Genomic DNA, 115343 nt, shown 5'->3' on the forward strand with positions numbered 1-115343 from the left:
AAGAACCGTCGGTCGAAACGAAGCCCAGTACCATCAGGAAGCCAGAGCTTGACTTGTTAACGTTAACCCCTTGAGATTGCACCTCTTGTGGTAACAAAGTCATTGCGCCCTGTAACTTGTTCTGTACCTGAACCTGCGCGATATCCGGATCGGCTTCTGCGTTAAAGGTCAAGGTAATAGAAGCGTTACCAAAGCTATCACTGGTTGATGCGATATAACGTAGGTGGTCGATACCCTTCATACGTTGCTCAATCACCTGAGTCACTGAGTCTTCAACGATTTTGGCCGATGCACCTGGGTAGTTCGCACTGATCACCACTGTCGGTGGCGCAATACTGGGGTACTGCGAGACTGGCAGGGATCGGATCGACAGAACCCCCGCCAACATAATGATTAAGGCGATCACCCACGCAAAGATGGGGCGATCAATAAAAAAACGTGCCATAGCTATGCCCTATTGTGCTTGGGTTTCAGAAATAACTTTGGGAGTGACTGGTGCACCTGGACGGATCTTTTGTAATCCTTCCACAATCAACTTATCGCCCGCTTCCAAACCGGCAGTAATACGCCATTGATTGTCGATAACTTCAGCTGTGGTAACAATTTTTGCTTCCACTACGCCTTGATCGTTCACCACCATAGCCACGGCTTGACCCTTAGCGTTACGGCTAATGGCTTTTTGTGGCACTAGGATGGCTTGAGGATCGGTACCGGTATTCAATACGGCGCGAACATACATGCCAGGCAGTAAGATGCCATCGGGGTTAGGGAACTCTGCACGCAGGATCACTGAGCCAGTGTTTTCATCCACACTCACTTCAGCAAATTGCAGCTTACCGCTGTGGCCATAAATCGTGCCGTCTTCTAAGACTAACTGCACGTCGGCATTATCAGCCGCCTGCAGCTTACCTTGCTGCAGCTTGGCTTTTAGACGTAACAGCTGAGCACTCGACTGCGCGATATCCACATTGATAGGGTCGAGCTGTTGAATGGTCGCCAACGTTTGGCTTTGGTTAGCGGTGACCAGCGCACCGGCTGTCACGCTCGATTTACCGATACGGCCTGAAATAGGCGCTAACACTTCGGTGTATTCGAGGTTAATTTTGGCAGTGTTGATTGCCGCTTCAGCCACAGTCACACTCGCCAGCGCTTCTTTGTAAGCCGCTTCAGCTTCGTCGAAATCCTGCTTACTGATGGCGTTAGTCTTCACTAACTGCTGATAACGCGCAGCTTTCGCCTTAGCCGATGCAAGGCTTGCATTCGCTCTGGCTAAATCGGCATTTGCGCTTACCAATGCCGCTTTGTAAGGCGCAGAATCGATTTGATAGAGGGACTCGCCCTGCTTCACATGACCGCCTTCAACAAAGCTACGCTTGGTAATAATACCATTCACTTGAGGACGCACTTCGGCTTCGAGGAATGCCTTGCTACGGCCCGGTAATTCGACTTGGATAACCTGAGGTTTGGTCGCCACATTGATGACCCCCACCTCAACACTCTGCGGCCCAGCGCCAGCATGACCAGCCTTCTCTTCTTGAGGGCTACAAGCTGCCATCCACAACGCCACGCTAATTACTGAGGCAAGTTTAATTGTCTGCCGCATGAGAACTCCTTTAAATATTAACGCTACCGTTTTGCCACGCTGCAATGGTGAACTCACGGCCGTAATTATAACTAAAATCAAATCTGCTACTTATCGCATACCCTATAAGGATGAACAAGAAAGATAAACCAACTAAAATGTAAACTAATGAAAATGTTTACACCCTAGCGAATACCTTATTCATTAAATTGTTACCCTATTTAATGAATATGCTAATAGTGGATAAGGTTGTTAGCGTTATACGATACAAAGCACTTATCCAGCCTACTCTATATCAAAAATGTTGCAAACATGTTTGGCAACACAGCTTTAGTCACCATAAATGCTGAACACAGTTAATCGATAACGATGCAATATATTCGCTCACGCCTCTCATTAATAAGATTTTACGCATATAATATCCCCCAAATAACGGCAGATGCTTGATAAACAAGGATGGTTCATATCGCCTTGTTATCCAACTAAAGCGTTGAAAAATCGTAGGCGAAAAATACTCTTGATACCGTGAAATAATATATGGCTTATGTAAATTCTTTTTAAATCTACATCTTGGAAATGAGAGACGCCCAAAACCTTGGACGCGACATTTTATGACCAAGTGTAATTGAGGGCAAACCCGAAATGGCGATTTACACCCCATTAAATGAAACTCTGCTTCCCAAAAAACGTATTTAAAAAATAAACGCTGCTCGCAATCGCGCTATTTCGCTGCTTGTTCACATTCATATCTTTTCGTCATTGGTTCATCCCAAGCTGCACCGCTATTCACAACTTATTTTTACGATAAAGGTGCGCTAACAATTCCCAATACTTTGAGATGATGATTATGAAGACTCGTACTAAATTTTTGCTGACAGGGGCGTTGCTTTCTTTGGCAGCAAGCTCCCACGGCGCCGAAGATAATCAACTCTTTGGCGGCACCATTAACGGCAACCTTAACTTTGCATCCGACTATGTGTTTCGTGGTGAATCAGAAACCTTAGACGGCGATATTCCTGTGGTGCAAGGCACGCTGAGCTGGAATCACAACCAAGGCTGGTATGCAGGGGTATTTAGCTCCAACATCAAATTTGCCGATCCTAACTTAGAAATCGTTACCGCACCTTTTATTGGCAAAGCGGGGGAATTTGGCGACTCAGGTTTTACCTACGATGTGATGTTGTTTTCATACCTCTATCCCGGTGCGTCCTACTCCAACTACACCGAGCTATGGTTAAAAGTAGGCAAACAATTTGGCCGCGCAAATCTGCAACTCGAAGTCACCCCAACGGTTGATGATTGGTTTGGTGTCGATGGCTGGCACGGGGTTAACTATGCCTTGCACCCAAGCTATAGCTTTGACAATGGCGTAAAAATCTCGGCCTCAGTGGGTTATCAAGACCTCAGCGGTGATGGTGCCGAAGGTTGGGGCCACTGGAACATTGGTTTGAGCAAAGCTTATTACGGCCTCAACTTCGACCTGCGCTACCACGGCAGTACTGTCGACAGTGACCATAAAGTCTATGGCACTCAAACTCAAATCTTCGATGACAGAGTCGTCATTGGGATCAGTAAAAGCTTTTAATCGTTATGTGACTTACCCGTTCATCTCACTGCTTCCCTGCAGTACTCCAATTGCTTGATATATCGAGCCTTGACCAGCCAATGTGGCTGGTCCTTTTTTATCTAAATACGATTATCACCCACGCTACAGGCTAAGACGCGGCTAATATCCGCAAGACACCGACCCGATTCTTGCTGCCATTGATTGAAGGCTGCCTGCACCTGCTTTAGCGCCGTTTGCGAGCTAAAACCGGCATCTACCAGCTTGTGTGCCTTAAAATAACCTTGCACATCATCGGTTAACAAAAAGGTGTCCTTACCAATTCCACGTAAGAAATACGGCCCAGTATTGCCGCCGAGACGAGCGCCGCGTTTCTTTAAGAGTGCCCAAAGCCCGACGATATCTTCGGTCGGCCAGTCGGCAATCAGCTTAGCCAAGCTGCCATGTTCGCGGGCAATATCATGGATCATCAGCGCATTGTCATAAATCGCTTGGGTCTTCTTTAAATGGCGAATTAAGGTCGCATCCGCGGCGCGGGCTTGGATCTGCTCGGGCGACAACATCAATACCTTTTCAGGCACGAAATGAAAGAAAGACTGCTCATAGGCGGGCCACTTATTATCGACCACACGCCAGACGAAGCCACTCTGAAACACCTGCCGACTCATGGCGGAGAGCAGCGTGGCATCATCATACTGGCGAATTTCGGCACTGCTCAGGCAGCTTGGCAACAATGCTTCGAGCCCCTTTTTACCGCCCTTGCGCTCACTCGCTCTGGCATAGATGGATGAGAAACTTTCTAACTGGCTCATACTGTTACCTTTGGTTATCTCTATTTCACTGCGGTGTTAAAGCTAATAGTACCGAATTTTAGCGCGAGCGGATCATTCCGCATGGCAAACCACTTTTACGCCACTTCCACTACTTTTAAGGGAAATCCTACAGCAAGCGCCTTGATAGCGACTAAAGTTAAGTCGTAGAGTCAAAAAATGCAGGGGTTGTGGGGTCGACACCTATGGAGCTGTTCTATCATCCGTTATCACGTTATTCACAGAAGGTGTTGATTGCTCTCTATGAAAAACAAGCGAACTTTTACCCGCGGATCACCGATTTGCGCGACCCGTTAGCGCGTCAAGCATTCCAGCAATTTTATCCTCCCGGGAAACTACCGTTACTCAAAACCCACGAAGGCCAACTGCTCCCCGAGTCCAGCATTATTATTGAATACCTAGACAGGCATTTTCGAAACGGTACCGAGTTACTGCCCACCGAACCCGAGCGCAATTTAGCGGTGCGCTTATTCGATCGCATTATTGATAACGATATCAATAACCCGTTATTTCAATTAGAAAAATTAAAGCATACGCCCGAAGGGCATGAATTTGAGATCAAGCAGATAGAAAAGCAGATGTTTATCCAGTTTCAGCGCCTTGATGCCCATTTGAGCCAAAGTCACTGGGTGTGCGGCGACAGTTTTACCTTGGCCGATTGCGCGCTTATCCCCTGTTTAAGCTACAGTTTTTCCCACTTAAATCTGCTGGATTTAGATGAGTTAGTACGTTACTGGCAACAGGCGCAGCTACGCGGCGCCTGGATGCTGGTGCTTGAAGAGGTGCTACTCGCCGAAATGGAGGAAGACACAGGGATCAGGAGTATTCCCTAGTGCCAACACATTAGGGCGTGTTGACGTTTCAGGGTTATTTTTGCAGCAATTTGGCTGGCGTTTATGCAAGACGAAGTCCGTGCGGTGTAGTTATTCTACATAAACGGACGATAACGCAGCAGAAACGTCAGCCAAACGCTGCCCGAAGGGTTCGTCTAGCAAGCTCGTTCTCTTTGCCACTCGTCATTTGAGTAGAATAACTACACGTCATTCCTCGTTTCGCGAGCACGAGCTTGCCAGAACGAACAAAATCTAATCTCGAAACGTCAACACGCCCTAGCGATTGCGTTCTTTCTTCAATTGTAAAAACGCTTTCCATTTAATGACTTCTGGCGGCAGCTCAGGAGCAGGATCGGTATAACCCGCCTCTTTGACTAACACATCCAAGGGAACTTGCTTACCTTTACAGACAAACACACCACGCACATGCACTATACAGTGCAGGCCACGCTCACTCACAAAACGTTGTTCAATATAGAAATATTTCTCGTCCCAGCCCACGACTTTGGTTTCAATCTCAAACTTTTTTAACGGCTTGATATCGCGGATATAGGTAAATTCGGCGGCGTTAACAATCGGCATCCACTTTAATTTAAGGAAACGCTTCAACAGCCCCATTTCGGCCAACATATAAGTGCGCGCCAGATCCATAAACGCCGGATAACGGGAGTTGGTCAGGTGGAAGTTGATATCGCAATCGCTAGGCAATGCCCGGTAAGTAATGCGGCTCGTGCCCAAAAAATCAATCTTACGGCAGTGACGCGTGCGCCAAAATAACAACCAAAACAAACGGAAATACAGATTCATATGCAGTCGCCCTAAAAATAAGAGCCACAGGCTAACAGAGGTCATACCAGAGGGCAAGCGAGATCTGGCTCACAAAAAAGGCGCCAAATGGCGCCTTTTTTATGCTCAAGCATTCCTATTGAGTCTGGCTTAAGCAGCAATCCCAGAGTGGCGCAGCAACGCATCGATACTCGGCTCGCGACCCATAAACTGTTTGAACAAGTCCATAGGCTCGGCTGAACCGCCCATTTCGAGAATGTTGTGCAAGAAGCTACGGCCCGTTTCAGGATTGAAGATGCCTTCCTCTTCGAAGCGAGAAAACGCATCCGCCGACAGCACTTCTGCCCACTTGTAGCTGTAGTAACCCGCGGCATAACCGCCCGCAAAAATATGCGCAAAACCATGTTGGAAACGGTTAAATGCAGGCGGAATTAATACGGCTACCTGACGACGCACTTCGTCCAAGGTCTCTTGAATACGCGCCCCTTTGGCGGGGTCATATTCGTGGTGCAATCTAAAATCGAACAGTGAAAACTCAAGCTGGCGCAACATCATCATGCCTGATTGGAAATTTTTCGCCGCTAACATCTTGTCTAACATGGCTTTGGGTAAAGGTTCACCAGTTTCGTAGTGACCGGAGATCTCCGCCAAGGCTTCTTCTTGCCAGCACCAGTTTTCCATAAACTGGCTAGGCAATTCGACCGCATCCCAAGGCACGCCGTTGATGCCAGACACGCCTGCCACGTCGATTTTGGTCAGCATATGGTGAATGCCATGGCCAAATTCGTGGAACAGCGTCGTCACTTCATCGTGGGTAAAGAGTGCCGGTTTGCCATCTACAGGGCCGTTAAAGTTGCAGGTGAGATAAGCCACAGGCTTTTGTAGACCCGCAGGTGTGTGACGACGCACTCGGCAATCATCCATCCAAGCGCCGCCGCGTTTACCCGTGCGGGCGTATAGGTCTAAATAGAAGCTGCCTCTGTGTTCGCCCGTGTCGTCGAAAATATCGAAGAAACGCACGTCTTTATGCCAACGGTCGAACTCAGTTTGCTCGACAATCTTTAAGCCAAATAGGCGCGAGACGGTGTAAAACAAGCCTGAAAGCACTTTATCTTCGGGGAAGTAAGGGCGCAGCAACTCTTGAGAAATCTCATACTTATGTTGCTGTAACTTCTCGGCGTAGAAACTCAAATCCCAAGAAGCCATTTCGCTCACACCGTACTGCTCCAGCGCAAAGGCTTTTAACTCAGCCAGTTCGGCCTTGGCCTGCTCCTTAGAGCGCAGCGCCAATTCGTTTAAGAATGCCATCACCTGCGCAGGCGTTTCTGCCATTTTCGTCGCGAGGGATTTTTCGGCAAAACTATCAAAGCCTAACAACTGTGCCAGCTCGTGGCGCAGCGCAAGGATTTCGTCCATCAAGGGACCATTATCGAATTCGCCCGCATTTGGACCTTGATCCGAAGCGCGCGTCACGAAGGCGCGGTAACACTCTTCACGCAGGCTACGGTTTTCGCTATAGGTCATCACGGGTAAATAGGAAGGGAAATCTAAGGTAAATAACCAACCTTCTAATTCACGGGCCTCAGCCATCGCTTTGGCGGCCGCCTTGGCTGAATCGGGTAGACCGGCTAATTCTGCCTCGTCGGTAATTAACTTAGTCCAAGCTTGGGTCGCATCGAGCAGTTGATTCGAAAAACCGCTCGTCAGCTCGGATAGGCGTTTAACGATTTCGCCATAACGCACTTTTTGCCCATCGTCTAAGCCGATACCTGAAAGCTCGAAGTCCCGTAAGCTGTGCTCAATCACCATCTGCTGTGCTTGGCTTAATTGGTCAAAGTCTACTGATGCACGTAGTGATTTATATGCCTGATAGAGCCCTTGATGTTGACCCACATAGGTGCCGTATTCGGATAAAAGTGGCAAACAAGCATCATGGGCCGCGCGCCATTCATCAGTGCTCACCACTGAGTTCATATGGGAGACAGGCGACCAAATCTGACTTAACTCATCATCCACTTGCTCGAGCGGGGCGACTAAGTTATCCCAGGTAAAAGGCCCAGGGGTTTGCAGCACTTCATCAATCTTGGCACGACACTGAGCAATGGCCTGCTCAACGGCAACTTGAATGTGTTCAGGTTTAATCTGGGAAAAAAGCGGTAATTTTGCGCCGTTAAGCAAAGGGTTGCTCATAATGGTTCCTCTACAATCTGTGTAGCTAATAAATAAGGGCTTATCTGCTATTTATCAAGGCGAGAAAACCGATTGCCCCCTTCGCAGATACACCTAGCCGTATTCCACAAAGAAAAAAGCGAACCAGTTCACAATTAAGATTTACACCAAATTTACTTACTCAATCTTGACGAGCTGATCGCAAATCGAATCCATTCTCATTAACGATCATATTCGCCTGAGTTAATATCTGCACATATTCCGCATCTTTATCAGATTGGCTTAAATATGGCAGCTTCACTTCATCCCATCCTTAGTGCCGTCGGCGTGATTAGCGTCATTTGCTTGAGTCACCCATGCTTGGCGAACGAGAGCTTAGTGCAAACCGAAGGTGTCTCAAGCAGCGTATTACCCGCAGCAACCACAGCACCTTGGGCCGCAAATCTAGACTTAGGTTGGGATAGCAAATATGTGTCCCAAGGACGTAACAATCTGGCAGAGGGTGGAATTTATTGGCTAAATGCTAGCGTCCAATACGGCAATCTCACCACCTACGCCCTTGTCGGACGCGGCGATAGCCAAGCTTATACCGAGTGGAACATTGGTCTCGAATACGCGTTAAACCTTAGCGAACACTTAGAGGCGAATCTGGGTTATCAGCGGATTGAAGGTTATAGCAGCAGTCGCTGTCAGGATAACGAACTGTTCGCAGAATTAGCCTACACCGCCGCCCCTTGGTTAGTGCCTTCGGTGAGTTATGTGTATTCCACCGAGGCCGCAGGCTATTTTGTCGAATTGAGTCTACACAGTTATTGGCAACTGAGTGAAGGCTTTACTCTCGCCCCTTATATAACCCAAGGGATTGATTTTAAATATCGAACAGAAGAACACAATGGCCGTAATCACCTCCAATTTGGTTTAGAGGCCAATTATGATCTGGCCGATAATATGAGTCTCAGTGGCCATATTAGCCACAGCATTGCCCAGGACGATATTGAACAAGAAGCGGCCGTCAACGGCGACTTTAGCTCGCAGGATCAAACCTATGCGGGTGTCCACTTTAATATGAGTTTCTAAGTTTTTAAGTACGCTTCTCCGTTTGGCAAACTCTTCTCGCCCTAACTACACTCAAGAAGTCGATGGAACGACTCAGCTTGGGCGAGGAACAGGGAATGTTAACGCATCATATAAAATGGCTGTCTAACGCATTTATCTTATTGATATTTTATGGCTTATCATCATTTGCTGCCGAGCCAGAATTAGAAGCATTATCCAAACCAGCTACAACTGAGCCCCTACCCTTAGGAACCCTACTCGACAGTGAAGGGAAACCGCTCCCGATCCCGATTCAACAAAGCGCCTTAGATTACCAATCTCCCGTCATAGACACTGACAATATGCCTGCGAAAACAAATACCCATAAGGCAAAGTCGACGTCATCGAAAAAGAAAAAGCAGAGCCGCAAGCAACAACTCGCCAGCCGAGAGAAAGTCGCTAACAACCCCAGTTGCCGCTGGCTCAATGCCCGCATGTCACAACTCGAAACCCAGATTGGCAACCGCCCCGACAAAGCCGCGAGCTATCAGACCGATGAGCTCAGTGCCCGTCAGCAGGAATGGCAATGCCTCAAATGCGGCGCCGAAGGGCCAAACCAAGACGATCACTATCGTTGCCAATATCGCCGTTAAGTTTGAGCTAACCGCCTAAAGATAAAGTAGGTGCTTTGCTGAGATTTTTGGCGGCAAAACAAGGTCTATAGCAAAGCAACCTAATGGGCTGGTCTGCAAACCCATTCCAACCTACAATGACCTTCTGCTATTAAGCACCTCATTCTTAGAGTTAGACGGAGAAACTCATGGCTCAACATTTTGACTATATCTGCCTAGGCGCAGGCAGCGGCGGTATCGCCTCAGCTAACCGAGCTGCCATGCGTGGCGCTAAAGTTCTACTCATCGAAGCAAAACATGTTGGCGGCACCTGCGTAAACGTGGGCTGCGTGCCTAAAAAAGTCATGTGGTATGGCGCACATATCGCCGAAGCCATGAACCTCTACGCCAAAGATTATGGATTTGATGTTTCAGTCAACAAATTCGACTGGAACACCTTAGTAAACAGCCGCGAAGCTTATATCGGTCGTATCCACGAGGCCTACGGTCGCGGCTTTACCAATAACAAAGTCACCCTGCTGAATGGCTATGGCCGCTTCGTTAATGGCAACACGATTGAAGTAAATGGTGAGCACTACACGGCTGACCATATCCTGATTGCCACTGGCGGCGCGCCAACTATCCCAAACATTCCTGGTGCGGAATACGGGATTGATTCCGATGGTTTCTTCGCCCTGCGCGAACAACCTAAACGTGTCGCAGTCGTCGGCGCTGGCTATATCGCCGTCGAAGTCGCGGGCGTGTTACAAGCACTTGGCAGCGAGACTCACCTGTTTGTACGTAAACATGCGCCGCTGCGTAACTTCGATCCTATGCTAATCGACGCTCTAGTCGATGCCATGAAGACCGAAGGCCCAACCCTGCATACCAACAGCGTCCCTCAATCTGTGGTTAAAAATGCCGACAACAGCCTGACTCTGAATCTGGAGAATGGCGAAAGCGTGACCGTTGATTGCCTGATTTGGGCCATTGGCCGCTCACCCGCAACGGGCAATATCGGCTTAGAAAACACCGATGTGCAACTGGATAGCAAAGGTTATGTGGTAACCGACGCGCAGCAAAATACCACCCACAAAGGCATTTATTGCGTGGGCGATATTATGGCGGGCGGTGTGGAGCTGACTCCCGTTGCAGTTAAGGCCGGTCGTTTACTCTCCGAGCGCCTATTCAACGGCATGAGCGATGCCAAAATGGATTACAGCCAAATCCCAACCGTGGTCTTCAGCCATCCACCGATTGGTACTATGGGATTAACCGAGCCAGAAGCCCGCGCGCAATATGGTGATGATAATGTGAAGGTTTACACCTCAGGCTTTACCTCAATGTATACCGCCGTCACTAGCCACCGTCAGGCCTGTAAAATGAAGCTGGTCTGCGCGGGTAAAGAAGAGAAAGTCGTGGGTATTCATGGCATTGGTTTTGGTATGGACGAGATCCTTCAAGGATTTGGCGTCGCCATGAAAATGGGCGCCACCAAAGCCGATTTCGATGCCGTTGTCGCCATCCACCCCACAGGGGCTGAAGAATTTGTGACTATGCGCTAAGCGCATGACTCAAGCCTTAAATCAGGCTCAATAGCCTGTGAATGTTGCATTTTATAGAAGCGGTTCTGATATTCTCAGCGCCGCTTTTTTATGTTCAACGCTAAGCAATCAAGCCTATTTATCCGCTCTCGACATCCCGCTCTTTCGCCCCAATTTACCATTAAATGCACAGGTAAATTTATCAGTATTCAAATCAATTTCCCTTATTTTACGCCAACCGAAAGTATGCAAACTGGGCATTTCAACTTGATATTTCACTAATAAAGGTCTTATCATAGTTATAGCACTAACTATTATTCTCTCTAAATAAATCAAGGAGGCATTATGTCAGCTCAGCATGCTGCAGATGAAAACCCCATCTCACAGATCATCCGTTCCACCCGGGAACGCCTTCATGGAACACTACAATATTTCTGCCTGTTCGCCATTCTAAGTACCTATCTCTTTGTCATTTTGAAACCGAGCTTCATTCAAAATAACAAAGCGTTAGGAGGAAAATAATCGATGAATTCCCTCTCTTACGTTTCATTGGCAATTTACTTTATTGCCATGCTCGCTATTGGTTTGTTCGCCTATCGTAAGTCGACCGATGATGTCTCTGGCTACATTTTGGGTGGCCGCCAAGTGAGCCCGCACGTCACGGCACTCTCGGCTGGCGCCTCGGATATGAGTGGCTGGATGCTGATGGGTCTGCCCGGCGCCATGTTCCTAGTGGGGTTTGAAACCTTGTATATCGCCCTCGGATTATTAATTGGTGCTCTAATCAATTATCTGGTAGTCGCCCCTAAATTACGGGTCTACACCGAGGTCGCCGATAACGCGCTGACGATTCCTGAGTTCTTCGCTAAACGCTTTGGTCAGGCCGATAACAGCATTCGTATTATTGCCGCCGCCATCATAGTGATCTTTTTCACCCTCTATACCTCGGCGGGCTTAGTCGCGGGCGGCAAGTTGTTCGAATCCGCCTTTGGGCTGAACTACGACATAGGCCTAGTCGTTACCTTAGCCGTCGTGGTGTCGTACACTCTACTGGGGGGATTTTTAGCCGTTAGCCTTACCGACTTTGTGCAAGGCTGCATTATGTTTGTCGCCTTGGTCTTAGTGCCTTTCGTGGCATATCAAGAATTTACCAGCGCAGATCGTATGATGAACTTTGCCTATCAGTCGATCCCGCATTTTACCGACGCGATGCAAAATGTGACGCTGCTAGGCTTAATTTCTAGCCTCTCGTGGGGACTCGGGTATTTCGGTCAGCCGCATATTATTGTGCGTTTTATGGCGATCCGTTCGGTCGCCGACATTAAAACCGCACGCCGCATCGGCATCAGTTGGATGACAGTGACCATTATCGGCGCCTTAGCGACGGGCTTGGTCGGTATCGCCTACGCCAATAAATTTGGCATGAAACTGTCAGACCCTGAAACCATCTTTATCGTGTTTTCAGAGTTACTGTTCCACCCCTTAATCAGCGGCTTCCTGCTGGCAGCGATTCTCGCGGCCATTATGAGCACGATTTCATCGCAGTTATTGGTCTCGTCGAGTTCACTGACCGAAGATATTTATCGCACCCTCTCGAAGAAACAAGCGAGCGAGCAAGAGATGGTGAAAATGGGGCGCTATGGCGTCGCAGGTGTGGCCATTGTCGCAACGCTATTGGCGCTTGATCGCTCTAACAGCATCCTCTCCCTTGTGAGTAATGCGTGGGCAGGCTTTGGTGCCGCCTTCGGTCCGCTGGTGCTGTTTAGTTTGTATAAAGCCAATCTCACCCATAAAGCGGCGATTGCGGGAATTATTTCGGGCGCGCTCACGGTACTCTTTTGGATTTACACTCCCGTGCTTGCCGATGGTAAGGCATTGAGTAGCTTAGTGTATGAGATGATCCCTGGCTTTGTTGTCAGCAGCACAGTGATTTATCTGGTGAGCAAGTTCGATAACGACCCGTGCGCTAAAACCACTAAGCAGTTCCATCAGGCCAGTCGTGTGCTGGCCGAGGAAAGCTAAGGAGGCGCTATGACAGACTCTCCCCGTAAACGTATCGTCGTCAAAGTGGGGAGCGCCTTAATCGCGCCCCACAAGCAAGGTTGCAGTAGCCATTATCTCTTAGGTATCGCGCAGTTTATTACTTACTGCCGCGTCCAAGGTATCCAAGTGGTATTGGTTTCATCCGGCTCGGTTGCCGCTGGGTGGCATCATTTTGAGGGCCAAGCACAGCCGAGTGTCACGGTGAAAAAGGCCATGGCGGCTGCGGGTCAGGCGGATATGATGGCGACGTGGAATAAGCTATTTGATTTTCCCACCGCCCAACTGCTGCTGACCCATGGCGATTTACGTAATCGCGAGCGTTATATCAGTATTCGAGACACGATTTTTAGCCTGCTCGAACACGGTTTAATGCCGATTATCAATGAGAATGACGCCGTGACCGCCGACAAACTCAAGGTTGGCGATAACGACAATCTCTCGGCCATGGTGGCGGCTGCGGCCGATGCCGACACCTTAGTGATTTGCTCGGATGTGGATGGACTCTACGATCAAAATCCCCACGAACATCCCAATGCCAAGCTGATAAAGCAAGTGACTGAAATCAATGCCGATATCTATGCCATGGCGGGGGGCGCCAGCAGCGATGTTGGCACCGGAGGCATGCGCACTAAGATCCAAGCCGCCGAAAAAGCCATCTCCCACGGCATTGAGACCTTTATTATCAATGGCTTTAATGCCGATTCCTTTAGCCAGCTGCTAAAGGGGCAAAATCCGGGCACCCTCTTTACCCCCTACGAAAAACCGATGCAGGAGCATTTGCATTGGATGACCCACACCTCGCAAGCGCAGGGTGAAGTGATCGTCGAGGATGATTTTGACCTCGCACTCGATCAGCACAGCGAGCAATTAACCAGCGATGATGTGGTTGAAGTCAAAGGGGATTTCTCAGTGGGCGACACCATTCTGGTGCGTAAAGGTGATGGCACTAAGTTGGCGAAAGCCAAATCTAACTACAGCAGTTGCCTACTGAGTTTTATTACCGAGCAGGATGATCAGGCGTTTGCCAGTGAATTCCAGCAAAAAACCGGCCCCATCATTTCCGATAAGAATATCGCCATTCTTAAATCCATTTGAGTGGAGAAACTATGAGCCTAATTAAACAAGTATCTGCCGATGCCGCCCATGCGGCCCGCACACTCGCCCAGCTCGATGAGTCGTTAAAAAACACCGTATTACTGGATATGGCGCGCTCATTAAGGGAGAAAAGTTATGAAATCCAAAGCGCGAACCTAATTGACGTGCACCGAGCGACTCAGGATAACTTAAGCCCTGCTATGGTCGATCGCCTCACGCTAAACCAACACCGCATTGAGGCGATGGCGCAAGGAATCGAAACCATCGCCGCCCTGCCCGATCCCGTTGGGCGCGAGCGTTTTATTGGTAAACGCCCTAATGGTTTATCTATCAGTAAAATGCGCGTGCCACTCGGCGTGGTGTGCATGATTTATGAGGCGCGCCCTAATGTCACTGCCGATGCTGGCGCATTGTGCTTTAAATCCGGCAATGCGGTGATCCTGCGTGGCGGTAAAGAAGCGCTACACACCAGCCAAGTGATCGCCAGCATTTTACAGGCGGTACTGACCGCCTATGGCTTGCCTAAAGCCCTAATCAGCGTGATCCCTGATCCTGACCGCGCCCTAATGCTCGAACTGATGCAACAACGGGAATTTATCGATGTGATCATCCCTCGAGGTGGTGAAGGATTGATTAACTACGTCACTGAAAACAGTAGCATTCCGGTTATTCAGCACTTTAAGGGCGTGTGCCATTTATATGTGGATAAAGACGCTAATCAAGATATCGCCTTGGATTTGCTGCTCAATGGCAAAACCCAACGCACAGGAGTGTGCAACGCCCTCGAAGGCTTGTTAGTGCATAAGGATATCGCGCCGCGATTCTTGCCCCGCGTCGCTAAAGCACTGGCCGAGCATCAAGTAAAAATCAATGCATGTCCTCAAGCCGCCGCGTATTTCGACGCCTGCACTTATATGGCAGAAGAGGATTTTGGCCAAGAATACTTGGACTTAGAAATCGCCATTCGCCAAGTCGACAGCTTTGAGGTCGCCACCCAACATATCGCTAAGTTTGGCAGCCATCATACCGAGGTGATTTGCACTGACAATGAACTCACCGCCGCCCGCTTTCAACGCGCAGTGGATGCCTCGGTTGTTATGGTGAATGCCTCATCACGCTTTTCCGATGGCAGCGAACTCGGCCTCGGCGCCGAAATCGGCATAGCCACCACTAAGCTACATGCCTACGGCCCCATGGGACTCGAAGCCTTAACCACTGAAAAATATCTGGTTTCAGGCACAGGACAAATTAGGGCTTAGCGATTACTTAGACGATGTGATTAACTAAGTAATAAAGCCCCAAGGTATTCTCCCTTGGGGCTTTGTTTAAGTGCTCGTCATAGAAATAGAGCTTCATACTTCTTATACGGCTTTCAAATGTTTCGAAAATACCCAAGCGAGTTTGTCTTGAAATAGAAAGGCCTTCCAATCACCGCTTGCAGCCAGCACACTAATGCGCTCACCTTTTGAGAGTGCACCCAGTAACTCCGCATTTTTATTAGGTTGATTACGGATATTGAGCTTATCGATAGTCACTTCATATAGCTGTCCATTCTCCAGAACAGGATTGCTCGCAATGTCCGCGTTTGGCGATTGCAAATGGCTTTTCTCTTGTGACACCACGGTACGAGTGCTAGCACTTGTATTTGCCGATCCGATACGACAAGTTTTGTTCCAAGAAATGCAGGAATTGCCGCACGGTTGACCCTTTTTACAGTTTTTGGCGTTAGCAATGGATATTGGATGCCCCAGAACAAAAACTAACAGCAATATCCATAACCTATTCACATTTCACTCCTTGAATATTCTCGCCTCAAAATAATTACCGCTAGATTGCTTTAAGCATAGATTTACCACCCGATGCCGCAGAATACGACTCCCCTCGGAGTTGCCGCAGGGCGAATAGGCAAATTGCGTGAGTTCGGTCATGGATGACCGACTAGCTTTCGCAGGTGTAGGGACGCATCCTTCGGAAGCGATAGCAAATTTGGCTATGAGCACAAGGGGCATTCAACTCCGTTGGGGGCGGCAAGGGAGATCCAAGAGGGAATTGCTGTTGATCCCCTCTTGGTCGGGTGTGGGTTGAAGACCCACGACCTTAATTCACCTCGGCCGTAAGGCCGCAAAGCTCAACGTAAATCAAATAGTGATTTACGTTGCCCCATCACACTGCGATTTCCCCGCTTGATAACAGCTGGGTTGCCGTGGGCAGACGGCACCGCGGGAGCAGATAAGCCGGGCATCATTTTTAATCCCGCGTTCAATCCAGTTGATATTCAATATCTTAGCCACGCTGACTAGATCGCTTTTAATATGCTTAGGAATCGCGACTGAGCCACCGCCAGACACACAGGCGGCTTTTAAATCATGGGCGATAGAGAGTGCATCTTTGCCTTGGGCTTCAATGGCCGGATTCAAATCGATACCGGCACAGAGCACATGGGGGTTGCCCGCCGAGTCTTCGACCTTAATCGACTCACAGCAGTAAATCCGTGGCTCATTGCCTACATTTAAAATCGAAATTTGCGCCGATGTCCCAACAGAAGGTTCGCTGATCATTCTAAATACCGCCCAGTGCTGGCAAGGGTCTTCCACCAGCCGCATATTGCCCCAAGGCAGGGGAATGCCATTACCACGGTAAACGGCTTTGAGTTTACCCGGCGCATAGGCATCAAAATAATGCCAATGGGGATAAGGCGATACGACCGTCATCCGCCGCATGGCGACCGAGGCCGACACTTGCAGTTGTTTATGCACCTCAATTTCGTAACCGTGGCGGTCGAGTAACTGTCGATAGGGCACCTTAGGACATAACAAGGCTCCGGCAAAGAAGCTGGACTCAAAGTCGCGCCACGCATGCAAAATATCCTGCGCGTTCAGGGTATTAGACTGCATCGTCACTTCTTCATCCATCTCCAATTTTCGGCCAGAAATCATCACACTCTTAAGCCCATCCTTGTTGTGCAATACGCAATGGCCGATATGGGCGGCGAGGTCATACTTCAGTCGGCTGGGGCGATTTTTAAGGACTTTATTGATGTAAATTGTGCTGGGTGGCTCGAAGAAGGAGGTTACTAACTGGTGGGAGCTTACGCCGCGCTCGTCGATCACTTCCTGGGGCGTGCTATCTATCCATTTGATTTTTAAGCCTACACCCTTGGCAATATCCAGCATCTCCTCAAGGGATAAGGGCATACGTTTTAACCCAACCTCTTCGGCGGCACGTTCAAGATCGGGAAAATGGTTTTGATGGTGTTCCTGATGGGCGCGGATTAACAAATGGGCGAATTGCCGACCCGAGATCCCAGTCTGGGATAGCATTTCAGGAATCGCTATTTGCAAAATATCATTTGAAAACAAAAAGCTGGGTTCGAGCGCCATGCCGCTGATCCCACCACGGCGGCCCTTGTCTGGCGTGATGGCGCTCTCCTCGGGTACGTCGTCTAAAAACCAGTCAACGTCCTTTTGAAAAACCGTGGCAATCACGGCCAACATTTCGGCACTGGGCACGCGTTTTCCACGTTCGATCATCGACAAATATGACACAGAGGGCGCACTGCCCGCATCGACGCGAATGCAACGCGCGGATAAATCTTCCATGGTTAAATTGTTACGTTTCCGTAGGTTACGTATTTTTGTCCCTAGGAAATGTGACTTTCTCATCAAGCTCTGGTCATTGCGCATTTTGTAAAATTCACATTGTAAAATTTTTATTGTGAAATTGTAGCGAAAAAAAGACTAGACTACAAATTAAGCAATCGAGGCAGGTTATCCACCTGGCACTGCTTAACCATTAACTCTGTCGGACAAACCAAATTGAAGACAAACGTTGAACCATTAGAAGTGAAATCAAGGCCCTAATTTTTAATTTGAATGTGTAGAGGATGCAGCGATGAATATGTCAATTATCAATAGCCACCAGATCCAACCGAATCTAAACAGCTTCATCGCAGAAGAAGTGCTTGCCGTCGCCCAAGTGAACGTGGCCGAGCATGAAAAACTTGCCCAGGCGAAGCAGTTCCTCGACCGTCATTTCCCACTGGATGCGGGTTCGCACCAGGATGTGATCAGCTATGTGGTTTACTACCAACATCTGCTGGCATTTTTTGCCGACGGCAGCCACAGCGGATTACGCCAAACCAAGCAGTTTGTTGCCTTCAACGGCACTAAAGATGCGCCAAGCGCCATAGTGTTACAGGACCAAGGCTGCCATGTAGAGTTATGTTTCGACCGCACTGGCATGATAGGCGCACGGGATTTAGCGAATTTGGAAGATGTGCAAATTGAAGCGCCCGTTGAGTTAGCCACCGAACCCACAGAGACACGCAGCACCACCTCGCGCCACTGGTTAAGCCTGTTACATGCGGGAATGCCAAGCGCTAACGATATTCAAGACAAGCTGTTTACCGCTAAAGATGGTGGCGACTACAGTCTGCAACGTATCGTAAATCTCTAAATTCCGCATATTTTCACGGGAGAGCTGCCGTCGGCGACTCTCCTTTTTTTACTTCAAACCTACCTACCCATTAAGACTCAATAAAATTGACTTACGAAATAAATTAAATTGATTTTATTGAAACTGAGCCCAATCGTTATAATGCCCGTCTTTGTCAGCGTCCCAATGCTTATTCGATTGGCTTATTCGAGTATCCATGCCTATGTGGATGGAGCTGAAAACCCAAGATTGGCACGATAACACTCAGTCGCAAACCTAAGGCGTTATGAATTTTTCATCGATAGTCTCGCAACTTAAGCAACCCCATCGCCTTGTGTTTATCTGCGCCGCGCTACTGTGTCTTGCGCCTGTTATCTCATCCCCCATGGCGCTTGTGCTCGGTTTTACCTTGGCCAGCCTAGGTTGGGTGCCAAACGACTGGAATATCGCCGCCCTCACCAAAAAATTACTGTCCTATTCGATTATCGGCTTAGGCTTTGGCATTAACTTCAACGCCGCGATTGAGGCCAGCAGCCATAACCTAGGATTAATTGTCGGCTCGATTATTTTTACGCTGATCTTAGGCTTTATGGTGACTCGCGCCCTGAAGTTTGACCCGATCACAGGCCACTTAATCGCCTCTGGCACCGCCATCTGTGGCGGCAGCGCCATTGCCGCCGTATCGCCCGCCATTAATGCCAAACCAGACCAAACCGCCACCGCATTAGCCTGTGTATTTGTACTCAACTCGGTAGCCTTATTTTTATTCCCCGCCCTCGGGCATTTGCTCAATATGAGCCAATACGATTTTGGCGTGTGGAGTGCCATCGCGATTCACGACACTTCCTCAGTCGTCGGCGCGGCCTCTGCCTATGGTGATGAAGCACTTAAAACCGCCACAACCATTAAACTGGCGCGCGCACTGTGGATTATCCCTATCGCCCTTGTCAGTGCGCTGATCTTTGGCGGCGATAAACGTAAGCTTAACCTACCGTATTTTATCGGATTTTACTGTTTAGCCATCGCAATCGCCCATTGGCTGCCGCAGTTTCAGCCGCTCTACGACACGCTGTTTATGGTATCGAAACGTACCTTGGTTCTGTGTCTGTTCTTGATTGGCGCGGGGATTACAGTGCAAAAAATGCGGGCGAGCGGCCCTAAGCCTTTGTTGCTGGGTGTGGTTCTGTGGGCAGCGATTGGGGTAACGTCTTTAGGTTATATTCTGTATTTTCAATAGATTGAATTTGAGCTTAACAGTTCAGATTGACGTGCTAATGCAGGAAGCTTTATTCGGCGTTGGGTTTAATCCGCCAAGCCAACCCCAGTACGCCTAAAAAGGCGGAAAATTCGATCAGCGAGCGGAGTAACCCTGTGGTTTGCGTGGATGCAACCAAGGCAATAAGGCAAAACACAATTAGCAGCGAGTTTTTCAATTGCATCCTCCGACAAACTTAGGGGATGCTCATTATTGTTTAGAACCAAAAAGCCAGCCAATATCGATTTTCAATAACAAATAGCTATAACAACTAAGCCTGAGAGTTTAGGCTAAGCGGCTTTATGGGCGCTATCGGACTCGTTTGCCGCCAGTTCTTGGTTATGTTCTTGAATAAAATCCTCCATAAACCAAGCACAAAAGGTGTGGCGGCCATCCACGGCGGCCTTGCCATAAATGGTCGACGCCTGTTGGCGCACCGTTTTCTCTTTTGTCTGTCTCACTTCGGCAATTTCTTTAAAACTCAGCCCTTTAAGCAATAAAAACGCGACTTGCTGCTCGCTCTTGGTAAAACCCCAAGTATCAAACTGGTTTGCGACGGCTTGGCTGTATTCCTGTCTGGCGGAGCGCATTTGGGTCGACATATTGTCGATTTTTTTATCGGCGTACTCGAGGCGTTTTGCTAAGGCTTTAACTTCGCGCGAGCGGCGAATTAAATCGTAACTGAGGTAGATGGCCCCGACTGCGGTGAGCACTAAGAGTATGGCTTCCTGCACTAAATGCCATTGCGGAATGCCTAATTGAATGTCGGAACTAATGTCAAAAAGCTTAAAGCACATGATGAGTGCCAGCAGACCAATAATGACAATATCCTTCATTTAAAACTCCTAAATAAAAGCAAAATCAATCAATTATTTTATGGGACATATGTACCATAGGCGGATTTATGATACAGGTCCCCGACGACTTTCAGCCGTCAATCCCTACACTGACAGCATTGTTTAATACCACAGAATCATCTCATGTCTGTCAGTTCGTCTTGTATCAAGTTATGTCTGTTGACCAGCTTAGTCGGCAGTAGTTTCCTGTGTCTTGCGGCGGAAGCCGAACTTTCCCAAGCGCTTTCGAGCAGCCAAGCTAGGTTGACTCATATCACTTCGTCGAATACTCAAGCGGCCAATTTAACCAGCTCGACCTGGCTCACAGGCCTGCCGAGCATCAGCTTAAGTCACCTCGGGAGTTTGGATAATAGTAACAGCTACGAGCAGGAACTCTCAGTCAATTTGCCATTTAAATCCCCCGCGCTACACAGCAGCGATAAGCAAATAAAACAGCTCGCCGAGCAAATTCATCAACAACAAACGGCGTTGCAAGGCTTGTATCTCTCGGGATTATTAAGGCAGTGCCTGTGGGAATACCGCCAGAGCGAAGTCAAACTGGCGCAGCTTGAGCGCAAACAGCAGTTGCTCGATAAACTCCATCGCCAGCAAAAACAACTGACCTATGCGGGGGAATTGCCACTGGCCAACACTCTGCTGCTGGAGCGGGAAAGTGTCGATATCGCCTTAAGCCGCGCCGACATTCTGCAGCAACAAGCCCAGTCTTTAGCCCTGTATCAACAGCTAACGGGCCAAGAACGGATGCCGAGCGCGATTGAGGAAACTGACCGCCCGCTTGGCAAGGGCGCAGATGCCTTAGCACAACATCCCCTATGGCAATTGCTAAAGCTGCAACAACAGCAACACTTGCTGCTGATCCAAACTCAGCAAGCGGGTGAGCGCGATCCTTGGACCGTCTCACTTACAGCAAAAAATACCGCGGATACGGGCGTGGATGATCAGCAGTTAGGCATAGCCGTGTCAGTTCCCTTAACCTTGGGCTCGGCGCTGTCCCAGAGCGATTTATACCAATGGCAACAAGCGAATACCGAGCAAAGTCTCAATCTTGATCGCAGCGCCCTCGAGCTTAAAAACCAGTGGGATCAATTAGTCCGCCAGCAAACTAACCTCGTCGAGCAACAGCGCTTACTCACCCAAGCGCTCGCCCTCAGTCGCACCATTACCGAGGAACTCGCCAAGGTAAAAGATCAAGATCAGGTGAGTTATGAAGTCTGGCTGCGCCGCTATATGGAGGCGCTCGACACCGAATCCCGCTTGGCGCTCAACCACGTCAGCTTGCAACAACTGCATTCTCAACAACTCCAAGCCTTAGGAATTTCATTATGATGGCCAAGTACGGCGCATGCCTTCTCTGTTTATCCGCGAGTGTTGTAGGTTCGGCGCAGGCCGAAAGCTTAGCCATTAGCGCCTTAGGCAATCTCGACCTCAGTTACACCCAGCCACAAAGAGTCGCCAGTTATGAGGGCAGCCCACTGCCGGCGCAGGTTGAAATCCTCCCCGGCAATGATTATTGGATCAGCACGCCCGAGAATATCCAGCAGGTGCACTTTCTCGTCGGCCAAGGCCAGCGCGTCAGTAAAGGCCAAGCGATAGTCAAACTCACAGGGCCAGAAGTGTTCCACTACCTCGCCCAAGTCGAGGCCGCGGCTAGCCTGTATCAACTCGCCAAGAGTCGCTATGAGCGCAACAAACCTTTGCTCGCCAATGGCAGCATTAGCGCCGAAAAATGGCGTGAGATCAGTCAGGACTATTTCACGACTCACCTCGAATACGAGCATATGCAGCACTTTATGGAGCGCGTCCACAGCACGGATGCGGCTACCGACTCCTTAGTTATCGCCGCGCCCGTCGACGGTATCGTTAAACTCAATGCCATCAGCGGCCCTTATATGGCCGGGGAACAGCTGTTTTCACTGGTGCCCAATAACAGCATCCGCGTAAAAGTGAATGTGCCGACGGGGCAGTCACACTCTCTATCGGCTATCAACATTAATCAATGCCATATCGCGATTGAGTCACTGTCAGCTATCGCCGAAGGCGCCTTTGTTACGGCTTGGTCATCAGCGGTGCCGCAGGAATGTAACCTGTTGTTAGGTCAGCAAATGACTGTGGTTCCCGAGTATCAAAAAGCCGTGTATTTACTCCCAAAAAACAGTGTGTTTAGTTGGGGGCAAGACAGCCAAGTGTTCACTCTGTCCGATAACCAGCTCAATGCGTTGACGGTAGATATTTTAGGTTCGACACCAGAGCAATATATTGTCGCCAGCGATCAAGACTTGAGTCAGCTGCAAGTCCTATCCCAGTCGGTTGCCGCGGTGAAAGGCATCATGCTCGGTTTAGGAGGCGAATAAGATGCTCACCTCTGTGATCCGTTTTTCGCTCACTCAGCGACTCTTTGTGCTGATTGTGGCGCTGATCCTCATGTTGGCTGGCGCACGCGCTTGGTTTGCGATTCCCTTGGATGCCTTTCCGGATATTTCCCCCACCCAAGTGAAGATTATCCTCAAGGCTCCCGGCATGACGCCGGAGGAAATCGAGGCCCAGATTACGGTGCCGATTGAAACCGAGCTGCTCGGCATTCCGCGGCAATCGATTCTGCGCTCGACCACTAAGTACGCCATTAGCGATATCACCCTCGATTTTGAAGAAGGCACGGATATCTATTGGGCGCGCCAACAGGTGAGCGAGCGCCTCACTGCGGTCTGGGACAGTTTTCCCGAAGGTGTGAGTGGTGGTGTGGCGCCCATGAGCACACCGCTCAGTGAAATCTTTATGTTTTCATTCGAAAACCCCAATCTTTCCCTGCTGGAGCGACGTCAATTACTCGAGTGGGAAATTCGGCCGCTGCTGCGCACAGTGCCCGGCGTTGCCGATGTGAATATTCTCGGCGGTTATGCCAAGAGTTTTAGCATCAGCCCCAATCCTGCGGCGATGGCGGCTGCGGGCGTGAGCTTTGCCTCGTTGCAACAGGCGATTGTGGAGAATAATCACAACGAAGGTGCAGGTAAGCTCACTATAGGCACAGACACCATCATAGTGCGATCCGAGGGACGCATCGATGATATCGACGAGCTTAAACAGCTAGTGATCAAAACCGATAATGCCAAGGTCTATCGCTTGCAGGATCTTGCCGATATCCAGATTGGCCACCTTGCGCGCTACGGCGCCGTCACTAAGGATGGCAACGAAACTGCCGAAGCCTTAATCATTGCCCTCAAGGACGCCAATACGGCACAAGTGGTTAACAACATTAAGGAAAAGTTGGCGCAAATCAGCCTGACTCTCCCCGAAGGCAGCCAGATAAACACCTTTTACGACCGCGCTAACCTGATCAATACCGCTATCGAGACCATCTCCAATGCGCTATTCGAGGCCGTTGTGCTGGTCATAGTATTGCTGGCACTGTTTTTAGGGAATGTGCGCGCCGCGTTAGTGGTGTCACTATCGCTGCCACTAGCCGCACTGTTCACCTTTTTGATGATGGATCACTTCAATCTCTCCGCTAACCTGATGAGTCTCGGTGGCCTCGTTATTGCCATCGGCATGTTGGTGGACTCCTCCGTGGTAGTGGTTGAAAACATGGTGAATTTAATCGCCACTAAACAGCGTTTGCCGCGTTTGCACTTGATCTTTCGCGCCACCAAAGACGTCGCCATTCCCGTAGTATCGGGCACGGTTATCGTCATCATAGTGTTCTCACCACTGCTCACCCTCAGTGGTTTAGAGGGCAAACTCTTCACCCCAGTTGCCATCACCATAGTGTTTGCCATGCTGTCGGCGCTGGTGTTATCGCTGACCGTGATCCCCGTGATTGCCTCGTACCTCGTTAACGAAAAAGCCGCGAAAGAACCTAAGGCCATCGAAAAGCTCAAGCATCTTTACCTTGACAGCCTAAAAGCCTGCTTTGGTTGGCAAAAACCTTTTATGCTCATCGCCTTTAGCTTGCTGATCGTCAGTCTCGGCCTGTTTAGTCTGGTGGGGAAAACCTTTATGCCGACCTTAGATGAGGGCGACATTATTCTCCAATTAGAGAAATCCCCTTCGATTTCCCTCGACGCCTCCATCGCTATCGATAAACAGATCCAGCAAACACTGCTAAGCCAAATCCCCGAAATCAAACAGATGGTGGCGCGCACCGGCGCCGATGAGATTGGTTTAGATCCCATGGGACTGAACGAAACCGATGTGTTTTTAGAGCTGGCGCCCCGCAGCGAATGGCGTTTTGCGACCAAAGAGCAGCTTATCGATGCCATCCGCACTGTGCTGCTCAAATATCCCGGCGTGAACTTTAACTTTACCCAACCGATACAAATGCGCGTCTCCGAAATGCTCACAGGCAGTATTGGGGATGTCGCGATTAAAGTATTCGGCAATGATATCGAGACCTTAGGCAAACTCACTAGCGAAATAGAACAACTGGTCACTGCAACTCAGGGCAGTGTCGACGTTAAGATGGCGATGATTGAGGGCAGCCCTTTTATCAATCTCACCTTAGATAACGAGCTCGCCCGCGGGTTTGGGATGAGCACTATGGAGTTTGCCCGCTACCTCAAGAGCCAGCTCGAAGGCGTGGTTGTCACCGAAGTGCTGCAAGGGAAGAAGCGCACGCCCGTGCTTATCGCCAATAATCAAGCGCAGATCAGTAACATTAACGAACTGCAAAATCAGCTATTGGTGATGCCAGATCATTCCCTAAAACGCCTAAGTGATGTGGCGGTATTGAGCTATAAACAGGGCCCGATCCTTATCGAGCGGGAACAGGGAAATCGCTTTTCGGTGATCACCACCAACGTCCAAGGGCGGGATATTGTGGGCTTTGTGGAGGAGCTTAACAGCAAAATCGCTAAGGAAATCAAACTGCCCAGCGGCTATAGCGTTAGCTTCGGTGGCGAATTTGAAAACCAGCAGCGCGCCACCAGCAATTTATTACTGGTGATCCCAATAGCTATCGCACTGATCACTTTGATTTTATTCACCACCTTCGGCTCTCTAGCAAAATCGGGATTAATCCTCGCTAACGTCCCGTTTGCCATGATGGGCGGTATCGTTAGCTTGTATCTCTCGGGGGAATACCTCTCGGTGCCCGCCTCGGTAGGTTTTATCGCCCTGCTGGGTGTCACCGTGCTTAACGGCGTGGTGATGGTCAGTTATTACGAACAAACCAAATATTTATTTGGCAGCCTCAGGGAGCGAGTCGAACAGGGTGCCGCGCGGCGACTCAGACCCATTCTGATGACAGCCACCACCGCCATGTTTGGTTTGATCCCCTTAGTGTTCGCCACGGGCCCAGGTGCTGAAATCCAAAAACCCTTGGCCATTGTGGTGATCGGTGGATTGCTCACATCGACCATTACGACCTTGTATTTACTGCCCATGTTGTATTTTTGGCTGGAGAAACGCCGATGAGCACGGAACAACTGCTAGTCCTGATCGCCCAAAACGATATTAAGGACGATATAGTCGACACCCTGATTGAGTTGGAGTTTTTATCCGGCTTTAGCTTGGGCAATATTTGCGGATTTAGCCGCGAGCACAGCCATTTCAATATCAAGGAACAAGTGGAAGGTTATCGGGAATTTTGTAAGTTTGAGATTATGCACCCTGCAAGCCAGCAAAGCGCCCTGCTTGAAGCACTAGCAAAGGTCTGTAAACACAACCCTTGCCGTTATTGGATTATGCCCATCTATCAAAACGGCACGCTTTCCTAACGATAAGGGCATACGGAACCTTCTGTACGCCCTTTAAGTGAGTGACTACAGAATCGGGGTTGGGCGACGCACTAAGTAACCACTGGCGATTGAGAGAATGCAGTAGGCGGTAAAGAAGTAGAATCCGCTCTCAAACTGCGCCTTGGTCTTGAGCATTTCGCCCATGCCACCCGAGGCATTACCCGCCAAAAAGGTAATAATCAGGGCCACCACAAACACATCGGCCATCGACCATTTCGCCAGCGCAGACACTAGATGATGAATGCGCCACTGCAGCGCAACCGAACTCACGCTTTGTTGTACCAACATCAGACTGAGTTTCACTGCGGGGATAATGATACTAAACAGCATCACCAGACCAGCCACTAAGCCATTGCCTGAGTTGTATAATTCGGTGACTGTGCTCCAAATACTGCGGGTTTGCTGTAATACTTCTACCTCGCCCTTGAGATTGTTCAGCCCCAACAGGCCACTGACCATATTCAACATGCCGCGGGCACTGTCGCGCCCCGAGTTCTCATCGAAACTTTGTGCGACCTGCTCAATCCCTTGTTCGGTGAGTTTGGCCTTATCTATGCTGCCATTGAGGCTCAAAATGGGTTGAGTCACGCCGGGAATTAACAGCGCTAAAGACAGCAGAATAACGAGAATAGGAAGGAGAGAGTTGCGTACACTGTTCATAACTGGGCCCGAGAAAAACTTTGGCCCAGTGTACGGCCTTTCCCCTTATCGGGGCAATGAATGGCACCTGACAACTTGGCAGATATCAGGCGCAACGGCGCGCATTAGTAGAAGGGTTTAGGATCGATATCCAGCGAGCTAGGTGAGACTCCGCGTTCAATATGCAGATCCGACTTGAGCAGATCTACCATAACCACCTCGGTGTAACGTTTTGCTTTTAAAGAATAAAAGCATTTTACGATCGGGTTTAATGCATCTCTGTCCTTCGAGGTCCAGACGATGCCCACTCGCCCATCGGACAATTCAACCAAAGAGCCGACAGGATACACGCCGACGCAGCGAATAAACTCGTATACCAGTTCTTGGTCGAGATGGAATGGTGTCAAACTCAGTAGGATCTTAAAGGCCGCCGCGGGGCTCATAGCCTCTTTGTAACAACGAGTGGCGGTGAGGGCGTCGAAGATATCAACGATACAACTCATGCGGCCATGGAGCGGAATTTCCTCGGCCTTTAATCCCCTTGGGTATCCACGGCCATCGAGCTTTTCATGGTGCATCAGACAAACGTCTTTACTGACCTGAGATAAGCCTTTTGTTTCGTTCATAATTTCAAGTGCATACACTTGATGCAGCTTCATATGTTCGAATTCTTCTGGGGTCAGCTTACCCGGCTTATGCAGCACCTTGTTATCGACCTTGATCTTGCCGATATCGTGCAAGATACCACCGACCGCCATCTCCCGAAGAATCGAACGGTCGAGCTTTAAATACTTACCAAAGGTCACCAACAGGAAGGCCACATTCACTGAATGTTCAAGCAGATAAGCATCCTTTGAACGCAGTGCAGACATACATCTAAGCGCGTCTTCATCCAACAGGACAGATTCAATCATGCTGTCGGCTAAGGCTTCGAAGGGGGCGACTTCTATCGCTTTGCCTTCAAAGGTTTCTGACAAGACTTTGCGGATCAAGTCTTTCGCTTCGGTCAAAATGACCTGCGCCTGCTTTTGTTGATTCTCGCGGGTCGCTAACGGTTTTTTCGGTTCTGGCGGAATGTTGTTGCTGGCTTTACGTTTAAAACCACAATGTTCGGCCGAACGTTCAGTGTCGACCCAAACAAATTTGATCCCATTCTTGGTTAATTTGGCAATCGCATCCTTGTGCTTGATTTGGCCAGCGTTTGCAATGGCGAGTCGACCTTGATCACTTTTGTCTATTGCACAGACAAACATACCCAATGTTAATTGCGACACGGGTAATTTGATTAGCTCAACTGATTCTGCCGACTCACTCATTTCTAGCAACCCCAAGGCATAGAGAAGATTACTGCTACTGACCACGCAACACGCCATGCTAATTTAGCACATTATGAAGCCATTTTTATCTTGGTAGTATAGGACAGTATAACTTGCATTCTAAGCTGGGGAGGTTAAAAGCACCATATGCTTTGATGACAAGCCTCAAAGAACAAGGCAAAAACCAAGCAAAATGATGGGACTCGGTTCAAATATAAGCTAATTATTTAATAATACGGTATTTTTTAGCATCAAACACTCGAAGCTTGTCATCATCCAACGACGATATTGGCAGTTATAACAGGAGCGAAGTTCATCATCGACCTGCTCATCTTCATCGTCGGGAGCAAAGCGAGGGCACAGTTGTGCCACCCGTCTCGCCTCGGAATATTGCTGTAAACCCGCCCGAAAAATCCAGCGCTCCGTCTCGTATTCAAACTGTTGAAGTAGCTCTTGCTCCATTCTCACCTCAATAGTCCTGTAAGGCTTGCTTACCCGCATTACGCCACAACTCACCGTCCTTCGCGACTAACAATACAAACTGATGCTCAAGGTAAACGGCCTTCACTTTGCCTTTGAGTTGAACCTTTTCATCCGCCGCTAAACGGGTTTTATCTGTGCTAATGACCGCATCGAGGCCAGTCTGCTCGAGAATCTCTGCCACAGTTAATTCGAGGGAGACTTCCTCAAGTTGACCGAGTTTGATTTGACCCTTCACTCGCCCATCGCTCCCCATTAAACGCAGCCCTAATCCCGCCAAGGCTCCGATCACGCCCTGTCCGGTGCCGCCGTGCTCGGTGAGTTGGATCTGTAACCGTTCGGCAAGCTGATAGGCGGCTTCTTTGGTAATCACCTCACGCTTGGCGCTGAGTCCAAAGTCTATCAGCGCATGCACATCATAGTCGGAATCGACATCCAAAATCGCAATCCCAGGATCCGCCTTAGGCGCCGATTCGGCCACCAGATGTGCGACCGCCAGACGATGGATTTCCGCCTGCGATAATGGCGACTGCAGCGTAAAACACATTGCACTGTTGTGTGAGGTGTAGGGAATGTCAGGGTGCACAAACAGTTGATGCCGCGTCACAAAGGAGGCCTTGCCCCCCGAGGTTTGCGTGAGTAAGAGTGCAATTTCCTCGGCAATTTCGCCCGTGCCCTTAGTGCCAATGTCGTCGGTATCGTCGATACAAATAAGCCAATTTTTCATCGGTATTCCTAACAGTTAAAACTTGTCGCGGTGAAGGAGATCGTGGGCCTTAAGCCGATGCAGCACGGGAGGCACCAACAGGGCACCTAAGGTGGCAAAGAATCCGCCCTTAAGCACGCTTGCGCCCCATTGGATCAGCACGACATCGAGCGCCATGCCCGCCAGCGCATTAGTCAGCGCCACTTTGACCGCCCACGCCATACAGCCAACAATGCCTAAAATCACGCAGCGCCAATGCAGGCTTAATGTGAGCGGTAACAACAAGGCCACCAGATCCATCGCTATGGCAGGTAAGATAAACTTCAATAAAATCATTGGGCCGCCCTTACCAACACCGAGCGCCATGGCGACTAAGCCCGCAATGCCGCCACAGGCAATCATGCTGCCGAAACGCCCAAGCACGCCGTAGCAAATCAAGTAGAAGAAGCTCATTAAAAACATGCTGTGGCCAGAAAGCCCAAGCTTGAGCCTTAACATGCCCGTCAATGCCACCAGCAGGGTGGCGCAAAAGCCGATAAACAAAGAATCCTGTAAGCTCAGGGGGAGTTTTTTATTCATTTTTTGTCTCTGGGTGAATGCCAATGGGTGGCACGTGAACTCTTACCAAAGTGGCGACTCTGGGCCGCAACCGCCATCTGGCGAGATAATTTAAGCAATTGGATTAACACAGGAAACAGCACGCAGTACACCAGTTCTGGCCAGTTTTTAGGATTCCGCAACGCCTTAGGGGTAATACGTGCGCCGCGCAGACACTGGATCTGGTAAATCTCGCGCACTTCGTCCGCCATATAGGGCAGCAAACTCAAAGATGCAGCCACCACAAAGGCCCATTTGCTCGGCAAAAATGCACTTAAGACTTCGCCGATACGCTCAGGCGCCGCCGTGATACACAACCACCATCCGGGGATAGTCGCTAAAATAATGCGTCCCACCACCACGGCGCCTTGGGCAAGGTGATCAACACCATAGAGCAGCAGATAAAGACTTAAGGTAATCGTCAGTTGAATCACGCCTAGTTTCACCACGCCCATTATACTGCCTCGGCGCGCTAACCCATGGAGCACGAGCAAGCCATTCACGGCCGCCAGCGGTAGCAGTAAATCGGCGGGCAATACAAAAGCGCAGGCGGAAAGTACGCAGACTAAAAACAGCGACAGCGCGCACAGGGTGGTTTCTTGCTTCTCGCGACTCCAACGCCGGCGGGCACGTAGTCGCCATCGACGACAACTAACCCACATAGCGCTCCTCCATTCCCATGGCTTCTTCTGCCAACAGCCCTTGGCGCAGGCTTAACTGCCGCGACACCGCACTGTGTTCCACCAACCTGTGGCTGGTCATCAGAATCGCACTGCCTTGGGCGCTGAGGCGCTTGAGCAGGAACCATACTTTGCGATAATACTCTTTATCCATACCCGCGAGCGGGTCATCGAGTAGCAGTACCTTAGGCTGCAAGCAGGCTAAGGATGCCAAGGCAATCAGGTGTTGTTGACCATAGGACAGCTTATGGGGCGACTGTTCGGCCAGAGCGCTCAACTCGAGATCGAGTAACATTTGCTCGGCACGCGCAGTCGGAAGTTCGAAACGATTCAAACTAAACTGCATCTCGGCCAGCACATTGGTTTCAAACAGTTGTCGACTCGGCCTTTGCAGCAATAGCCCTAACTCCGCGCCGTACACACCGAGTTTAGGTTTACGGCCTAGCACCTTGAGTGGCAAACGCAGCTTTAAGTGCAGCATGCCCGCGAGGGATTTTAAGAGGCTAGTTTTACCCGCGCCATTATCCCCCACTAAGGTCACTATCTCGCCCGCATGCAGTTGAAACCCTTGCGGACAGCTAAACAACGGCTGACAACCATCGAAGCAAAAATCAAACGCTTCGGCGCTGACCAGCACTTTGCCTAAGTGATGTGCGCCTCCCCAAGCTCTCACTGGCACGTCCTGCACTGGGGCATCGCTAACGGTGTATATTCCCTCGGATAAACGGCCAGCCTCTAATTGCCAATAGTGCTGGATAATCTCGGCAAAGGCCGCCGCATTATGTTCCACCAGCACCAATGCCATACCTTCGGCAATCAGATTTCGCAGCACAGCCAATAGCTCGCTTACACCGTGATCATCGAGCTGCGCCCATGGCTCATCGAGCAAGAGTAAATGCGGCTCGCACACCAACTGGGCGGCAATCATCAAACGGTATTTTTGGCCGAGGGAAAGGGTACTGACAGGAGTGTCGAGCCGTAAAAACAGCCCGACGCGTCGCAGCGCTAACTGCACCTTAGGCAACATATTCTCGGCGGGGATGCCGAGATTCTCTAAGGCGAAGGCGACTTCGGCGCCCACGGTTTGCCTCAGTAGCTGGGTTTGAGGATCCTGCATCACTAAGCCAGTCACCAGCTCTGGGTGACGCCAAATATCGCCCTCATGGGGGCGCGACAGCACGCCCGCCAGTAGATTGAGTAGACTCGATTTCCCCGAGCCCGTTGGCCCGCTCACACAATGGCATTGGCCTGCGCCAATCGAGAGCTTAAGCTCCTGTAAAACCGGGGCTAATTGGCTGCCATAGTTAAAGCTGACACCGTCGAGCTCGAGTAATTTCATCTTAAATCTGCCAGTTCACACCAACGAAGAACTGACGACCAGCCTGAGGCAATGCTTCACTCTGGTAGTAGTTCTCATCCAATAGGTTAGTGGCGCGCAGATACACTTCTAACTTATCGGCGATCAGCGGCTGCACTAAGTTGATATCCACTAAGGTGTAGTTATCCAGCGACTGCTGTTGATACTGGTTCTGACCGTTCACTTTCACCTGAGTCGCATAAACCTGATCGAGGATACGCTCCACATTGAGGTGGACTTGCGTCTCGAATGGGAATTCGTAGCTCATTTGCCAGCGGAGCTGGTGACGAGGACGGTATTGCAGTGCATCTAAGGTATCGTCGCCTTCCATTTCTTTCGAGTCTAGGAAGCTGTAAGAGAAGCTCAGATCTAAATGCTCAATCGCATGATTGTTAATCTGGAAATCAACCCCTTTGAACTCATAGCGCCCCATATTTTGGTAGAAACCATCGGTATCTTTGGCGATATAGTTCTTCGCATCGGTGTAAAAACCATAGAGCGAGAAGTCGGTACTGGCTGGTAGGTTTTGATCCAGACCCAGCTCAACATGTTTAGACTCTTCCGCTTCTAACTCACTGTTACCCGATGATTGCGAGTACAAATTCACCATAGAAGGGAAACGTACTTTGCGTGCCACACTCAGGCTCAAACGAGAGTCAGGCACAATCTGCCAATAACTAGAGGCCATCGCCGAGTAGTTATCATCTGTACCGTCTGAGGTATCGAGTGAATGGAAAGCCCCGCCCAAGGTGAAGCCATAGTTATGTTCAGACTGATACTGATATTCGGCCGCAGCAGTATATAACCATGCAGAATCATTTAGGTTTTCAGCGCCGCCAGAACCGCCACCGCTACCATTGCCAGAACCTGTTCCACTGCCACTACCCGTGCCACCACCAGAGCCTGTTCCGCCGCCGCTACCCGTGCCACCGCCAGAGCCTGTTCCGCCGCCGCTACCCGTGCCACCGCCAGAGCCTGTTCCACTGCCGCTACCTGAGCCGCTGCCAGAACCTGAACCAGTGCCGGTACCCGAGTTATTGCCAGTACCGCTGCCAGCGTTACTGGAGTAAGTGTCCACTACAGACTTCCAGCTCTGCTCTTCAGCAATCACAGAGGTGGTTAACAGCCCTGCTTTATGAAAATCGGTGATTAACTGTAAATTGACCCCTTGCACCACGGAACGGCCATCTTGGGTTTGCGTCAATGCTTGATAGGTTTCATCCGCATAGGCTGCTTCTAAGGTATCACTTTGATTGTGATAACCAAATCCGCGCAGGGTAAAGGTATCGTCAAACTGATGGGCTAAGCCGAGTTGGAAGGTATGCGAATCATAGTCGTCGGTACGCTCATACTTGAGCTTACCGCTGCCAGTACCATCACGTGAGGGTTTACCCCACTCACCATTACGCAGTGCCATATTGGCGATCAGCTGTGTCTTATCCGATAACCAATAGCTGCCTTGGGCATAGACGTTGGTGACTTCTTTATCTGAGTTAACTCTCAGCTCACCGTCTTGATATTGGGTCGGCTCGAAATCGTTCGACATCGGGAAACCATCGGTCTGTTGACGGCTCACACTCACCAATCCCTGCCAATCATCACCCGAGCCAGCGGCGCTGATATCGCCATTAAAAGTATTGTCTTTACCCGCTTCCAAGCGTCCTGACAAGGCGGGTGCTGTGCTGCCTTGCTTAGTAATAATATTGATCACACCGCCGGCGCCGCTTGGGCCGTACAGCACTGAAGTCGGGCCAACTGACACTTCAACCGAGGCAATTTGGCTGGTTGGGATCACGCTTGGGTCGAACTGGCCATCATCGGCACTGCTCATAGGTACGCCGTTCACCAACAGAGTGACATGGCGGGTCTTAAAACCACGGATATCGACCCTAGGAGTGCCATCGCCACCCACACGGATATAAACCCCGGGTACATTCTTCAGCACTTGATCTAAGGTCTGTGCACCCAAGGCACGAATTTCGGCTTCGTCGATGCTCCAATGGGTGGTTGCCAATTGCTCCGCATCGGCACCTTCACCATGGACGACAATGACTTCATTCACATTCAACAGGGGATCGCGGGCGATTTCATCGGCTGAGGCGGTAAAACTCAGTCCAATTGCCAGCGCTAAGGACGACACTCTAAAGACGGTATTTCTGGTAATCATATTATTGTTGTCATACAGGAAATTTAAGATGTGCCCCCTATTGTGGTCTGAGGAATTTCCGTCTCAACTGAAAAAAAATCAAAAACCAACCCAGATCGACTAATTGCAACAAATGGAAAATGCGATGCATCACAAAGAGACAAAATGTCCAACACAGGCAACGGTATCGACAAAAAGACCCATCTAGGTCACATTTTTAAGCGCCGCAAAATGAGACTATGGCAAAAGTCACACACTCGTGGGTTGCATCTTGACACTGACGGCCTCGGCCTTTAATTTGAGCGAAAGATTCTTATTTACACGCTCTCACCCACTCGGTGTAAATAGCTTTAAAAAGAATGGATTAACTTACCGCTGACTGCCGGAACTTCAGCCACCACCTTCATCTCGTTACCTTTGGAGTTTTATTTGCCCGCTCACGCCCTGTCTGAAGACCTTAAGTCTCTCATCGACAAACTCATTCAATTGAAGCAGGTTCCACCGACGGAGCCGATAGTGCAGTTATCCTTAACAACTGTTTCTATCCCTTTGATTTCATGGCTGGCATCCCAAAACCAATACCCGCGCATCTACTGGCATGGACGTGACAAGGTTGAAGAAGTGGCGGCGATTGGCGCCTGTAAAGACTTTAAGTTTGAAACCGGCGTCGATGATGACACCTTAGCGGAAATTTACCAGCAGCAACGCGCCTTAACCACGAATCCCGAGATCCGTTACTACGGCGGCGTGGCATTTGACCGCAGCATAGAGTCCTGGCCTGAGTTTGGTAATAGTCGTTTTGTGTTGCCACGTATCGAATTTAGACGCAGCGCGAACCAGTTCAGTTTGCGGGTCAATCTGAACTTTGCCGATAGGCATCCCGAAGAGGAAATCGACCTCGCCATTACCGCGATAGAAGCCGTGCTGCCCGCTCGTCCGCTCGCACCGCCCAATAAACTCGCGCTATTGAGCCGCACCGATATTCCCGATTTTCCGCGCTGGAAGACCTTAATCGAGCAAGTAGTTGAGCCCAAGTTTAACCAAGAGACGCCCAAGGTGGTGCTGTCGCGCCACACTGAGCTTGAGGTCAATGCACAGGTCGATCCTTGGATGGTGTTAGCCTGCTGGCAGGGGCGTAATCCGAATAGTTTCCAATTTGGCTTCCAATTTAGCCCTGAGCGCACCTATATCTCCTGCTCGCCAGAGCGATTATTTCGCCGTCGTCAGCAGGAATTGTTTACCGAGGCGCTTGCTGGCACCACTGTACGTGGCTTAAACCAAGAAGAAGACACGGCACTGGCCAACGCGCTGCTCGAAGACAACAAAAACAGCATAGAAAACCAGCTGGTTCGCCGTCATATCGTCAGTATGCTCTCCCCCTTGAGCCAGCATGTGGGCGCCGAAGAAACAGCGACGATTTTTAAGCTAAACCATATTCAGCATCTCCACCGCGCCATTCGTGCCGAGTTAAAGCAGGGCGTGAATGACTTCCAATTGCTACAGGCTCTGCACCCAACTCCCGCAGTGGGTGGCCTTCCCCGCGAGTCTGCCATGCGCTTTATTCGCGAACGCGAAGGCTATATGCGCGGCTGGTACGCCGGTGCCTGTGGTTATTTCAATAAGTATGAGAGTGAATTTTCGGTGGCGATTCGTAGCGCCTTGATTGAACCTGGTAAGATCAATCTGTTTGCCGGAGCGGGGATTATTGCGGGCTCAGATCCCGAGGCGGAATGGCAGGAGCTGGAGAATAAGCTGGCGACGATTATGTCAATTTTGATCGAACTCTAACGGCCAGCTCAATAGCCATTGGCCTTAGTCTCAGTGTAGAGTCGCTCCTGCTCACCGGAATCAATTAGCTTTTTATGTTCAATATCAAAATGTTGCTTTAGCATCCGCCCTTTTTCCGTATTGGCAAAGGCGAAATAGGTTTCGGCGGTGAGCACCCCAGGAATAATCACAAACTGCTGCGGCGCCTTCAACTGGGGGACGAGAGTCTCCATATTCTTTCTATAATCCAGCACGGCATCTGTTCGGCCCGCATTCACACTATTTAGCATGCTTAAGATGTCGCTGCCTTCCTCATAAAACATCGGGATCGTCGTCAGCATGTTATAGCGATAAGCCAGCATGGCCTGCACTTTCTTGTGGGATAGGCTCTCCATACCCGACCAAGTCGCCGCAATTTGTGGAGTCACGGCGGCATCGATAGAATCAAGTTCAACGGGGTTTTCACTCAGTAGGCTGTTTTTCACATCCCCCTTGTAAACACTGAGGATCATATCCACTCTGCTGGTTTCAACCATATAAAGCGTGCGCGCAAAGGGCATAAACTGCACATCGAGTTGCCAATCGGGAGCAGGAAACGCCTTGCGGAGAATATCGAAGTAATAACCCGTCTCATCAGGATTGGAGAAACCCTGCCACGAAGCGGTGACCAGATGAATTACCACGGGCTTAGCCGGTGTCGCGTAGGTACACAAACTCAATAAACTAAAACACAAGGCCGCAAGAAATGATCGCATCGCGTTCTCCTCCCATTTCTTAACAGTGTAGGATAATTTCCCTGCCTGTGCTGTGACCTTATCGATCACTCCTCTTCGAAACTCAAGGCTAAATTGCTTGGAATATAAACAGTAAGCTTGCATCTTCGAACCTGGTCACTATAATGGCGACCCCGATTTCAGCACGCTGATATTGGGTAAAATAACAACAGATCATTTAGCGGGTTCCCTCACCCCGCCCTACACAACTAAAAAGGCCACATATGTTAGTGTTAACCCCTGCGCAGCTTCGCCGCGCACTCCTGCTATTAGTGGGATTTCACATACTGATTATTTGCGTCAGCAACTACTTGGTACAACTACCGTTTCAATTGTTTGGTTTTCACACCACTTGGGGCGCGTTTAGCTTTCCCTTTGTCTATCTGGCGACCGATCTCACCGTGCGCATCTTTGGACAAACACCTGCCCGTAGCATCATTCTCAAGGCCATGGTGCCTGCGTTGATGATTTCCTATGTCATGGGTGTGGTATTCCATCAAGGTAGCTTCCAAGGGATTGATTCCTTAAGCCAATGGAACACTTTTGTGTTTCGCATTGCCTTCGCCAGCTTCGCGGCTTATTTGATTGGCCAGCTGATGGATATCACAGTCTTTGCTCGCCTACGCCAGAGCCGTTCTTGGTGGGTCGCGCCTGCGGCATCGACCATTGTCGGTAACTTAGTCGACACCTTAGTGTTTTTCAGTGTCGCTTTTTATGCCTCAACAGACAGCTTTATGGCAGCCAACTGGCCCGAAATCGCGGCCGTAGATTACAGCTTCAAATTACTCGTGAGCTTAGGGTTATTCCTGCCCGCCTACGGCGTCCTGCTGAAGGTCTTACAAGACAAGATCTTGCAAACCAGTCCACAAAAATCATTTTCCTGATTAACTCAACTGGCCAGACCTGTTATAATTTGAGCAGTTTTTAGTTCAGCCCCACTGTGTTTATGCACATTTGGGGCTGATTTTCTGTGAGAGAAAATTATGTATTCAATTGAAATCAAAGCACTGACAGCTCTGACACCTGAGTTGACCACACAGCTTATCGAACTGAGCAAGCAAATCCCTGAACTCGACCGTCCGCTGACCAGCGAAACACTGGCAGAACGTCTCTCGGATAAGACTTGCTTGATTCTCTTAGCCTATGTGGAAGGTGAATTGGCAGGCTTTAAGCTGGGATACGAACAAGCTGATGCCGTGTTTTACAGTTGGTTAGGCGGTGTTGTAACCGACTTTAGACGTTTAGGTCTGGCACAAAGCCTATTGGAATACCAAGAAACCTGGGCGAGCCGCCAAGGCTACAAGCTGATCCAGGTTAAGACCATGAACCGCTTCCCCGCCATGCTCAATCTGCTGATTAGAAACCAGTATTTGATTACTGAACTGAAGGCCGATCCGCAAAGCCTGATCGACCATAAACTGCATTTAAGCAAGTCGATTGCGACTGCTTAAAGGCGATTTACATAAAAATGTGTATTTTTTGCGAGAAATAGCTTGCAAAGCTAATTGAGAATGATTATCGTTAACTTGCGTTCCAAAACTCATCTTTAACACGGATGACTGGTAATCTGACGTTGTTAAAGTGCTCCTGAGTTTGCAAGCACGACATTGCTCACACACACTCTTTTGTGGCCGGATTCATCATCCGGCTTTTTTTTGCTTTTTATTCCGTGAATCAATCTCATAGCATTTCGTGCAGAGTCGCTTCTAAGATGACATTTCGGTGCTTTGGCCGGAAAAATGTAAGCCATCGTAGGGGTTGTTTTGCTGATCTTCCTTCGCCTCATGGTACAAACCAATAGTGAAGATAGACCCCTTACCCAGTACAGAACTCACTTCTATGGTGCCGCCGATACGCTTGATAATGCCGTAACTTAAGGATAATCCAAGGCCTGTGCCGTCTTTACGCGTGGTGTAGAAGGGATCAAAAATCCGCCCTAGTTGCTCAGGCGCAATCCCCGAACCTTCGTCCTCAACCTCAATTTTCACCCCAATCGGCATATCTTGCTGTAGCCAATCATAGGTTCGCACCCAAATCCTGCCCTTACCATCCATCGCATGGGCGGCGTTAACCACAAGGTTAATCAGCACTTGCAGCAACTGCGGGCGGTTAACCTGTACTGGGCAACTGGCGTTCAGTTCAGTGATCAGCACCACTTCTTGTTTTTGAATCGAGTGCCGTACTAATACCAGCATTTCCTCGATGATAGGCGTAATTGGATGCATCTCTAAGGGAGCGTTAAACTCACCAGGACGACTGTATTGCAGCAGGCTGCGGATAATAGTGCTAATACGGCCAACCTGTTGGATAACAAGGTCGATTTCCTCTTTTACCGACTCGGCATTATCTCCAAGCTCATAACGCAGCAGCTCCATATTGCCGAGGATCACCGCCGTTGGATTATTGATCTCATGGGCAATCCCTGCGGTTAGCTCACCCAGCGCGGTTAACTTTTCATTGGTCACTAACTGCTGACGAGTCTCATTGAGTAGCGCCACGTTGCGCTGCAACTCTAAGGTCTTATCCTGCAGGCTACGAGTCCGCTCCTCGACCTTCATCTCGAGTTGTTCGGCGGCAGCTTGAATTTGCGCGTTGCGCCGCTGCAATAAGTCGAGCATGCGGTCGAACTGCTCGGCAAGATTCGATAATTCGTTATCCCTGTCCAGCCCCAAGGCGCCAATACGCACATTGCGACCAGACTGCACCGCTTGCACCACATGGTGAATGCGCTCAATCGGTTGCAACAAGCTGTAAGCGCCGCGGTAAACCAATAAGCCGGAGATCAGCAGCACCAGCATCAGAATCGTGCCTAACTCGATGATATTAAGCAGGTAGTTATGAATAAAGGGCGACTCTGAGAATCCGGTATAGATCATGCCAACACGTTGCCCACGGATATCCTCTAAGGGCGCGTAGGCGGAAATAAACCAATCGTTAAACACAAAGGCGCGATCGACCCATAACTCACCGTGATTCAGCACTTTTTCGCGCACTTCCTCCGACACTAAACTACCGAGTGCCCGCCCTTGGGGTTCATTCGACTGTGGGAAAAAATGTAAAGGCACGTTGGTTGAGACACGAATATTGTCGAGGAAAATGGTCACAGTGCCGATGGAACGCTCCGGCAGCGTGCCCTTGTCGTACACGAGGTCGCGGATATGGTCGACGATGCGCGTATCCCGATTAAACAGCACGCCTCCATCGAGATACCAAGCCACTTTGCCCTCAAAATCGGGGATCGGCAGCAAACTACGGCTCAGTAGACCACGGTCTTCCACTTGTTTATTCGGGCTTTGCGCCCGCAATGTCGCCAGTAAGGGAATCGCCGCCCTTTGGGCTAGATCCGGATCAACCCGCGCCAAACGTTCAGGTGATAACACCATCAGCCCCGAATAGGGTAAAAGACCACCCATTTTCGGTAAAATTTGTCGTAAATCCGGGTCAGACGCGGCCTCGGCCACACTGACAAGCCTTAGAAAATCCAGATCGAGTTGCTTTTTTTGCTCATTTAAAAAGGCATCGATGCTCGCCCTGTGGGCCAATTCGCCAGTGAGAATGGGCCGAAAATCATTTTGAAAAGTCCATGAGGTCATCACTCTCTCGAGCTGTTTCTCCTGACGAACTTGCACCTGTTGCAGGGTATTTTCAGCCACAGCCAGATCGGCTTTTACCTTCATAAACAGTTGCTTGCCTGTGTAACTGATATTCCAGTAAATCGTGATAAACACTAAACTCACCAAGGTGAGCAAAATCGGCAGCAAGGTGAGGATCAGAATGCGATAACGCACTTTGGCCTGCATTTGCTGCCAACTGACACCAAAAAAGTGAGTAAAAAACGACACTTAGAACTCCTGCTCGTCGCTAACGTCAAACCACTCTTTATACTTGCGATCTAAGGTCTTACGGGAAACGCCTAAGTCCCTCGCCGCCGCCGATTTATTGCCAGAGTGCAGATCCACCACGCTGGTCACATGGTGTTTTTCGACTTCTTTCAACGGCCAATCTAAGGGATAACCTTGGGAAGCCGAAGACTCAGTCTTCACCTGTTGTTTCCAGTATTCCGCTGGCGGCTTGCCAAGCAGAATGCAGCGTTCAATCATATTGCGCAGTTCACGGATATTGCCTGGCCACTCGTGCTGTTGCAGCTTCACCATATCCTCATGGCTCCACACGACTTCGCGCACACCCAATTCGGCCGCTAACTGGCGAGTAAAGTGATGGGTCAATTCGACCACATCTTCCGGACGCTCACGCAGGGGAGGAATTAAAATATCCAGCACATTCAATCGATAATAGAGATCACGACGGAAGTTACCCGCCTCGACTTCATCCACCAGTGTGCGGTTAGTGGCCGCAATCACCCGGACATCGATATTGACTTCCTTCTCACTGCCGACGGGGCGAATCGCCTTTTGCTCTAATACCCTGAGCAGTGCCGTCTGCATTTTGAGGGGCATCTCACCAATTTCATCGAGGAAAATAGTGCCGCCGGAGGCAAAACTGAATAAGCCTTCGCGATTTCCCTTAGCGCCGGTAAATGCCCCCGCGGTATGGCCAAAGAGTTCACTCTCCAGTAGTTCGGGGGCAATCGAGCCGCAGTTAACGGGCACAAATGGCCCTTGGCGGCCGCTGAGTAAGTGTAATTGGCGCGCGACAAGCTCTTTACCCGTGCCCGATTCGCCTTGAATTAACACCACGGCATTGGTCGGTGCCACGCGCTCAATCACTTGCTTGACCGACTTCATAGCCTCGCTGCTACCGATAATGGTGGAGGAATAGCCGATAGAGACTTCACGGCGCAGCATTAAGTTTTCGCGGCGCAGCAAACGGCGTTCAATACAACGGTCAACCGCCGACATCATCTGCTCGAGGTGGAAGGGCTTCATAATAAAGTCTGAGGCGCCAGCTCGCAGCGCTTTAATCGCGACTTCTAAATCCGCATAGCCTGTCATAAAAATCACATCGGAGCGGCGGCCTTGTTCATCTAAGGCTTCGTGCCACTCGATGCCCGAGCGACCCGGTAAACGGATATCGACAATCAATAGGTCGAAGTGGCAGCGACTACGTAACTGCTCAGCATCTTCAATACTGCCCGCCGTTTCGACTAAGGCGAATTTTTTCGAGAGCGCCTTATTCAAAAAGCTACGCATCCCGGGCTCGTCATCGACGATCAGGACAGACACAGCGGAAGGAAGGGGCTTGAGGTTATTATCTATCTGGCTCATAGTGCTCACTTCTGGACATTTTGACTCAATTGCGACCAATTCTAGCATTGAAACTAGACAAATAGGTCACTATGAACCATAAGAAGCATGCGCTGAGACAATTTGTCTGCAAACTATTTGTTGAGCCTGAGATCAGGGTCACAATTTAGATCAAGCTGTGAACGTAAATGCGTCATTGTTGGTTTGGCATCCTATTTGCTTTCAATCGAACGCATTACAATTTACGGAACCTCCCACTCAGTAGGCAATTGAGTCGGAACCCTATTTTTCGCCAAGGAGTATCCATGCTAAACGTGAAATCCCATATGAAGTCATTACTGGGCCTGGTTGTTGCAGCCAGCATGCTCACAGTCTTACCCGCTCAATCGGCTGAAGTGATCAAGTTAGCCACCACCACCAGTACTGAAAACTCTGGTCTGTTAAAAGAATTACTGCCTAAGTTTGAAAGTGAATCAGGCTACAAAGTACAAGTTATCGCAACGGGTACGGGTAAAGCGCTGAAACTGGGCGAGCAAGGCGATGTGGATTTAGTGATGACCCACGCCCCAAGTGCTGAAGCAAAATTTGTTGCCGACGGTTTTGGTGTTGAGCCACGTGGCATTATGGAAAACGATTTCGTGGTGTTAGGTCCTAAAAACGACCCAGCGAAACTACGTGAAAGCAAAACAGCCGAAGAAGCCTTCGCAAAAATCGCCAAATCAGGCTTACCTTTCGTCTCTCGTGGTGACAACTCTGGCACCCACATCAAAGAGTTAGAAGTATGGAAAGCCGCAGGCGTGACTCCTGACTTCAAAGGTTACACTTCAGTAGGTCAAGGCATGGGTAAAACCCTGCTGATGGCAAACGAATTACAAGGTTATACGCTGTCTGACCGTGGTACTTTCGTGGCGTACAAAACCAAGCTGGACTTAGGTGTCGATTTCGATGGCGGTAAAACCCTGGCGAACCCATATCAAGTGATTCTGATCAACCCAGCTAAATACCCAGATCTGAACCACAAAGGCGCTAAAGCCTTCAGTGACTGGCTGATCAGCAAAGAAGGTCAAGCCATGATCAACAACTTCAAAGTTGAAGGCGAGCAACTGTTCAAGGCAACCTATAGCGAATGAGCGAAGGCTGGCTAGCACTGTTACAGCAGGCGTTAAGCCTGCTGTTTTCATTGGACCCCGACGTTTGGTCCATCATCTCTGTCTCGTTTTCGGTTTCTTTCGCGGCGCTGCTCATCACCTTAGTCCCCTCTATGGTGCTCGGTTTTGTGTTGGCGTTTGCCCATTTCCCCGGAAAGTGGTTTGTCACTAACTTAGTACAAACGCTGCAATCGATCCCTACGGTCGTCATTGGCCTGCTGGTGTATCTCATCTTGACCCGCAACGGCCCGCTTGGGGATTTAAAGTGGTTGTTCACTCAAGAGGGGATGATCCTCGGCCAAATGATGATTTGCGCCCCCGTGATGATTGCCATGAGTCAAGCGGCCTTCACTAGTGTCGATCGCCGGGCATGGGAAACCTCTCGCACCTTAGGCGCCTCTTGGTTTAGCGCGGTCTGGACAGTGTGTCGCGAACTGCGTATGCCGTTATTGTTGGCGATTGTCGCGGCCTTTAGCCGTATTCTCACCGAAGTCGGCTGTTCTATGATGGTCGGCGGCAATATCTTAAACGTAACACGTAATATCCCGACGGCTATCGCACTGGAAACCAGTAAAGGCGATTTCGCCCAAGCTATCGCCCTCGGATTAGTGCTGCTAATCTTGGCCTTGATCCTCAACTTTGCCTTAGGTAGTTTACGCGGCAAAGAAACGCCAAGGAGCCATTAACTTATGACCCAAGCCAAACTGATCGCCCGTGACTTGGAAATGTCCTTTGGCCCGCGCTTATTATTCAAAGCCCATAGCCTAGAGTTGTGCCAAGGGAACGTCATTTATTTGCAGGGTGACAACGGTTCGGGCAAGTCGACCCTGATGAAGATCCTCGCGGGTTTACAGCCGCCATCTAAGGGCAAGATTGAAGTCAGCGGCTTTAAAAAGGACGCATGGTGGACACGCAACCCTTTGCTGGGCAAAGCCGTTTACCTCCACCAGCATCCCTATCTGTTCGATGGTACAGTCAATTACAACCTGACCTACGGCTTACCCTTTGCAGCCTCAAAAACCGAAGCCAAACGTAGAATTGGCCAAGCAATTGAGATGGCACAACTAGGCTCGCTATTACAGGCCAGAGCCAGCAATTTATCCGGCGGCGAAAGGCAACGCCTCGCCATCGCCCGCGCTTGGATTTTGCAGCCAAAGTTACTGATGCTCGATGAGCCGACCTCCAACATGGATAAAGACTCCCAAGCCTTAGTGCTGCAAATGATCCAGCAGCTCAAACAGCAAGGGACGGGAATGCTCTTAAGCAGCCACCAAAACTGTGCGCTCACCGCCATTTGCGAGCAGCAGTGGCACATTGAAGACCAACAGGTGATAACCTCCCGTCAGCAAACGCCCACAAACTCCACACAGGGATCTTTATATGTCGTTGCAAATTGATGCCGTAATTCTTGCCGGTGGTATGGCGCGCCGTATGGGCGGGGACGATAAAGGCCTCGTCGAGCTAAACGGCAAGGCCATGATTGAACACACTATCGAGCGGATAAAACCTCAGGTTAAGGAGATCCTGATCAACGCAAATCGTAACCAAACACGTTATGCTGAGTTCGGTTTTACGGTGTTGAGCGATGAGCATACGGGGTTTCTCGGTCCCTTGGCAGGCATGATCACTGCTATGGGTCACACCCAAGCAGACTATCTGCTCGTGGTGCCCTGCGATTGTCCACTGCTGCCGCGGGATTTAGTCGCCCGCTTATTGGCCGCCATTGAAGCAAACGATGCTGAACTTGCCGTTGCCAGCGATGGTGAGCGTGAGCAGCCCGTGGTGATGTTACTAAAGCCGAGCCTGCGCGAGTCGATGACCGCCTTTCTCGAAGCGGGTGAGCGTAAAATTGATTTTTGGTATGCCAAACATCGCTTTGCAGTGGCGGCCTTTGCCGATCAACCCAATGCCTTCGTCAATGTGAACACGCCAGAACAAAAACAACGACTGGCAGCAGACATAAACCAAAGCTAAGGCTTCAAATTTCCCAGATTAGAGGTGCAAATGAGTACTCCCTTCGTCAATCCGCTATCTATTCCCGTTCTCGGATTTTGTGCCTATAGCGGCACGGGGAAAACCACCCTACTCAAGCAATTGATCCCCGAATTGAATCAGCGCGGCCTGCGTCTGGCGGTGATCAAACATGCTCACCACAATTTCGATGTCGATATTCCCGGTAAAGACAGCTACGAGATGCGCAAAGCCGGCGCGCGGCAAATGTTAGTCGCCTCCCATGTGCGTTGGGCGCTAATGACCGAAGATGCCCGCGATGGCGACCCAGAGTTAGTCCATCTACTTAAGCAAATTGAAGCCGATAAAGTCGATATCGTCTTAGTCGAAGGCTTTAAAAAACTCACGCTACCGAAAATTGAGCTGCACCGCGCCGCCCACGGCAAGCCATTTATCTATACCCAAGACGACAATATTCTCGCCATCGCCTGTTGTGATGACACTGAGCTGCCGAGCGAGCTAAGAAGACTCGACCTCAACAATGTCGCGCAAATTGCTGACTTTGTGATGGAATACGCCAATAGCTGGCAAGCCCCTAACCCAGCATTACCGATTGCGACTGTCGATGCCTGCACCTTGGGCAGCGATAAAAACCTCAGCGTGAGCCAAGGCTTAGCGCAGATTTTATCCCATGTCGCCCCCGTCACAGAGGTGGAAGATGTAGGTTTAGATGCGTTAGAGAACCGCGTGCTCGCCCGCGACAGCATTTCGCCCGTGGATGTGCCGCAGCAAACCAACTCGGCGATGGATGGTTATGCCTTTGCCTACCAAGCTCCGCTGCCAGCGAGCTTCGACTTAGTCGGTGAAGTCCTCGCCGGACATCAATATTCGGGCACACTCAAAGCGGGTGAAACCGTGCGCATTATGACAGGCGCGCCCGTACCCGCTGGCGCAGATACAGTTCAACCTCGTGAGCTAGCTAACGAGGCCAATGCTAAGGTCAGTTTCGATGGTCGCATTCAGCAAGGCCAACACGTTCGCCTTGCGGGTGAAGACATAGGCCAAGGCCAAGTCGCCCTCACCCAAGCCACACGCCTAAGCGCCGCCGAACAGGGCTTATTAGCTTCCCTCGGCCTTGACCGTGTGACGGTTTATCGCCGCCCGACCGTGGCCGTGTTCTCCACTGGGGATGAAGTCAGCCAACCCGGCGAAGCACTGAATCCAAACTGTATCTATGACTCGAACCGTTACACCATCAAGGCGATGGCAAAACGTTTAGGTTGTGACGTCATTGACTTAGGTATTATCGAAGATTCCGAAAGCGCTCTCGAAGCCACCTTGACCAAAGCCGCGGCGCAGGCCGATGTGGTGATCAGCTCTGGCGGCGTTTCCGTTGGCGATGCCGACTACATCAAGGCCGTGCTGGCACGCCTTGGCAATATCGACTTCTGGCGGATCAATATGCGCCCCGGTCGTCCACTCGCCTTTGGTAAGGTCGGCGATAGCCTATTCTTCGGCTTGCCCGGCAATCCTGTGGCAGTGATGGTGTCTTTCCTGCAATTTGTGCAACCTGCGCTGCGTAAACTCGCTGGCGAAACTAACTGGCAGGCGCCGTTATTCCCGGCGATCACCGATGAAACCCTGCGTAGCCGCACGGGCCGCACTGAGTTTATCCGCGGAATTTATCGCCTCGGTAATGATGGCAGGCTGCACGTAACCAGCACTGGCAACCAAGGTTCGGGCATGCTCAGCTCTATGGTCAAAGGCAATTGCCTTATCATCATTGGAGATGATGCTGAGGCAGTGAATGCGGGTGAAACTGTGTTTATTCAACCTTTTGCCGATCTTTTATAAGAGCCACTGAGTCCCTATGAGCCAACTCGTGGATGCCTTTGGCCGTCAGGTCGAATATTTACGACTCTCAGTGACGGATCGCTGCGACTTCCGTTGTGTCTACTGCATGACGGAAGATCCCTGCTTCTTGCCCAAGGAGCATGTACTGCATCTCGAAGAGTTGGCTTGGATTGCCCAAGCCTTTACTGAACTGGGGGTGACGAAAATTCGCCTAACTGGCGGCGAGCCCTTGGTGCGTAGCGATTGCGATCAACTGGTGCACTTACTGGGCAAACTCCCAGGGCTCAAAGATTTATCGATGACCACCAATGGTTCCAGGCTCAGTAAGTTTGCCAAACCTATGTTTGATGCGGGACTTAAGCGCTTAAACATCAGCCTAGATACCCTTAACCCCGAGCTCTTTACCCAACTGACGCGCAACGGCAAATTAGCACGTGTGATCGAAGGGATTGATGCGGCCATCGCCGCAGGTTTTGAGCGCATTAAAATCAATGCGGTGATCCTTAAGCAGCAAAATGACCATGAAGTGATTGATCTGGTTAATTTTTGCCGTGACCGAAACCTAGATATCGCCTTTATTGAAGAAATGCCGCTGGGTGAAATGGACGAGCGTAAAGACGCGCGTCATTGTAGCAGTGATGAAGTTAAGACCATGATTAGCGAGCATTATCCCCTACAGCTTTCTAATAAACGCACTGGCGGCCCCGCGCGTTACTACACCATGGCGGATAGTCCGATTCACATCGGGTTTATCTCACCCCATAGCCACAACTTTTGCCACGAATGTAATAGGGTGCGCGTAACCGTAGAAGGGCAATTGTTGCTCTGCCTAGGTAATGAACACTCCATTGATTTAAAAAGCATTGTGCGAGAATATCCCGGGGACATTGAGCGCCTTAAAACCGCGATTCTCCAAGGCATTAAGCTCAAACCTAAGCAGCATGTTTTCGATAATAACGGCGTGCAAATCCTGCGCTTTATGAATAGCACTGGCGGTTAACCCCTTCGTCATAGGGCTAGCATCTCTATTTTGCCGTGATACACTCAAGGCATCAGTCCCCTTTTTTGTGTCACTCTTGCCATGGCGCTTACTCGTAAACAGTGGAATAACATCATTATTCTTGCCTGCATTTTTATCATTGCGGTGCTGACGTTTATGGACAAGAAAACCCATAATGTGCCGAGTGATGCCCAACTATTATTTGATGACAATGCCCCGCTGGCACAGTTGCAGCTAGATGGTGTGTGGCTACATAAACAAGCCTCGGGTTGGGAGTGCGATCCGCTGGTGCTCAACTGCACGCAATGGGTCAAGGCTTGGCAAGGCCTAAGAGTCTCGCCCCTCAGCGATACACCACAACCCACGGGCAAGCCGCAGGAACTGGTGATCCAAATTGCCGAGATCCGCCAATCGCAACGTTGGATTTATTTCCCCGAGGACGGTGTACTCAAGTCACCCGCTGGCAACTGGTACTTAGTGCCCCCCAGCCTAAGAGCAGATTTACAGCCAATCCTCGATGCCAAATCCACCAGCTAATCTATTACCTAAAAGAACTCAATCATGCCGGAATTACCAGAAGTCGAAGTCACCCGTCAGGGCATAGCCCCACATCTTGTCGAACAAACCGTGGTTGACCTCGTAATCCGTAACGCCTCACTTCGTTGGCCCGTTCCCGAACTTGCCAAACAGATCATCGGCCAAACCATACGCCAAGTGCGCCGCCGCGCTAAATATCTGTTAATCGATACCGATGCTGGCACCAGCATAGTGCATTTGGGAATGTCGGGCAGCTTGCGGATCCTGCCCCATGACACGCCAGTAGAGAAGCACGACCATATCGATCTCGTTCTCGCCAATGGCCGTATTCTGCGCTTTAACGATCCAAGACGTTTCGGCGCCTGGTTATGGTGCCAATTGCCTGAGGAAGCCCATCCACTGCTGGAAAAACTCGGGCCAGAACCACTGACCGATGCTTTTAACGTCAATCAGTTAGCGGCCGCGCTGGCAGGTAAGAAGAAGGCCATCAAACTCTGCCTGATGGATAACCATATTGTGGTGGGTGTGGGAAATATTTACGCCAACGAAGCTCTGTTTGCCGCCGGAATACACCCCGAGGCAGAAGCAGGCAAGATAGATATTGAACGCTTAACGGTACTGGTTGCCGAGGTCAAACAAATCCTCGCCCACGCCATTAAGCAGGGCGGCACCACGCTTAAGGACTTCACCAATGCCGAGGGTAAACCCGGCTATTTCGCACAAAAGCTGCATGTTTACGGCCGCGGTGGCGAAACCTGTACTCAGTGCGGCAATCTACTCAGCGAAATTCGCCTGGGTCAACGCACCACAGTATTTTGCGGCATCTGCCAGACGCGTTAATCTCGCCCATAAAAATGCCTGCAATTGCAGGCATTTTTAGCTTCTTCGATATGGTGTTTGATTACTCTTTTAACCAACGGCCTGGATGGTCGGTAAAGTAACGGTACTCACGCTCTGGCGCTTGGCACTGAGGCTTAAGCTCTGCAGCGGATAACAAAATCCACTCGTCACGGTGGGCAATCCCCATGCTCTTACCGCCTTTGATATCGAAACAACTCAGCTCGGCACCGCTAGGCACTAACACATAACGCTGTTTATTCTCCTGCATCCATTGCCACGCGTTACGCTCTTGCTCTTCTAGCGGCGCGAGGTAACTAAAGTGCGTTACACTCATGGGCGAGAACAGGATAAATTGCTCTTTAAAGTTTACTAGGCCAAGTTCGGCATCCTCACCTATCACCTCGGCGGTGTGTAACATCAGGCTTCTGGGGGTGCGCATCTCATCGAGCATAGCGTAACCCCAAGTGCTCACCAGCACCCAGCCCAAGGCGGAAACCAGCCCCACCTTCACCAATGCAAACTGACGACGCGCCTGCCACAGCAAGGCAAACCAAAGCACCCCGAGCAAAATAAACAAGTAACCAATGCCAGTTAGATCATCGGTATAGTCCGCCAACGCTTTGACGAGCGCAGGATGATGGATAAGCGCCAGCACACCTGCCACTAACACGAGCGCGCCTAAGAACCACAGCACACCAGTGACCAGTTTTTCAAACCAAGCTTTTGGCGAAACGCCCGTTAATATCGCCGATGCCGCGAGGGCCAACATAGGTAATGCTGGCAGAATATACACGTTGCGCTTACCCGGACTAATACTGAAAAACAGCACCACGAGTCCGACCCAAATCAGCAGAATCGCAATGGTGGGGTCGGCCTTTACCTTTTGCACCCACTGTTTCCAATAGGCAACCACCAGCAACGAAATCGGGAACCACATCCAAGGGATCACGCTCAGCACGAAGAAGTACCATGGCTTGATATGGTGCCAAGCATTAACGTAGCGCTCACCCGTTTGCTTAAACAAAATATTATTTTGATAGGCCACCATCTCAGGAGTACCATGGGCTTGAACCGTCATCACCATGGGCACTAGCCAACAGGCAATCACGGCCAGCATGGCCAAAGGCCCCGCGAGGCAAAGCCAAGTTAAACGGCCCTCAAAACGGGTCTTATCTTTGAAGGCGTAAATCCCAATCGGAATGAGCAACAATAGGGGCAAGAAACCAACTCCCTTAGTGATCACCCCTAGCCCCATAAACGCCCAGCCAATAAAATACCAATGCCACTTAGGCCCAAGCATAAAATGCCTGATTAATCCGTAACATCCCACGGTTATCCAGCACATCACCATGGCATCTATCTGGGCATTTTTCGCCTGCATCAAAAACTGCGGCACGATAAGGAGCAACAGTGCAGCGTTGCGGCCAACCCGCACATTCCACAATCTGGCGCCCAGATCATAGACTAGGAATACCGTCAGCAAGCCACAGAGGGCATTGGGAAGTAAGAAGGAGAGTTTTAACGAGCCTGTGAGTTGATAAAACAGGGCGATGGCCCACATAAACACTGGCGGCTTATCGGGATAATATTCCCCACCCCGGGTAGGAAATAACCATTGACCCGAGGCAACCATCTCCCGCGCGACCTCTACAAACCGTGGTTCGTCGGCCGGCCAAGGTGAACGAAAACCTATGCCAACCAGTAAGATCAGCAAGCTCATCAACAGCAGCGGCCAGAGTACTTGGTAATAATCTTCGCTATTGAAACGACGATTCAATGCATCCATTCCTAATCCCTATTTAGTTTTCCAATTCATCCACCTGCTTACGCAGGCTAGAACGGTAAAGGTAAGCGCCGATAAGACTCGAGATAATAAACAGCCCGATACTGATCCCCAGTTGGTTATGATCAGACAAGCCAATGCCCGCGCCCGCAAAGCTAAAGATCAGCATCTGCGGCAAATAACCCAGCACGCTGCCAAACATAAATCCCCCTGCGGGGATGTGTGTCGCCCCCGCAAACAGATTCGTCAGCAGATTGCTCCCCACAGGCAACAGACGGATCATTAAGACTTTTAACCAAGTCCGATGAAGGATCAGCGCCTCAAACTTTTGTAAACGATTGCCAAAACGTCGTTGCAGACTGCTTCGAATGGTTAATCTCGCGGTGTAAAACGCCAGCACACAACCCAGCAATGCCGCTAAGGTGGAAAATAGACCGCCATAGATACCGCCGAGGGCAAAGCCAAATACAAAGGCGATCACCTGCCTCGGCCCTCCGACAGCGGTAAACAAGGCGCCCACCATCAGCAATACCGCCAGCGCATAGACCCCTTGGGCGGCAATAAAGTGCGCCACCCAATTACTATCGGTCACATGTTCGAATAACCCTTGCTGGGCCGCAAACATTAACACCAGCAAAATAAAGACGATAAAAATCGCCTTATAGAGTCGCTTCATCTTAATCGTGCCAGCTGGTTTCGCTACGGGCGACCTTAGCGATTTTCGCCCTGCGACCGAGCCACATGACGCCCATGATGTCGACAATCCCGACCCAGACCCGATTCCAAGCGGTATATTTAGACACGCCTACTTGGCGATCCCTATGATTAACCACAGAAATAAACACTTCGCCACCCATGCGGCGCACCAGTGCTGGGATATATCTGTGCATATGGTCGAAGTAAGGCATACGCAAGAAGGTTTCACGGGGGAAGAGTTTTAGGCCACATCCGGTATCGGGTACGCCATCGTGTAACAGTGCATCACGCACTTTATTGGCAAAGCGGGACTGGAAGCGCTTCCACGCCGTGTCTTTGCGGTTTTTGCGATAGCCTGCAATACAAAAGTGTTCGGCATGAATTTGCGGCAATTGGGCCAACATGGCGGGAATATCCGCAGGGTCGTTTTGCCCGTCGGCATCTAAGGTGACGATGTATTTACCGCGGGCATGTAAAACGCCAGTGGAAATAGCGGTACTTTGGCCCGTACTGCGCTCGTGACGAATGGCTTTGGCATCGCATTGCATCACCTCAGCAGTGTGCATCACCTCACCAAAAGTGTCGTCCTGACTACCGTCGTCAACGACAAGTATTTCAAACTCAGTCAACCCTTGCAGGGCTTGGCATATCTCTTTCATTAATGGGCCAATATTGCCCACTTCATCTTTGGCGGGGATCACGACTGAAATCACGTTAAGGCTCCAAGCTTAATAACCATGAGTACGGTAACATAGGATTGTGGCAAACAAAAATCTGCATTGATAGGATGTTATGAATTAAACGGAACGCGAGCCCAGCATTGTATACGGGTGAAAATCGAGAAAAGAGCACTTAATTTGGAACTGTGGATCTCATTGAAATGACGTATTCTATCTCAGCAGAAAATGCTAGTTTGAGAAACAAAATGCCAAACTGTATAAAACCTATGAACATAGTGGTAGTTGGAATGGGCTATGTTGGCCTATCGAACGCGGTTTTACTCGCCCAGCAAAACCATGTAGTAGCGATTGATTTGATGCCCGAGCGCATCGCGTTAGTTAATGCGCGTAAACCAACGGTCGCCGACAGTCTGATTGAAGAATACCTGCAGCATAAAGCCTTAAATCTCAGTGCCACGAGCGACAAAAGCGTCGTTAAAGAAGCCGATTTTGTCATCATAGCCACTCCTACGGATTACGACCCACAAACCAACTACTTTAATACTCAGTCGGTCGAACGGGTGGCGAAGGAAGTGCTCGCCCTGAATCCTGACACCACCATTGTCATCAAATCGACTGTGCCAGTGGGTTTTACCGAAGGGCTGAGAAGTAAACTCAACAGTGACAATATCTTATTTTCGCCTGAGTTTTTGCGCGAAGGTAAGGCGCTTTACGATAACCTGCACCCCTCGCGGATCATAGTGGGTGAACGTTCCGAGCGCGCCCAAGCCTTTGCCGATCTGCTTGCTCGCGCCGCCATTAAGCAAGATATTCCGATTTTACTCACAGACAGCACTGAGGCCGAGGCGATTAAGTTGTTTGCCAACACTTTTTTAGCTATGCGCGTCGCCTACTTTAATGAGTTGGACACCTATGCGGAGAGTCGAGGGCTCAACACCCGTCAGATTATCGAAGGCGTATGCTTAGATCCGCGCATCGGCGATTACTATAACAATCCGTCCTTCGGTTATGGCGGTTACTGCCTGCCCAAGGACACTAAGCAATTGCTGGCCAACTATAACGATGTGCCTAACAATCTCATCAGCGCCATTGTAGATTCCAACACGACCCGCAAAGATTTTATCGCCAACGCGATTATCAGTAAGCAACCGAAGCGAGTGGGGATCTATCGCTTAATCATGAAATCCGACTCAGACAACTTCCGCGCCTCGGCGGTACAAGGTGTGATGAAACGCATTAAGGCAAAGGGCATCGAAGTCGTGGTCTATGAGCCAGTACTCAAGGAAGACGAGTTTTTTAACTCGAAGGTGATCCGCGATTTACACGAATTTAAAGCCATGTGCGATGTGATTATTTCTAACCGTATGGCCAATGAACTCGAAGATGTCGCCGCTAAGGTGTACACCCGGGATCTGTTCCATCACGACTAAGCGTCCAAAATATAAAGGTTTACTATGAAATACTTAGTCACAGGCGCCGCCGGATTTATCGGCGCTAAAGTCAGTGAGCGCCTCTGCGCACAGGGCCATGAGGTTGTCGGTATCGATAACCTCAATGACTATTATGATGTTGGGCTAAAGCTAGCCCGACTTGCACCGCTCGAGGCCTTATGCAATTTCCGTTTTATCAAACTGGACTTAGCAGACAGAGACGGCATAGCAGCATTGTTTGCAGAACAAGGTTTTCAACGAGTTATTCATCTCGCCGCACAGGCTGGGGTGCGCTACTCCCTCGATAATCCCCTCGCCTATGCAGATAGCAATTTAGTTGGGCATCTCACGATTTTAGAGGGCTGTCGCCACCATAAGATTGAGCATCTAGTCTATGCCTCTTCATCCTCTGTGTATGGTTTGAATCAAAAGATGCCATTTTCGACCGAGGACAGTGTCGATCATCCGATATCCCTGTATGCAGCGACCAAGAAAGCCAACGAGTTAATGTCGCACACTTACTCACATCTCTATCAGTTACCCACCACAGGCTTGCGCTTTTTTACCGTGTATGGCCCCTGGGGACGACCGGATATGGCCTTGTTTAAATTCACAAAAGCCATTCTCGCAGGCGACTCTATCGATGTGTATAACCATGGCGATCTCAGCCGTGATTTCACCTATATCGACGATATCGTTGAGGGCATCATCAGGGTACAAGACAAACCTCCTCGCCCCACACCGGACTGGCGTGTAGAAACTGGTACACCTGCTAATAGCAGCGCACCCTATCGCGTATTCAACATAGGCAATGGCAGCCCTGTGCAATTGCTGGATTTTATTACCGCACTCGAAAGTGCACTCGGCATTGAGGCTAACAAACAATTCTTACCCATGCAGCCCGGTGATGTGCATTCCACTTGGGCCGATACCGAAGACCTGTTCAAGGCGGTGGGTTATAAACCCCAAGTGGATATCAATACCGGGGTGGGCAGATTTGTCGAGTGGTACCGCACGTTTTATGCGAAGTAAGCTCTCTGAGAAAACAAAAAGGCCTGTTGATTAGCAGGCCTTTTTGTTGGATTAGCGCTTAAAAACGGTATTCAAAACTGCTGAAGAAAGTCGCATTAGTATCGTTTTCTTGTACATCAAATTCCGATCTCGATACTGTACCGCCCAGACTCCACATGCCCTTCCACACCGGCATACGGTAAGAAAGTTCCAGCATCAGTAAGTCTTCCTTCGGTGGCTGTGGCGCCCATGTGGTCGCCACGTTGATGCCGTCTTTATTCAACTTGGCATAACGCAGGAGCGAGGTAAAACCGCGGCTGTTATGGAACTGACCAACCAAACCAAACACAAAGACTTGGGCATCGCTATCATAGGTCGAACCTAAGGCTCTGCCGTAGTAACGCGCTCCACTGAGGTAAACAGGATCTTCATAGAAGCAGTTAGGCTTGCCATCACACTCGACAAAGGTATCCGAGTATTCCATGAATAGCTTGAACTGCTTACCCGATGTGCCGAAATGGGTATCTATCCCCCAAAGTGAGCCGCAATCGCTGCCGTTTTCACAGCTATGCTCAAGGTACAAACCAACGGGAATATCCTGCCAAGTGTCGGCATAACGTAAATCGATACTCTGGGTTCTATGGCCCGCATCACGGCGTTGATCGGCCAAGCAAGAATCCGAACCGTCGATGCACACCGCATTGCTTGCCACCGAGTCCCACCAAGAATCGAAGTCGCAATTCTGCCCTTCACCACAAAATAGTGTTGACCAAGATAAGCCTATTTCTAGCTGCTGAAGGGGTTTGGCGGTGAAACGCATATCCCATTCAGCCATTTTAGGCACGGCACGCTCTTTTTCAGCCATGCTAAAACCGGTCTTGAAGGTCCAAGGCCCAATCCAAGATAACCATGGCGTTTCGAAGGCGGCGGCATTATTACGGCTGAGCGACAGTGACTGCATAGGGCGCGCATTGTTAGAGCGATGCAATGCCGAGTCAAATCCCGGCCCCCACCATTGCTCAACCGTACCTAAGGTTGCAATCCAGTTACCCATGATTACAGCAAAATAAGACTCATCGAGACGGAAGTTTTTGTTATCTTGCGGATCGTAGGTCTCAGCAACTGTGGTTTTATAGGCCACACGTGAGCCTAAGTATTCGTATGAGGCTTTAGCCTCACCCTTTTCACGGTAGTCGGAGCCATAATGCTGGAAGCGAGCGGGATCGGTCGCCCCCGAGAGTTTAACCCTAGCATTGCCGCGATTATCGACGGCATTTTGATAGTAAAAGTTAACTCGGGCAAAGGCTTGCACTAATCGGGGAGACAATAGCTCGGGTTCGACTTTCGCTAAGTCGCCACCAATACCAGACCACATCAAGGGAAAGGTATTCACTGGCACACGGATCACGCCCGCATCGGCCAGTGCTTGAATATCGGCTCTTAAATAAATGTCCGAGGCATCCACCCAAGGGGCGGCAGCAACGGAAGCAGAAAACAGTAAACCAGATGCAACGCTAGCAGCGAGGATAGTGGGGGTCAAAAAAGCCTTCATAACATCCTTTTCATTATCATCGCGAGGCCTGATGCCTCAAAGGTTTTATGGAAATACTCAGCCTTATCAGGCTTTTGCGAGGTTAAGCTTGGCGGTCAACGCGCTTGCCACCTCAGGGTGTACAAATTGACTCACATCGCCGCCATGCAGCGCGACTTCCTTCACTAAGGTGGAAGAAATAAAAGAGTTTTCTTCAGCCGGTGTTAAAAACACGCTCTCAAGATCAGGGCTTAATCTGCGATTCATGTTGGCCAATTGGAATTCATACTCAAAGTCGGAAACCGCACGCAAACCACGCACCAGCACGCTCGCACGCTGTTCCTTGGCAAAATCCACCAGCAGGCCCGAAAAACCAACCACTTCCACATTATCCAAATGGGCTGTGACGCGGTTTACCAACTCAACGCGCTCCTCGAGAGTAAACCTTGGCTGCTTAGATGGATTGGCCGCAATGCCAATAATCACATGCTTAAACAACTTAGCCGCACGCTCAATCAAATCGGCATGACCATTGGTAATGGGATCGAAAGTCCCAGGATAAATCGCTCTTGTATGCACTTTGCTGACTCAACTCAGATAGATACCCAAAAATCATTGCCGCCAGTCTACTCGTTTTAGCCACTTGAGTGAATCATCCCGATAAAAACCGCTGAAAATCCCGTTAAAAATTGAAATACTGGCAAGAATTCCTCGGATTAAGCCCATGTAAAGGCATGAACTGATATAATGCCGACTCGCTATATATTGGCTTAAGTAGGCAGCGGCTTTTCGTCCAACCTCGATGGATTGAAACCACACCACAACCGATTAAGTCCACGTAATCAGAGCACTTATATGAAAAAAATCGCCATTTTTTGCCATAACTTTTTCTCTAACGGTACAGTAAAAGTCGCCTTATCTCAGGCCGAAGTGCTGCAAGAAGCCGGGCAAGATGTTCACCTCTTTGTGTTCCATAAAGAGGGGGATTTTATGCCACCAGAAAATGTGACGATTCATTACCTGTATGACGCCGGTCAAAAGCCAAGCCTACAGGAGCAAAGACAACGCCTGCAGGCCAAGGTGGCCGAAGCGGAACAATCGGGTAAGTTCTCGCTATTCTTAAGTAACTCGACCGATTGCGATGTCGTTGTTTCCGGCTGCGATTTCGATCCTTGCTATTACTTTTGCCACTGCGCCCTTAAGCAAGAACTCTTGATGGAATTAAAGCGTGGTCCAGTGCATTTCTGGCGTCGCTGGAAAAAGGCCAAGGCACTGATTGGTAAAAAGATCATCACGGTTTCCAATGGGATTGCCGATGAGCTCAGAGCCACTTCTTGGCTGAAGCCACAAAGCGTTCAGACCATCTACAATCCCTTTCGATTGGAAGAAATCCGCAAGAAGACTCAGGAAGAAATTGCCGAGCTCCCAAGTGAGCCTTATATGATCCATGTCGGCCGCGTGACACGGCAAAAACGCCACGACATTTTATTTAAGGCACTCAGGGATATGCCAACGGCCCCTAAGCTTGTCCTGCTGTGCAACCGCCCCAAAAAGGCACGCAAACTCGCTAAGAAATACGGTGTCGAACACAGAATCATCACGCCAGGGTTTCAACACAATCCCTACGCTTGGATTGCCAAAGCCGAGTTGATGTTACTCAGCTCAGATTTTGAAGGCTTACCGACAGTAGTGATTGAGTCTTTAGCTTGTGGCACACCTGTCGTCAGTACCGATTGCCCACACGGGCCCAATGAAATTCTCACAGGGCATTTAGCCCAATATCTCGTCCCCGTTCGCCAACCCGCGCTGTTGGCACAAAAGGCACTAGAATGTTTGGCCTCACCACCCGCTTTAGACAATCTAGAAATATTAAAGGCCGTAGACAGCCAATATATTGCAGCTCAATATATTAACTTAACGGAATAAAATTTAGAAATGAGTACTCAATCTATTTAGAGTACTCATTTGGATAATTATTGCATAAAGAACTAAAAATTCCTTTTAATAGTAATTAGCTTATTTGCTATCTTTTCACCGGATGCATTCATGTTCAACACTGAATGACGTTTAGATCTTGGCAACCAGTTTGAAGTCTGTATATCTTGCTCCCTAAATAATGCAACTATAGGCTTATCAAAAGCACTTGATACATGCACAATAGAGGTGTCGACAGAAAGGACTATTGAAGATCTTCTAACAAAAGAGACTGAGTCCATAAAGTTTTCTATTGTTGGGAAATAGATATTCCCATCCAAACTCTTCCATTCATTTAAATTTTTGATATATGGAGGGATTAATATTAATATATTTTCAAAATTATCTTCCAAATGTGACAATATAACTCTTACTGCTTCTAATGACAACGTTCTCTTATAGGTTGAAGCAAACGGATTTACCACCAGATAATCAGATATCTTATGCTTAATTAAATAACCCTCAACTTTTGTTATAGACCTGTCACTTTCAAACAACTTATAGTTATCATTGATTGCAACAAAGCCATACGACTCCATCATCAAACTAAACATTCTAGGTTTTGATATTGAGGTTGTCCTAAGAATATCACGATTTATTACTGGTTTTGATATACAAGAATACTTATCCCAATACAGACCAATTGTTAATTTTGGTTTGAACAAAAAACCAATAATGGACCTATAGCTACGATTTAACTTACAAGGCTCAATTAATAAATCAATGCTACCAATTTCTCTGGACAACATTTTAGAATGACGATAATACTTCCATGATTGCTTTTTTGGAGGATACTTAATAGCAATGACTCTGGGATCACATTTTACCAAATCATAATCAACGCTCGAACATACAACATAAATCTTTGAAGCAGGCCATCTGTAAATCACAGCGTCAATAATTGGCGAGATTGAAATATAGTCACCAATCTGTAAGTTAGCATTAACGATTACATTTGGATTACATTTAATCTCATCAATTTTTGTAAATTCATTAGTGTATTTAGTAAAAAAATTAGAAAAAAATTCTTTGATATTCATTAAGATATTCCAATAGTAGCTATATTAACTTCCAATAGCCTAACTTGCGGCGCATTTTAAAGTGTCGCAGTAGGTTCAATGGCTTAGGTTTCAGCCAAGCGGTTCCCTTATCGATCAGAGCATCGGTTGCCGCGAGTACACGCTGGCTAGACAGACCATCTCCCGTGGGGTGGATTTGATTGCAATAATCATGGATATGCGCCATCAAATCATCGGGGCGGCTCAGCGCTCTCGTGAGTGCAGGTTCAATCTCTTCGACTCGGTTAATATCGATTAAATGCGCCTTCGGTGACTGATTTTTAAAGGTCACCACTGGCTTACGCTGCATTAAAAACATCAATAAAATCGAAGAAGTATCGCAGAGCATCACATCCCCCGCCTGCAAGAGCGGGATCACGTTGTCGGTTTCCACAAACTGGAGATTCTCATTTTCGAGAGTCTTGTATTGCTCAACAATACTTGGCTTCATCTTAGGATGGAATTGTACCAGCCAGCGCCACTGGCTCTTTTGCGACAGGGCTTTAATCTGCTCGAATACCTCAGGCGCACAGGTCAGACTGGGGGAGAATGTCGAGCAAAACAGCACTACTGGCCGTGGATCATCGGGCTTAATGTAAGGATTATCTTTATTTTCAATAAATAAAGGATCGAGTGCTGGCCAGCCCGTTTCGGCCACAGTAAAGGTGCCGATTTTTTTCTCTAGCTCAAGGAAAGGTAGCGTTGTCGCCGGTCCTTGGGTGCAATACAGGTCAAAACAATCACGGATTTCGAAGTGATCTTCTCGCCCCTTATGATTCATTTTGCCCGCATTAAAACCGTGGAACACCCCCACTTTAACCCCAGGGATAAAACTTGGCACTACGTTACCCGGCACGAACACGGCATCGGGTTTCCATGCCTTAACGGCATCGATATCGGGTAAGCGTTTTTCATCCGCTTTAAGGAATTTGGGGTCGACCTCACGGCCCTCGAGGAACCAACACGCCTCATCGCCACGCGCCAGAATCACTTGCTGCAGCGGCCTTAGCATCGCATAGGAATAGTTCTGTGCGATGTAGAACAAATAACGTCTTTTATTTGATTTACGCGCTTCCACCGCTTTCTCCTCGGGTAAATTATTTCGCCAGCGCGAGATATTGTTCGGCAATCGCGGTCGCATCCACCTTAGCTAAAATCTCCACATTGTCGAGGGATGGCGGCTGCGCGACCACGGCGTCAATCATCTTCGCCAAGGCCGCAGGATTGCGACGGGGCACGAGATAGGGAGCCAAATTTCCGGTCAAAATCTCATTAGGCCCGTGTGGGCAATCGGTACTGACCACTGGCGTGCCGCAGGCTAAGGATTCGATTAATACCGTCGGTAATCCTTCGAAATCGGAGCTCAGCACCAGCGCTTTCGCACCTTTGATCCAAGGAAAAGGATTACTCTGGAATCCAGGAATGATTAAGCGCTTCTCGATGCCGAATTTCTTCGCCGCTTTAATCGCCTTCTTGTGGTTATGGCATAACAGCACCACAGGCAGTTGATTTTGGGTCTGTTTAAGGGCCTCAAACAACACATCGTGGCGCTTCTGTTTAGCAAAACGTCCCACGTGGATCAGATAGTCACCCTGAGGAATTTGCGGATTCTCTTGCTGCGACTGAGCAACAATCTCATTAAATTCAAATGGATTGTAGATAGTTCGCATGGATGCAGGCTGCAAACGTCCCTTAGCTCGAATCTCTTTAGCTATGCCGTTGGACACAGTGATCAAATGCTGGCCATTGAGCGCTTTTTTCGCCCGCAGTTTCTTATAGTAGGCGAAGGGGCCTAACTTAAACTGGCGACTCAATTCTTCTTCAACCGATGAATGTACAATCACATAGAGTGGTGTCACCCCGGTTTTGGTCATCATCAAATTGGTCTTATCAAGATTAGATAAAAACAGATCGAACTTACCGACTCGGGACTCAATCTCGGCAATCTTTGCCCGTAACTTATCGACCGATGCCCCTAAGCGCCCGAAGTGATCATAATCTTTATCTTTGTCGGCAAAACATTGATGAACAGGTAAATTGTCAGGGGTTTCGTAATAACGATTATCTTCCATGACCAAAAAATGCGGCTCATGCCCTAGGCTAATAAACTGCTTTGCCAAGGTAATCATGACCTTCTCGGCTCCACCACCCGCTAAACTGTCGATGGCTATGGCTATCCGCATGATTTTTCTCCTAAACGATAATCTAAAACTCAGGGTGACAGGCTAACAGTGGTTAACTGTGTGTCTGCTGAATAACCTGATCAAATTTCTCTATCACGGCTTCGACACTAATTAGCGCCATAAGGTGCTCGCCCTTGGCACGGGTGCCCCATTTCACCTCACCGCTTTGTTGTGAGGCGATGGCCTCCTGATAAGCGCTCACCACATATTGCTGCGATAAATAAGGCCCAGTGCGACCTGGGTTGGAATGGGCATATAAACCTATGACAGGCGTCCCTTGCGTGACCGCCATATGTGCAGGGCCCGTATCGGGCGCTAGCACTAGGCTGGCGCGTTTCAGCAGAACCAGTAATTGAGTCAAACTGGTTTTGCCGACTAAGTTATCGAGTTTGGCAGAGCATGCATTGGCAATATCGTCGGCCAATGTCTTTTCAAGTGCTGTTGGGCCACCGCAGAGAATGACTCGATACCCCTTATTCACCGCATGTTGCGCCACGGCGGCATAACGCTCGGGCAGCCAATTACGCTCGGCTTTACTGGCGGCCGCACAAATCACTAATACCTTCTCGCCATCAGCAATCTGGCGCTGGGCAAATTCAGTATCCGCTTGAGGGACTGGAATATTCCAACTCGGGGTGATATCGCTAACGCCTATCGCCTTGGCGAATCCCATAAAGCCATCCAGCACATGGGGCTGAGCTAAAGGTTCGACTCTATGATTGGTGACCAGCCATTGACCTTCTTTGGCGCGGGCACGGTCGAATCCGACCCGAACCTTTGCCGAAATCGCGAGGGAGGCTAAGGTCGCACGTAGCGCGACTTGCATGTGCAACAAGACATCGAAGCGGCTGCCTTTCAAGGCTTTATGCAAGTTGAAATAACTGCGCCAGCCCTGGGATTTATCGAAAATCACAAACTCAATACCGGGCAAGTGCTTTAATAGTTGGTATTCGAGTTTGCCTATCACCCAAGTGATTTTGAGCTGGGGATATTGGCGTTGAATCGCCTGCACCATAGCCACGGCATGACAGACGTCACCGATAGCCGATAGCCTAAGCAGGCAGAGAGAATTCATGGTGTTGGGATTTAAACTCAAGCGAATAGCTCTTAAGGTTATTTGGCGCAAGCTAAGGATCTTAATGTAGAATGGCCGCAGGTGCCACGCTTAAGTCAACAAATCTCCCATGAACGCACAAATCAAAATCATAAATACCGCCGATGGCTATATGGCACTTTGCCAAGATACGCCTGAAGACATAACACCAGCTTGGTTTTCGGTGGATTTCTGGCGTGAAAAAGCCGCGGTAGTGGGATCATCCAAGGGACGTTACACCACTTGGTTTGTGGCCTTTAACGAGCGCCATTGGGTATTGCGACATTACTGGCGCGGTGGCCTGATGGAGAAATTCAGTAAGGATGCCTACTTCTATACTGGGCTTGAAAACACCCGCGCCATGGGCGAACTAAGGCTGCTCGACCTGCTCTACCGCGAGCAATTTGCGGTTCCTAAACCTATTGCCGCCAATATTGTGCGCGATGGCTTGTTCTACCGTGCCGACATTATTATCGAGCGGGTCGATGGCGCCGAAGACTTGGTCGCTAAGTTAACCAAAGACGCTATGACTCCAGAGCAGTGGCAAACACTAGGCGCCACCATTGCCCAATTTCATCGCCGCGGCGTTTACCATGCCGACTTAAACGCGAAAAATATTTTGTGGCAACCACAGCAAGCGGATGGCGTACAAAAACGTTTCTATCTGATTGATTTTGACCGGGGTGAGATCAAAACGCCCCATGTCCAATGGCAGAAGGCGAACCTTGATAGGTTGCTACGCTCCTTCAATAAAGAACAAGGAAAACAGCCTATGCTCGCCTTTACGCCCGCCGACTGGACGGCTCTGCTCTCAGGCTATCACTCAGTGCTCCCCAAAGCCTAATCACCTAAACGGCGTTAGGCTGTTTGGCGCGAGAGTAACGACTCGGCGAGAGCAAACTGACGCTGCAATGCACCACGATTAGCCTCTACCACAGCAAGGCCTGCTTCAGCGGCTTGTTGGCGTAACGCAGGTTGCTCAAAATACTGAATTAAATTCTCACCCAACTCTTGGCCTGAACTCACAATTCGCAGGCCCCCCGCATCTGCCAACATTTGGGTAATTTGGGCAAAATCCCAATGATTCGGCCCCACCATCACAGGTACGCCCATGGCCACGGGCTCTAAGGGATTATGGCCCCCATTTTCAATTAACGTTCCGCCCACAAAGGCTTGATCGGCAGCGCCATAGAAGGTTAACAATTCACCCATGGTATCGCCCACCAGCACCTGCGTCGTGGCGGTAATCGCTTGAGCTTCACTACGGCGTACAAATTCAAAACCTTGGCTGGCGACAACATCGGCCACCGCCGCAAACTGCTCAGGATGACGCGGCGCAATCACCAATAACGCCTCTGGCCATTTAGCGAGCAGCTGCTTATGGGCGCTCAGCATGGCATCAAACTCACCGGGGTGAACACTCCCAGCCACCCACACGGGCGCAGCCTCTTTCCCCCAAGTCTGCCTAAGCTCTCGCGCTAGGGTTAATCGTTCAGGGGTGATAGTTAAATCAAACTTCAAACTGCCGCAAACTGTGACTCTATCAGCAGGCACCCCAAGGTCGATAAACCGCTGCGCCTCGGCTTGCGTCTGCACCGCAACCACATCTAAACGTTGCAACATGGGGCGACTCAACTGTGGACGCTTGGCATACTGCGCCGCCGATTTAGCCGACAGCCTGGCATTAGCGAGCATCAAGCGCACGCCGCGCTTAGCCGCCAGCGCCACGAGATTCGGCCACAGCTCAGTCTCCATAATGATGCACCATTTAGGGGATAACTGGCGCAGAAAGCGGTTCACACACCAGAGCAAATCGAAGGGCAAATAGCAATGTTGTACTTGATCACCAAAGGCTTTACGCACCTCAGCAGACCCCGTCGGGCTTGAGGTTGTGACCGTAATCTTAAGCTGTGGATGCGCCTGTTGGATCTGGCGGATTAACGGAATCGCCGCCAGCGTTTCGCCCATAGAAACCGAGTGGATCAGTAAATCCGTTGGTGCCAGTCGTGTTAATCCGAAGCGTTCGCCCCAGCGGCCACGGTAATCAGGGCTTTTAATGGCACGGAACGCCAAATAGACAATGAGCAGAGGGGATAATAGATAAAGCAGCACACTGTAAAAAAATCGATTCATAAAAATCGTGCTTATGAGTTTTTGCCTGATGAATAGTGGCAATGTTAGCATAATATCCCCAAGCGTCCTCAAGATACGAGTTTCAGCCTCTTGAGATTGTTTGGGGATATCAATCGTATTGAATTTTTGTTCATTGGGATGAATCCATACGATTTTAAATTAGGGATAATTTACCAGCAGTGTAGCGGTCGTTGGTTAGCCTTCTTTAATCAATTTGTAGCGTTCACTAGCCACTTGGAAAATATATGAAAACCCGCGACAAAATCATCTATGCCAGCCTTGAGCTATTCAATGAGCACGGCGAACGAAATATCACCACCAATCATATTGCCGCTCACCTGAATATGAGTCCCGGGAATCTTTATTATCACTTCCGTAATAAGGAAGACATTATCCGCTCGATCTTCAGTCTCTACGAGGCGCACCTCGAATCGGGATTCCAACCCTATGAAGGTGAGCAAGTCAATGTGGAGCAATTGATCGGCTATTTCGACGCGATGTTTTACACCCTGTGGCAATTCCGTTTTATGTACGCCAATCTGGCTGATATTCTCGCCCGCGATGAAGAATTAAAAAGCCGTTATCTGCAGGCGCAGCAACAAGTATTAACGCGTTCGAGCCACGTGCTGGATAAACTCAAGCAGGATGGTTTTTTAAATATCGACAATGACAAAATCACCCAACTTGCCGACACCATTAAGATGATTGTGAGTTTTTGGATTGGTTATCAACTCACCCAATCCAGCACTTCAACCATCACTAAAGGCATTCTGTACGAAGGTGTACTGCGGGTATTGATGATTTTTAAGGCCTACGCCACCCCAACTTCTCAAGCGACCTTCAGCCGTTTAGAGCAGCACTACCACGAGCTAGCGACCCAAGATTCACTCTAATTGCCCCAAGCCATCGCATTTAGCACTAAACTCAACAGGTTAAAGGTGCTAAATGCGGGCTCAATTTATACCCTCTGCGGTGATGCAACTCTCAAGCCGACCATGTTGCACATTAGTTTTTATAATGTAACAACCCCTTTAGCCCTAAACTAATTTATCTAGCTAACCTGCATGAAAAAAAGGCTGTAGGCCGATAGGGTTTAGCGTTAGAATGCCGCAACTCCCAGAATCAGAATAAAGTTAACTAAGGAGATATCAGGTGGCCTCTACCTCATTCTACGCACAGATTAATCAACAGCTTGCCGATGTTAAAGCCGAAGGTTTATATAAAAGCGAGCGTGTTATTGCCTCACCGCAACAGACTGCCATTCAAGTTAATCACCAAGAAGTTGTTAACTTTTGCGCCAACAACTACTTAGGCTTAGCCAACCACCCAGAACTGATTAAAGCCGCACAGCAAGGCTTAGACAGCCACGGCTTTGGTATGGCTTCAGTCCGTTTTATTTGTGGAACCCAAGACATCCACAAGCAACTCGAAGCCAGCCTGAGTGAGTTCCTCGGCATGGAAGACACGATTCTGTATTCTTCTTGCTTCGACGCCAACGCAGGTTTGTTTGAAACCCTGTTAGATGCCGAAGATGCGATTATCTCCGACGCCCTAAACCATGCCTCTATTATCGATGGCGTGCGCTTATGTAAGGCCAAACGTTTCCGTTACGCCAACAACGATATGGCGGATTTAGAGACGCAATTGATCGCCGCAAAAGATGCTGGCGCGCGCAATATTCTGATCGCTACCGACGGCGTATTCTCAATGGACGGCGTGATCGCCAACCTGCAAGGCGTGTGTGATTTAGCCGATAAATACGGCGCATTGGTCATGGTTGATGACTCACATGCCGTGGGCTTTGTTGGCCTCAACGGCCGTGGTTCGCACGAACACTGTGGCGTGATGGGCCGTGTCGATATTATCACCGGCACCTTAGGCAAAGCCTTAGGCGGCGCATCGGGCGGTTTCACTTCAGGTAAAAAAGAAGTCATCGACTGGTTACGCCAACGCTCTCGCCCTTACCTATTCTCTAACTCATTGGCGCCTTCGATTGTAACGGCCTCTATCCATGTATTAGAGATGCTCAAATCGGGCCAAGCACTGCGTGAAGCCGTATGGGAAAACAGCCGTTATTTCCGCGAAAAAATGTCAGCGGCAGGCTTTACCTTAGGCGGCGCCGACCACGCGATTATCCCAGTGATGATTGGCGATGCCAAACTGGCGAGCGATTTCGCTAACCGTTTATTAGCAGAACATATTTACGTTATCGGCTTCTCATTCCCTGTAGTGCCAAAGGGACAAGCCCGTATTCGTACTCAAATGTCGGCGGCACACACCCGTGAGCAACTCGACAAAGCGATTGAAGCCTTTACCCGTATCGCTAAAGAAATGGCGATTATTTAGGACCCTACAAAATGAAAGCACTAAGCAAGTTAAAAGCCGAAAAAGGCATTTGGTTAGTCGATGCGCCTAAGCCTGAAATGGGCCACAACGATCTGCTGATCAAGATTAAAAAGACCGCCATTTGTGGCACCGACATGCACATCTACAACTGGGACGAATGGTCACAAAAAACCATTCCTGTACCTATGGTGGTAGGTCACGAATATGTGGGTGAAGTGGTTGATATCGGTCAAGAAGTTCGTGGCTTTAAAATTGGTGACCGCGTTTCTGGCGAAGGCCATATCACCTGCGGCCACTGCCGTAACTGCCGCGCAGGTCGCACCCATTTATGCCGCAACACCTCAGGTGTGGGTGTAAACCGCGAAGGTTCATTTGCCGAATACTTAGTGATCCCAGCCTTTAACGCCTTCAAAATTCCCGATGATATCAGCGATGATTTAGCGTCTATCTTCGACCCGTTCGGTAACGCGGTGCACACTGCGCTGTCATTCGACTTAGTGGGCGAAGACGTGTTAATCACTGGCGCGGGCCCTATCGGTATTATGGCTGCGGCCGTATGTCGCCACGTTGGTGCTCGCCATGTGGTTATTACCGACGTTAATGAATACCGCTTAGAGTTAGCTCGTAAAATGGGTGCTACCCGCGCAGTTAACGTGGCTCAGGAAAACCTGAAAGACGTGATGAAAGAACTCGGTATGACCGAAGGGTTCGACGTGGGCCTCGAAATGTCTGGCGTACCGTCAGCCTTCCACGCCATGTTAGATACCATGAACCACGGCGGCAAAATCGCGATGCTCGGCATTCCAGGTGGCGAAATGGCGATTGATTGGAGCAAAGTGATCTTCAAGGGTCTGGTCATCAAAGGCATTTACGGCCGTGAAATGTTCGAAACCTGGTACAAGATGGCAAGCTTGATCCAATCTGGCTTAGATATTTCGCCTATCATCACGCACCACTACAAGATTGATGATTTCCAAAAAGGCTTCGACGCTATGGGCTCGGGCCAATCAGGTAAAGTCATCCTCAGCTGGGATTAATTCTCTTAGCTATGCCAATCACGGGGCTGTACACATGCAGCCCCATGTTGCACACTTATCCCATCGCTCATCCCTTTTCAGTTATTTCAGGTTTTATTATGTCTTCCTTTAAACACCTTAGCGTTAATCAATTAGTGCAAATGACCGAGTCAAAGCCAGTGCAAATCGTCGATATTCGCGATGGTCACAGCTTTAACAACGGCCACATTGATGGCGCATTTAATTTGAATAACGAGAATCTGGCGCACTTTATTGGCCAAGCGGATATGGACAGTCCTTTAGTGGTGGTTTGCTACCATGGCATCAGCAGCCAAAATGCCGCGCAATACCTGTGTGAGCAAGGCTTTGATGATGTCTATAGCCTAGATGGTGGCTTTAGCGCTTGGCATGAGGCCAATGCATGATAGAGATTGGCAGACTCCCCAACAGCAGAGCCGCGCAGGCCTTTGTCGATTACCTTAAAGGTGAACAGATAGACTGCCAGATTCAGCCATTGCCGCAGGGAGTCGCTATTCTGGTTATCCGCGATCAAGATGCCGAGCAAGCCCGTAAAGAATTCGCCCATTTTATCGCACATCCTTACGATAACAAATACTTACAAGCCTCGTGGGAGCATGGTGATACTCATACTAAGCTCGACTATGGCGCCCCTTCTTTACAGCTTTTTGCGCAATTTATCACAGGCGCAGGCCCAGTTACTCTTATCATCTTTGGCCTCTGTGTACTGATTTATGCCGCGATGAATTTAGGCTTCGGCGGCCCGGTTTATGAAACGCTCTCCTATTTCGGTGCGGTGCCTGACACCAGTGTTAGTCAATTCTGGCGCGTGTTTACCCCAAGCCTGATGCACTTTTCGGCCATGCATATCATCTTCAACTTACTCTGGTGGTGGTATTTGGGTGGAAAAATCGAGACTCGCATAGGTACAGCCCCGCTGTTAATCCTGCTACTGGTCGCCGGTACTTTACCCAATGTCGTCCAATACTATGTTAGCGGCCCCAACTTTGGCGGGCTGTCGGGCGTAGTGTATGCCGTCGCCGGTTACACTTGGGTCATGGGGATCCGTAAACCCGCAGCAGGAATAGGTTTACCGCCCTCCTACATGGGATTTATGTTGATTTGGCTGGTGTTAGGCTTTACGGATTTCTTAGGCGTGTCAGTGGCAAATGGCGCCCATATTGGCGGATTACTGATAGGTCTCGCCCAAGGCTGGTTCGATAGTCGCAGTAAAGCCACTCGCTAATTCACCGCGATTGCTTCCATGCTCGATTAAAAAGCAGGGTAAGCCCAAAGGCTTACCCTGCTGCATTTAGGTGCCGTTACTTGGCCAACTCTAATACTTTGGCAACCAGCTTCTCGATGCCAGAGTGCGCCTCGGCAATGTTCCCCGCCAGCATATAAGCGGGCGTGCTGACAATCTTATTCGCTTCATCCACCACGATATCATGCACAGTCGCCGCCTGATGATGGCCGCCCATCAGATTAAAGGCTGCTACCGTATCCACATCATTACCGATAGTGCCCTTAGCGCCGTGTCCATATAAACGCGGGATCATCATTGGCGCGATACAAATAAAGCCGACAGGCTTTTTCGCTAGAATAAATTCATTAATAAAATCAGTAACGAGTGGATTCACTTCACACTCACTGCCATTAGTGGCGAAGTTACACAGATTTTTCGCCGCCCCAAATCCGCCAGGGATAATCAGTGCATCGAAATCGGTAATATCGAGTTCGGTGGTTGCTTTTACTTCGCCACGGGCGATACGTGCCGATTCAACTAGCACATTTCGTGTCGCCGTCTTGTCTACTTCGCCCGTGAAGTGATTAACAACATGCATCTGATTGATATCAGGAGCAAAACATTGATATTGAGCACCCGCTTTCGACAGAGATAATAACGTTAAAACCGATTCATGGATCTCTGTTCCATCGAAAACACCGCACCCACTGAGCAATACTGCGATTTTTTTCATTATAAATATCCTTCTTATGTCATTTGGTTTTAACAAACTGTAAACAAAATGGTTGATCTGCTTAAAAATCATGCTAACTTAGTTCGTCGAATCTAAGGGTTGGTGAAAATTAACGCAGCCTTTAGGTATTTTACGGAGTCAAGAAAAAATCCACAAATCAGGAAGATTTTTCAAGAAACAGTATTGAACTCACACAAATATTTTAAAAATATAAAAATCAACAACTTAAAAATATCGCACCAAGCCGTAAACATCGCCATTATTCACAGTTGACTTTTTCACTCACAGAGTTATCCACAGGCTGAGAGTCAATTTGCCGTGGCTGAAATACCGTATCTGTGGCATGCTTACCGCCATCTAAGTCATCGATAAACGAAAATTACTTATGCCTACCATAGCCAATAACCCACTTGTCCTTGTGGATGGATCTTCTTATTTATATCGCGCCTATTATGCGCCTCCTCACCTGACAAACTCAAAGGGCGAAGCTACTGGTGCTGTTTATGGCGTAGTGAATATGCTCCGCAGTTTATTAAGCCGTTATCAACCTAGCCATATCGCTGTGGTGTTCGACGCTAAAGGCAAAACCTTCCGCAATGACTTATATGAAGAATACAAGGCACATCGCCCGCCTATGCCGGATGACCTGCGCTCACAAATTGAACCACTACACCGTATTATCCGTGCCTTAGGCCTGCCCTTAATCTCTATTCCTGGTGTTGAGGCGGACGATGTTATCGGCACAATCGCTCGCCAAGCGAGCCGCGAAAACCGCGCTGTACTCATCAGCACTGGTGATAAAGACATGGCGCAGCTGGTTGATGAAAATATCACGCTGATCAACACCATGACAGATACCATCATGGGTCCTGAAGAGGTTGCGGCTAAATATGGTGTTGGCCCAGACAGAATTATCGATTTCTTGGCGTTGATGGGCGACAAGGCAGATAACATTCCCGGTTTACCCGGCGTAGGCGAAAAAACCGCATTAGCTATGCTCACAGGGGCGGGTAGTGTCGCCAATTTGCTTGCAGAGCCCGAAAAAGTCACCGAATTAGGCTTTAGGGGCGCAAAAACCATGGCGGCGAAAATAATCGACAATGCCGACATGCTAAAACTGTCCTATGAGCTTGCTACCATTAAAACCGATGTCGAGCTCGAACAAGATTGGCATGAACTCGAAGCCAAACCCGCTGACAGGGATGAGCTGATCAAATGCTATGGCGAAATGGAATTTAAGCGCTGGCTTGCCGAAGTCTTAGACAATAAGGCGCCGACGACGGTCGCAGCAAAAGTCGAAACGACCGAAACCCAAGAAGAATCAACGCCCAGCGTCACGATTGAAACTCAATACGATACGATTCTGACCGAAGCTCAGCTCGATGAGTGGATTGCCAAACTCAAGCAAGCGCCATTAATGGCCGTAGATACCGAGACCACCAGCCTCGACTATATGGTTGCGGAATTGGTTGGCCTGTCCTTTGCTGTTGAAGCGGGTAAAGCCGCCTACCTGCCCTTAGCCCACGATTATGTTGGCGCGCCTCAACAATTAGACAAGCAAACCGCTCTCGAAAAACTGCGCCCGATACTCGAAGACGCCAAGCTCAAAAAAGTCGGTCAAAACCTGAAATATGACATCAGCGTATTGGCCAATGCAGGCATACAACTCCAAGGAGTGGTATTCGACACTATGCTCGAATCCTATGTGTTTAACTCGGTCGCCTCACGCCATGATATGGATGGGTTGGCGCTTAAATACCTAGGCCATAAAAATATCGCCTTTGAAGATATCGCGGGTAAAGGTGCTAAACAGCTGACCTTTAACCAAATTCCGTTGGAAACAGCAGCGCCCTATGCAGCGGAAGATGCCGATATTACCCTACGTCTACATCAACATTTGTGGCCAAGACTCGAAAAAGAGACCGAATTAGCCTCGGTCTTTACCGATATTGAACTGCCGCTGATCCAAATACTGTCCGATATTGAACGCCAAGGTGTGTTTATCGATAGCATGTTGCTCGGCCAACAAAGTGATGAGCTTGCCCGCAAAATCGATGAGTTAGAAACAAAAGCTTATGATATTGCAGGTGAAAAATTCAATTTAAGCTCACCAAAACAACTACAAGTGCTGTTTTTTGAAAAGCTGGGTTATCCGGTCATCAAAAAAACCCCTAAGGGCGCCCCCTCTACCGCGGAAGAAGTACTGGTTGAGTTGGCATTGGATTTCCCTCTGCCTAAAGTGATCCTTGAGCATAGAAGCCTAACCAAGCTAAAGAGTACTTACACCGACAAGCTCCCTCTAATGGTGAACGCGAAAACGGGTCGGGTACACACAAGCTACCATCAGGCCAACGCCGCAACGGGGCGTTTGTCCTCGAGCGAACCCAACCTACAGAATATTCCTATCCGCACCGAGGAAGGTCGTCGTATTCGCCAAGCCTTTATTGCGCCTCAAGGACGTAAGATTTTGGCCGCCGACTATTCGCAGATTGAATTACGCATCATGGCGCATTTATCCCAAGATGCGGGCTTACTCAAAGCCTTCGCTGAAGGTAAAGACATTCACAGAGCCACCGCCGCCGAAGTATTTGGCACCGACTTTGACAGCGTCACCTCGGAGCAGCGTCGCCGCGCCAAAGCCGTTAACTTTGGCCTTATCTATGGCATGTCCGCCTTTGGATTGGCGCGTCAGCTCGACATTCCCCGCAACGAGGCACAAACTTACATCGACACTTACTTCGCTCGCTATCCAGGCGTATTAAGGTATATGGAAGAAACACGAGCCAGTGCAGCAGAACTTGGCTATGTCTCTACGTTATTTGGGCGCCGCCTGTATTTACCCGAAATTCGCGACCGCAATGCAATGCGCCGCCAAGCAGCAGAAAGAGCCGCGATTAACGCCCCAATGCAAGGCACCGCCGCGGATATCATTAAAAAAGCCATGATCAGCATTGCCGATTGGATAAAAACCGATACCCAAGGTGAAATCGCCATGATCATGCAAGTCCACGACGAATTAGTATTCGAAGTCGATGCCGATAAAGCCGAAACACTCAAGCTCAAGGTGTGTGAACTTATGGCAAAAGCAGCCAATCTGGATGTGGAACTTCTGGCAGAAGCTGGTATTGGCGATAACTGGGACCAAGCCCACTAGCATTCAAACGCTAGACTTTAACTTCTAACACTCGTTGCTGACTCGTACTAAGGCTCATTCTTTACAGGATGGGCCTTTATATTTGGTGCAACTCTTAGGTGTCGCAAAAATCAACGCTGCAGAGAACAAGATGAGGAAAGGTTGTTTACTCAGGCGAATACCCTGATGGCTAAACCCCCTCAAGAGCGGGAAGCAGCATTTGACTCACCGTACAATGCACCCCGTCACTAATGCATCCCTCCTCAATTCTCGCAGCTTCAACACCGCTATAAGCACAACCAGCTATCCGCGTGACACTCCATACAAGCCTAAACAATCGTTCGCTGATGGATACAACCAAGAACAATCACCAAAATAGAGTAAAAACATTAAATCTGAATAATTGATCAGTTCTGTACTAAAAATACGGTCAATTTAGCGAAATCAGTGGTTTAAATGTCTTTTGTGAAAATATCAGATCAAACACCGCTGGTTTTTTCACCTAAAACTTGAGATCTACCGCACACAATTATCACTTTTTCAAAAAAACTGTTTTCCATTTAGAGATAAATAGCGTATTATTCTCTGCGTAGGGTACAGAGGTTAAGATGTTCTATCTTTCAGACCTTTATTTCACTTATAGTGACGAGCCAAATTCTGGCGCCCCAGCAACTTGTTTGCTGGGGCTTTTTTTTGCTCTTTTTTCGGCGTTGGGATGATTTCAACAAAGGCGAGTAAATTTTAGAGTATTTACTTTAATAAAAGGTAAATTCGATGTATGCTGTCTTCATTGAGAACCATTGAAGGTAATTTGATGGTGCTTGAGTCTTGTTGAATTTAGCTTCTCCCCAAAAGAGCTAAAATTTTGGCCGGTGACTAATGTTATCGGCTATTTTTTTGCCCCAAATTTACGGGGTGAAATAGATGTTTTATAAGGGGATATTGCAGAAAGAAATGGCCGAATGCACTCAAGGCATCCGACCATAAAGCAAAAGACTTACTCGGCGTCGTCTTGGTTTTCTAACTCATCGGCCAACCATTGCGGATGACACCATTCATTTAGAATACTCAGCACTTTAGGTTTGCCCGTGCCTTTGAGCGCAGAAAAAGGCTCAACCTGTACCCAATCACCAAATTCAACCAGCGCTTTACGCACTTCGTTCACGGTTTTCATCTTCGCGCTTTGCGCCAATTTATCGGACTTAGTCAGTAATGCGAGTACTGGAATTTCACTCGCAACCGCCCATTCGATCATCTGCATATCCAAATCTTTCAACGGATGACGAATATCCATCAATACCACAACGCCACTTAAGCACGCACGCTTCTGCAAATATTCGCCGAGGGATTGTTGCCACTTTAATTTCATGGCTAAAGGCACTTGGGCAAAGCCATAACCCGGTAAATCGACTAATCGGCGCTGCGCATCGAGTTCAAATACGTTAATCAGCTGAGTGCGGCCCGGCGTTTTACTGGTACGCGCTAAGTTTTTCTGCTCAGTTAATGCATTGAGCGCACTCGATTTTCCGGCATTGGAACGACCAGCAAAAGCAATCTCAACACCAACGTCGCCGGGCAGATATTGATCCAAATGTGCAATGTCAGGTGCACTGATTAAAAACTTCGCCCTGCGAAAATCTATATGAGATTCAGTCACTATTTACTCCAATATATTTACTGCGCAATACCATAATTTATGAAGAATTGCTTACTTTTCCACGTTTTCGTGTAAAATATTACCCCGATCACATTAAACATATTTTACCACGCTTGCGGGTCACCCTAGTAAGCTCAGGATAATAATCTTAACCAGAAGTTGGAACGCCATGAAAAAGTTAGCTCTTGCGCTGTCTGTTGTAGTTGCCGCCATATCTTCACCTGCGATTGCTGAAGGTAATGCTGAAGCGGGAAAAACTAAAGTTATCGTTTGTTCTGCCTGTCACGGCATGGACGGTAACAGTATGATCGATATGTACCCTAAGCTTGCGGGCCAACACGCCACATACCTCCAAAAGCAACTACATGATTTCCGTAGTGCGGCGCAATCTGGCGGTAAAGATGGTCGTATGGATCCTATCATGAGTGGTATGGCAATGCCTCTAAGCGATCAAGATATTCTTGATATCAGCGCTTATTTCTCTAGCCAAGCAATCCAAGTTGCTGAAGCGAAAGATGTTCCTGAGCTAGGTGCAAAACTTTACAAAGGTGGCGATGTATCACGCGGCATCACAGCTTGTATGGCATGTCATGGTCCAGATGCTAAAGGTGCTGAATCAGCAGGTTTCCCTGCATTAGCCGGTCAACACGCTAACTACATCAAGATCCAACTGACTAAGTTCCGTGATGCAGGTCGCCACAACGACCTCAACGGCATGATGCAAGATGTCGCGAAAAAGTTAAGCGACAGTGATATCGAAGCATTATCTAAGTACATTGCTAGCCTGAAATAGGTTTTAGCGATAAAAAAGGGTGCACTGTCACCCTTTTTTATTATCACAAAGTTTACGTTAACGTAAACTGATAAACATTCATGCTTGACATAGATCACAGATTTGGGTTTAATAAGCCCCGTACCGAGATAAACCCATCTGTTTGTACAAATAAATTAATAATAACTTGCAGATTTCGGTATAATTAACATTCAAGATATAAGAATAAAGACTCTCAATAACAATAATATAACTAAGACCACTCTCTAATAATAATAAGAGCAGTGATTTCGCCTTGAAATCCCGGTCAGTACATTTTTGTAAGGGATGGCCGATAACGCCAATTTGCGATAAGCAAATCGCCTTACACTCAGGGTAACTTGCCCCATCAGGACACAGTTTGAATGATTCAAACTGTAGCAAAGGAAGCTAATAGCTTTGGATGCACTGGCTGGAAGCTTGTTATCACTGGAAGGTACTTCAAGCAACATGGATGGTTAACTTAACGTCATTGATGACGCTGTAATAAAGATGTGTCTTGAGACCATCTACGGAAACTGTGGTCTGGATGGCAACAGAAACTAATTAAGTGTCTGGAAGACCGATAACTAAAATGATGCAGGGAAAGCAGTAAAAAAAAGAAGGATACCGACCGGGAAAGTCGCATAGCAAGTAAGGATACTTGGAATCAGAATAGGGTGCAAAATGCACCGTTTGTAAGGCGGCAGTTTAACTGCCGCCTTTTTTCTTTGTGATTCTCCACCAGCATACATCCAGCACCGAAAGTGCACTTCCGCAATATAATTGTTACAATCAAGACCTTAATACTTTTCTAGTTGACTCAATGCGCAGATGTTCCCTTTGTCATAGCACGCAAACACTGTTGCTCCTTCAGGACAAGAAACGGTGTTTTTATGTTTGCCAGACATGCGGACTCACCTTTGCCGACGCAAATAGCCATCTTCCTCCCGCGGCAGAAAAACAGCGTTATGGTCGTTCGCGAATTGCCGCCAAACAGCGCCAACTCTCGCAATTTATTCTACCGCTACTGACACAAATACAATTGCAGCAGAAAGGGAGCCTCACGGGCTTAAATTTTGGACGCGTGTTAGATCAAACCAGTCTGGCGACCATTGAATCGGCGGGACACACTTTCAAGCAGTATGATCCTTTCTTCGCGCCCGACCACGAAACGCTTAAGCAAGAATATGATTTTATTTGTTGCTACCGAGTCTTTGAGCATTTTCAGCACCCCAGTAGAGAATGGAGTTTACTGACCCGTTTACTCAAATCGGGTGGCTGGTTAGCGATTAGCACACCCTTATTAATTGATTTAGAAGGCTTTGCTAAATGGCATTATAAAAACAATCTCACTCACGTGAGTTTTTACCAAAGACAAACCTTTGAATACCTAGCGAGTAATAGCGATTTTGAACTATTATTTGCCGCGAAAGACCTCGTTTTGATGCAAAAAACATCATAATCTGGTATAACAGCCGACCGAATTTAGTACCGAGTCGATCCCGTATCGGCTAGGCCACACGTTGTAAACAATTGAGAAAATCATGTCTCGTAGCAAGAAAACACGCAAGGGCGGCGAGAATAGCCCTAAATTACAGCCAAGAGTGAAAAAGCAGGATCGTGCAGAAGTCACTGGCAAGCGCGCCGAAAAGGGCAACAAGTCTGGCAGCCGTCATAATGAGGCGCTGATCCAGGCTCAAGCACCACAGAAAAAGGCTGCACAGAAGAAAGATCCTCGCCATGGCAGCAAAAAGCCTGTGGCATTGGCTTTACCAACTGCAACAGAAAAGCCAGCTACGCCAAAGGTTAAGCAACCCAAGTTAACCGACGAGCAAAAACTGCTGAAGCTGGAAGAAGATCCAAGACTGAACCAGTTGCTCGATATGCTGGAAGAAGGCCGTAACTTAAGCAATGACGACCAACAGTGGTTAGATCAGCAGCTGAACAAGATTGAAGCCCTGATGATTAAACTGGGTATCAGCGATGAGTTAGAAGATGAAGCGCCAGCAAAATCTAAAGCCGATTCAGATGATGACCTGTTCGATCGCTTTGAATCGGGTGCCGACCTGCTAAAAGATTATCAAGATAAGTTTTAAATCTTAGAATATGCATAAAAACAAAGTGCTCAGCCTTTGTTTTTATGCAGTCTAAACAAGGAGTTTACGTGTCTACCACTCTTATCCTGCTTGGTTTTATCATCATTGTTGCCCTCAGTAGTTACGCCACTTTCTTACTCCTCAAGCTCAAGCAACAGAAACAACGCCAACAGGCGCTCACAGCCGAGCGTGAAGCGGCGGCTAACGCGAAGCGCGCCCAAGTACTGGAAGATATTCGTTATATCGCCACAGCCATGATCGATGACCGCTGCGAAATATCTGAAGGCGTAGTGAGGATTGGCCGTTTATTTGAAATTTTATCCTTAAGTGAGCGCGTGGCACCTGAATTCCCGGCATTCTTCCAACACTTTGAGCTGATTAAAGATCACCCGATTATGGAAGCTCGCCAAGCCCTGCCAAAGCAAGAGCGGATGAAGCTCGATTTTGTCCGCATGAAATCTGAAGCTGAACTGGCCGAGGGTATTACTGCCGATGCCAAAAAGCTCTCAAATTATCAGTTAAAAGCCCCACATTAAGCTGACGACATTAACCTCAAGGCCAAAACCTTGGCTTTGAGGCCCAATCGCTCCCGCATTTCTTTTCCCACACAGAGTACGGCTTCACGTGAGCCTGTGCACAAAACCTCCAAAAAACAACAGACATTGGCTCCTTTTTCATAGATATTGCGTAACTTCTAAAAGGACAGACATCATTTTTACAACCTAGATCAAGGTTATTTGGCTAAGAACCTTGCATACTTCGCTTGTTGCTAATTTACCCTCGGAGGACACGCCTTGAAGCAGCCCACTCAGATAAGCTGGGATCAGTCGATGATCGAAAAATATAACTACAGCGGTCCCCGTTACACCTCTTACCCAACGGCGCTGGAGTTCGATGATTCATTCACTGAACAAAACCTGTTAACGGCGATTGAAAACAGTAAGAGTGACAAACTGTCGCTGTATATTCACATCCCCTTCTGCGCCAAACTTTGCTACTACTGTGGCTGTAATAAAGTTATTACTCGCCACGCCCACAAGGCCGATCAATACATCGAGTATTTGAGCCACGAAATTATTAAGCGCGCTCCGCTGTTTAAGCACTACACAGTCACCCAAATGCACTGGGGCGGCGGCACTCCAACCTTCTTAAATCCTGAGCAAATTCTGAAGTTAACCGACTTAATCAAGGCTAATTTTAACTTTGCCGCTGAAGGTGAGTTCTCTATCGAAGTTGACCCGCGTGAGATTGAGCTTTCAATGCTCGATACCTTAAAAGAAGCGGGCTTTAACCGCATTTCTATCGGCGTACAGGACTTCAATAAAGAAGTACAAGTCGCGGTTAACCGTGAGCAGGACGAACAATTTATTTTCGATTTAATGGCCAAAGCCAAGGCCATGGGATTTGTCTCAACCAATATCGACTTAATTTACGGTCTGCCACATCAGACACCCGAAACATTCGCCGCCACCATGCAGCGCGTGTTAGACCTGTCGCCCGATCGTCTATCTGTGTTCAACTATGCTCATTTACCCGCGCGTTTTGCCGCGCAGCGTAAGATCAAAGATGAACATTTACCTTCGCCAAAACAAAAACTCGAGATGTTGCATCAAACGATCGAAACTTTAACTGGCGCGGGTTATCAGTACATCGGCATGGACCACTTCGCTAAGCCCGATGATGAGCTGGCTAAGTTACAACGCGAAGGCAAACTGCACCGCAACTTCCAGGGTTATACCACCCAAGAAGAATGCGACCTGCTAGGTCTTGGTGTGTCTTCAATCAGCCAAATCGGCGATTGTTATGCGCAAAACCAGAAGGACATTCGTCCTTACTACGAAGCCATCGACAAAGACGGGCATGCACTGTGGAAAGGCTGTAGCCTGAATCGTGACGACGAAATTCGCCGTGTCGTGATCAAACAACTGATCTGCCACTTCGATTTAGATATGGCAAAAATGGACGAAAAACTAGGTATTAAGTTTGAGGAATACTTCGCCGAAGACTTAAAACTGCTGCAAACCTTTATCGACGATAAGTTAGTCGACGTAACCGACAGAAAGATCACTATCAGCCCCACTGGCCGTCTGTTGATCCGCAATATCTGTATGTGCTTCGACCTTTACTACCGTCAAAAAGCGCGTCAACAACAGTTCTCCCGTGTGATCTAACACTGACGCATCTCCAATAAAAAATCCGACTCTAATGTCGGATTTTTTTATTGGGCAAAAGAGCCGCTTACTTAAGCTTTAGCCGCATATAGCGCCTTGCGCTCGCTCTCGGATAAAAACGCCATTTCCACCCCGTTGCGTTGCACCTGAGCCAGCTCAGCATCGCTTAGTCCCAGTTCAGACTTGGCAATGCGGTATTCGTGCTTGATATCAATCGCACTCACGCCTGGATCATCGGTGTTAAGGCTTATCAACACACCGGCATCCATAAAGGTTCTGAAGGGATGTTCTGCATAGGAAGACACGGTCGACGTGTGCAGGTTGCTGGTTGGGCAAGATTCGATACCGATACGGTGTTTAGCGAGATATTCCATTAGCTTAGGATCGTGTATCGCATTCACCCCATGGCCGATACGTGTCGCGCCCAGCTCCTGAATCGCTTGCCACATACTTTGTGAACCCGCCGCTTCCCCCGCATGGGCGGTAATGGCCAAGCCCGCATCTCGCACTCGCTTAAAGTGCTCGTTAAACAATTCGCCAGGGAAGCCTAGCTCATCGCCGGCTAAATCCATCGCGACTAAATGTTGTTTATGGGCGAGCAGGCCTTCGAGCTCCTGAGTACAAGCAGCTTGGCCGAATGAGCGCGACATAATTCCGATAAGATTGATTTTAACTTGGTAATCTTTCAGGCCCGCTTTCACCCCGTCGATAACCGCTTCAACCACACCTTCAATCGGTAGTTTATGGTTCATCGCCATGTAATATGGACTAAAACGCAGCTCCGCATAATCAAGGCCAGATAACGCCGCATCGGCCACGTTTTCATAGGCGACACGTTTTACCGCATCTAAATCAGCTAGCACTGCCACCATCCAGTCAAGCTTCTTCAAGAAGGCGACTAAGCTGGTTTCTTTCCCCTGAATTTGTACAAATGGCGCGAGAGTCTCTAAAGAATCGGCAGGTAAAGCAATGCCGTGTTGGTGTCCGAGTTCCCAAATGGTGTTCACTCGCACGTTACCATCTAAGTGACGATGCAAATCCACCAATGGAATGGATGTATTGATCATAATTAACCCCTATGTGAACTACCCAGCCAATGCTTTTGTTATTTGGTCTAGGGCGGACCCTAAGTTTAACACGCATTCTTTGGTGGCACTTAGCTAAGGGCGGGATTTAAATTCACATTCAGTCACAATTCTGCTTAATATGCGTACAACAATCTGGGGTAAACCTCAGGCATAATGAGTTCAATAACAACGAAAATATCCGAGATAAATCATGCATAAACTCTTTACCCCAAGCTTACTGATTTGCGCACTTAGTGCCTGTAGCGCGGTTCAGCCCCCAATCGAATCCACCAAACAAACAACGGTAGCCGTTGCGCAGTCCACGGCCAAGACTATGGCCCCTGCACTGCAAGCGATTGTGGATCAAAGTTGGCAACTCCAACTCAGTGCCAGCCCTGAAATGGCCTATGGAATGGGGGATAAGAGTGCTGCGGGTAAACTGCAAGATCTGTCTCCAGAAGCCTTAGCTAAGCTCAATCAGGGACAAATGGCCATTCTCGCCCAATTGAAAGCACTGGATCGCAGCAAGCTGAGTAAAGAGGATAAAATCAACGCCCAAATCCTCGAAGATCAAATCCAAAACGAGGTTGACCTGTATAAATACAAGGATTACTACCTGCCGATCACCGCAGAGAGTGGCTTCCACGCCTATATATCTTCCATTGCGCAAGGGCGGTTCAATACCCTAGAGGATTACCAAAACTACCTAGGTAAGCTCAAGGCACTACCGACCTATTTTGCCCAGCAAACCCATTGGTTAAAACAAGGCTTAAAGGAAGGTATTACACCGCCTAAAGCCACGCTTAAGGGATTTGAAAACAGCATTAGTGCTTACATCTTACCGGTAGAGAAAAGCAGTTATTTCAAACCTTTTACTCAATACCCAAGCCACTTCACCGAGGCGCAAAAAGCGCAACTGACCCAAGAAGGCCGAACATCGGTCGAACAGAATGTGCTCCCGACCTATCAGGCTTTTTATGATTTTATGACTCGGGAGTATATGCCCAACACTCGGGAAAATATTGCCGCCAACAGCTTACCCGATGGCGATGCCTTCTATGAGAACCGCGTTCGTTACTACACGACCTTAAATATGACCTCGGCCGAAGTGCACGAACTTGGTTTAAAAGAAGTGAAACGTATCCGCCAGGAAATGGAGCAAGTCATTAAGTCTGTTGGCTTTAAAGGCAGCTTTGCCGACTTTTTACATTTCTTAAGAACCGATCCCCAGTTTTATACTACTAGTGCGGATCAGCTCCTGAAAGAAGCAGCCTTTATTGCCAAAAAAGCCGATGCCATGTTGCCTAAATATTTTGGTAAATTGCCACGAAAACCCTATGGTATCGCGCCAGTGCCTGCCGAAATCGCTCCTAAATACACCTCAGGTCGTTATTCAGGATCTAATCGTGATGACGAGCCGGGTTACTACTGGGTTAACACCTACGCCTTAGATAAGCGTCCGCTCTATGAACTCGAAGCGCTAACGCTGCACGAAGCTGTGCCCGGGCATCATCTGCAGATTTCACTCAACTCCGAACTGAGCTCATTGCCCGATTTTCGTCGCTACAGCTATATTTCCGCCTTTGGTGAAGGTTGGGGATTGTATAGCGAATACTTAGGCTTAGAAGCGGGATTCTATCAAGACCCTTACAGTAACTTTGGTCGTCTAACCTATGAGATGTGGCGCGCCGCTCGTCTCGTTGTCGATACGGGGATGCACGCCCAAGGTTGGAGCCGAGAACAAGCCATCGAATTTATGGCGAGCAACACGGCGTTATCGCTCCACAATGTAACGACTGAGATTGACCGTTATATTACCTGGCCAGGGCAAGCGCTCTCCTACAAGATTGGTGAACTCACTATTAAACGCCTACGCGCGAAAGCCGAGCAAGCCTTAGGTGATAAATTTGATATTCGCGCCTTCCACGACGCGGTATTAGAAAATGGTTCTGTGCCTATGTCGGTGCTGGAGCAGCAAATTAACGACTTTATCGAAGCGCAAAAAGCCGCGATTTAAGCTCATCCCAAGGGAGCGGGTATTTTCCTGCTCCCTTTCCTGCCCGCCCCAGTTCTCTGATACACTCTAGCAAACCTTTTTGCCCGAGATGTGCGACAGAGCATGAGCCAAACGCCCCAAAACTTTCCAAGGGAAGAGTTTTCCAAGGTAGCTTTTTCAACGGAACACGATTTAAATACTTCTGAACAGCAAGCCTTCTGGCAAACCGTTGTCCAAGACACTCTCAAAACGCCCGATGGATTAACCTTGGCCTACATGATGGTCAAGCACCCCAAGGCCCATGCCAGCATAGTCATCAGCAGTGGCCGGGTTGAGTCCTACTTAAAGTATCAAGAACTCGTTTTTGATTTGTACCAGCAAGGCTATTCGGTATTTGCTATCGATCACCGTGGCCAGGGATTATCGAGTCGCATGACGGCCAATCCCCATCAAGGCCACGTGCGGCGGTTCAACGACTATATCGACGATTTTGCCCTGTTTATGCAAACCGTTGTACTCAAACATGCCACTTCGCCATTATTCTTGCTCGGGCATTCTATGGGCGGCGCTATCGGTACCTTGTATCTCAAACAACATCCGGATGTGTTTACGGCGGCGGCATTTTCAGCCCCCATGTACGGCATTAAGTTACCTATGCCGAAAGGGTTTGTCCGTTGGCTTGCGAGTAAACTCGATGCCAGTCTCAACGGCGGAGAGCCTAACTATGTCCTCAGCGGGCAAAACTATAAGGCCGCTCCTTTTAAGGGCAATGATCTCACCCATTGCCAGAGTCGTTATCAAGCCTACCGAGAATTGTACGATGCGGCGCCAAAGCTGCAGTTAGGCTCACCCACTAACCGCTGGTTGACTGAATCCTTAGACGCGGCCGATGCCTGTGTATTGGCCACAGCACATATCCGTACGCCTATTCTAATCCTGCAAGCCAGTGAAGATAAGATCGTCGATAATGCCGCACAAAATCTGGCGGTAAGCTCAAATTGCCAATTAAAGGTGATTGCAGGGGCTGCCCATGAGATTTTTATGGAGAAAGATAGCTACCGTAATCAAGCGCTTAATTACGCGCTCGACTTTTTTAAACGCTACGCAACAAGGGACGTGGACAAACAAGCTGTTTAAAGTCATTAACACTTAAGGCACGCGCAATATTGTAGCCTTGGAAGTGGGTGCAACCTAACTGGCTAAAGAGTTGTTGTTGCTGTGGTGACTCGACACCTTTGGCCACGATAGACAAGTTAAAGGCTTGTACCGACTGAATCAGCGCTTGGCCCCAGCTCGTATCCGTCGTTAAGTTAGCGGCACAATGTAAATCGAGCTTCACCTCATTCAAGGGATAGTGACGCAAGCAACTCAAGGCGCCTTGTCCCGCACCAAAGTTATCTAATGTTATCGCAATTCCAGCTTCCGCAAGCAGACTGATCCTCGGCTGAATAAAGGAGGCTGATGTTAGTAATGCACTCTCGGTTAACTCAATCCCCAGCTGATTGTCATCCAATTCATAGCGACGGGTTAAGGCAACTAATTGCTCGACGAAATCAGCTTGGCAGAAAGATAAAGTACTGATATTCAAAGTTAAACGAGGCAGGCTAATGCCCTGCTGTTTAAATTGTTTAATCAACTGGCAAACGCGCGTAGCCACATTTAAATCGAGTGATGCAATCAGACCATGGCGCTCGGCGAGGCCAATAAACTTAGCGACGGGGATAATATCACCGTTGGCTAAATGCCAACGGGATAAGACTTCCGCAGCGACTATCTTCCCTTGCATATCCACAACGGGCTGGAACATCAATGACAACTGATTGTCTGTAATCGCACGCTTTAATTGCTGGCATAACGACAATTCGGGATCTTGAATATGTTCTAAATCAGGATGATAGAAGGCACAACCGGCCTGCTCGAGCGAATGAGCATGTTGCAGCGCCAATTCGGCGCGGCGCAGTGCGATTTCGGGAGCGAGGGTTTCAACCGAATCCAATAAACAAATACCAATATCGGCATTGAAGCTGACACTTTGCTCGCCTTGATGGAATGGACGCGTCGTCATGTGCCTTAACTCGGTTGCTAACGCCAAGGCTCTGCGCCCGGCCATCGTAGCGTCAGCCGCCAACTCTTTGGTCAAAATGGCAAAACGCCCAAGCTCGATATGGGATACCAGGATATTTTCAGCAAAATAACTTGAGAGCCTCGCATTCAGTTGCGACAACAAGCGATCAAGTTCGTGGGAGCTGAGCGTATCGCTAACAGCATGAGTTTCAACATTGAGTAACAATAACGCGCCCCAATGACCTGCGCTGGGTCGTTGGCTGAGATATTGAGATAACTGCTGCATAAAAGCTTCGGGCAGCATTCTATCGTCAGACTCAGACTGCTTAACCAACTCGGCGATAGCGGCATGGTTTCGCTCACTCTCAGACACATCCACATGAATACCGATCATGCGAGTGGGACGACCGAGATGATCCCAATCGACCAACATGCCACGGTCGAATACCCAGACATAATGGCCATCGCGATGCAGTAAACGATGCACACTCTCAAATTCTTTTGTCTTGCCACTGACATATTCCTGTAGGCAATCCAGCACGCTTTGTCTATCATCGGGATGCAAACGGCTCTCCCAAGTCTGGAATGCGCCTTCGAGTTCGTCAGGCTGATAGCCAATCATTTCCTTCCAGCGATCAGACAAAAACACCTCGCCAGTCCGAATATCCCAATCCCAAATACCGTTACGCGAGCCTTCGACCGCAAACAACCAACGTTGCTCACTGTCATTGAGCTGTTTAACGGCTCGTGCTAAGCGCTCATGAACCTGCTGCAGACTTGTCTGTAGGGATAAAACCTCGGACGCGCTCCAAGGCACTTGAGTTGAAAACTCGGGAGTTCCAACGTGTTTGGCCGATTGACTCAACATCTTGAATGGGCGGATCAACAGATAATATAAAACGAAGGTAAAACCGATTAGCAGCAGCGCACCGAGCCCCCAGACACGCATAAATCGTTGTTGTAGCTCAGTTGAAGCCCTCGCAACCAGAGGCGCTAAATCCGACTCGAGATAGACGAGCTCTGTAGCGCCGGGATATTGAGCTTCCACAGGATAATAAGCTTGAATAGACAACCGCTCAGGATTCACCAAAATGCTCGCTTGACCGGATTGCACCACCGCATGATGCTTAACTACATCATATCCATCGATAACCTCGATGGCATTGCTATCACGCCAAACGGTATGATTTGCAAAGCGGATCCGACTATTTGCGTCCAGTAAGATATAAACCATGACGTTCATATCTAAGGTTGCCAGAGAGACTTCCTGCTCGATCCGTTCTATGTCTTGTAATGCTTGCGCCGATTGCACCACGGCTTGCATACGCAATAACTGCTGCTTGATCTGGCTGACTTGGCGATCGGCTAATTCATTACGCACCAACTCACTCTCATAAAAATACTCAGCCGTTACTAACACTAAATACAGTGCCAGCATACATGCAGGTATCAATACGGCGAGCGAGAGTTTGCGAAGCATGGGTAGCCAAATATCTTCAATAAAGAGATGGACGCCTCGTATGCTAACGGGAAACCGATGACTAAGCAAAAAGACTTAACATAAGTGCCGCTATTTTAGACTAAATAATAGAATCTACGGGATAAGAGCTGGGAATCGAGACTCAATGCAAACTTGAAGAATTGCATGTTGAAATGGTAAACACGAAAAACAAAAAAGCCAGCTTATTCAGCTGGCTTTATCGTTTAATTAGGCGCTTGGCGATGACCTACTCTCACATGGGGAGACCCCACACTACCATCGGCGCGATTGCGTTTCACTTCTGAGTTCGGGATGGGATCAGGTGGGACCACAATGCTATTGTCACCAAGCAAATTTGCTATTTACTTACCCATCTTATCTCATGCAGGCAGTAAATGAATTCGGAAAGCTGGATTGAGTACCACTTCTTAAGTGTTTGTATTCGTCTAAGTACTACTGAGTAAAACCCATCTGGGTTGTATGGTTAAGCCTCTCGAGTCATTAGTATCAGTTAGCTCAACGCCTCACAACGCTTACACACCTGACCTATCAACGTCCTAGTCTCGAACGGCTCTTTAGTGGACTTAAAGTCCAAGGGATGACTCATCTTGGGGCTCGCTTCCCGCTTAGATGCTTTCAGCGGTTATCGATTCCGAACATAGCTACCGGGCAATGCCATTGGCATGACAACCCGAACACCAGCGGTTCGTTCACTCCGGTCCTCTCGTACTAGGAGCAACTCCCCTCAATCATCCAACGCCCACGGCAGATAGGGACCGAACTGTCTCACGACGTTCTGAACCCAGCTCGCGTACCACTTTAAATGGCGAACAGCCATACCCTTGGGACCGACTTCAGCCCCAGGATGTGATGAGCCGACATCGAGGTGCCAAACACCGCCGTCGATATGAACTCTTGGGCGGTATCAGCCTGTTATCCCCGGAGTACCTTTTATCCGTTGAGCGATGGCCCTTCCATTCAGAACCACCGGATCACTATGACCTACTTTCGTACCTGCTCGACGTGTCTGTCTCGCAGTTAAGCTGGCTTATGCCATTGCACTAACCGTACGATGTCCGACCGTACTTAGCCAACCTTCGTGCTCCTCCGTTACTCTTTGGGAGGAGACCGCCCCAGTCAAACTACCCACCAGGCACTGTCCTTAACCCCGATTAGGGGCCCAAGTTAGAACATCAACACTACAAGGGTGGTATTTCAAGGACGACTCCACGTGAACTAGCGTTCCCGCTTCAAAGTCTCCCACCTATCCTACACATGTAGGGTCAATGTTCAGTGCCAAGCTATAGTAAAGGTTCACGGGGTCTTTCCGTCTAGCCGCGGGTATACGGCATCTTCACCGCAATTTCAACTTCACTGAGTCTCGGCTGGAGACAGCGTGGCCATCATTACGCCATTCGTGCAGGTCGGAACTTACCCGACAAGGAATTTCGCTACCTTAGGACCGTTATAGTTACGGCCGCCGTTTACCGGGGCTTCGATCATGAGCTTCTCTTGCGATAACCCAATCAATTAACCTTCCGGCACCGGGCAGGCGTCACACCGTATACGTCATCTTGCGATTTTGCACAGTGCTGTGTTTTTGATAAACAGTTGCAGCCACCTGGTATCTGCGACTGCCGTCAGCTTAGGGAGCAAGTCCCATCACCAACAGCAGCGTACCTTCTCCCGAAGTTACGGTACCATTTTGCCTAGTTCCTTCAGCCGAGTTCTCTCAAGCGCCTTGGTATTCTCTACCCGACCACCTGTGTCGGTTTGGGGTACGATTCCCGCTAACCTGAAGCTTAGAAGATTTTCCTGGAAGCATGGCATCAACTACTTCATCCCCTTGGGGACTCGTCATCAGCTCTCAGTGTTAAGAACGCCCGGATTTGCCTAAGCATTCCACCTACCACCTTAAACGCGGACTACCAACGCCGCGCTAGCCTAGCCTTCTCCGTCTCTCCATCGCAGTTAGCGGAAGTACAGAAATATTAATCTGTTTCCCATCGACTACGCCTTTCGGCCTCGCCTTAGGGGTCGACTCACCCTGCCCCGATTAACGTTGGACAGGAACCCTTGGTCTTTCGGCGAGGGGGTTTTTCACCCCCTTTATCGTTACTCATGTCAGCATTCGCACTTCTGATACCTCCAGCGTGGGTTACCCCTTCACCTTCAACGGCTTACAGAACGCTCCTCTACCGCGCAACCCTAATGGATTGCACCCGTAGCTTCGGTGGTATGTTTAGCCCCGTTACATCTTCCGCGCAGGCCGACTCGACTAGTGAGCTATTACGCTTTCTTTAAATGATGGCTGCTTCTAAGCCAACATCCTAGCTGTCTAAGCCTTCCCACATCGTTTCCCACTTAACATACACTTTGGGACCTTAGCTGACGGTCTGGGTTGTTTCCCTTTTGACGACGGACGTTAGCACCCGCCGTCTGTCTCCCGGATAGCACTCTTTGGTATTCGGAGTTTGCAAAGGGTTGGTAAGTCGGGATGACCCCCTAGCCTTAACAGTGCTCTACCCCCAAAGGTGTTCGTCCGAGGCGCTACCTAAATAGCTTTCGAGGAGAACCAGATATCTCCCGGTTTGATTGGCCTTTCACCCCCAGCCACAAGTCATCCGCTAATTTTTCAACATTAGTCGGTTCGGTCCTCCAGTTGATGTTACTCAACCTTCAACCTGCCCATGGCTAGATCACCGGGTTTCGGGTCTACGCCTTGCAACTAAACGCGCAGTTAACACTCGGTTTCCCTACGGCTCCGCTATTCGCTTAACCTCGCTACAAAACGTAAGTCGCTGACCCATTATACAAAAGGTACGCAGTCACGGTCTCAAGTACCGCTCCCACTGCTTGTACGTATACGGTTTCAGGTTCTATTTCACTCCCCTCACAGGGGTTCTTTTCGCCTTTCCCTCACGGTACTGGTTCACTATCGGTCAGTCAGGAGTATTTAGCCTTGGAGGATGGTCCCCCCATATTCAAACAGGATATCACGTGTCCCGCCTTACTCGTTTTCATCAAAGGTTAGTTTTCGTGTACGGGGCTATCACCCTGTGTCGCTGGACTTTCCAGACCATTCCACTAACACCCCTCTGACTTAAGGGCTAATCCCCGTTCGCTCGCCGCTACTAGGGGAATCTCGGTTGATTTCTTTTCCTAAGGGTACTTAGATGTTTCAGTTCCCCTCGTTTGCCTCACTACACTATGTATTCATGTAGTGATAACAGCTTATGCTGCTGGGTTCCCCCATTCGGACATCGTTAGCTCAAATGCTTGTTACTAGCTCGCCAACGCTTTTCGCAAGTTACTACGTCCTTCATCGCCTCTGACTGCCAAGGCATCCACCGTATACGCTTAGTCGCTTAACCATACAACCCAAATGAGTTTCACTTGAATTGTTGCGACCAGCTGGTTTTACTTGTCTCATCTTCGACCAAGAAGATGGACTCGCCTTAGACTTGAATATTCAAGACACTTAAAAAGTGTTTTAAGAACTCAATTTTTTTCGTATTAACACAACGACAGACATCATTGTATTAATTACTATCAGCTTTCCAAATTGTTAAAGAACAATGCTTACCGGCATGCGGTGCATTTCGCTCTCCCTCCTCTTTCGAGAAGTTCAACAAGCCATCTGTGTGAACACTCAACAAACATCGAGTTAGTCGTATAGGTAAGGAGGTGATCCAGCCCCAGGTTCCCCTAGGGCTACCTTGTTACGACTTCACCCCAGTCATGAACCACAAAGTGGTGAGCGCCCTCCCGAAGGTTAAGCTACCCACTTCTTTTGCAGCCCACTCCCATGGTGTGACGGGCGGTGTGTACAAGGCCCGGGAACGTATTCACCGTGGCATTCTGATCCACGATTACTAGCGATTCCGACTTCATGGAGTCGAGTTGCAGACTCCAATCCGGACTACGACGAGCTTTGTGAGATTAGCTCCACCTCGCGGCTTTGCAACCCTCTGTACTCGCCATTGTAGCACGTGTGTAGCCCTACTCGTAAGGGCCATGATGACTTGACGTCGTCCCCACCTTCCTCCGGTTTATCACCGGCAGTCTCCCTAGAGTTCCCGCCATTACGCGCTGGCAAATAAGGATAGGGGTTGCGCTCGTTGCGGGACTTAACCCAACATTTCACAACACGAGCTGACGACAGCCATGCAGCACCTGTCTCAGAGTTCCCGAAGGCACTAAGCTATCTCTAGCGAATTCTCTGGATGTCAAGAGTAGGTAAGGTTCTTCGCGTTGCATCGAATTAAACCACATGCTCCACCGCTTGTGCGGGCCCCCGTCAATTCATTTGAGTTTTAACCTTGCGGCCGTACTCCCCAGGCGGTCTACTTAATGCGTTAGCTTGAGAGCCCAGTGTTCAAGACACCAAACTCCGAGTAGACATCGTTTACGGCGTGGACTACCAGGGTATCTAATCCTGTTTGCTCCCCACGCTTTCGTGCCTGAGCGTCAGTCTTTGTCCAGGGGGCCGCCTTCGCCACCGGTATTCCTCCAGATCTCTACGCATTTCACCGCTACACCTGGAATTCTACCCCCCTCTACAAGACTCTAGTTTGCCAGTTCGAAATGCAATTCCCAGGTTGAGCCCGGGGCTTTCACATCTCGCTTAACAAACCGCCTGCGCACGCTTTACGCCCAGTAATTCCGATTAACGCTTGGACCCTCCGTATTACCGCGGCTGCTGGCACGGAGTTAGCCGGTCCTTCTTCTGTAGGTAACGTCACAGCTGCAAGGTATTAACTTACAACCTTTCCTCCCTACTGAAAGTGCTTTACAACCCGAAGGCCTTCTTCACACACGCGGCATGGCTGCATCAGGGTTTCCCCCATTGTGCAATATTCCCCACTGCTGCCTCCCGTAGGAGTCTGGGCCGTGTCTCAGTCCCAGTGTGGCTGATCATCCTCTCAGAACAGCTAGGGATCGTCGCCTTGGTGAGCCATTACCTCACCAACTAGCTAATCCCACCTAGGTTCATCCAATCGCGAGAGGCCCGAAAGTCCCCCTCTTTCCCCCGTAGGGCGTATGCGGTATTAGCAGTCGTTTCCAACTGTTATCCCCCTCGACTGGGCAGATCCCTAGGCATTACTCACCCGTCCGCCGCTCGCCACCTCATGAGTAAACTCACTTGTGCTGCCGCTCGACTTGCATGTGTTAGGCCTGCCGCCAGCGTTCAATCTGAGCCATGATCAAACTCTTCAATTAAAAGTTTTGTGAATCCGAAGATTCGGCTCAATGAATTCTGAATCGACTTAACTTAATAAGTCGTTGTACATATTGCTATGAACACTCATTCATTGATTTAATTCTTTGATTACTCGCCAAACGGCAGAGTAATTTCGATTAACTCAACACCTGTGAGTGTCCACACAGATTTCTTGTTTAGATTGTTAAAGAGCATTTGACCATTCACTTCGCGTTACCGCTCAGCGGGTCAGGGATGCGTATTCTACGCATTTCCCTTATCGCGTCAAGGCGTTTTTGCAAACTTCTTGAGGCTTTCGAATCAACTGCAAATTTTGCATTCGATTCGCACTGTCACCGCGCTTGCTTTCGCTGTCTGCCGTGTCAGTGGATGCGCATTATAGGCAGCAGAACTTTTTAAGCAAGGGCTTTTTGACAGAAAGTTTCGATTAATCATCTAGACGCCTAGATATCCAGCAATATGAATAAAAAAAGGGCTAAACAGCCCCTTTTTGAATGCATTTACTTAACAAAAAACTTACTACGGACTGAAGAAACGCGATTCTTGCTCGACTTCGACTTCTTCACCATCGATATGGGTTTTCACTTTTATCTCGATGTTAGTGACTGAACGCGAAAGTTCGACCGGATCGACCCCGACACTGATAGGTAGAGTTAACACCTCTCCACCCGCAATCGTCACTGAGGTTGGTCCATACCATTTATAGTTGTTGAGACCTTCTACACTCATAGTGTATTCGTGGGCTTGTTCTGTCTTATTGAGAATTTTCAGGGTGAAGGTGTTTTCAATCAGCCCTTGATTGTTTTCTCTGTAGAGTTGGTTACGGTCGCGGATGATATCCATACGCACGGGTGCAATCGTCGCGCTCGCGTAGATAAAGATCAGGATCATGGCAGCCAACACCACGCCATAGCCCACCAGCTTAGGACGTAATACCTTCTCTTTAATACCTTCGAGTTTATTCTCTGTGGTATAGCTAATCAGCCCCAGAGGATATCCCATCCGCTCCATGGTTTGATCACAAGCGTCGATACAGGCGCCGCAGTTAATACATTCGTATTGCAAGCCGTTACGAATGTCGATACCTGTTGGGCAAACCTGGACACAGAGGTCGCAGTCGATGCAGTCGCCTAATCCCATTTCTTTCGGGTCGGCTTTGCGTGAGCGCGGGCCGCGGGTCTCACCGCGTTTTGCATCGTAACCTACGATATAAGTGTTTTTATCAAACATCGCCGATTGGAAACGGGCATAGGGGCACATATGGATACACATAATTTCACGCATCCAACCCGCATTACCGTATGTTGCGAAGGTAAAAAACACCACCCAGAAGTAGATTGCGCCTGATGCGTTAAGGGTAAAGACATCGACATACACTTCGCGGCTCGGCACAAAATAAGACACGAAGGTCATGGCTGTGAGCAGCGACAATAAAATCCACGCCGTGTGTTTTGCCGTCTTGCGCCAAAGTTTGTCAAAGTTCCATGGCATTTGATCTAGCTTGATGCGTTTATTACGCGCACCTTCGAGTTTTTCCTCGAACCAAATGAACATAAACGTCCACACGGTTTGCGGGCAGGTATAACCACACCAAACACGGCCAAGATAGGTTGTGACGAAAAACAGTGCAAAGGCAGCTATCATAAAGAGAGCCGCGAGTAAGGTGAGATCCTGAGGCCAAATGGTGAGGCCAAAGACATGAAACTTCTGCTCGCCCAGATTGAACCAAACGGCTTGACGGTCTCCCCAAGGGATCCACGGCAGGATAAGGAAGAAGAGCATTGCGACCCAACCCATACGGCGGCGTACGCTACTCCATAATCCATCGATTGCCCGGACATAAATCCGATTGCGGGGGTTAAAGCGATCAGCCTTATTTTCATCTGGCTGGTGAATCTTAATTCGATTGGTTTTCGAATAGTCCTTGTTATTAGATTCTGCGTTCATCGTGACAGCCTTTTACTGCTTTAATATTGGACGAAAACTGGCTTATTATACCCATATTATTAATGGTTATTCACTTATGTTGGACTAAAAGATGAAAGGTTGGATCATATTAGCGCTCCTGTGTGGTGCATTATATTACTTATACACCGAAACAGACAAATTAGATGCACCTATAGCTAAAACAGAGGAAATGGTTCAGAAGATAGAAAATAAAATGGGTTCGATGACGGGCACCCAAATTATTAAGATCGAGCAGAAACGCACTAAGGCTCGAAAAGAGATTTTGGAGCGACTATCGGCTCCTGAAGTCGAAGAATTTAATAAAATCCCACTTACCGAAGACGGCATTGCCGATTTTAAAGACAGCTACTGCGGCACTAAAGCGCCCGAGCACCCCATTTTTAGCCGAGATAACCTGTTTTTTATCTGCGATAACCTCTAATCCCACTTACAGGCAAACGGAATTTTGCAGCCCATCACTAAGCATGACGCTTAGGCGATTGACCAAAGACATGATTCCGCCTAGCCTTTGAACTTCAATTACATAGGCCTTGTATCATGACTAAACCAGTATCAGATATTTTTGATCCCGCACTGTGGGATCAAGTCAGCGGATTTAATTTCGACGATATCACTTACCATAGAGCCAAAGCCCACGGCACAGTGCGTATCGCCATCAACCGTCCAGATTGCCTCAATGCCTTCCGCCCAAAGACGGTTGACGAGTTGTATATCGCCCTCGATCACGCTCGCCAATGGTCCGATGTAGGTTGTGTGTTACTCACAGGCAATGGCCCCTCCGCCAAAGGACAATATTCGTTTTCCTCCGGTGGCGATCAACGTATTCGCGGCAAAGATGGTTATAAATATGAAGGCGCAGAAGAAGGCAAAGCCGATTTAGCCAGAATGGGGCGTTTACATATCCTCGAAGTCCAACGATTGATCCGCTTTATGCCTAAGGTGGTGATCGCCGTCGTGCCGGGTTGGGCGGTGGGTGGCGGCCATAGTTTACACGTTGTCTGCGACTTAACCTTAGCCTCGAAGGAACACGCCGTCTTCAAACAAACCGATCCCGATGTCGCGAGTTTCGATTCTGGCTATGGTAGTGCTTATCTTGCCAAGATGATTGGCCAAAAGCGCGCGCGAGAAATTTTCTTCTGCGGCTTTAACTACAGTGCCGATGAAGCCTTTGCCATGGGAATGGTCAATAAATCGGTTCCCCATGCAGAACTCGAAGTCGAAGCATTAAGATGGGCCAAAGAGATTAACTCCAAATCGCCAACAGCGATGCGTATGTTGAAGTACGGCTTTAACATGACAGACGATGGCATGGTCGGTCAGCAACTGTTTGCGGGTGAAGCGACACGCTTAGCCTATGCCAGCGCAGAAGCTCAAGAAGGGCGCGATGCTTTCCTCGAAAAACGCGATCAGGACTTTTCAGCGTTTCCATGGCATTACTGATCGAAGCTGATTGCCATATAAAGCCCTCATTTGAGGGCTTTATATTTTTTAGCGCTTATAGATAGAAAAAACCGTTTAAACTAATCTCAAAATACGGGTTTAAATTTTAATGAGAACTGTTATCATCTGATCATTCCCAATTGGGGCTTACATTAGAGGATAAGATCATGACCAAGACATTTACTTTTGCCGTATTACATTTCAGCGTCGCCTTCACCGTTACCTATCTATTAACAGGTAGTGTTTTGGTCGGTGGTGCCGTTGCCTTAGTTGAACCCGCAATAAACACTGTAGTGTTTTATTTCCACGATAAAGTGTGGAAGCGTTTCGAAGAAAAAAAGCAAAACGCACTTAATGCTATAACGGCTTAACACACTTAGCCACCAGCATATACTCTAATAAAGCCCCAATAAAAAACCGCCATTCAGGCGGTTTTTTATGACTTCCGATTTATTCCACCGTCACCGATTTAGCGAGGTTTCGCGGTTGATCCACATCCGTGCCCTTAATTAAGGCAACGTGATACGACAGCAACTGTAATGGGATAGTGTAAATCAGCGGTGCCATAAAGATATCGCAGTGTGGAACCGGGATAACCTTCATGGTCTCGTCAGATTCAAACTCGGCATCCACATCGGCAAAGACATACATTAAACCACCACGGGCACGCACTTCTTCAACGTTAGATTTCAACTTTTCTAACAGTTCGTTGTTTGGCGCGACCACGATGACGGGCATGTCGGCATCAATCAACGCCAGTGGGCCATGTTTCAACTCGCCAGAGGCATACGCCTCAGCATGGATATAAGAGATCTCTTTAAGTTTCAGCGCACCTTCCATCGCAATCGGGTACTGATCGCCACGGCCAAGGAATAAAGCATGGTGTTTGTCGGCAAAATCTTCCGCCAATTCAGCAATCGCATCATCTAAGCTCAATGCTTGTTCCACTTTGGCTGGCATAGACTGTAGGCTTTGAGTGATCTCCGCCTGCATTTGCTCCGACATGCCATTATGGCGACCGATCACCGCCGTCAGCATTAACAAACCAGCCAACTGCACAGTAAAGGCTTTGGTAGAGGCAACGCCAATCTCAGCACCCGCTTTCATCATGTATGCCATGTCAGACTCACGGACTAAAGAAGAGCCTGGGGCGTTACAGATAGTTAGCGTCGCCTTATAACCCATTTCTTTAGCGAGGCGCATCGCCGCCAGCGTATCGGCAGTCTCGCCCGATTGAGAAATGGTCACCAACAGGCTGTTAGGGAACAAATGCGACTTGCGGTAGCGGAATTCGGAGGCGATTTCGACATTACAAGAAACGCCGGCCCAATCCTCTAACCAATAACGCGCCGCCATACCCGCATGATAGCTAGTACCACAGGCAATGATTTGTACGTGCTTGATATCTTTTAAGAACTCAGCAGCATTATCACCAAAAGCCGTGTCGAGCACTTGCTTGTTAGCGATGCGACCTTCGATAGTGCGTGTCAGTGCCAATGGCTGCTCATAAATCTCTTTGAGCATATAGTGGCGATATTCACCTTTGTCACCGGCATCGTGGGTGATTTCTGATTCTTTAACTTCGCGCTCAACTTTATTACCATGCACATCGAAAATGCTCACGGTGCGACGAGTCACTTCAGCCACGTCACCTTCTTCTAAAAACGCGAATGAACGGGTCACAGGCAATAGCGCCAATTGATCAGAGGCGACAAAGTTTTCACCTAAACCAAAACCAATCACCAGTGGACTACCAGAACGCGCGACGACCATACGCTCGCTATCGCGGCGGTCGATAACCACAGTGCCATAAGCGCCTTCAAGTTGTTTAACCGTGGCTTGCACAGCGGCCAGTAAGGTGTCGTGCGTTTTTAATTCGTGATGAACTAAATGACAAATCACTTCGGTGTCGGTATCAGAACTGAAGTGATAGCCCAGCTCTTTTAGCATTTCGCGCAGTTTATGATGGTTTTCGATAATGCCATTGTGCACCACGGCAATATCGCCTTCAGATAAATGTGGGTGAGCATTGCGCTCGCTTGGTTCACCATGGGTAGCCCAACGAGTATGTGCAATACCAGTGCCCCCCGCTAACGGGTCGGTTTCGAGAGCGGCAGAGAGCTCCTGCACTTTACCCACGCGACGAGTACGATTAAGTTCGCCATTGTGGATAACGGCAACACCAGCGGAGTCATATCCACGATATTCTAAACGACGTAAACCTTCGACCAGAATTTCGGCCACATCCCTTTGCGCCACTGCGCCAACGATTCCGCACATAGTTTTTACCTATAAAATGAAAAATAAAAATGAAGTTGTTTGAGACATTTGCTTTGGCTTATCACGGGCAAATGCCTAAGACGAGTAGGGCGCTAAGATGACTTTCACGCCTTGCTCGGTAATTTGGTTAAGGGCACTCTCTTCGATGCGAGCATCGGTAACTAGCACACTGATTTGCGACCAAGGTAGTTCTAAGTTAGGGATCCGCTTACCAATTTTGTCCGAATCCACCATAACGATCACTTCGCGGGAAACCTCTGCCATCACCTTACTTAAGCCCGTTAGCTCATTAAAGGTGGTGGTGCCGCGCGCTAAATCGATACCGTCGGCACCGATAAAGAGTTGGTCGAAGTTATAGGAGCGTAATACTTGTTCGGCCACTTGCCCCTGAAACGACTCTGAATGCGGATCCCAGGTTCCACCGGTCATCAATAGGGTTGGCTCATTTTCAAGCTCGTGAATCGCATTGGCCAAATGCAGGGCATTGGTCATGACCACCAACCCACGCTTGTGATTCAACTCGGCGATCAGACCTGAAGTGGTGGTGCCACTGTCGATAATGATGCGATTGTGATCTTTGATCAGCTGCGCCGCAGCTTTAGCAATGGATAACTTATTAGGGGCAATCTTGGCAGAAAACTGCTGTGTCACTTCATCGGGAATAGCCACAGCACCGCCATAGCGGCGCAGCAGTAATCCGGTTTTTTCAAGTTCGGCCAAGTCTTTACGAATAGTCACTTCTGAGGTTTCGAAACGTAATGACAACTCATCGACACTCACTTCACCCTGTTCATTCAGAATGCTGATAATACTGTGGCGTCGTTGCTGTGTGTTTCGTTTATTCATAAAACCTTTCAGTTAACTTTCGATTCGAAAGTTACATTATAGAGAAACGAAACATTTTTACTAGTATTCGAAAGGTGTTTTTGGAATGAAAGTGATGAAATAGATGAGTTTTTAAAATTAACCTAATGAAAAGCAATAAAAAAGCAGTCCACCTATCGGTGAACTGCTTTAAGGGAGCTAAAACTTAAGCGTAGAAAGTAAAGTTAGAACTTAGCTTCAAGTGCCACGCTAAAGTTACGGTCTTGGCCTAGAGTCACCATATTGTATTGTCCGCCATCAATATAATCGGTATCAAACAGGTTTCTCACGTTCGCGCGGATGCTTACATCTTTACCCATAATATCCATAGTGTAGGCAGCACCGATATCGAAGCGGACATAACCGTCTTTACTGATAGTGTTATCCACGTTTGCAAAACGCTCGCCAACATAGATAGCACCGAAGTTCATTGCAAAGTTATCGGTTACTTCATAACGAGTCCAGATATTGGCCGACCATTCAGGGGCATCGATAGGCGTTTTACCTTCGCGCTCATCACCCGTTTGATACTCAGCATCGAGGTACATCATAGATGAAGTCACAAACCAGCTATCGCCTAGCTTACCTTGGGCACCTACTTCAAAGCCGCGGTGCTTTTGCTCTCCGCCTTGGGTGGTGATATCAGTGAAATCACCGATAGGTGTAGGCAATTTTTCTGAAATAGTAATGTTTTCAAGTGTGATATCAAATACCGCTGCCGTTAATAGCAAGCTGTCGTCAAACAGTTCCCACTTTGTTCCCACTTCATATTGAATGCCGTATTCAGGCTTTAGGTTAAGTTTATTATTGATATCGTATTCATTATTCACCGCACCTTGCGGGGTGAAGCTTTTTGAGTAGTTAACATAAACACTGCCGTTATCTGTAGGTGAGTAGATCACCCCAAATTTAGGCGATACGGCATAACTGTTTTCACCTTCGCCATCTTTTTTCTGTTCGTCATAACGAACCCCTGCGAGCAATTTCCATTGTTCATTGATGGTCATTAAATCTTGCAGATAGAAACCATAGTATTTGTATTCACTTGGAGTACCTTTTTTACCTGTATGGTAATCAAGATCCGGCTGAATCACCGGCTGACCAGGAATAACGGTTTGAGCTGCGCCACGAGCGATTTGTTGCTGGTAGAAATAATCGAGATAGTTAGCGCCGATCAGCAACTGATGCTCCATACCCGCCAATGCAAACTCACCCGTAAAATCGACATAAGCGGTTTTATGTTGCCAATCATCGTAACGATCGAATGGCCTAATACTGTATCCCGAGGTGAATGGATCTTCATTATATTGCGGCGCAGAATCGAAACGCTGGCGATTAAACTGTTGATCGTTATAACCCAGTTTAACTTTCCAATCGTCATTCATATGCCAAGTTAAATCGGCACCTAAGTTTGAAACCGTGTTATCGGTAAAGGCCCAAGGCGCATCCCAGATGGTTTTACGCTGGCCGACAACATTGCCTTGCTTATCTAACCAACTGCCAGCATCGATACCGGTTTTATCTTGGGTATGGTCGTATTTCAGTGACAATAACAAATCATCACTGATATCGAATTCTAGGTTCAAATAACCTAACCAACGATCACGCTCTTGGTTTTCATCGGTCGTTGAATATTCACGCCAGTATTTAGTATCTTGTTTGACTAACACACCGCGGTAACGAATGCTCTGAGCCTCGTTTAAGCTGCCACCAGCGTCTAACTGTGCGCGGGTAGAGCCGTAACCGTCAGTATCAAACCCTAAGTTGAGCATAGAATCGTAGGTGGGCTTCTTGGTGACCATATTCACCAAACCGCCAGGTCCAGATTGGCCATACAACATGCTCGAAGGGCCTTTCAGTACTTCGACTTGCTGCAGGGTTTCGATAGGTTGAACGTAGTGAGACCATTGCTGGTGGCCGTTGATCAGATAACCGTTGCCTGAATCTAATTCAAAACCACGAATACTGAAGACTTGGCGGTTCCAACGAGTGGTTCCCGCCGTTACGCTTGAGTCGTTAGCTAAGACTTCCGCAAGGTTAGTCGCTAATTGCTCATCGGTCACAAAGTCGGGGATAACATTCACTGATTGTGGTGTATCCATTAAATTGATATCACCACGCATCGCACCGGATGCACTGCCGACTTTATAGTCGTTAAACGTACGGCCAGTCACATTAATGCGCTCAATGTTTTCATCATTTGGCGCTTCAGCCATAACAGGCATCGCCATTAATGCAGACCCTACGGCCAAACCAACCACTGAATATTTAAATACCATTGCCAACACCTCAAGTAGACCTTTCGTCTTAGAATTGCAGGCAATATAAATAAGAATTGTTTTTATTTAACTATCTTTACACGAATTTACAATCTAGCGTGACTTGGATCAACTTTGAATAAAAACAATGAATTAGCCATAACATTACAATATTAATTGAGCATTAATTTAGCTTATTTTTATTTGGAGGGGATTTTTAGCTTTGACAAAAAAGTCATAAAGCGGCAATAAGCCGCTTTATGTTTACTGGGTACAGCGCCGTTATTTCTTAATCTTTACCGGACGTTGCCAGCCAGTCAGATGTTTTTGCTTAACACGGGTGATCACTAGCTCATCCTCACCCACGTCACGGGTAATTGTTGACCCCGCACCGAGCGTCGCGCCTTTACCAATGGTCACTGGCGCCACCAGCTGAGTATCACTCCCCACAAACACATTATCTTCAATCACGGTTAAGTGTTTATTGGCACCATCGTAATTACAGGTAATAGTGCCAGCACCAATATTCACACCCGCACCGATTTGCGCATCGCCTAAATAGGCTAAGTGACCCGCCTTAGAACCCACACCTAAAACAGCTTTTTTCATCTCAACAAAGTTGCCGATATGGGCATCTTGCATTAACTCTGCACCTGGGCGTAAACGGGCAAAAGGCCCCGCACTGGCGGCAACGCCTAGCTTAGCGCCTTCGATAATAGAGTAAGGTTTGATCTCAGCGTTATCGGCAATTTCACAATCGATAAGAATCGCGCCAGCGCCGATGCTCACATTATTACCAATCACTACTTTACCTTCGAAAATCACGTTCACGTCGACCATCACATCCATACCCACTGTCACTTCGCCACGGATATCGATACGGCTTGGGTCACGCAGATTAGCCCCAGCAATCATCAACTTTTCTGCTTCACGAGACTGATAAGCGCGCTCCAGTTGTGCAAGCTGCACGCGGTTATTGGCACCTTCCACCTCAATGGCTGATTGTGGCTGAGCGGTATTAATCTCAACGCCATCGGCGTGGGCCATGGCAATAATATCAGTCAGGTAGTATTCACCCTGAGCATTGTTATTCGATAGGCGGCCAAGCCAGGTTTTTAATGCCTTGCCCGGCACCGCCATAATGCCGGTATTGATTTCATTGATGGCTAACTGCTCAGCATTGGCATCCTTTTGCTCGACGATACCAACAACCTTGCCTTGCTCGCGCACGATACGGCCATAGCCAGTTGGATTGCTAAGATTAACGGTTAAAATCGCCACGCCCTGATCAGGATGCGCGGCAAGTAGAGCTTCGAGGGTTGAAGCTTGGATTAACGGCACATCACCGTAAAGGATCAACACAGTGTCATTATCATCGATATTGGGAATCGCCTGAGCAACCGCATGGCCTGTGCCTAACTGCTCGGCTTGCAACATCCAATTTAATTGCTGCTCACCCAGTGCGGATTTTAATTTGTCGGCGCCATAGCCGTACACTAATTGAATGGCATCGCTGCCGATACTGTGGGCGGTATCGATAACATGCTGCACCATGCTCTTGTGGGCGATAGGATGTAATACCTTGGGAAGATCCGAGCGCATGCGAGTTCCTTTTCCTGCCGCTAAGATCACTACATTTAATGCCATTGCCATATCCTTGATTAACATCCCAAAGGGATAAACTGAGCTCGATTTAATGGCACAATTTTAACGGAAAGGCGCAGCAAAGCGAAAGGCAGATCTCAAAACGCAGCGAAAAAACCAACAAAAAAGGCGGGTATCTTTCGATAACCGCCTTTTATCACAAACAATAACCTTTATCTGGCAATGTTTTTCTTGATGGTTTCAACAACACGTAGTTGAGCCATTGCTTTCGCTAACTCAACCATAGCGGCGTCATAATTGAAGTCCGCACCCGCAGTCGCCATATGGGCTTCTGCACGACGCTTGGCTTCTAATGCTGCCTGCTCATCAATATCTTTGGCACGCATAACCACATCAGCCAACACAGAAACAGAAGAAGGTTGTACTTCCAGTAAACCACCAGAAAGATAAAACACTTCTTCGCTGCCGTCTTGTTTGACGATGCGCGCCATGCCAGGTTTGATATAGCTTAACAGTGGAGCGTGGCCATGCATGATGCCCAACTCACCTTCAGAACCGGTCACTTGTAGGCTAGCTACGCGACCTGAGAAGATGCTGCTCTCTGCGCTTACTATATCAAGCTGTACTGTCATGGCTGCCATCCCGTTCTCCTTAAAAAACTAAGTATGACTACTTAGTTATTTCTTTTTGTTAGCTTTCTCGACAGCTTCGTCGATAGAACCAACCATGTAGAACGCTTGTTCTGGAATGTGGTCGAACTCACCACTCAGAATTCCCTTGAAGCCACGGATAGTGTCTTTCAGAGATACGTACTTACCAGGAGAACCAGTAAAGACTTCTGCTACGTGGAAAGGCTGAGACAAGAAACGCTCAATCTTACGTGCACGGGAAACGGTCATCTTATCTTCGTCTGACAGTTCGTCCATACCGAGAATCGCAATGATGTCTTTCAGCTCTTTGTAGCGTTGCAGAACAGTTTGTACACCGTTAGCTACGTCATAGTGCTCTTGACCAACAACTAATGGATCTAATTGACGAGAAGTAGAATCCAGTGGGTCAACCGCTGGGTAAATACCCAGAGAAGCGATTTGACGTGACAATACAACAGTCGCATCTAAGTGAGCGAAGGTTGTTGCTGGTGACGGGTCAGTCAAGTCGTCCGCAGGTACGTATACCGCTTGTACAGAGGTAATAGAACCAGTCTTAGTTGAAGTAATACGCTCTTGCAGAACGCCCATTTCTTCAGCCAGAGTTGGTTGGTAACCTACTGCAGAAGGCATACGACCTAACAGTGCTGATACTTCAGTTCCGGCTAGGGTGTAACGGTAGATGTTGTCAACGAACAACAGAACGTCACGACCTTCGTCACGGAATTTTTCAGCCATAGTCAGACCGGTCAGTGCTACACGCAGACGGTTTCCTGGTGGCTCGTTCATTTGACCATAAACCATGGCTACTTTGTCGAGAACGCCAGAATCCTTCATCTCGTAGTAGAAGTCGTTACCCTCACGAGTACGCTCACCTACACCGGCGAATACAGAAAGACCTGAGTGAGCTTTTGCGATGTTGTTGATCAGTTCCATCATGTTAACTGTCTTACCAACACCCGCACCACCGAACAGACCTACTTTACCACCCTTAGCGAATGGACATACAAGGTCGATAACCTTGATACCAGTCTCTAACAGTTCAGTCGTGTTTGATTGCTCTTCGTATGAAGGAGCGCTGCGGTGAATCACATAACGTTCTTCTTCGCCAATTGCGCCAGCTTCATCAATAGGGTCGCCTAATACGTTCATGATACGGCCAAGAGTGGCGGTACCAACAGGAACAGAAATAGGTGAACCTGAGTTTACTACCTCAAGACCACGACGCAGACCATCAGAAGTACCCATAGCGATGGTACGAACTACACCACCACCTAGTTGTTGCTGAACTTCCAGCACCAAACCATTACAGGAGCCTTCACCTGTGATCTTCAGAGCGTCATATACCTGAGGTACGGCATCTTGTGGAAACTCTACGTCCACAACCGCGCCAATCACTTGGACAACAGTACCTGTGCTCATGATTAATCCTCTAAAACTTGTATTCGTTACCTAACCTAAACCGCAGAGGCACCAGAAACAATTTCCGACAGTTCCTGCGTAATCGCAGCCTGACGAGCCTTGTTATAGACCAATTGCAAATCGTCAATCAGTGTACCCGCGTTGTCTGTTGCCGCCTTCATCGCCACCATACGGGCAGCCTGTTCAGAAGCAATGTTTTCAACAACACCTTGGTAAACCTGAGATTCTACATAACGAACCAATAAGGTATCCAAAAGGGCTTTTGGATCTGGCTCGTAGATATAGTCCCAACGATGAGCAACCTCATCTTCTTCCGATTTAGGCAAAGGTAGCAGCTGCTCGATCACAGGAGTCTGCGTCATAGTGTTTACAAACTTGTTGAACACTACGTACAGACGATCCAGTTTGCCTTCGTTGTAAGCATCTAGCATTACACGTACTGTCCCGATCAGGTCAGCGAGCTTTGGCGCATCGCCTAAACCTGAAGCATGGGCAGATACATGACCGCCAAAGCTTTTGAAAAACTGAACACTACGAGCACCAATTGGGCAAAATTCAAATTCTGCACCTTGCTCTTTCCAGCTTTTCACGTCTGCGACAACCTTTTTAAAGAGGTTGACGTTCAGACCACCACAAAGGCCACGGTCGGTTGCTACAACAATGTAACCAACCCGCTTAGCCTCTCTCACCTCTAAGTAGGGGTGTTTATACTCGAGAGAACCTTGCGCTACGTGACCGATCACCTTACGCATGCTTTCCGCGTATGGACGGCTTGCAGCCATGCGGTCCTGCGCTCTGCGCATTTTGCTAGCTGCCACCATTTCCATGGCGGACGTGATCTTCTGAGTGTTTTTAACACTCGCGATCTTGGTTTTAATCTCTTTAGCGCCGGCCATCTCTACTCTCCAATCTGGACCTGAGGTGCCTTAAGACACCTCTATCATTGTTACCAGGTTTGGGTTGCTACGAACTTGTCGAGGCCAGCTTTTAATTCAGCTTCGATATCGGCGTTATAATCGCCAGTCTCGTTGATAAGCTTGATTAAAGCAGCATGCTCGCTGTTCATGTACGAGAGCAGAGCGGCTTCGAAATCACCGACTTTGTTCAGCTCAACGCCCTTCAGGTAACCTTTTTCAGCTGCGAAAATTGACACAGCTTGAGCGGCTACGCTCATAGGAGCATATTGTTTTTGCTTCATCAGTTCGGTAACACGCACACCATGCTCAAGTTGAGCACGAGTTGCATCGTCTAAGTCAGATGCAAACTGTGAGAACGCAGCAAGTTCACGATACTGTGCTAGAGCGGTACGGATACCACCAGACAGTTTCTTGATGATCTTAGTCTGAGCCGCACCACCAACACGAGAAACAGAAATACCTGGGTTAACCGCTGGACGTAAGCCAGAGTTAAACAGATCGGTCTCAAGGAAGATCTGACCGTCAGTAATAGAAATTACGTTGGTCGGTACGAATGCAGATACGTCACCCGCCTGAGTTTCAATAATAGGCAGCGCGGTTAAAGAACCGGTTTGACCTGTTACAGCACCCTTAGTGAACTTCTCTACATAATCTTCGTTTACGCGTGAAGCACGCTCTAATAAACGAGAGTGTAGATAGAATACGTCACCAGGATAAGCTTCACGGCCTGGTGGACGCTTCAGCAGTAACGAGATCTGACGGTAAGCAACAGCTTGCTTAGACAGGTCATCGTATACGATCAGAGCATCTTCACCGCGGTCGCGGAAGTATTCACCCATAGCACAACCAGAGTATGGTGCTAAGTATTGCAGTGCTGCAGCTTCAGAAGCTGTTGCAACTACAACGATAGTGTTAGCTAATGCACCATGCTCTTCTAGCTTGCGTACTACGTTAGCGATTGTAGAAGCCTTTTGGCCTACCGCTACGTACACACACTTGATGCTAGAGTCGCGCTGGTTGATGATTGCGTCGATCGCCATAGCTGTTTTACCAGTTTGACGGTCGCCAATGATCAATTCACGTTGGCCACGACCGATTGGGATCATAGCGTCAACGGCTTTATAACCAGTTTGAACTGGTTGATCTACTGACTTACGGTCGATAACGCCTGGAGCGATAACTTCAACAGGAGAGAAACCATCGTTATCGATAGCGCCTTTTCCGTCAATTGGCTCACCCAGAGTGTTAACTACACGGCCTAACAGGCCACGACCGACTGGAACTTCCAGAATACGGCCAGTAGTTTTAACTTTTACGCCCTCTGCTAAATCAGCATAAGGACCCATTACTACGGCACCGACAGAATCACGTTCAAGGTTCAACGCGATTGCAAAACGGCTACCAGGCAGTTCGATCATTTCACCTTGCATCACATCGGCTAGGCCGTGGATGCGGATAATGCCGTCACTTACCGCAACGATAGTACCTTCGTTACGAGATTCGCTAACGACTTCGAACTGCTCGATCCGCTGCTTAATCAGATCGCTGATTTCAGTGGAATTCAGTTGCATGCTCAAACTCCCAATTACGACTGCAGCTTTTCAGACAGACGCGATAACTTACCGCGGACAGAGCCATCAATGACTAAGTCACCTGCCTTAATAATTACACCGGCGATGAGCGCGGCGTCAGTGCTGCAATTCAGCTTAACTTTGCGTGCGAGACGTTTCTCTAAAGAATTACTGATCTGCTGCTGTTGTTCAGAGCTGAGCTCAGCTGCAGAAACCACATCGGCTTCCACTTCTTTTGCCCACTCATTACGGTATTGAGCAAAAAGCTCAGATACAGCAGGTAGTACCTTTAAGCGACCGTTTTCAGCCATTACCTTTATCAAGTTCTGACCTTGCTCATTGATTTGCTCACCACAAACACTAATGAAGAGTGCGGCAAGTTTAGTACTGGCTAAAGAGCCAGTTAGCAGTGGCTGCATGGTTTCGTTTTCACTAACCAGTGCGGCAAACGTGAGCATTTCTGCCCAGGTATCCACTGCATTGTGTTCAACAGCAATGTCAAAAGCTGCCTTTGCGTAAGGGCGAGCGATGGTGGTTAATTCAGCCATAACTCAAACTCCCTTATCAAATTTCAGCGACTAGTTTATTAACTATGTCACTGTGGGCGGCTGGATCAATAGAACGCTCAAGGATCTTCTCAGCACCCATGATGGCAAGAGTAGCAACCTGCTTACGCAGATCCTCTTTCACGCGATTACGTTCAGCTTCAATTTCTGCTTTACCCTGAGCGATGATTTTTGCACGCTCAGCGTCTGCTTCGGCTTTAGCTTCTTCAACTATTTGAGCTTTACGCTTGTTAGCTTGCTCAATAATTTCGTTAGCAGTCACCTTGGCTTCTTTTAGTTGGTCAGTCGCTTTCGCTTGAGCCAACTCTAGGTCTTTTACCGCACGATCAGCATCAGCTAGACCGTCAGCAATCCTTTTTTGGCGCGCTTCGATGGCATTCATCAAAGGGGGCCATACAAACTTCATGCAGAACCACACGAAGATGATAAAGGCGACCGTCTGACCGATTAGGGTAGCGTTGAAATTCACAACAGCCTCCTATTTAGAGTTAAGACAGAAGCGTTTTCTTACAGCATTGCACCCAGTGGGTTGGTGAACAGCATGAATAATGCGATACCAACACCGATCATTGTTACGGCGTCTAACAGACCCGCTACGATGAACATTTTAACTTGCAGCATAGGAGCCATTTCTGGTTGACGCGCAGCGCCTTCCAGGAACTTGCCACCTAATAAGCCGAAACCGATTGCAGTACCAAGAGCACCCATACCAATCAGCAGAGCAACAGCGATAGCTGTCATGCCTAAAATCGTTTCCATCTGTATCTCCAGTATCTAAAATCTAAATCTAATTAGTTGATGATTTAGTTTAAAATTTCTTCAGCAATCCTTAATGATCTTCATGCGCCATGCTTAAGTAAACAATGGTCAACATCATGAAGATAAACGCCTGCAGCGTGATAACCAAAATGTGGAAAATTAACCAACCTAGTTGCAGAGTCACACCCAGGGAAGATAATAACAAGTTGGTACCATACATCAGCGCAATAAGGATGAAGATCAACTCACCTGCGTACAAGTTACCGAATAGACGCAATGCCAATGAAATTGGCTTAGCAACTAAAGTAACAGTCTCTAATAGGAGGTTGACGGGTATCATTGCCTTATGGTTAAAGGGCTGTAGCGTCAGTTCTTTAACAAAACCAGACACGCCTTTGACCTTAATGCTGTAGTAAATAATCAGCACAAACACACCGATAGCTAAGCTGAAGGTGATGTTTACGTCAGTTGTCGGAACCACTTTCAAGTATGGAACGCCCGCTAAACTTGCTAACCAAGGCAGCCAGTCAACAGGAAGCATATCCATGAAGTTCATCATGAATACCCATACAAAAATGGTCAGAGCTAAAGGCGCGATCAGGGCATTGCGGCCATGAAAACTTTCTTTCACGCTGTTATCAACGAACTCAACGATCATCTCGATAAAGCATTGCAGCTTACCGGGAACCCCTGAAGTCGCTTTTTTACCAACACTACGGAAAATCCACAGGAACAGAACACCAAGACCAACCGAAAAGAACAACGAATCAATGTGCCATGTCCAGAAACCTTCACCAACATGTAAGTTGGTAAGGTGATGCTGGATATAGCCCTGCGGTGTTAACGCTTCACCAGGTGCAGCCATGATTCATCCCACTTAACTTTGCTTGAAGTATAAAGGAGCTGTCCAATGCACTATTAACGTCAGCACATAACAAACAAAAAGCGGCATAAATGCCACCTCAAGCTTGCTAAACACCAATGAAAACATTGCGATGGTTAACAGCAACTTTACCGCTTCCCCCCAGTAAAAAGTTTTAATCACTTTTGCTGCTGAACTTGCTCCCGTATGAGAGAAAGCGAGGGTTGCGAATACAAAATTAGGGAGCACAGCAATTGAACCACCTGCTAACGCAGAATAGCCAAACTGAACTCCCCACACGACGAAAAAGAGAATTGAAGCACCCCCAGCCACCGCCGCCTGCATCATCACCAATTTATAGGCTGACCACCGGCCACGACGCGCTAAAACCTTACTCAACTCATCCTCTCCGCATTCATACTTTTTGTTTCGATGACCGGATGACAAATATCCGTATTTTTGTCGATGCACAAAAAGCTTGCGAAAGTATACCTTTTCACGCCTTCATTGCAACTTTGAGATAAGGAAAAACAGCACTTTTAACGTGATATAGCGCCAAAACAGTCAAAATCCAAAATTAACATATGTCACAAATTTACATTAAAAACTGTTAATCTACAGACATTAACGAATTTTGCTAAGAATTCCGTCTAATTCAGCCAGATTCTGATAGTTAATTACAATTTTACCCTTACCCTTACTGCTATGAGCGATCGAAACCTTAGCACCTAATCTTTCAATTAACTGCTGCTCTAAACGACAAACATCTTGATCTTTAGTCGTAGTTTCGACGGGTTTGGGCGGATTTAAGGTTTGATTAATCAATCGTTCAGTTTCGCGAACGGTTAATTCCTTGGCAGCCACTAATCTCGCCAGATTTGTTTGTTCTTCACCCTCAATTGCGAGCAAAGCGCGTGCATGGCCCATATCAATGTCGCCATACTCGAGTAAACGCTTAACCGGTTCATTTAACCCGTTTAACCGTAACAAGTTAGATACACTCGCGCGAGATTTTCCCACAACATCGGCAACCTGTTGGTGAGTCAGCTCAAATTCTTGCATCAAACGTTGTAATGCAATGGCTTCTTCCATGGCATTTAAGTCTTCACGTTGAATGTTTTCAATCAACGCAATGGCAACCGCCGCTTCATCGGGAACCGGTTTAACGATACAAGGGATTTTTTCGACACCCGCCAATTGGGACGCTCGCCAACGGCGCTCACCGGCGATGATTTCATACTGGCTATCGCTAACAGGACGCACCACAATCGGCTGAATAATGCCTTGATTGCGGATGGAATGGGCGAGTTCTTCTAACGCCTCGGGAGACATGTCCTTACGAGGTTGGTATTTACCCGGTTGTAGCAGGTCGAGATCCAGATGAATAAGTTCTTCTTTTTTATCGACAACAACTACTTCTTCCGTGTGTTTTTTACTCGCGGCGTGGCTGTTACTCAGTAAAGCATCTAAGCCCTTACCTAACCCTCTTTTCTTTAACGTCATGGTTATCCTTTACGCTCGCTTAGCCTGAGTTTTCTGTTCGGAACGGCGGATCATCTCACCCGCTAACGCCAAATATGCCTTAGCCCCCGCACTCGATTTGTCGTAGTACATGGCGGGTGCGCCAAAGCTCGGCGCCTCGGCCAAACGCACATTACGTGGGATTACAGTGCGATAAACCTTATCACCAAAATGCTGTTTTAGCTGATCGGACACATCATTTGACAGGCGATTACGCGGGTCATACATGGTCCGCAAAATCCCTTCAATCCCCAAACCAGGATTCACCACCGCCGCTAATTTGGTGATGGTATCAATCAAGGCGGTTAAGCCTTCCAGTGCAAAATACTCACACTGCATTGGCACCAACACGGAATCCGCCGCCGACATGGCATTAACCGTCAACATGTTGAGCGAAGGTGGGCAATCGATAAAGATGTAATCGTATTGATCTTTTATCGGTGCGAGCGCATTACGTAACCGCACTTCACGGGCAAAGAACTCCATGAGTTTAATTTCTGCCGCAGTCACATCGCCGTTACTGGCAATCAGATCGTATTTCCCCGTGGTGTCTTTAACCACGATCTCATCGAAGGGCTTTTCTTCAACCAGCAGTTCGTAAGCCGTGTTTTCGACTTCGTATTTATCGACACCGCTGCCCATGGTGGCATTGCCCTGAGGATCGAGATCGATCAGCAGCACTTTACGCTTAGTCGCGGCTAAAGAGGCGGCTAAGTTGACACAAGTTGTTGTTTTCCCTACGCCACCTTTCTGGTTGGCCACGGCAATTACTTTACCCACAATGTCACCCTGTATGTAAATTCTGGTTTATTGCCTACTTAAAAATCCATGCGAAATGAGGAGCTTTAAGCCTGTTATTCTTTGATTATTTTGAGTAAATGTCTTTGCTCATCGAGTCTAGGCACTTGGAGTTCGATGGTTTCGGTCACCACAAATCCAGCGGGGATTTGTTGCATCTCTTCATCACTCAGTAGTCCCTTGAGCGCATAAAATTGTCCATGCTCGGCAGGCAAGTGATGGCACCATGTCAACATATCATGGATTGAGGCAAAGGCGCGGCTGAGCACTCCATCGAACTTTTGCTCGGGTTGATAGGCCTCGACTCGGCTCTCTATCGAACTAATATTGTGGATCCCGAGTTCAAAGGCCACTTGCTTTTGAAAACGGATACGCTTGCCTAAGCTATCGAGCAGCACAAAGGTTTTATCTGGATTCATAATCGCTAAAGGAATGCCGGGAAGACCTGGGCCTGTACCTACATCGATAAAGCGCTCGCCCTGCAAATGGGGCGACACCACTAAGCTGTCCATGATATGGCGGACAAGCATCGCCTCAGGATCTCTTACCGAGGTTAAGTTATAGGCTTTATTCCATTTGTTGAGCATGCCAACAAAATCAAGCAGTTGTTTTTTCTGCTCAGCAGTGGCGGGCAGATTAATTTCGGCTAAATAGGCCTCTAACTGGGCAGATAACACTGAACAACCTCAATAAAGATACGATTATAAACTCGCTGGCTATTATGAAGCCCTGAAACGTCGAAGGGAAGCCTGAATGCTTCCCTTCTGCGACCAAACTGGCGATTAAGCTAGCTTTTACGCGCTCTTGCGTAATAAACCACGTTTTTTCAGATGCACCAGCAGAATTGAAATCGCTGCCGGAGTGATACCTGAAATACGCGATGCTTGGCCAATGGTTTCGGGCTTATGGCTATTTAACTTAGCAATAACCTCATTTGAAAGCCCCGGAACCTCTTTGTAATCAAGATTCAATGGCAGACCTGTGTTCTCATTGCGTACCGCTTTGTTGATCTCTTCCTGCTGACGTTGAATATAGCCAGAGTACTTCACTTGGATCTGAACTTGCTCGGCAGCGAGCGGATCGGCAAGTCCCGGACCAAAACCTTCAATCTGCATCAACTTGCTGTAATCCATTTCAGGACGACGCAGCAACTCTTCAAACGACGCTTCACGGGAGATCGGCGTGTTTAAATGCGGATTTAACACTGGCACCAATGGAGAATTTGGATGGATCCATTGGCTACGTAGACGCTGCAGTTCTAACTCGATCGATTCCATTTTTTCGCTGAAAGAGGCCCAGCGCGCATCATCCACCAGACCCAGTTCACGACCTTTTGCCGTTAAACGCAGATCGGCGTTGTCTTCACGCAGCAATAGGCGGTATTCGGCGCGGCTAGTAAACATACGGTAGGGTTCTTTAGTCCCTAAGGTTGATAAATCGTCAACCAATACACCTATGTAGGCTTCATCACGGCGAGGACACCAAGCTTCTTTGCCCTGAACCTGCAATGCAGCGTTCATCCCCGCGAGTAAACCTTGGGCACCAGCTTCTTCGTAACCCGTGGTACCGTTGATTTGGCCCGCGAAGAATAAACCATTGATAGTTTTGGTTTCTAACGAGTTTTTAAGATCCCTTGGATCGAAATAGTCGTACTCAATCGCATAACCTGGGCGAACAATCTCAGCATTTTCCATACCTTGGATCGAACGAACCAAATTTAACTGCACATCGAAAGGCAAGCTGGTGGAAATACCGTTAGGGTAGATCTCGTTGGTGTTTAAGCCTTCGGGTTCGATAAAGATCTGGTGCGATGATTTATCTGAAAAACGATGGATCTTGTCTTCGATAGAAGGGCAGTAACGTGGACCAATCCCCTCGATCACGCCTGAATACATAGGGCTGCGATCTAAGCCTCCACGAATAATATCGTGTGTCTTTTCATTGGTATGGGTGATCCAACAAGAAATTTGTTTCGGGTGATGGCTCACATCGCCCATAAACGACATCACAGGTAATGGCGTATCGCCTTTCTGCTCTGTCATCTGGGTAAAATCGATGGTGTTGGCGTCAATACGTGGTGGTGTACCGGTTTTTAAGCGGCCAACACGGATTGGTAACTCGCGTAAACGGTGGGCGAGTGCGATAGATGGCGGATCGCCAGCACGACCACCACTGTAGTTTTCTAAACCAATGTGAATTTTACCACTGAGGAAAGTACCCGCGGTTAAGACCACTGCAGGCGCTTCGAAAGCTAAGCCCATTTGGGTCACTACGCCGATTACGTGATCGTTCTCAACAACCAGATCATCTACAGCTTGTTGGAAAATACGTAAGTTGGCTTGGTTTTGCAGAATATTTTGGATCTTCTGACGATACAAAGCGCGATCAGCCTGAGCACGAGTCGCTCTTACTGCTGGGCCTTTGCTTGAGTTTAGGGTTCTAAATTGGATCCCTGCATAGTCGGTTGCGATCGCCATTGCACCGCCTAACGCATCGATTTCTTTTACCAGATGACCTTTGCCAATACCGCCGATCGCAGGGTTACATGACATTTGGCCTAAAGTATCAAGATTATGCGTCAGCAATAATGTCTTAGAGCCCATTCTTGCTGCAGCCAATGCGGCTTCAGTTCCGGCATGACCACCACCTACAACAATAACATCAAACCGTTCATGAAAATGCATGACCCTACCTTTAGTAACTTAAGAGACCCAACGTGAGCCGATCATTTTAGCATTTGCTTTGAATGAGGTGAATGATCATTTTTAGAAAATGGATCCATAGGATCGGGACTAATAGATCTTAAGATCTTTATATAGATCTTCTTATTATGTTTACTATAAGGATCGCACTTTCCTGTGGGTAAGCTTATTTTCTTATTTATATCAAACAGTAACGAACTTTCATTCTTGTGATCTAGCCGAGATCTACTGCCAGAAAAGTTGGGGATAGATCGGCTATTTATCCACAAGGGGGATCTTTAAGCAGATCAGGTTGTGAATAGCACAGAGGTTGATCAGATCTAAATAATAGTTTATCCACAAAAATATACATCTAAGTAGCTTTTTGTGGATAAATAAGATCTAAACTGTGGGTGGTTTGGTATGTTTTCCAAGAGAGGATCTTAAATTTGATCTTGCCATTGTGCCAACCACGCTAAAGCTGGGTCTTCTGGCACTGGATCCTGTTGAACATCGATCTGGATCTTATCCACAATGACTTTTGCACCGCTATATTCCAGTGCTTCAACTAACTTTTCTGGGCCTTGGCAAAAGGTGTCATAACTCGAATCGCCAATCGCGCATAAGGCGAACTGAACATTGGCCAGCTCCGGTGTGTTTAGCAGCAGTTCTTTACAAAATGGTTGTAAATTGTCGGGCAGATCGCCGGCGCCATGGGTCGACGAAACGATGATCCAAAGGGGATATGATTGCAATTCATCCAAAGTTGGGCTCAAAAAGGTATCGACTTCATGGCCTAATGGAGTGAGCTGGGCCTGCATTTCATCCGCTATATATTCACTGCTGCCGAGGGTGGTTCCGACTAATATCGCGATCTTGGTCATTGTTACTGCTCTCTGTGGTCGTTAATTTCTATCATTTTTGGGGCTTACATCTACTTACAGTGTTTTGCTGTATAAATTTACTCACTATTGATTTGCAGTCTGCTAGTATCCTTGGCTGCAATCCTTGTTTTATACATAGGCCGTAAGGTTTTTATAACAATTATAATAGGATAACTGATGACTACTCCTGCTGATGCGCCAAAGTGGCCACGCCAAATACCCTATATTATTGCCAGTGAAGCGTGTGAGCGTTTCAGTTTTTATGGCATGCGCAACATTCTAACACCATTCTTGATGACGGCACTTTTGCTCTCTATTCCCGAAGAT

General features: G+C 48.5%; 100 protein-coding genes and 3 rRNA genes (2 of these 103 cut by a window edge). 47 read left to right on the top strand and 56 right to left on the bottom strand.

Going from position 1 to position 115343, the window contains the following annotated elements; genetic code table 11:
* Together CF168_RS20405 and CF168_RS20410 are read right to left on the bottom strand one after the other, a co-directional pair.
* Window positions 1–445: the 5' portion of an efflux RND transporter permease subunit gene (locus tag CF168_RS20405; protein ID WP_089068819.1), read on the bottom strand. It extends 2690 nt beyond the left edge of the window; only the first 445 of its 3135 coding nucleotides appear in the window; its start codon is at window positions 443–445; its stop codon lies beyond the left edge, outside the window.
* A gap of 9 nt (window positions 446–454) precedes the next feature.
* The gene (locus CF168_RS20410) at window positions 455–1603 is read right to left on the bottom strand and encodes an efflux RND transporter periplasmic adaptor subunit (protein WP_023266142.1); all 1149 of its coding nucleotides are present in this window, start codon (window positions 1601–1603) and stop codon (window positions 455–457) included.
* 817 nt (window positions 1604–2420) lie between these two features.
* On the opposite strand from CF168_RS20410, the gene CF168_RS20415 reads away from it, so the two are divergent.
* Window positions 2421–3167, top strand: coding sequence for a TorF family putative porin (locus CF168_RS20415; RefSeq protein WP_089068820.1), 747 nt, complete (start codon window positions 2421–2423; stop codon window positions 3165–3167).
* A gap of 101 nt (window positions 3168–3268) precedes the next feature.
* Here CF168_RS20415 and CF168_RS20420 read toward each other — a convergent pair whose 3' ends face one another.
* Complete coding sequence (locus CF168_RS20420; protein ID WP_089068821.1) at window positions 3269–3958, bottom strand: DNA-3-methyladenine glycosylase I; 690 nt, start codon at window positions 3956–3958, stop codon at window positions 3269–3271.
* Window positions 3959–4161: 203 nt separating this feature from the next.
* Here CF168_RS20420 and CF168_RS20425 point away from each other — a divergent pair, with 203 nt between their 5' ends.
* Complete coding sequence (locus CF168_RS20425) at window positions 4162–4809, top strand: glutathione S-transferase family protein (protein ID WP_089068822.1); 648 nt, start codon at window positions 4162–4164, stop codon at window positions 4807–4809.
* Between the two features lie 276 nt (window positions 4810–5085).
* Here the strand turns inward: CF168_RS20425 and CF168_RS20430 are convergent, their stop codons facing one another.
* Together CF168_RS20430 and prlC are read right to left on the bottom strand one after the other, a co-directional pair.
* Window positions 5086–5616: a thioesterase family protein gene (locus CF168_RS20430; protein ID WP_011718763.1), complete on the bottom strand. Its 531-nt coding sequence runs from the start codon at window positions 5614–5616 to the stop codon at window positions 5086–5088.
* Between the two features lie 129 nt (window positions 5617–5745).
* A complete protein-coding gene (gene prlC, locus CF168_RS20435; RefSeq protein WP_089068823.1) occupies window positions 5746–7785 on the bottom strand; it encodes an oligopeptidase A in 2040 nt (679 codons plus the stop codon).
* Window positions 7786–8052: 267 nt separating this feature from the next.
* Here prlC and CF168_RS20440 point away from each other — a divergent pair, with 267 nt between their 5' ends.
* The 7 genes from CF168_RS20440 to CF168_RS20465 all read left to right on the top strand — a co-directional run bounded on the left by CF168_RS20440 (window position 8053) and on the right by CF168_RS20465 (window position 15351).
* Complete coding sequence (locus CF168_RS20440) at window positions 8053–8841, top strand: hypothetical protein (RefSeq protein WP_089068824.1); 789 nt, start codon at window positions 8053–8055, stop codon at window positions 8839–8841.
* A 95-nt stretch (window positions 8842–8936) separates the two neighbouring features.
* The gene (locus tag CF168_RS20445) at window positions 8937–9452 is read left to right on the top strand and encodes a hypothetical protein (RefSeq protein WP_089068825.1); all 516 of its coding nucleotides are present in this window, start codon (window positions 8937–8939) and stop codon (window positions 9450–9452) included.
* A 167-nt stretch (window positions 9453–9619) separates the two neighbouring features.
* Window positions 9620–10975, top strand: coding sequence for a glutathione-disulfide reductase (gene gorA / locus CF168_RS20450; protein WP_089068826.1), 1356 nt, complete (start codon window positions 9620–9622; stop codon window positions 10973–10975).
* 324 nt (window positions 10976–11299) lie between these two features.
* Entirely contained in the window at window positions 11300–11476 is a 177-nt protein-coding gene (locus CF168_RS22405) for a hypothetical protein (protein WP_167373676.1), read from the top strand.
* A gap of 3 nt (window positions 11477–11479) precedes the next feature.
* Window positions 11480–12976 carry a sodium/proline symporter PutP gene (gene putP, locus CF168_RS20455; protein ID WP_089068827.1) on the top strand — a complete coding sequence of 499 codons (1497 nt, stop codon included), beginning with the start codon at window positions 11480–11482 and terminating at the stop codon, window positions 12974–12976.
* Between the two features lie 9 nt (window positions 12977–12985).
* A complete protein-coding gene (gene proB / locus CF168_RS20460; RefSeq protein ID WP_089068828.1) occupies window positions 12986–14092 on the top strand; it encodes a glutamate 5-kinase in 1107 nt (368 codons plus the stop codon).
* Window positions 14093–14103: 11 nt separating this feature from the next.
* On the top strand, window positions 14104–15351 hold the full coding sequence (locus CF168_RS20465; RefSeq protein ID WP_089068829.1) for a glutamate-5-semialdehyde dehydrogenase: 1248 nt from the start codon (window positions 14104–14106) through the stop codon (window positions 15349–15351).
* 102 nt (window positions 15352–15453) lie between these two features.
* Here the strand turns inward: CF168_RS20465 and CF168_RS20470 are convergent, their stop codons facing one another.
* Both CF168_RS20470 and CF168_RS20475 read right to left on the bottom strand, forming a co-directional pair.
* On the bottom strand, window positions 15454–15879 hold the full coding sequence (locus CF168_RS20470) for an SH3 domain-containing protein (protein WP_011627649.1): 426 nt from the start codon (window positions 15877–15879) through the stop codon (window positions 15454–15456).
* Window positions 15880–16242: 363 nt separating this feature from the next.
* Entirely contained in the window at window positions 16243–17775 is a 1533-nt protein-coding gene (locus CF168_RS20475) for a DUF3612 domain-containing protein (RefSeq protein ID WP_088212799.1), read from the bottom strand.
* Window positions 17776–17983: 208 nt separating this feature from the next.
* Between CF168_RS20475 and CF168_RS20480 the strand changes: the two genes are divergently transcribed.
* Window positions 17984–18547 carry a malate synthase gene (locus tag CF168_RS20480; RefSeq protein WP_089068830.1) on the top strand — a complete coding sequence of 188 codons (564 nt, stop codon included), beginning with the start codon at window positions 17984–17986 and terminating at the stop codon, window positions 18545–18547.
* 265 nt (window positions 18548–18812) lie between these two features.
* The gene (locus tag CF168_RS20485) at window positions 18813–19763 is read left to right on the top strand and encodes a YeiH family protein (RefSeq protein WP_089068831.1); all 951 of its coding nucleotides are present in this window, start codon (window positions 18813–18815) and stop codon (window positions 19761–19763) included.
* 49 nt (window positions 19764–19812) lie between these two features.
* Here the strand turns inward: CF168_RS20485 and CF168_RS20490 are convergent, their stop codons facing one another.
* Both CF168_RS20490 and CF168_RS20495 read right to left on the bottom strand, forming a co-directional pair.
* Window positions 19813–19959, bottom strand: coding sequence for a hypothetical protein (locus tag CF168_RS20490; RefSeq protein ID WP_083758005.1), 147 nt, complete (start codon window positions 19957–19959; stop codon window positions 19813–19815).
* A gap of 112 nt (window positions 19960–20071) precedes the next feature.
* Window positions 20072–20617 carry a helix-turn-helix transcriptional regulator gene (locus tag CF168_RS20495; protein ID WP_011718776.1) on the bottom strand — a complete coding sequence of 182 codons (546 nt, stop codon included), beginning with the start codon at window positions 20615–20617 and terminating at the stop codon, window positions 20072–20074.
* 144 nt (window positions 20618–20761) lie between these two features.
* On the opposite strand from CF168_RS20495, the gene CF168_RS20500 reads away from it, so the two are divergent.
* The 4 genes from CF168_RS20500 to CF168_RS20515 are packed head-to-tail and all read left to right on the top strand — an operon-like array spanning window position 20762 to window position 26346.
* Window positions 20762–21964: a metal transporter gene (locus tag CF168_RS20500; protein ID WP_089068832.1), complete on the top strand. Its 1203-nt coding sequence runs from the start codon at window positions 20762–20764 to the stop codon at window positions 21962–21964.
* Complete coding sequence (locus CF168_RS20505; protein WP_089068833.1) at window positions 21961–22989, top strand: efflux RND transporter periplasmic adaptor subunit; 1029 nt, start codon at window positions 21961–21963, stop codon at window positions 22987–22989. Before CF168_RS20500 ends, CF168_RS20505 begins: the two co-directional genes overlap by 4 nt.
* Before the next feature lies 1 nt (window position 22990).
* Entirely contained in the window at window positions 22991–26044 is a 3054-nt protein-coding gene (locus CF168_RS20510) for an efflux RND transporter permease subunit (protein WP_089068834.1), read from the top strand.
* On the top strand, window positions 26041–26346 hold the full coding sequence (locus tag CF168_RS20515) for a DUF3240 family protein (protein WP_011627657.1): 306 nt from the start codon (window positions 26041–26043) through the stop codon (window positions 26344–26346). Before CF168_RS20510 ends, CF168_RS20515 begins: the two co-directional genes overlap by 4 nt.
* A gap of 45 nt (window positions 26347–26391) precedes the next feature.
* On the opposite strand, the gene CF168_RS20520 is transcribed toward CF168_RS20515, so the two are convergent.
* From CF168_RS20520 to CF168_RS20555, 8 genes are all read right to left on the bottom strand, one after another.
* Complete coding sequence (locus tag CF168_RS20520) at window positions 26392–27027, bottom strand: paraquat-inducible protein A (RefSeq protein WP_089068835.1); 636 nt, start codon at window positions 27025–27027, stop codon at window positions 26392–26394.
* Window positions 27028–27131: 104 nt separating this feature from the next.
* Entirely contained in the window at window positions 27132–28322 is a 1191-nt protein-coding gene (locus tag CF168_RS20525) for an HD-GYP domain-containing protein (RefSeq protein WP_089069017.1), read from the bottom strand.
* Between the two features lie 219 nt (window positions 28323–28541).
* Complete coding sequence (locus CF168_RS20530) at window positions 28542–28784, bottom strand: hypothetical protein (RefSeq protein ID WP_089068836.1); 243 nt, start codon at window positions 28782–28784, stop codon at window positions 28542–28544.
* A 7-nt stretch (window positions 28785–28791) separates the two neighbouring features.
* On the bottom strand, window positions 28792–29529 hold the full coding sequence (locus CF168_RS20535; protein ID WP_089068837.1) for a DNA-binding protein: 738 nt from the start codon (window positions 29527–29529) through the stop codon (window positions 28792–28794).
* A 15-nt stretch (window positions 29530–29544) separates the two neighbouring features.
* A complete protein-coding gene (locus CF168_RS20540) occupies window positions 29545–30087 on the bottom strand; it encodes a hypothetical protein (RefSeq protein WP_011624585.1) in 543 nt (180 codons plus the stop codon).
* The gene (locus CF168_RS20545) at window positions 30084–30767 is read right to left on the bottom strand and encodes an energy-coupling factor transporter transmembrane component T (protein ID WP_089068838.1); all 684 of its coding nucleotides are present in this window, start codon (window positions 30765–30767) and stop codon (window positions 30084–30086) included. Before CF168_RS20545 ends, CF168_RS20540 begins: the two co-directional genes overlap by 4 nt.
* Window positions 30757–32124: an ATP-binding cassette domain-containing protein gene (locus CF168_RS20550; protein WP_089068839.1), complete on the bottom strand. Its 1368-nt coding sequence runs from the start codon at window positions 32122–32124 to the stop codon at window positions 30757–30759. Before CF168_RS20550 ends, CF168_RS20545 begins: the two co-directional genes overlap by 11 nt.
* A gap of 1 nt (window position 32125) precedes the next feature.
* Window positions 32126–34309: a TonB-dependent receptor plug domain-containing protein gene (locus CF168_RS20555; protein ID WP_089068840.1), complete on the bottom strand. Its 2184-nt coding sequence runs from the start codon at window positions 34307–34309 to the stop codon at window positions 32126–32128.
* A gap of 408 nt (window positions 34310–34717) precedes the next feature.
* On the opposite strand from CF168_RS20555, the gene CF168_RS20560 reads away from it, so the two are divergent.
* A complete protein-coding gene (locus CF168_RS20560) occupies window positions 34718–36076 on the top strand; it encodes an isochorismate synthase (protein ID WP_089068841.1) in 1359 nt (452 codons plus the stop codon).
* An 8-nt stretch (window positions 36077–36084) separates the two neighbouring features.
* Here the strand turns inward: CF168_RS20560 and CF168_RS20565 are convergent, their stop codons facing one another.
* Window positions 36085–36810 carry an ABC transporter substrate-binding protein gene (locus CF168_RS20565; protein ID WP_086902499.1) on the bottom strand — a complete coding sequence of 242 codons (726 nt, stop codon included), beginning with the start codon at window positions 36808–36810 and terminating at the stop codon, window positions 36085–36087.
* 242 nt (window positions 36811–37052) lie between these two features.
* Here CF168_RS20565 and CF168_RS20570 point away from each other — a divergent pair, with 242 nt between their 5' ends.
* Window positions 37053–37712: a 7-cyano-7-deazaguanine/7-aminomethyl-7-deazaguanine transporter gene (locus tag CF168_RS20570; protein WP_089068842.1), complete on the top strand. Its 660-nt coding sequence runs from the start codon at window positions 37053–37055 to the stop codon at window positions 37710–37712.
* A 99-nt stretch (window positions 37713–37811) separates the two neighbouring features.
* Entirely contained in the window at window positions 37812–38279 is a 468-nt protein-coding gene (locus CF168_RS20575; RefSeq protein WP_089068843.1) for a GNAT family N-acetyltransferase, read from the top strand.
* Window positions 38280–38534: 255 nt separating this feature from the next.
* Here the strand turns inward: CF168_RS20575 and CF168_RS20580 are convergent, their stop codons facing one another.
* Together CF168_RS20580 and CF168_RS20585 are read right to left on the bottom strand one after the other, a co-directional pair.
* Complete coding sequence (locus CF168_RS20580) at window positions 38535–40670, bottom strand: sensor histidine kinase (protein ID WP_023266176.1); 2136 nt, start codon at window positions 40668–40670, stop codon at window positions 38535–38537.
* Window positions 40671–42053 (bottom strand): sigma-54-dependent transcriptional regulator, encoded by a 1383-nt coding sequence (locus CF168_RS20585; protein WP_011718787.1) that lies wholly within the window; start codon window positions 42051–42053, stop codon window positions 40671–40673.
* Between the two features lie 284 nt (window positions 42054–42337).
* On the opposite strand from CF168_RS20585, the gene CF168_RS20590 reads away from it, so the two are divergent.
* From CF168_RS20590 to mutM, 8 genes are all read left to right on the top strand, one after another.
* Window positions 42338–43162 carry a substrate-binding domain-containing protein gene (locus CF168_RS20590; protein WP_011624595.1) on the top strand — a complete coding sequence of 275 codons (825 nt, stop codon included), beginning with the start codon at window positions 42338–42340 and terminating at the stop codon, window positions 43160–43162.
* Entirely contained in the window at window positions 43159–43866 is a 708-nt protein-coding gene (locus CF168_RS20595; protein WP_011624596.1) for an ABC transporter permease, read from the top strand. Before CF168_RS20590 ends, CF168_RS20595 begins: the two co-directional genes overlap by 4 nt.
* 3 nt (window positions 43867–43869) lie before the next feature.
* Window positions 43870–44577 carry an energy-coupling factor ABC transporter ATP-binding protein gene (locus tag CF168_RS20600; RefSeq protein WP_011718789.1) on the top strand — a complete coding sequence of 236 codons (708 nt, stop codon included), beginning with the start codon at window positions 43870–43872 and terminating at the stop codon, window positions 44575–44577.
* Window positions 44561–45154 carry a molybdenum cofactor guanylyltransferase MobA gene (gene mobA / locus CF168_RS20605; protein ID WP_089068844.1) on the top strand — a complete coding sequence of 198 codons (594 nt, stop codon included), beginning with the start codon at window positions 44561–44563 and terminating at the stop codon, window positions 45152–45154. The genes CF168_RS20600 and mobA overlap by 17 nt, the downstream gene beginning before the upstream one ends.
* A gap of 30 nt (window positions 45155–45184) precedes the next feature.
* Window positions 45185–46984, top strand: coding sequence for a bifunctional molybdopterin-guanine dinucleotide biosynthesis adaptor protein MobB/molybdopterin molybdotransferase MoeA (locus tag CF168_RS20610; RefSeq protein WP_089068845.1), 1800 nt, complete (start codon window positions 45185–45187; stop codon window positions 46982–46984).
* A gap of 16 nt (window positions 46985–47000) precedes the next feature.
* The gene (moaA, locus tag CF168_RS20615) at window positions 47001–47984 is read left to right on the top strand and encodes a GTP 3',8-cyclase MoaA (protein WP_089068846.1); all 984 of its coding nucleotides are present in this window, start codon (window positions 47001–47003) and stop codon (window positions 47982–47984) included.
* 81 nt (window positions 47985–48065) lie between these two features.
* Window positions 48066–48521, top strand: a complete 456-nt coding sequence (locus CF168_RS20620; RefSeq protein WP_089068847.1) for a hypothetical protein — start codon at window positions 48066–48068, stop codon at window positions 48519–48521.
* Window positions 48522–48545: 24 nt separating this feature from the next.
* A complete protein-coding gene (mutM, locus tag CF168_RS20625; protein WP_011624602.1) occupies window positions 48546–49361 on the top strand; it encodes a bifunctional DNA-formamidopyrimidine glycosylase/DNA-(apurinic or apyrimidinic site) lyase in 816 nt (271 codons plus the stop codon).
* Between the two features lie 61 nt (window positions 49362–49422).
* Here mutM and CF168_RS20630 read toward each other — a convergent pair whose 3' ends face one another.
* The 3 genes from CF168_RS20630 to CF168_RS20640 are packed head-to-tail and all read right to left on the bottom strand — an operon-like array spanning window position 49423 to window position 52553.
* Window positions 49423–51147 carry an ArnT family glycosyltransferase gene (locus CF168_RS20630; protein ID WP_089068848.1) on the bottom strand — a complete coding sequence of 575 codons (1725 nt, stop codon included), beginning with the start codon at window positions 51145–51147 and terminating at the stop codon, window positions 49423–49425.
* Between the two features lie 13 nt (window positions 51148–51160).
* Window positions 51161–51820 carry a TVP38/TMEM64 family protein gene (locus CF168_RS20635; RefSeq protein WP_055648187.1) on the bottom strand — a complete coding sequence of 220 codons (660 nt, stop codon included), beginning with the start codon at window positions 51818–51820 and terminating at the stop codon, window positions 51161–51163.
* Window position 51821: 1 nt separating this feature from the next.
* Window positions 51822–52553 carry a glycosyltransferase family 2 protein gene (locus CF168_RS20640; protein ID WP_011624605.1) on the bottom strand — a complete coding sequence of 244 codons (732 nt, stop codon included), beginning with the start codon at window positions 52551–52553 and terminating at the stop codon, window positions 51822–51824.
* A 233-nt stretch (window positions 52554–52786) separates the two neighbouring features.
* Between CF168_RS20640 and CF168_RS20645 the strand changes: the two genes are divergently transcribed.
* Window positions 52787–53950, top strand: coding sequence for a nucleotide sugar dehydrogenase (locus tag CF168_RS20645; RefSeq protein WP_037428384.1), 1164 nt, complete (start codon window positions 52787–52789; stop codon window positions 53948–53950).
* A gap of 24 nt (window positions 53951–53974) precedes the next feature.
* Window positions 53975–54982: an NAD-dependent epimerase gene (locus CF168_RS20650; RefSeq protein WP_089068849.1), complete on the top strand. Its 1008-nt coding sequence runs from the start codon at window positions 53975–53977 to the stop codon at window positions 54980–54982.
* A gap of 58 nt (window positions 54983–55040) precedes the next feature.
* Here the strand turns inward: CF168_RS20650 and CF168_RS20655 are convergent, their stop codons facing one another.
* Window positions 55041–56513 carry a capsule assembly Wzi family protein gene (locus CF168_RS20655; protein ID WP_037428323.1) on the bottom strand — a complete coding sequence of 491 codons (1473 nt, stop codon included), beginning with the start codon at window positions 56511–56513 and terminating at the stop codon, window positions 55041–55043.
* Window positions 56514–56579: 66 nt separating this feature from the next.
* On the bottom strand, window positions 56580–57071 hold the full coding sequence (gene coaD / locus CF168_RS20660) for a pantetheine-phosphate adenylyltransferase (protein WP_011718800.1): 492 nt from the start codon (window positions 57069–57071) through the stop codon (window positions 56580–56582).
* A gap of 276 nt (window positions 57072–57347) precedes the next feature.
* Between coaD and CF168_RS20665 the strand changes: the two genes are divergently transcribed.
* Complete coding sequence (locus CF168_RS20665) at window positions 57348–58418, top strand: glycosyltransferase (protein ID WP_089068850.1); 1071 nt, start codon at window positions 57348–57350, stop codon at window positions 58416–58418.
* Between the two features lie 62 nt (window positions 58419–58480).
* Here CF168_RS20665 and CF168_RS20670 read toward each other — a convergent pair whose 3' ends face one another.
* The 4 genes from CF168_RS20670 to CF168_RS20685 are packed head-to-tail and all read right to left on the bottom strand — an operon-like array spanning window position 58481 to window position 62803.
* Entirely contained in the window at window positions 58481–59506 is a 1026-nt protein-coding gene (locus tag CF168_RS20670; RefSeq protein ID WP_089068851.1) for a glycosyltransferase family 9 protein, read from the bottom strand.
* A 19-nt stretch (window positions 59507–59525) separates the two neighbouring features.
* A complete protein-coding gene (locus CF168_RS20675; protein ID WP_089068852.1) occupies window positions 59526–60602 on the bottom strand; it encodes a CDP-glycerol glycerophosphotransferase family protein in 1077 nt (358 codons plus the stop codon).
* A 19-nt stretch (window positions 60603–60621) separates the two neighbouring features.
* On the bottom strand, window positions 60622–61707 hold the full coding sequence (locus CF168_RS20680) for a glycosyltransferase (RefSeq protein ID WP_089068853.1): 1086 nt from the start codon (window positions 61705–61707) through the stop codon (window positions 60622–60624).
* A gap of 52 nt (window positions 61708–61759) precedes the next feature.
* Complete coding sequence (locus CF168_RS20685) at window positions 61760–62803, bottom strand: glycosyltransferase family 9 protein (protein ID WP_089068854.1); 1044 nt, start codon at window positions 62801–62803, stop codon at window positions 61760–61762.
* An 88-nt stretch (window positions 62804–62891) separates the two neighbouring features.
* Between CF168_RS20685 and CF168_RS20690 the strand changes: the two genes are divergently transcribed.
* On the top strand, window positions 62892–63644 hold the full coding sequence (locus CF168_RS20690) for a 3-deoxy-D-manno-octulosonic acid kinase (protein WP_089068855.1): 753 nt from the start codon (window positions 62892–62894) through the stop codon (window positions 63642–63644).
* Window positions 63645–63658: 14 nt separating this feature from the next.
* On the opposite strand, the gene waaA is transcribed toward CF168_RS20690, so the two are convergent.
* The gene (gene waaA / locus CF168_RS20695) at window positions 63659–64933 is read right to left on the bottom strand and encodes a lipid IV(A) 3-deoxy-D-manno-octulosonic acid transferase (protein WP_089068856.1); all 1275 of its coding nucleotides are present in this window, start codon (window positions 64931–64933) and stop codon (window positions 63659–63661) included.
* Between the two features lie 245 nt (window positions 64934–65178).
* On the opposite strand from waaA, the gene CF168_RS20700 reads away from it, so the two are divergent.
* The 5 genes from CF168_RS20700 (at window position 65179) to glpG (ending at window position 69559) form a co-directional block, all read left to right on the top strand.
* Window positions 65179–65826 carry a TetR/AcrR family transcriptional regulator gene (locus tag CF168_RS20700; RefSeq protein WP_011624620.1) on the top strand — a complete coding sequence of 216 codons (648 nt, stop codon included), beginning with the start codon at window positions 65179–65181 and terminating at the stop codon, window positions 65824–65826.
* A gap of 259 nt (window positions 65827–66085) precedes the next feature.
* On the top strand, window positions 66086–67279 hold the full coding sequence (locus CF168_RS20705) for a glycine C-acetyltransferase (RefSeq protein ID WP_011627690.1): 1194 nt from the start codon (window positions 66086–66088) through the stop codon (window positions 67277–67279).
* 11 nt (window positions 67280–67290) lie between these two features.
* On the top strand, window positions 67291–68316 hold the full coding sequence (gene tdh / locus CF168_RS20710) for an L-threonine 3-dehydrogenase (protein WP_011627691.1): 1026 nt from the start codon (window positions 67291–67293) through the stop codon (window positions 68314–68316).
* A gap of 98 nt (window positions 68317–68414) precedes the next feature.
* Complete coding sequence (gene glpE, locus CF168_RS20715; RefSeq protein WP_011718813.1) at window positions 68415–68720, top strand: thiosulfate sulfurtransferase GlpE; 306 nt, start codon at window positions 68415–68417, stop codon at window positions 68718–68720.
* Complete coding sequence (gene glpG / locus CF168_RS20720) at window positions 68717–69559, top strand: rhomboid family intramembrane serine protease GlpG (protein WP_089068857.1); 843 nt, start codon at window positions 68717–68719, stop codon at window positions 69557–69559. Before glpE ends, glpG begins: the two co-directional genes overlap by 4 nt.
* A 76-nt stretch (window positions 69560–69635) precedes the next feature.
* On the opposite strand, the gene elbB is transcribed toward glpG, so the two are convergent.
* Entirely contained in the window at window positions 69636–70292 is a 657-nt protein-coding gene (elbB, locus tag CF168_RS20725; protein ID WP_089068858.1) for an isoprenoid biosynthesis glyoxalase ElbB, read from the bottom strand.
* Between the two features lie 385 nt (window positions 70293–70677).
* On the opposite strand from elbB, the gene polA reads away from it, so the two are divergent.
* The gene (polA, locus tag CF168_RS20730) at window positions 70678–73446 is read left to right on the top strand and encodes a DNA polymerase I (protein WP_089068859.1); all 2769 of its coding nucleotides are present in this window, start codon (window positions 70678–70680) and stop codon (window positions 73444–73446) included.
* A 976-nt stretch (window positions 73447–74422) separates the two neighbouring features.
* Here the strand turns inward: polA and yihA are convergent.
* Window positions 74423–75082 carry a ribosome biogenesis GTP-binding protein YihA/YsxC gene (yihA, locus tag CF168_RS20735; RefSeq protein ID WP_011624627.1) on the bottom strand — a complete coding sequence of 220 codons (660 nt, stop codon included), beginning with the start codon at window positions 75080–75082 and terminating at the stop codon, window positions 74423–74425.
* Window positions 75083–75251: 169 nt separating this feature from the next.
* On the opposite strand from yihA, the gene CF168_RS20740 reads away from it, so the two are divergent.
* The 5 genes from CF168_RS20740 (at window position 75252) to hemN (ending at window position 80142) form a co-directional block, all read left to right on the top strand.
* On the top strand, window positions 75252–75875 hold the full coding sequence (locus tag CF168_RS20740) for a c-type cytochrome (protein WP_011624628.1): 624 nt from the start codon (window positions 75252–75254) through the stop codon (window positions 75873–75875).
* 823 nt (window positions 75876–76698) lie between these two features.
* A complete protein-coding gene (locus CF168_RS20750) occupies window positions 76699–77337 on the top strand; it encodes a class I SAM-dependent methyltransferase (RefSeq protein WP_011718819.1) in 639 nt (212 codons plus the stop codon).
* Window positions 77338–77419: 82 nt separating this feature from the next.
* A complete protein-coding gene (gene yihI / locus CF168_RS20755; RefSeq protein ID WP_089068860.1) occupies window positions 77420–77971 on the top strand; it encodes a Der GTPase-activating protein YihI in 552 nt (183 codons plus the stop codon).
* A gap of 68 nt (window positions 77972–78039) precedes the next feature.
* The gene (locus tag CF168_RS20760) at window positions 78040–78507 is read left to right on the top strand and encodes a DUF2489 domain-containing protein (protein WP_011624631.1); all 468 of its coding nucleotides are present in this window, start codon (window positions 78040–78042) and stop codon (window positions 78505–78507) included.
* 294 nt (window positions 78508–78801) lie between these two features.
* Window positions 78802–80142, top strand: a complete 1341-nt coding sequence (hemN, locus tag CF168_RS20765) for an oxygen-independent coproporphyrinogen III oxidase (RefSeq protein ID WP_011718821.1) — start codon at window positions 78802–78804, stop codon at window positions 80140–80142.
* Between the two features lie 71 nt (window positions 80143–80213).
* Here the strand turns inward: hemN and add are convergent, their stop codons facing one another.
* Window positions 80214–81209: an adenosine deaminase gene (gene add / locus CF168_RS20770; RefSeq protein ID WP_011718822.1), complete on the bottom strand. Its 996-nt coding sequence runs from the start codon at window positions 81207–81209 to the stop codon at window positions 80214–80216.
* Window positions 81210–81420: 211 nt separating this feature from the next.
* Here add and CF168_RS20775 point away from each other — a divergent pair, with 211 nt between their 5' ends.
* Together CF168_RS20775 and CF168_RS20780 are read left to right on the top strand one after the other, a co-directional pair.
* The gene (locus CF168_RS20775; RefSeq protein ID WP_089068861.1) at window positions 81421–83226 is read left to right on the top strand and encodes a DUF885 domain-containing protein; all 1806 of its coding nucleotides are present in this window, start codon (window positions 81421–81423) and stop codon (window positions 83224–83226) included.
* 102 nt (window positions 83227–83328) lie between these two features.
* Window positions 83329–84342 (top strand): alpha/beta fold hydrolase, encoded by a 1014-nt coding sequence (locus tag CF168_RS20780; protein ID WP_089068862.1) that lies wholly within the window; start codon window positions 83329–83331, stop codon window positions 84340–84342.
* Here CF168_RS20780 and CF168_RS20785 read toward each other — a convergent pair.
* The 5 genes from CF168_RS20785 to ccoG all read right to left on the bottom strand — a co-directional run bounded on the left by CF168_RS20785 (window position 84299) and on the right by ccoG (window position 93920).
* Entirely contained in the window at window positions 84299–86749 is a 2451-nt protein-coding gene (locus CF168_RS20785) for an EAL domain-containing protein (protein ID WP_089068863.1), read from the bottom strand. The genes CF168_RS20780 and CF168_RS20785 overlap by 44 nt on opposite strands.
* 234 nt (window positions 86750–86983) lie before the next feature.
* Window positions 86984–87099 (bottom strand): 5S ribosomal RNA (gene rrf / locus CF168_RS20790).
* 130 nt (window positions 87100–87229) lie between these two features.
* Window positions 87230–90123 (bottom strand): 23S ribosomal RNA (locus tag CF168_RS20795).
* A 306-nt stretch (window positions 90124–90429) separates the two neighbouring features.
* Window positions 90430–91972 (bottom strand): 16S ribosomal RNA (locus CF168_RS20800).
* The 16S, 23S and 5S rRNA genes sit together here, the layout of an rRNA operon.
* A gap of 520 nt (window positions 91973–92492) precedes the next feature.
* A complete protein-coding gene (ccoG, locus tag CF168_RS20805) occupies window positions 92493–93920 on the bottom strand; it encodes a cytochrome c oxidase accessory protein CcoG (RefSeq protein ID WP_086903501.1) in 1428 nt (475 codons plus the stop codon).
* Between the two features lie 91 nt (window positions 93921–94011).
* Between ccoG and CF168_RS20810 the strand changes: the two genes are divergently transcribed.
* The 3 genes from CF168_RS20810 to CF168_RS20820 all read left to right on the top strand — a co-directional run bounded on the left by CF168_RS20810 (window position 94012) and on the right by CF168_RS20820 (window position 95752).
* Entirely contained in the window at window positions 94012–94362 is a 351-nt protein-coding gene (locus CF168_RS20810; RefSeq protein WP_089068864.1) for a hypothetical protein, read from the top strand.
* A 116-nt stretch (window positions 94363–94478) separates the two neighbouring features.
* Window positions 94479–95381: a 1,4-dihydroxy-2-naphthoyl-CoA synthase gene (locus CF168_RS20815; protein ID WP_089068865.1), complete on the top strand. Its 903-nt coding sequence runs from the start codon at window positions 94479–94481 to the stop codon at window positions 95379–95381.
* 167 nt (window positions 95382–95548) lie between these two features.
* Window positions 95549–95752 carry a DUF2061 domain-containing protein gene (locus CF168_RS20820; protein ID WP_011627708.1) on the top strand — a complete coding sequence of 68 codons (204 nt, stop codon included), beginning with the start codon at window positions 95549–95551 and terminating at the stop codon, window positions 95750–95752.
* Between the two features lie 79 nt (window positions 95753–95831).
* Here the strand turns inward: CF168_RS20820 and glmS are convergent, their stop codons facing one another.
* The 18 genes from glmS to mioC form a co-directional block, all read right to left on the bottom strand.
* Window positions 95832–97661 carry a glutamine--fructose-6-phosphate transaminase (isomerizing) gene (glmS, locus tag CF168_RS20825; protein ID WP_011624641.1) on the bottom strand — a complete coding sequence of 610 codons (1830 nt, stop codon included), beginning with the start codon at window positions 97659–97661 and terminating at the stop codon, window positions 95832–95834.
* Between the two features lie 75 nt (window positions 97662–97736).
* Window positions 97737–98507, bottom strand: coding sequence for a DeoR/GlpR family DNA-binding transcription regulator (locus tag CF168_RS20830; RefSeq protein ID WP_086903503.1), 771 nt, complete (start codon window positions 98505–98507; stop codon window positions 97737–97739).
* Between the two features lie 203 nt (window positions 98508–98710).
* Window positions 98711–100804: a TonB-dependent siderophore receptor gene (locus tag CF168_RS20835; protein ID WP_089068866.1), complete on the bottom strand. Its 2094-nt coding sequence runs from the start codon at window positions 100802–100804 to the stop codon at window positions 98711–98713.
* 261 nt (window positions 100805–101065) lie between these two features.
* Window positions 101066–102430: a bifunctional UDP-N-acetylglucosamine diphosphorylase/glucosamine-1-phosphate N-acetyltransferase GlmU gene (gene glmU / locus CF168_RS20840; RefSeq protein ID WP_089068867.1), complete on the bottom strand. Its 1365-nt coding sequence runs from the start codon at window positions 102428–102430 to the stop codon at window positions 101066–101068.
* Between the two features lie 170 nt (window positions 102431–102600).
* A complete protein-coding gene (locus CF168_RS20845; RefSeq protein ID WP_011624645.1) occupies window positions 102601–103029 on the bottom strand; it encodes a F0F1 ATP synthase subunit epsilon in 429 nt (142 codons plus the stop codon).
* A 36-nt stretch (window positions 103030–103065) separates the two neighbouring features.
* Window positions 103066–104457, bottom strand: a complete 1392-nt coding sequence (gene atpD, locus CF168_RS20850) for a F0F1 ATP synthase subunit beta (protein WP_011718832.1) — start codon at window positions 104455–104457, stop codon at window positions 103066–103068.
* A 35-nt stretch (window positions 104458–104492) separates the two neighbouring features.
* Window positions 104493–105353: a F0F1 ATP synthase subunit gamma gene (atpG, locus tag CF168_RS20855; RefSeq protein ID WP_086903506.1), complete on the bottom strand. Its 861-nt coding sequence runs from the start codon at window positions 105351–105353 to the stop codon at window positions 104493–104495.
* Window positions 105354–105403: 50 nt separating this feature from the next.
* A complete protein-coding gene (gene atpA / locus CF168_RS20860) occupies window positions 105404–106945 on the bottom strand; it encodes a F0F1 ATP synthase subunit alpha (RefSeq protein ID WP_086903507.1) in 1542 nt (513 codons plus the stop codon).
* A gap of 14 nt (window positions 106946–106959) precedes the next feature.
* A complete protein-coding gene (gene atpH / locus CF168_RS20865) occupies window positions 106960–107493 on the bottom strand; it encodes a F0F1 ATP synthase subunit delta (protein ID WP_086903508.1) in 534 nt (177 codons plus the stop codon).
* A 16-nt stretch (window positions 107494–107509) separates the two neighbouring features.
* Window positions 107510–107980, bottom strand: coding sequence for a F0F1 ATP synthase subunit B (gene atpF / locus CF168_RS20870; RefSeq protein WP_011624650.1), 471 nt, complete (start codon window positions 107978–107980; stop codon window positions 107510–107512).
* A gap of 38 nt (window positions 107981–108018) precedes the next feature.
* Window positions 108019–108270 (bottom strand): F0F1 ATP synthase subunit C, encoded by a 252-nt coding sequence (gene atpE, locus CF168_RS20875; protein ID WP_006083840.1) that lies wholly within the window; start codon window positions 108268–108270, stop codon window positions 108019–108021.
* 70 nt (window positions 108271–108340) lie between these two features.
* On the bottom strand, window positions 108341–109135 hold the full coding sequence (gene atpB, locus CF168_RS20880; RefSeq protein WP_011718837.1) for a F0F1 ATP synthase subunit A: 795 nt from the start codon (window positions 109133–109135) through the stop codon (window positions 108341–108343).
* 12 nt (window positions 109136–109147) lie between these two features.
* A complete protein-coding gene (locus CF168_RS20885) occupies window positions 109148–109531 on the bottom strand; it encodes an ATP synthase subunit I (RefSeq protein ID WP_011624652.1) in 384 nt (127 codons plus the stop codon).
* Window positions 109532–109756: 225 nt separating this feature from the next.
* Window positions 109757–110635 (bottom strand): ParB/RepB/Spo0J family partition protein, encoded by an 879-nt coding sequence (locus tag CF168_RS20890; protein WP_011718839.1) that lies wholly within the window; start codon window positions 110633–110635, stop codon window positions 109757–109759.
* A gap of 9 nt (window positions 110636–110644) precedes the next feature.
* A complete protein-coding gene (locus CF168_RS20895; RefSeq protein WP_011718840.1) occupies window positions 110645–111433 on the bottom strand; it encodes a ParA family protein in 789 nt (262 codons plus the stop codon).
* Between the two features lie 74 nt (window positions 111434–111507).
* Entirely contained in the window at window positions 111508–112128 is a 621-nt protein-coding gene (gene rsmG / locus CF168_RS20900; RefSeq protein WP_011715298.1) for a 16S rRNA (guanine(527)-N(7))-methyltransferase RsmG, read from the bottom strand.
* A gap of 117 nt (window positions 112129–112245) precedes the next feature.
* Window positions 112246–114135, bottom strand: coding sequence for a tRNA uridine-5-carboxymethylaminomethyl(34) synthesis enzyme MnmG (mnmG, locus tag CF168_RS20905; RefSeq protein ID WP_089068868.1), 1890 nt, complete (start codon window positions 114133–114135; stop codon window positions 112246–112248).
* Window positions 114136–114575: 440 nt separating this feature from the next.
* Window positions 114576–115016 carry an FMN-binding protein MioC gene (gene mioC, locus CF168_RS20910; RefSeq protein ID WP_086903510.1) on the bottom strand — a complete coding sequence of 147 codons (441 nt, stop codon included), beginning with the start codon at window positions 115014–115016 and terminating at the stop codon, window positions 114576–114578.
* 177 nt (window positions 115017–115193) lie between these two features.
* On the opposite strand from mioC, the gene CF168_RS20915 reads away from it, so the two are divergent.
* Window positions 115194–115343, top strand: the 5' end (the start) of a protein-coding gene (locus CF168_RS20915) for a POT family MFS transporter (RefSeq protein WP_089068869.1). 1398 nt of this gene lie beyond the right edge of the window; only the first 150 of its 1548 coding nucleotides appear in the window; the start codon lies at window positions 115194–115196; the stop codon falls past the right edge of the window.

The sequence above is a fragment of the Shewanella bicestrii genome, assembly GCF_002216875.1.
GTDB classification, from domain to species: Bacteria; Pseudomonadota; Gammaproteobacteria; order Enterobacterales; family Shewanellaceae; genus Shewanella; species Shewanella seohaensis.

Coding starts and splice junctions, on each gene's coding strand:
- glmU (WP_089068867.1), bottom strand. CDS start 102,430: ATGGCATTAAATGTAGTGATCTTAGCGGCAGGAAAAGGAACTCGCATG.
- CF168_RS20525 (WP_089069017.1), bottom strand. CDS start 28,322: ATGAGTGAGTCGGCAGAATCAGTTGAGCTAATCAAATTACCCGTGTCG.
- CF168_RS20550 (WP_089068839.1), bottom strand. CDS start 32,124: ATGAAATTACTCGAGCTCGACGGTGTCAGCTTTAACTATGGCAGCCAA.
- CF168_RS20545 (WP_089068838.1), bottom strand. CDS start 30,767: ATGTGGGTTAGTTGTCGTCGATGGCGACTACGTGCCCGCCGGCGTTGG.
- CF168_RS20600 (WP_011718789.1), top strand. CDS start 43,870: ATGACCCAAGCCAAACTGATCGCCCGTGACTTGGAAATGTCCTTTGGC.
- mobA (WP_089068844.1), top strand. CDS start 44,561: ATGTCGTTGCAAATTGATGCCGTAATTCTTGCCGGTGGTATGGCGCGC.
- CF168_RS20535 (WP_089068837.1), bottom strand. CDS start 29,529: ATGAAAAATTGGCTTATTTGTATCGACGATACCGACGACATTGGCACT.
- CF168_RS20515 (WP_011627657.1), top strand. CDS start 26,041: ATGAGCACGGAACAACTGCTAGTCCTGATCGCCCAAAACGATATTAAG.
- CF168_RS20845 (WP_011624645.1), bottom strand. CDS start 103,029: ATGGCAGCCATGACAGTACAGCTTGATATAGTAAGCGCAGAGAGCAGC.
- CF168_RS20750 (WP_011718819.1), top strand. CDS start 76,699: ATGCGCAGATGTTCCCTTTGTCATAGCACGCAAACACTGTTGCTCCTT.
- CF168_RS20530 (WP_089068836.1), bottom strand. CDS start 28,784: ATGGAGCAAGAGCTACTTCAACAGTTTGAATACGAGACGGAGCGCTGG.
- CF168_RS20620 (WP_089068847.1), top strand. CDS start 48,066: ATGGCGCTTACTCGTAAACAGTGGAATAACATCATTATTCTTGCCTGC.
- waaA (WP_089068856.1), bottom strand. CDS start 64,933: ATGAATCGATTTTTTTACAGTGTGCTGCTTTATCTATTATCCCCTCTG.
- CF168_RS20520 (WP_089068835.1), bottom strand. CDS start 27,027: ATGAACAGTGTACGCAACTCTCTCCTTCCTATTCTCGTTATTCTGCTG.
- CF168_RS20425 (WP_089068822.1), top strand. CDS start 4,162: ATGGAGCTGTTCTATCATCCGTTATCACGTTATTCACAGAAGGTGTTG.
- mnmG (WP_089068868.1), bottom strand. CDS start 114,135: ATGCATTTTCATGAACGGTTTGATGTTATTGTTGTAGGTGGTGGTCAT.
- CF168_RS20650 (WP_089068849.1), top strand. CDS start 53,975: ATGAAATACTTAGTCACAGGCGCCGCCGGATTTATCGGCGCTAAAGTC.
- elbB (WP_089068858.1), bottom strand. CDS start 70,292: ATGAAAAAAATCGCAGTATTGCTCAGTGGGTGCGGTGTTTTCGATGGA.
- CF168_RS20585 (WP_011718787.1), bottom strand. CDS start 42,053: ATGAGCCAGATAGATAATAACCTCAAGCCCCTTCCTTCCGCTGTGTCT.
- atpB (WP_011718837.1), bottom strand. CDS start 109,135: ATGGCTGCACCTGGTGAAGCGTTAACACCGCAGGGCTATATCCAGCAT.
- CF168_RS22405 (WP_167373676.1), top strand. CDS start 11,300: ATGTCAGCTCAGCATGCTGCAGATGAAAACCCCATCTCACAGATCATC.
- CF168_RS20665 (WP_089068850.1), top strand. CDS start 57,348: ATGAAAAAAATCGCCATTTTTTGCCATAACTTTTTCTCTAACGGTACA.
- CF168_RS20890 (WP_011718839.1), bottom strand. CDS start 110,635: ATGACGTTAAAGAAAAGAGGGTTAGGTAAGGGCTTAGATGCTTTACTG.
- glpE (WP_011718813.1), top strand. CDS start 68,415: ATGTCTTCCTTTAAACACCTTAGCGTTAATCAATTAGTGCAAATGACC.
- mioC (WP_086903510.1), bottom strand. CDS start 115,016: ATGACCAAGATCGCGATATTAGTCGGAACCACCCTCGGCAGCAGTGAA.
- atpA (WP_086903507.1), bottom strand. CDS start 106,945: ATGCAACTGAATTCCACTGAAATCAGCGATCTGATTAAGCAGCGGATC.
- CF168_RS20610 (WP_089068845.1), top strand. CDS start 45,185: ATGAGTACTCCCTTCGTCAATCCGCTATCTATTCCCGTTCTCGGATTT.
- CF168_RS20575 (WP_089068843.1), top strand. CDS start 37,812: ATGTATTCAATTGAAATCAAAGCACTGACAGCTCTGACACCTGAGTTG.
- CF168_RS20590 (WP_011624595.1), top strand. CDS start 42,338: ATGCTAAACGTGAAATCCCATATGAAGTCATTACTGGGCCTGGTTGTT.
- CF168_RS20565 (WP_086902499.1), bottom strand. CDS start 36,810: ATGCGATCATTTCTTGCGGCCTTGTGTTTTAGTTTATTGAGTTTGTGT.
- CF168_RS20420 (WP_089068821.1), bottom strand. CDS start 3,958: ATGAGCCAGTTAGAAAGTTTCTCATCCATCTATGCCAGAGCGAGTGAG.
- atpE (WP_006083840.1), bottom strand. CDS start 108,270: ATGGAAACGATTTTAGGCATGACAGCTATCGCTGTTGCTCTGCTGATT.
- gorA (WP_089068826.1), top strand. CDS start 9,620: ATGGCTCAACATTTTGACTATATCTGCCTAGGCGCAGGCAGCGGCGGT.
- CF168_RS20645 (WP_037428384.1), top strand. CDS start 52,787: ATGAACATAGTGGTAGTTGGAATGGGCTATGTTGGCCTATCGAACGCG.
- CF168_RS20480 (WP_089068830.1), top strand. CDS start 17,984: ATGAATATGTCAATTATCAATAGCCACCAGATCCAACCGAATCTAAAC.
- CF168_RS20775 (WP_089068861.1), top strand. CDS start 81,421: ATGCATAAACTCTTTACCCCAAGCTTACTGATTTGCGCACTTAGTGCC.
- CF168_RS20785 (WP_089068863.1), bottom strand. CDS start 86,749: ATGCTTCGCAAACTCTCGCTCGCCGTATTGATACCTGCATGTATGCTG.
- CF168_RS20540 (WP_011624585.1), bottom strand. CDS start 30,087: ATGAATAAAAAACTCCCCCTGAGCTTACAGGATTCTTTGTTTATCGGC.
- moaA (WP_089068846.1), top strand. CDS start 47,001: ATGAGCCAACTCGTGGATGCCTTTGGCCGTCAGGTCGAATATTTACGA.
- ccoG (WP_086903501.1), bottom strand. CDS start 93,920: ATGAACGCAGAATCTAATAACAAGGACTATTCGAAAACCAATCGAATT.
- glpG (WP_089068857.1), top strand. CDS start 68,717: ATGATAGAGATTGGCAGACTCCCCAACAGCAGAGCCGCGCAGGCCTTT.
- CF168_RS20445 (WP_089068825.1), top strand. CDS start 8,937: ATGTTAACGCATCATATAAAATGGCTGTCTAACGCATTTATCTTATTG.
- CF168_RS20740 (WP_011624628.1), top strand. CDS start 75,252: ATGAAAAAGTTAGCTCTTGCGCTGTCTGTTGTAGTTGCCGCCATATCT.
- CF168_RS20655 (WP_037428323.1), bottom strand. CDS start 56,513: ATGAAGGCTTTTTTGACCCCCACTATCCTCGCTGCTAGCGTTGCATCT.
- CF168_RS20465 (WP_089068829.1), top strand. CDS start 14,104: ATGAGCCTAATTAAACAAGTATCTGCCGATGCCGCCCATGCGGCCCGC.
- putP (WP_089068827.1), top strand. CDS start 11,480: ATGAATTCCCTCTCTTACGTTTCATTGGCAATTTACTTTATTGCCATG.
- CF168_RS20830 (WP_086903503.1), bottom strand. CDS start 98,507: ATGAATAAACGAAACACACAGCAACGACGCCACAGTATTATCAGCATT.
- atpD (WP_011718832.1), bottom strand. CDS start 104,457: ATGAGCACAGGTACTGTTGTCCAAGTGATTGGCGCGGTTGTGGACGTA.
- prlC (WP_089068823.1), bottom strand. CDS start 7,785: ATGAGCAACCCTTTGCTTAACGGCGCAAAATTACCGCTTTTTTCCCAG.
- CF168_RS20510 (WP_089068834.1), top strand. CDS start 22,991: ATGCTCACCTCTGTGATCCGTTTTTCGCTCACTCAGCGACTCTTTGTG.
- yihI (WP_089068860.1), top strand. CDS start 77,420: ATGTCTCGTAGCAAGAAAACACGCAAGGGCGGCGAGAATAGCCCTAAA.
- CF168_RS20485 (WP_089068831.1), top strand. CDS start 18,813: ATGAATTTTTCATCGATAGTCTCGCAACTTAAGCAACCCCATCGCCTT.
- CF168_RS20555 (WP_089068840.1), bottom strand. CDS start 34,309: ATGATTACCAGAAATACCGTCTTTAGAGTGTCGTCCTTAGCGCTGGCA.
- CF168_RS20680 (WP_089068853.1), bottom strand. CDS start 61,707: ATGCGGATAGCCATAGCCATCGACAGTTTAGCGGGTGGTGGAGCCGAG.
- CF168_RS20475 (WP_088212799.1), bottom strand. CDS start 17,775: ATGCGCAATGACCAGAGCTTGATGAGAAAGTCACATTTCCTAGGGACA.
- CF168_RS20820 (WP_011627708.1), top strand. CDS start 95,549: ATGACCAAGACATTTACTTTTGCCGTATTACATTTCAGCGTCGCCTTC.
- glmS (WP_011624641.1), bottom strand. CDS start 97,661: ATGTGCGGAATCGTTGGCGCAGTGGCGCAAAGGGATGTGGCCGAAATT.
- CF168_RS20595 (WP_011624596.1), top strand. CDS start 43,159: ATGAGCGAAGGCTGGCTAGCACTGTTACAGCAGGCGTTAAGCCTGCTG.
- CF168_RS20500 (WP_089068832.1), top strand. CDS start 20,762: ATGTCTGTCAGTTCGTCTTGTATCAAGTTATGTCTGTTGACCAGCTTA.
- CF168_RS20495 (WP_011718776.1), bottom strand. CDS start 20,617: ATGAAGGATATTGTCATTATTGGTCTGCTGGCACTCATCATGTGCTTT.
- CF168_RS20430 (WP_011718763.1), bottom strand. CDS start 5,616: ATGAATCTGTATTTCCGTTTGTTTTGGTTGTTATTTTGGCGCACGCGT.
- CF168_RS20780 (WP_089068862.1), top strand. CDS start 83,329: ATGAGCCAAACGCCCCAAAACTTTCCAAGGGAAGAGTTTTCCAAGGTA.
- CF168_RS20410 (WP_023266142.1), bottom strand. CDS start 1,603: ATGCGGCAGACAATTAAACTTGCCTCAGTAATTAGCGTGGCGTTGTGG.
- mutM (WP_011624602.1), top strand. CDS start 48,546: ATGCCGGAATTACCAGAAGTCGAAGTCACCCGTCAGGGCATAGCCCCA.
- CF168_RS20700 (WP_011624620.1), top strand. CDS start 65,179: ATGAAAACCCGCGACAAAATCATCTATGCCAGCCTTGAGCTATTCAAT.
- proB (WP_089068828.1), top strand. CDS start 12,986: ATGACAGACTCTCCCCGTAAACGTATCGTCGTCAAAGTGGGGAGCGCC.
- CF168_RS20505 (WP_089068833.1), top strand. CDS start 21,961: ATGATGGCCAAGTACGGCGCATGCCTTCTCTGTTTATCCGCGAGTGTT.
- CF168_RS20835 (WP_089068866.1), bottom strand. CDS start 100,804: ATGGTATTTAAATATTCAGTGGTTGGTTTGGCCGTAGGGTCTGCATTA.
- tdh (WP_011627691.1), top strand. CDS start 67,291: ATGAAAGCACTAAGCAAGTTAAAAGCCGAAAAAGGCATTTGGTTAGTC.
- CF168_RS20815 (WP_089068865.1), top strand. CDS start 94,479: ATGACTAAACCAGTATCAGATATTTTTGATCCCGCACTGTGGGATCAA.
- CF168_RS20810 (WP_089068864.1), top strand. CDS start 94,012: ATGAAAGGTTGGATCATATTAGCGCTCCTGTGTGGTGCATTATATTAC.
- CF168_RS20670 (WP_089068851.1), bottom strand. CDS start 59,506: ATGAATATCAAAGAATTTTTTTCTAATTTTTTTACTAAATACACTAAT.
- hemN (WP_011718821.1), top strand. CDS start 78,802: ATGATCGAAAAATATAACTACAGCGGTCCCCGTTACACCTCTTACCCA.
- atpG (WP_086903506.1), bottom strand. CDS start 105,353: ATGGCCGGCGCTAAAGAGATTAAAACCAAGATCGCGAGTGTTAAAAAC.
- CF168_RS20415 (WP_089068820.1), top strand. CDS start 2,421: ATGATGATTATGAAGACTCGTACTAAATTTTTGCTGACAGGGGCGTTG.
- add (WP_011718822.1), bottom strand. CDS start 81,209: ATGATCAATACATCCATTCCATTGGTGGATTTGCATCGTCACTTAGAT.
- CF168_RS20440 (WP_089068824.1), top strand. CDS start 8,053: ATGGCAGCTTCACTTCATCCCATCCTTAGTGCCGTCGGCGTGATTAGC.
- CF168_RS20690 (WP_089068855.1), top strand. CDS start 62,892: ATGAACGCACAAATCAAAATCATAAATACCGCCGATGGCTATATGGCA.
- polA (WP_089068859.1), top strand. CDS start 70,678: ATGCCTACCATAGCCAATAACCCACTTGTCCTTGTGGATGGATCTTCT.
- CF168_RS20630 (WP_089068848.1), bottom strand. CDS start 51,147: ATGGATGCATTGAATCGTCGTTTCAATAGCGAAGATTATTACCAAGTA.
- atpH (WP_086903508.1), bottom strand. CDS start 107,493: ATGGCTGAATTAACCACCATCGCTCGCCCTTACGCAAAGGCAGCTTTT.
- CF168_RS20635 (WP_055648187.1), bottom strand. CDS start 51,820: ATGAAGCGACTCTATAAGGCGATTTTTATCGTCTTTATTTTGCTGGTG.
- CF168_RS20570 (WP_089068842.1), top strand. CDS start 37,053: ATGTTAGTGTTAACCCCTGCGCAGCTTCGCCGCGCACTCCTGCTATTA.